85 protein-coding genes and 1 tRNA gene are annotated in these 99,038 nt (G+C 62.9%); 34 read left to right on the top strand and 52 right to left on the bottom strand.

Features of this window, described 5'->3' with window-relative positions; translation table 11 throughout:
* Positions 1-498 precede the first annotated feature (498 nt).
* Positions 499-1,077, top strand: coding sequence for an endonuclease domain-containing protein (locus AC6CH8_RS19730; protein ID WP_498191978.1), 579 nt, complete (start codon positions 499-501; stop codon positions 1,075-1,077).
* Positions 1,078-1,305: 228 nt separating this feature from the next.
* Here AC6CH8_RS19730 and AC6CH8_RS19725 read toward each other — a convergent pair whose 3' ends face one another.
* From AC6CH8_RS19725 to AC6CH8_RS19710, 4 genes are all read right to left on the bottom strand, one after another.
* The gene (locus AC6CH8_RS19725; RefSeq protein ID WP_003792170.1) at positions 1,306-1,404 is read right to left on the bottom strand and encodes a 30S ribosomal protein bS22; all 99 of its coding nucleotides are present in this window, start codon (positions 1,402-1,404) and stop codon (positions 1,306-1,308) included.
* 165 nt (positions 1,405-1,569) lie between these two features.
* Positions 1,570-1,782: a helix-turn-helix domain-containing protein gene (locus AC6CH8_RS19720; RefSeq protein WP_017199160.1), complete on the bottom strand. Its 213-nt coding sequence runs from the start codon at positions 1,780-1,782 to the stop codon at positions 1,570-1,572.
* A 164-nt stretch (positions 1,783-1,946) separates the two neighbouring features.
* Positions 1,947-3,095 carry a 3-deoxy-7-phosphoheptulonate synthase gene (locus AC6CH8_RS19715; protein WP_498191977.1) on the bottom strand — a complete coding sequence of 383 codons (1,149 nt, stop codon included), beginning with the start codon at positions 3,093-3,095 and terminating at the stop codon, positions 1,947-1,949.
* A 220-nt stretch (positions 3,096-3,315) separates the two neighbouring features.
* Positions 3,316-4,335, bottom strand: a complete 1,020-nt coding sequence (locus tag AC6CH8_RS19710) for an acetylxylan esterase (RefSeq protein ID WP_498191984.1) — start codon at positions 4,333-4,335, stop codon at positions 3,316-3,318.
* Between the two features lie 264 nt (positions 4,336-4,599).
* Between AC6CH8_RS19710 and AC6CH8_RS19705 the strand changes: the two genes are divergently transcribed.
* Entirely contained in the window at positions 4,600-6,657 is a 2,058-nt protein-coding gene (locus tag AC6CH8_RS19705) for a DUF6807 family protein (RefSeq protein ID WP_498191976.1), read from the top strand.
* 111 nt (positions 6,658-6,768) lie between these two features.
* Here AC6CH8_RS19705 and AC6CH8_RS19700 read toward each other — a convergent pair whose 3' ends face one another.
* From AC6CH8_RS19700 to AC6CH8_RS19680, 5 genes are read right to left on the bottom strand one after another with little or no spacing between them, the layout of a single operon-like run.
* Entirely contained in the window at positions 6,769-8,043 is a 1,275-nt protein-coding gene (locus AC6CH8_RS19700) for an MFS transporter (RefSeq protein ID WP_498191975.1), read from the bottom strand.
* A gap of 37 nt (positions 8,044-8,080) precedes the next feature.
* On the bottom strand, positions 8,081-8,722 hold the full coding sequence (locus AC6CH8_RS19695) for a Poxvirus protein I5 (RefSeq protein ID WP_498191983.1): 642 nt from the start codon (positions 8,720-8,722) through the stop codon (positions 8,081-8,083).
* A gap of 21 nt (positions 8,723-8,743) precedes the next feature.
* Positions 8,744-9,667, bottom strand: coding sequence for a carbohydrate ABC transporter permease (locus AC6CH8_RS19690; protein WP_178995170.1), 924 nt, complete (start codon positions 9,665-9,667; stop codon positions 8,744-8,746).
* Positions 9,664-10,617: a carbohydrate ABC transporter permease gene (locus AC6CH8_RS19685; RefSeq protein ID WP_498191974.1), complete on the bottom strand. Its 954-nt coding sequence runs from the start codon at positions 10,615-10,617 to the stop codon at positions 9,664-9,666. Before AC6CH8_RS19685 ends, AC6CH8_RS19690 begins: the two co-directional genes overlap by 4 nt.
* A gap of 49 nt (positions 10,618-10,666) precedes the next feature.
* Positions 10,667-11,953, bottom strand: coding sequence for an ABC transporter substrate-binding protein (locus AC6CH8_RS19680; RefSeq protein ID WP_091470467.1), 1,287 nt, complete (start codon positions 11,951-11,953; stop codon positions 10,667-10,669).
* A 206-nt stretch (positions 11,954-12,159) separates the two neighbouring features.
* Between AC6CH8_RS19680 and AC6CH8_RS19675 the strand changes: the two genes are divergently transcribed.
* A complete protein-coding gene (locus tag AC6CH8_RS19675; RefSeq protein WP_498191973.1) occupies positions 12,160-14,196 on the top strand; it encodes a beta-galactosidase in 2,037 nt (678 codons plus the stop codon).
* A gap of 139 nt (positions 14,197-14,335) precedes the next feature.
* On the opposite strand, the gene AC6CH8_RS19670 is transcribed toward AC6CH8_RS19675, so the two are convergent.
* The 3 genes from AC6CH8_RS19670 to AC6CH8_RS19660 form a co-directional block, all read right to left on the bottom strand.
* A complete protein-coding gene (locus AC6CH8_RS19670) occupies positions 14,336-15,706 on the bottom strand; it encodes an ABC transporter substrate-binding protein (RefSeq protein ID WP_498191971.1) in 1,371 nt (456 codons plus the stop codon).
* A gap of 113 nt (positions 15,707-15,819) precedes the next feature.
* Complete coding sequence (locus AC6CH8_RS19665; protein WP_178995173.1) at positions 15,820-16,752, bottom strand: carbohydrate ABC transporter permease; 933 nt, start codon at positions 16,750-16,752, stop codon at positions 15,820-15,822.
* Positions 16,745-17,689, bottom strand: coding sequence for a carbohydrate ABC transporter permease (locus AC6CH8_RS19660; RefSeq protein WP_091470463.1), 945 nt, complete (start codon positions 17,687-17,689; stop codon positions 16,745-16,747). Before AC6CH8_RS19660 ends, AC6CH8_RS19665 begins: the two co-directional genes overlap by 8 nt.
* Positions 17,690-18,062: 373 nt before the next feature.
* Between AC6CH8_RS19660 and AC6CH8_RS19655 the strand changes: the two genes are divergently transcribed.
* From AC6CH8_RS19655 to AC6CH8_RS19645, 3 genes are read left to right on the top strand one after another with little or no spacing between them, the layout of a single operon-like run.
* Positions 18,063-19,325: a dienelactone hydrolase family protein gene (locus tag AC6CH8_RS19655; protein ID WP_498191970.1), complete on the top strand. Its 1,263-nt coding sequence runs from the start codon at positions 18,063-18,065 to the stop codon at positions 19,323-19,325.
* Positions 19,322-21,370, top strand: a complete 2,049-nt coding sequence (locus AC6CH8_RS19650) for a DUF6807 family protein (RefSeq protein WP_498191969.1) — start codon at positions 19,322-19,324, stop codon at positions 21,368-21,370. The genes AC6CH8_RS19655 and AC6CH8_RS19650 overlap by 4 nt, the downstream gene beginning before the upstream one ends.
* The gene (locus AC6CH8_RS19645) at positions 21,367-22,476 is read left to right on the top strand and encodes a M24 family metallopeptidase (protein ID WP_498191968.1); all 1,110 of its coding nucleotides are present in this window, start codon (positions 21,367-21,369) and stop codon (positions 22,474-22,476) included. Before AC6CH8_RS19650 ends, AC6CH8_RS19645 begins: the two co-directional genes overlap by 4 nt.
* Positions 22,477-22,624: 148 nt before the next feature.
* On the opposite strand, the gene AC6CH8_RS19640 is transcribed toward AC6CH8_RS19645, so the two are convergent.
* The 5 genes from AC6CH8_RS19640 to AC6CH8_RS19620 are packed head-to-tail and all read right to left on the bottom strand — an operon-like array spanning position 22,625 to position 28,535.
* The gene (locus AC6CH8_RS19640) at positions 22,625-24,076 is read right to left on the bottom strand and encodes an aldehyde dehydrogenase (NADP(+)) (protein WP_498191967.1); all 1,452 of its coding nucleotides are present in this window, start codon (positions 24,074-24,076) and stop codon (positions 22,625-22,627) included.
* Entirely contained in the window at positions 24,057-25,199 is a 1,143-nt protein-coding gene (locus AC6CH8_RS19635; protein ID WP_498191966.1) for a mandelate racemase/muconate lactonizing enzyme family protein, read from the bottom strand. Before AC6CH8_RS19635 ends, AC6CH8_RS19640 begins: the two co-directional genes overlap by 20 nt.
* On the bottom strand, positions 25,199-26,104 hold the full coding sequence (locus AC6CH8_RS19630) for a 5-dehydro-4-deoxyglucarate dehydratase (protein ID WP_498191965.1): 906 nt from the start codon (positions 26,102-26,104) through the stop codon (positions 25,199-25,201). The genes AC6CH8_RS19635 and AC6CH8_RS19630 overlap by 1 nt, the downstream gene beginning before the upstream one ends.
* Positions 26,101-27,099 carry an NAD-dependent epimerase/dehydratase family protein gene (locus AC6CH8_RS19625; protein WP_498191964.1) on the bottom strand — a complete coding sequence of 333 codons (999 nt, stop codon included), beginning with the start codon at positions 27,097-27,099 and terminating at the stop codon, positions 26,101-26,103. The genes AC6CH8_RS19630 and AC6CH8_RS19625 overlap by 4 nt, the downstream gene beginning before the upstream one ends.
* A 29-nt stretch (positions 27,100-27,128) precedes the next feature.
* Positions 27,129-28,535, bottom strand: a complete 1,407-nt coding sequence (locus AC6CH8_RS19620; protein ID WP_498191962.1) for a Gfo/Idh/MocA family protein — start codon at positions 28,533-28,535, stop codon at positions 27,129-27,131.
* 180 nt (positions 28,536-28,715) lie between these two features.
* Between AC6CH8_RS19620 and AC6CH8_RS19615 the strand changes: the two genes are divergently transcribed.
* The gene (locus tag AC6CH8_RS19615) at positions 28,716-29,747 is read left to right on the top strand and encodes a LacI family DNA-binding transcriptional regulator (RefSeq protein ID WP_498191961.1); all 1,032 of its coding nucleotides are present in this window, start codon (positions 28,716-28,718) and stop codon (positions 29,745-29,747) included.
* Positions 29,748-29,788: 41 nt separating this feature from the next.
* Here AC6CH8_RS19615 and AC6CH8_RS19610 read toward each other — a convergent pair whose 3' ends face one another.
* On the bottom strand, positions 29,789-30,487 hold the full coding sequence (locus tag AC6CH8_RS19610) for a FadR/GntR family transcriptional regulator (protein WP_498191960.1): 699 nt from the start codon (positions 30,485-30,487) through the stop codon (positions 29,789-29,791).
* 76 nt (positions 30,488-30,563) lie between these two features.
* On the opposite strand from AC6CH8_RS19610, the gene AC6CH8_RS19605 reads away from it, so the two are divergent.
* The gene (locus AC6CH8_RS19605; RefSeq protein ID WP_498191958.1) at positions 30,564-31,910 is read left to right on the top strand and encodes an alpha-hydroxy acid oxidase; all 1,347 of its coding nucleotides are present in this window, start codon (positions 30,564-30,566) and stop codon (positions 31,908-31,910) included.
* A gap of 80 nt (positions 31,911-31,990) precedes the next feature.
* On the opposite strand, the gene gdhA is transcribed toward AC6CH8_RS19605, so the two are convergent.
* From gdhA to AC6CH8_RS19590, 3 genes are all read right to left on the bottom strand, one after another.
* The gene (gene gdhA / locus AC6CH8_RS19600; RefSeq protein ID WP_498191957.1) at positions 31,991-33,328 is read right to left on the bottom strand and encodes an NADP-specific glutamate dehydrogenase; all 1,338 of its coding nucleotides are present in this window, start codon (positions 33,326-33,328) and stop codon (positions 31,991-31,993) included.
* A gap of 207 nt (positions 33,329-33,535) precedes the next feature.
* The gene (locus AC6CH8_RS19595; protein WP_420178941.1) at positions 33,536-34,087 is read right to left on the bottom strand and encodes an ArsR/SmtB family transcription factor; all 552 of its coding nucleotides are present in this window, start codon (positions 34,085-34,087) and stop codon (positions 33,536-33,538) included.
* A 59-nt stretch (positions 34,088-34,146) separates the two neighbouring features.
* Positions 34,147-35,373: an acetoin utilization protein AcuC gene (locus AC6CH8_RS19590; protein WP_498191956.1), complete on the bottom strand. Its 1,227-nt coding sequence runs from the start codon at positions 35,371-35,373 to the stop codon at positions 34,147-34,149.
* Between the two features lie 102 nt (positions 35,374-35,475).
* On the opposite strand from AC6CH8_RS19590, the gene AC6CH8_RS19585 reads away from it, so the two are divergent.
* Complete coding sequence (locus tag AC6CH8_RS19585; protein ID WP_498191955.1) at positions 35,476-36,909, top strand: TrkH family potassium uptake protein; 1,434 nt, start codon at positions 35,476-35,478, stop codon at positions 36,907-36,909.
* Between the two features lie 40 nt (positions 36,910-36,949).
* The gene (locus AC6CH8_RS19580) at positions 36,950-37,588 is read left to right on the top strand and encodes a potassium channel family protein (protein ID WP_178995321.1); all 639 of its coding nucleotides are present in this window, start codon (positions 36,950-36,952) and stop codon (positions 37,586-37,588) included.
* A 34-nt stretch (positions 37,589-37,622) separates the two neighbouring features.
* Here AC6CH8_RS19580 and proC read toward each other — a convergent pair whose 3' ends face one another.
* The 7 genes from proC to AC6CH8_RS19545 all read right to left on the bottom strand — a co-directional run bounded on the left by proC (position 37,623) and on the right by AC6CH8_RS19545 (position 46,535).
* Entirely contained in the window at positions 37,623-38,453 is an 831-nt protein-coding gene (gene proC / locus AC6CH8_RS19575; RefSeq protein WP_498191954.1) for a pyrroline-5-carboxylate reductase, read from the bottom strand.
* Positions 38,454-38,783: 330 nt separating this feature from the next.
* Entirely contained in the window at positions 38,784-39,617 is an 834-nt protein-coding gene (locus tag AC6CH8_RS19570) for a sugar phosphate isomerase/epimerase family protein (protein ID WP_017199189.1), read from the bottom strand.
* A 1-nt stretch (position 39,618) separates the two neighbouring features.
* On the bottom strand, positions 39,619-40,740 hold the full coding sequence (locus tag AC6CH8_RS19565) for a Ppx/GppA phosphatase family protein (protein WP_420178945.1): 1,122 nt from the start codon (positions 40,738-40,740) through the stop codon (positions 39,619-39,621).
* Between the two features lie 89 nt (positions 40,741-40,829).
* Positions 40,830-41,264, bottom strand: coding sequence for an SseB family protein (locus AC6CH8_RS19560; RefSeq protein ID WP_017199191.1), 435 nt, complete (start codon positions 41,262-41,264; stop codon positions 40,830-40,832).
* A 66-nt stretch (positions 41,265-41,330) separates the two neighbouring features.
* Positions 41,331-44,054: a type I DNA topoisomerase gene (gene topA / locus AC6CH8_RS19555; protein WP_091470435.1), complete on the bottom strand. Its 2,724-nt coding sequence runs from the start codon at positions 44,052-44,054 to the stop codon at positions 41,331-41,333.
* 124 nt (positions 44,055-44,178) lie between these two features.
* On the bottom strand, positions 44,179-44,889 hold the full coding sequence (locus AC6CH8_RS19550) for an ArsR/SmtB family transcription factor (protein WP_498191953.1): 711 nt from the start codon (positions 44,887-44,889) through the stop codon (positions 44,179-44,181).
* Complete coding sequence (locus AC6CH8_RS19545) at positions 44,886-46,535, bottom strand: DUF7059 domain-containing protein (RefSeq protein WP_498191952.1); 1,650 nt, start codon at positions 46,533-46,535, stop codon at positions 44,886-44,888. Before AC6CH8_RS19545 ends, AC6CH8_RS19550 begins: the two co-directional genes overlap by 4 nt.
* A gap of 92 nt (positions 46,536-46,627) precedes the next feature.
* Between AC6CH8_RS19545 and AC6CH8_RS19540 the strand changes: the two genes are divergently transcribed.
* The gene (locus AC6CH8_RS19540) at positions 46,628-47,071 is read left to right on the top strand and encodes a DUF6023 family protein (protein ID WP_498191951.1); all 444 of its coding nucleotides are present in this window, start codon (positions 46,628-46,630) and stop codon (positions 47,069-47,071) included.
* A gap of 61 nt (positions 47,072-47,132) precedes the next feature.
* A complete protein-coding gene (locus AC6CH8_RS19535; protein ID WP_498191949.1) occupies positions 47,133-47,663 on the top strand; it encodes a DUF6023 family protein in 531 nt (176 codons plus the stop codon).
* Between the two features lie 8 nt (positions 47,664-47,671).
* Here AC6CH8_RS19535 and trhO read toward each other — a convergent pair whose 3' ends face one another.
* Positions 47,672-48,568: an oxygen-dependent tRNA uridine(34) hydroxylase TrhO gene (gene trhO / locus AC6CH8_RS19530; RefSeq protein WP_091470428.1), complete on the bottom strand. Its 897-nt coding sequence runs from the start codon at positions 48,566-48,568 to the stop codon at positions 47,672-47,674.
* A 137-nt stretch (positions 48,569-48,705) separates the two neighbouring features.
* Here trhO and AC6CH8_RS19525 point away from each other — a divergent pair, with 137 nt between their 5' ends.
* Both AC6CH8_RS19525 and AC6CH8_RS19520 read left to right on the top strand, forming a co-directional pair.
* Complete coding sequence (locus tag AC6CH8_RS19525; protein WP_420178950.1) at positions 48,706-49,398, top strand: GNAT family N-acetyltransferase; 693 nt, start codon at positions 48,706-48,708, stop codon at positions 49,396-49,398.
* Between the two features lie 84 nt (positions 49,399-49,482).
* Complete coding sequence (locus AC6CH8_RS19520; protein ID WP_498191948.1) at positions 49,483-51,825, top strand: DEAD/DEAH box helicase; 2,343 nt, start codon at positions 49,483-49,485, stop codon at positions 51,823-51,825.
* Positions 51,826-51,911: 86 nt separating this feature from the next.
* Here AC6CH8_RS19520 and AC6CH8_RS19515 read toward each other — a convergent pair whose 3' ends face one another.
* The 7 genes from AC6CH8_RS19515 to ssd all read right to left on the bottom strand — a co-directional run bounded on the left by AC6CH8_RS19515 (position 51,912) and on the right by ssd (position 57,019).
* Positions 51,912-52,259 (bottom strand): Rv3654c family TadE-like protein, encoded by a 348-nt coding sequence (locus AC6CH8_RS19515; RefSeq protein ID WP_420178952.1) that lies wholly within the window; start codon positions 52,257-52,259, stop codon positions 51,912-51,914.
* An 11-nt stretch (positions 52,260-52,270) separates the two neighbouring features.
* Positions 52,271-52,657, bottom strand: coding sequence for a TadE family type IV pilus minor pilin (locus AC6CH8_RS19510; protein ID WP_091470423.1), 387 nt, complete (start codon positions 52,655-52,657; stop codon positions 52,271-52,273).
* Positions 52,654-53,064: a DUF4244 domain-containing protein gene (locus AC6CH8_RS19505; protein WP_498191946.1), complete on the bottom strand. Its 411-nt coding sequence runs from the start codon at positions 53,062-53,064 to the stop codon at positions 52,654-52,656. Before AC6CH8_RS19505 ends, AC6CH8_RS19510 begins: the two co-directional genes overlap by 4 nt.
* Before the next feature lie 169 nt (positions 53,065-53,233).
* Positions 53,234-53,830: a type II secretion system F family protein gene (locus AC6CH8_RS19500; RefSeq protein ID WP_498191982.1), complete on the bottom strand. Its 597-nt coding sequence runs from the start codon at positions 53,828-53,830 to the stop codon at positions 53,234-53,236.
* Positions 53,830-54,624 (bottom strand): type II secretion system F family protein, encoded by a 795-nt coding sequence (locus tag AC6CH8_RS19495; protein ID WP_498191945.1) that lies wholly within the window; start codon positions 54,622-54,624, stop codon positions 53,830-53,832. The genes AC6CH8_RS19500 and AC6CH8_RS19495 overlap by 1 nt, the downstream gene beginning before the upstream one ends.
* The gene (locus AC6CH8_RS19490; protein WP_498191944.1) at positions 54,621-55,868 is read right to left on the bottom strand and encodes a TadA family conjugal transfer-associated ATPase; all 1,248 of its coding nucleotides are present in this window, start codon (positions 55,866-55,868) and stop codon (positions 54,621-54,623) included. Before AC6CH8_RS19490 ends, AC6CH8_RS19495 begins: the two co-directional genes overlap by 4 nt.
* Positions 55,865-57,019 (bottom strand): septum site-determining protein Ssd, encoded by a 1,155-nt coding sequence (gene ssd, locus AC6CH8_RS19485; RefSeq protein ID WP_498191943.1) that lies wholly within the window; start codon positions 57,017-57,019, stop codon positions 55,865-55,867. The genes AC6CH8_RS19490 and ssd overlap by 4 nt, the downstream gene beginning before the upstream one ends.
* Before the next feature lie 154 nt (positions 57,020-57,173).
* Here ssd and AC6CH8_RS19480 point away from each other — a divergent pair, with 154 nt between their 5' ends.
* Both AC6CH8_RS19480 and AC6CH8_RS19475 read left to right on the top strand, forming a co-directional pair.
* Positions 57,174-58,865, top strand: a complete 1,692-nt coding sequence (locus tag AC6CH8_RS19480; RefSeq protein WP_498191942.1) for a bifunctional 3'-5' exonuclease/DNA polymerase — start codon at positions 57,174-57,176, stop codon at positions 58,863-58,865.
* A gap of 188 nt (positions 58,866-59,053) precedes the next feature.
* A complete protein-coding gene (locus tag AC6CH8_RS19475; RefSeq protein ID WP_498191941.1) occupies positions 59,054-59,254 on the top strand; it encodes a YegP family protein in 201 nt (66 codons plus the stop codon).
* 39 nt (positions 59,255-59,293) lie between these two features.
* On the opposite strand, the gene AC6CH8_RS19470 is transcribed toward AC6CH8_RS19475, so the two are convergent.
* Genes AC6CH8_RS19470 through AC6CH8_RS19460 form a run of 3 tightly spaced genes read right to left on the bottom strand, consistent with a single transcriptional unit; the run spans position 59,294 to position 62,188 of the window.
* Positions 59,294-59,971, bottom strand: coding sequence for an NUDIX hydrolase (locus AC6CH8_RS19470; protein WP_178995224.1), 678 nt, complete (start codon positions 59,969-59,971; stop codon positions 59,294-59,296).
* Complete coding sequence (gene nth / locus AC6CH8_RS19465; protein ID WP_498191940.1) at positions 59,968-60,762, bottom strand: endonuclease III; 795 nt, start codon at positions 60,760-60,762, stop codon at positions 59,968-59,970. Before nth ends, AC6CH8_RS19470 begins: the two co-directional genes overlap by 4 nt.
* Before the next feature lie 10 nt (positions 60,763-60,772).
* Positions 60,773-62,188 (bottom strand): hypothetical protein, encoded by a 1,416-nt coding sequence (locus AC6CH8_RS19460; RefSeq protein WP_498191939.1) that lies wholly within the window; start codon positions 62,186-62,188, stop codon positions 60,773-60,775.
* Between the two features lie 470 nt (positions 62,189-62,658).
* On the opposite strand from AC6CH8_RS19460, the gene acs reads away from it, so the two are divergent.
* From acs to AC6CH8_RS19440, 4 genes are all read left to right on the top strand, one after another.
* Positions 62,659-64,704: an acetate--CoA ligase gene (gene acs, locus AC6CH8_RS19455; RefSeq protein WP_498191981.1), complete on the top strand. Its 2,046-nt coding sequence runs from the start codon at positions 62,659-62,661 to the stop codon at positions 64,702-64,704.
* A 177-nt stretch (positions 64,705-64,881) separates the two neighbouring features.
* The gene (locus tag AC6CH8_RS19450) at positions 64,882-65,670 is read left to right on the top strand and encodes a DeoR/GlpR family DNA-binding transcription regulator (RefSeq protein WP_178995230.1); all 789 of its coding nucleotides are present in this window, start codon (positions 64,882-64,884) and stop codon (positions 65,668-65,670) included.
* A 151-nt stretch (positions 65,671-65,821) separates the two neighbouring features.
* Positions 65,822-66,565: an ABC transporter ATP-binding protein gene (locus AC6CH8_RS19445; RefSeq protein ID WP_420178958.1), complete on the top strand. Its 744-nt coding sequence runs from the start codon at positions 65,822-65,824 to the stop codon at positions 66,563-66,565.
* A gap of 7 nt (positions 66,566-66,572) precedes the next feature.
* Positions 66,573-67,928, top strand: coding sequence for an FtsX-like permease family protein (locus tag AC6CH8_RS19440; protein WP_498191980.1), 1,356 nt, complete (start codon positions 66,573-66,575; stop codon positions 67,926-67,928).
* A gap of 90 nt (positions 67,929-68,018) precedes the next feature.
* Here the strand turns inward: AC6CH8_RS19440 and AC6CH8_RS19435 are convergent, their stop codons facing one another.
* Complete coding sequence (locus AC6CH8_RS19435) at positions 68,019-69,038, bottom strand: LacI family DNA-binding transcriptional regulator (RefSeq protein WP_091470407.1); 1,020 nt, start codon at positions 69,036-69,038, stop codon at positions 68,019-68,021.
* A gap of 14 nt (positions 69,039-69,052) precedes the next feature.
* Positions 69,053-70,252 (bottom strand): Gfo/Idh/MocA family protein, encoded by a 1,200-nt coding sequence (locus AC6CH8_RS19430; RefSeq protein WP_498191938.1) that lies wholly within the window; start codon positions 70,250-70,252, stop codon positions 69,053-69,055.
* Positions 70,253-70,466: 214 nt separating this feature from the next.
* Between AC6CH8_RS19430 and AC6CH8_RS19425 the strand changes: the two genes are divergently transcribed.
* The 4 genes from AC6CH8_RS19425 to AC6CH8_RS19410 all read left to right on the top strand — a co-directional run bounded on the left by AC6CH8_RS19425 (position 70,467) and on the right by AC6CH8_RS19410 (position 76,117).
* On the top strand, positions 70,467-71,426 hold the full coding sequence (locus AC6CH8_RS19425; RefSeq protein ID WP_420178960.1) for a carbohydrate ABC transporter permease: 960 nt from the start codon (positions 70,467-70,469) through the stop codon (positions 71,424-71,426).
* 11 nt (positions 71,427-71,437) lie between these two features.
* Complete coding sequence (locus AC6CH8_RS19420) at positions 71,438-72,364, top strand: carbohydrate ABC transporter permease (protein ID WP_091470403.1); 927 nt, start codon at positions 71,438-71,440, stop codon at positions 72,362-72,364.
* A gap of 73 nt (positions 72,365-72,437) precedes the next feature.
* Positions 72,438-73,802 carry an ABC transporter substrate-binding protein gene (locus AC6CH8_RS19415; RefSeq protein WP_498191937.1) on the top strand — a complete coding sequence of 455 codons (1,365 nt, stop codon included), beginning with the start codon at positions 72,438-72,440 and terminating at the stop codon, positions 73,800-73,802.
* Between the two features lie 125 nt (positions 73,803-73,927).
* A complete protein-coding gene (locus AC6CH8_RS19410) occupies positions 73,928-76,117 on the top strand; it encodes an alpha-galactosidase (RefSeq protein ID WP_498191979.1) in 2,190 nt (729 codons plus the stop codon).
* Positions 76,118-76,248: 131 nt separating this feature from the next.
* Here AC6CH8_RS19410 and AC6CH8_RS19405 read toward each other — a convergent pair whose 3' ends face one another.
* The gene (locus AC6CH8_RS19405; protein ID WP_011775987.1) at positions 76,249-76,926 is read right to left on the bottom strand and encodes a Crp/Fnr family transcriptional regulator; all 678 of its coding nucleotides are present in this window, start codon (positions 76,924-76,926) and stop codon (positions 76,249-76,251) included.
* A 234-nt stretch (positions 76,927-77,160) separates the two neighbouring features.
* Here AC6CH8_RS19405 and AC6CH8_RS19400 point away from each other — a divergent pair, with 234 nt between their 5' ends.
* Together AC6CH8_RS19400 and aroQ are read left to right on the top strand one after the other, a co-directional pair.
* Positions 77,161-78,345, top strand: coding sequence for a MarP family serine protease (locus tag AC6CH8_RS19400; protein ID WP_498191936.1), 1,185 nt, complete (start codon positions 77,161-77,163; stop codon positions 78,343-78,345).
* A 40-nt stretch (positions 78,346-78,385) separates the two neighbouring features.
* A complete protein-coding gene (aroQ, locus tag AC6CH8_RS19395; protein ID WP_498191935.1) occupies positions 78,386-78,850 on the top strand; it encodes a type II 3-dehydroquinate dehydratase in 465 nt (154 codons plus the stop codon).
* A 194-nt stretch (positions 78,851-79,044) separates the two neighbouring features.
* Here aroQ and AC6CH8_RS19390 read toward each other — a convergent pair whose 3' ends face one another.
* Genes AC6CH8_RS19390 through sp36 form a run of 3 tightly spaced genes read right to left on the bottom strand, consistent with a single transcriptional unit; the run spans position 79,045 to position 80,668 of the window.
* Positions 79,045-79,956 carry an NUDIX hydrolase gene (locus AC6CH8_RS19390; RefSeq protein WP_498191934.1) on the bottom strand — a complete coding sequence of 304 codons (912 nt, stop codon included), beginning with the start codon at positions 79,954-79,956 and terminating at the stop codon, positions 79,045-79,047.
* A gap of 17 nt (positions 79,957-79,973) precedes the next feature.
* Complete coding sequence (locus tag AC6CH8_RS19385) at positions 79,974-80,510, bottom strand: RidA family protein (protein WP_091470391.1); 537 nt, start codon at positions 80,508-80,510, stop codon at positions 79,974-79,976.
* A gap of 2 nt (positions 80,511-80,512) precedes the next feature.
* Positions 80,513-80,668 (bottom strand): Sp36 family protein, encoded by a 156-nt coding sequence (gene sp36, locus AC6CH8_RS19380; protein WP_011775990.1) that lies wholly within the window; start codon positions 80,666-80,668, stop codon positions 80,513-80,515.
* Between sp36 and AC6CH8_RS19375 the strand changes: the two genes are divergently transcribed.
* From AC6CH8_RS19375 to AC6CH8_RS19355, 5 genes are all read left to right on the top strand, one after another.
* The gene (locus tag AC6CH8_RS19375; protein ID WP_017199029.1) at positions 80,667-83,000 is read left to right on the top strand and encodes a transglycosylase domain-containing protein; all 2,334 of its coding nucleotides are present in this window, start codon (positions 80,667-80,669) and stop codon (positions 82,998-83,000) included. The genes sp36 and AC6CH8_RS19375 overlap by 2 nt on opposite strands.
* 2 nt (positions 83,001-83,002) lie before the next feature.
* On the top strand, positions 83,003-83,950 hold the full coding sequence (locus AC6CH8_RS19370; protein ID WP_498191932.1) for a metallophosphoesterase: 948 nt from the start codon (positions 83,003-83,005) through the stop codon (positions 83,948-83,950).
* A 170-nt stretch (positions 83,951-84,120) separates the two neighbouring features.
* A complete protein-coding gene (locus tag AC6CH8_RS19365; protein WP_498191931.1) occupies positions 84,121-85,920 on the top strand; it encodes an ABC transporter ATP-binding protein in 1,800 nt (599 codons plus the stop codon).
* The gene (locus AC6CH8_RS19360; protein WP_498191930.1) at positions 85,917-87,749 is read left to right on the top strand and encodes an ABC transporter ATP-binding protein; all 1,833 of its coding nucleotides are present in this window, start codon (positions 85,917-85,919) and stop codon (positions 87,747-87,749) included. Before AC6CH8_RS19365 ends, AC6CH8_RS19360 begins: the two co-directional genes overlap by 4 nt.
* A gap of 98 nt (positions 87,750-87,847) precedes the next feature.
* Positions 87,848-87,924: transfer RNA gene (locus AC6CH8_RS19355), tRNA-Pro, on the top strand.
* Positions 87,925-88,207: 283 nt separating this feature from the next.
* On the opposite strand, the gene AC6CH8_RS19350 is transcribed toward AC6CH8_RS19355, so the two are convergent.
* Positions 88,208-88,432: a hypothetical protein gene (locus AC6CH8_RS19350; protein ID WP_091470382.1), complete on the bottom strand. Its 225-nt coding sequence runs from the start codon at positions 88,430-88,432 to the stop codon at positions 88,208-88,210.
* Positions 88,433-88,559: 127 nt separating this feature from the next.
* Between AC6CH8_RS19350 and AC6CH8_RS19345 the strand changes: the two genes are divergently transcribed.
* A complete protein-coding gene (locus tag AC6CH8_RS19345) occupies positions 88,560-89,825 on the top strand; it encodes a helix-turn-helix domain-containing protein (protein ID WP_011776003.1) in 1,266 nt (421 codons plus the stop codon).
* A 75-nt stretch (positions 89,826-89,900) separates the two neighbouring features.
* Here the strand turns inward: AC6CH8_RS19345 and AC6CH8_RS19340 are convergent, their stop codons facing one another.
* Positions 89,901-90,839, bottom strand: a complete 939-nt coding sequence (locus AC6CH8_RS19340; protein WP_420178967.1) for a phosphoribosylaminoimidazolesuccinocarboxamide synthase — start codon at positions 90,837-90,839, stop codon at positions 89,901-89,903.
* Positions 90,840-90,841: 2 nt separating this feature from the next.
* Positions 90,842-92,200: a phosphoribosylamine--glycine ligase gene (gene purD, locus AC6CH8_RS19335; RefSeq protein ID WP_420178968.1), complete on the bottom strand. Its 1,359-nt coding sequence runs from the start codon at positions 92,198-92,200 to the stop codon at positions 90,842-90,844.
* Positions 92,201-92,321: 121 nt separating this feature from the next.
* On the opposite strand from purD, the gene AC6CH8_RS19330 reads away from it, so the two are divergent.
* Both AC6CH8_RS19330 and AC6CH8_RS19325 read left to right on the top strand, forming a co-directional pair.
* Positions 92,322-93,338: an asparaginase gene (locus tag AC6CH8_RS19330; protein WP_498191929.1), complete on the top strand. Its 1,017-nt coding sequence runs from the start codon at positions 92,322-92,324 to the stop codon at positions 93,336-93,338.
* 21 nt (positions 93,339-93,359) lie between these two features.
* Complete coding sequence (locus AC6CH8_RS19325) at positions 93,360-93,764, top strand: sterol carrier family protein (RefSeq protein ID WP_498191928.1); 405 nt, start codon at positions 93,360-93,362, stop codon at positions 93,762-93,764.
* A gap of 64 nt (positions 93,765-93,828) precedes the next feature.
* On the opposite strand, the gene AC6CH8_RS19320 is transcribed toward AC6CH8_RS19325, so the two are convergent.
* The 4 genes from AC6CH8_RS19320 to AC6CH8_RS19305 all read right to left on the bottom strand — a co-directional run bounded on the left by AC6CH8_RS19320 (position 93,829) and on the right by AC6CH8_RS19305 (position 98,757).
* A complete protein-coding gene (locus tag AC6CH8_RS19320) occupies positions 93,829-95,316 on the bottom strand; it encodes a C4-dicarboxylate transporter DctA (RefSeq protein ID WP_017199038.1) in 1,488 nt (495 codons plus the stop codon).
* 267 nt (positions 95,317-95,583) lie between these two features.
* Positions 95,584-96,351: an SDR family oxidoreductase gene (locus AC6CH8_RS19315; protein WP_420178971.1), complete on the bottom strand. Its 768-nt coding sequence runs from the start codon at positions 96,349-96,351 to the stop codon at positions 95,584-95,586.
* Positions 96,352-96,385: 34 nt separating this feature from the next.
* Entirely contained in the window at positions 96,386-97,177 is a 792-nt protein-coding gene (locus tag AC6CH8_RS19310) for an aspartate/glutamate racemase family protein (RefSeq protein WP_498191927.1), read from the bottom strand.
* A 14-nt stretch (positions 97,178-97,191) separates the two neighbouring features.
* On the bottom strand, positions 97,192-98,757 hold the full coding sequence (locus AC6CH8_RS19305; RefSeq protein ID WP_498191926.1) for an NCS1 family nucleobase:cation symporter-1: 1,566 nt from the start codon (positions 98,755-98,757) through the stop codon (positions 97,192-97,194).
* Between the last annotated feature and the right edge of the window lie 281 nt (positions 98,758-99,038).

The raw sequence follows: 99,038 nt of genomic DNA, 5'->3' as shown, positions 1-99,038 counted from the left end.
CCCTCTCTCACATCCCTCGCGCTTAAATCCAACCTTCTCTCACATCCTGCGTGGACCTCGATCAGCCTGTGGATAACTTCCGACGGCTCAAGGGTTTCTGGGCAAGAATGCCGGTATGCAGAATGCCGCACCACTTCCTCCCCGACTGACCGCCGCACCCTTCACCCTCGACGAGGCCGAGGCTGCAGGCCTAAAACGGTCGCGCTTATGGAACGCGCCAACATCGACGGGGTCAGCCGTGGCGTTTATCGGCCTTCCGATTGGGATTTCGAGCTGTCGGCGGCTGCAAGATCGCTGTCAGCTGCAACTCCCGGGGCATGGATTTCCCATGTAACCGCTGCCCGGATTCATGGCACATTTCTCCCACCCTGGTTATCAGATTCCAACGAATTGCACCTCAGTAAGCCCAGGCAGCTCCCCTCAGTGCGGCGTAAGGGAGTGATCGGACATACGGTAGTAGCCTCCGCGGATGAGATCGAGTACGTACAAGGCATCTGGATGAGCACTCGGTCGCGGACCTGGTTGGATCTCGCGCGACGCCTGCCGCTTCCCGACCTCGTCTGCATGGGTGACCAGCTCATTCGCACTCCCAGGCCGGAGTTCGAAGAATGCGAGACTGCTTTCACCACACTTGAGGCTCTTCGCGATTTGGTGGGCCGACACAAGAATCTGCAGGGCGTTGTTCGGGCAAGAGAAGCACTCGACCTCATGCGGGTGGGCGCCGATTCCGCACCCGAGTCGCTGCTCCGCTTGGCGATGTTGGACGCGGGAATTCCCGAACCGGAACTGCAGGTGCAGCTCCGACAGAATGATCCGTTCTCCCCGTCCGCGGACCTGGGCTTTCGTGCTCGGCGAGTAGCCCTCCAGTACGACGGCGGTCATCACCACGAGCGGGAACAAATATTCAGCGATCGGCGGCGCGACAAAGCATTCGAAGCAGCAGGCTGGACGGTCCTCAAATTTGGCAAGAATGACTTGGCAGACAACTTTTCGGCGGCCACGCAGAAGATCAAAAGCGCTCTGCGATCAGCATGGCAGGATCCGGCGGTCAGCGCGGGCTTTTCCCGAGGGACCTGAGAGAGCATCCCCACCAAACCCGAGGGACATGAAAGAGCGACCCCACCAAACCCGAGGGACATGAAAGAGCCCCCACCAAACCCGAGGGACATGAAAGAGCATCCCCACCAAACCCGAGGGACATGAAAGAGCGACCCCACCAAACCCGAGGGACGTGAGAGAGCGTTGGGATGCAAAAATGCCCGCCACCTCGAGAGGCAACGGGCATTCACGCTTGATGAAGTATCTCTACTTCTTATTGCGGCGCTGGTGGCGAGTCTTACGAAGCAGCTTGCGGTGCTTCTTCTTGGCCATACGCTTGCGGCGCTTCTTAATAACTGAACCCACGAAAGTTCCTTACAAACTAGAAGTTCCTGTCTGTTGGAACAGATCCGCGGAAGCAGACAAGTACAACTGACAGATTCTTACATTGACGTAAAACGTTCCTTAACAGAGTACCGCTTCAAAGGGGCACCCTATGACCACGGTCCGCGGGACGGACTCATGAAACCCTCAGGCGGTCTCGGATTGCCCGTCCACCACGGCACCTTTGAGGTACTGGGCGACGGCCTCTTCAGGAACCCGGAAGGAACGGCCGAACCTTACGGCGGGCATTTCCCCTGAGTGGACCAAGCGATACACGGTCATTTTGGAAACACGCAGGACATCGGCCACCTCGGCCACCGTCATGAAACGCGCATTCGAGAAGTTAGTCTCCGCGGACATTTCCCATATTCCTTTGCTCTCAGACAGTAGGACACCCCCAGTGGAACGGTGTGCCGATGCTGAGCCATCAAACAACCATGTGCTAGATACTCTAGAGGCTGATGGTGCCAATGTGAAAGAGCCTCCAGTAACTTGGGGACAACCCCACGCTCGGGCTACCGGATCTACGCCGCAACCACCGCACGACGCTTCCGTGCCGACGCTGCGAGCTGCTCCAACACGGAGGCCGTCACATCCCATTCCATGCAGGCATCCGTGACGCTCTGGCCGTAAACAAGCTCCTGCTCCCCCGCGAGCTGCTTGGCCACATCCAGGTTCTGCGCCCCTCCCACCAGGAAGCTCTCCAGCATGACGCCGGCAATCGGCGAGGTTTCCCCCGCTTCGAGCTGCGCCCCGATTTCCAGTGCAACCTCGGCCTGCCGGTGATGGCTCTTGCCACTGTTGGCGTGGCTGGCATCCACGATCAAGCGCGGGTTCAGCCCCTTCGCTGCGAGCTTGGATGACGCAGCTGCCACATCGGCAGCGGAGTAGTTGGGACCCTTGCGTCCGCCGCGGAGGATCACGTGGGTGTCCGGGTTGCCTGAGGTCGCTACGAGAGCCGCGCGGCCGTCGTCGTCGATTCCCAGGAAGGCCTGCTCAGCGGCGGAGGCACCGCAAGCGTCGATGGCCACCTGGAGATCGCCGTCGGTTCCGTTCTTGAAGCCGATAGGCATGGACAGCCCGGATGCGAGCTGGCGATGGATCTGGCTCTCCGTGGTGCGCGCGCCGATCGCGCCCCACGAGACGAGGTCAGCCATGTACTGCGGGCTGATGGGCTCCAGGAATTCGGTGGCAGTGGGCAAACCCAATGCGGTGACCTGCTTCAGGAATCCGCGGGCTGCGCGCAGGCCCGCGGCGATGTCGTGGCTGCCGTCCAGGTGGGGATCGTTGATGAGACCCTTCCAGCCAACAGTGGTGCGCGGCTTTTCGAAGTAGGTCCGCATGACGATCAGCAGGTCTTCTTTGTGCTTCTCGGCCTGGCTGACCAACCGGCGGGCGTATTCGAGACCAGCCTTGGGATCGTGGATGGAGCACGGGCCAACGATCACCAGGAGGCGATCGTCCACGCCGTCCATGATGGCGCGGACCTGGTCGCGGCCACGGTCGACGACGGCAGCCGAGCGGCCGTCGAGCGGCAACTCGGCGATGAGGTCCTGCGGGGCGGGAAGCGGCTCGAATCGGGCAACCCGCAGATTGGAGGTAGTGGGCTGAGCAGCGGCTCCGGATTCAGCGGAGTCGAGCGATGCGGTGGGTTCTGCGGCGATGCTGGTCATTTCTGGGTCCTGTTCCGGGATGCGGAGCGGGCCCCTTTTCAGAACCCGCCGGATATGGCGAAGGGCAGAGAATAATCTCTGCCCTGTTGGCTCTGAAGGAAAGTTGGATGCGTGTCAGTTAGACGCGGGCCCCTCCAGAGCCAACGAAAAATACGCATACCAACGCTTAGTCATAGCCACACCATAACCGCGGTTCTTCACAGCAGGCAAATCGCGCCCATCAAGATGACAGCAGTTTGCGCAGGAACTGCAACTGCTTGATCCAGTGGTGCTCCTGCCCGCCCTCGTGGTTGTTGAAACGGTAGACCTCAATGTCCTTCTCAGGCGCACCGCCTTGTCCTGGTGAGCCGGTGCCGTAGCTGTTGAAGCTGGCGAACACCGTTGACGGAGGGCAGATATCGTCCATCTGCGCAGCGGAGAACAGCGCCGGGACCGTGGCCGCGCGGCCCAGGTGGACGCCGTCGAAGTAGTTCAGGACGGCCAGCATGGGCTCATACTTTTCGCGGTGCCGTCCCAAAAATCCCGCGATCTCGGGGTACGGGCCACGGGGAGTGATGTCGATCGCGCGAGCGAAGTCCTGCAGGAACGGGACGTCGGGCAGCGCGGCGATAACGCCGTCGAGCCTTCCGGCCGTCAGCCCGGCAGCAGCAACAGTGATGCCGCCACCTTGGCTGACGCCGGTCAGCACCACCTTGGAAGGGTCGACGGCGGGATGGTTCTGTGCCGCTTCTACCGCGCGGAAGGCGTCCACGTAGACCCGACGGAAGTAGTAGTTGTCCTGGTGATCGGCACCCCGGGTCATGAGTCCGGCGTAGTTGATGCCACCGGCGGACGGGTGCGGATCCGGAGTGTCGCCGGCAACGCCACCGTAGCCTTGTCCGCGCGTGTCCATGATGAAGTGCACGTAGCCTGCCTGCGCCCACCGGGTGTTCTGGTTGACCAGGCCCCTGCCACCGGAGTAGCCGATGTACTCCACAACCACGGGAAGCTGCTCCCCTGGTTCAAGCTGCGCGGGTACGTGTAGCCAGCCCTTGATGCGGCCTCCCCCGAAGCCGGAGAAAGTGACATCGAACGTGTTGATCACACTGAGGTAGTTGTCCACCGGCTCAAATACCGCATCGAGCGGGAGTGCGCGGGCATCTGCGATGGTGCGGTCCCAGAACTCCTCGAAGTCACCTGGTGCAGTTGCTGTGGAGGTGTAGGTGCGGAGCTGATCAAGGGGAAGGTCAAAGAGGGGCATGGTCCATTCCGGTTCAGGTGGGTCTGACTGGGCAGATTCAGGCTGGGGGCTGTCGCGTCCACTAGTGGACATCCTACGTCATCTGAATCCTACAATTTGTAGCTGCTTGAATCGTTACATATTGAGGGTGATAGAGCTAAACTGAACATAGCCGATCGCGGGAAAGCGCTTGCTGAGGTGTAGCGTAATCCCGCCCGAGCACTTTTGTGAAGACCCCGACGACTACGTCACGCGCCGTCGTCGCCGCGCCAGCCTAGGAGAGCAATGGACACCCAGTCCGCCAGTAGTCCAACACCCTTCGCGACTGCCGCTGCCACCGGGACCGCCCCTGCCAGGATCGCCCTCGTGGGGGTTCACGGTTTCGGCACACACCATTTGCGGAACCTCGACCGGCTCAGCAGCCAAGGCAAAGTGAACCTTGTAGCCGTGGCCGACCCGAATCCCCCGGCACCCGGAGATCTGCCCGCGACAGCAGCCGTCCATACGAACCTGGACGAGCTGCTGGCCGGCGAGCATCGTCCGGATGTCATCATCGTGGCAACCCCCATTCAGACCCATGCTCCGTTAGCCCTATCTGTGCTCGCCGCAAAGGCGGATTTGTATTTGGAGAAGCCCCCCGTTGCCTCTATGAGCGACTTCCTCCGTCTCCAGGAAGCGGCGGGACAGGCTGGCCGCAGTGTCCAAATCGGTTTCCAAAGCCTCGGATCCCGCGCCCTCGCTGCATTGCAAAAACTGGCGGGCGGGGAATCCTCGGAAGAGCTACCAAGCATCGGCAACCTGAAGGGTATAACTGCTACGGGCCGTTGGGTCCGGGATCGTGCCTACTACAAGCGCTCCCGCTGGGCAGGCAAACGCAGCCTCGACGGCGTGGATGTGGTTGATGGCGTCGCCACCAATCCGTTGGCCCACGCAATCGCCACGGCGCTCCGCATCGCCGGAGCGCGGGAAGCGAAAGACCTCGCGTCTGTGGAGACGGATCTTTACCGCGCGAACGATATCGAAGCGGACGACACCTCTGTGATCCGCTTGCGCACCATTGGCGGTTTGCCCATCACGTGCGCCCTCACCCTCTGCGCCACTGAATCCGTGGAACCCTACGTCACACTCCACGGAACGGAAGGTTCGGCGGTATTCCACTACACAGAAGACCGCGTAACAGTCCACACGGAGGCGGGCGAAACCTCTCACACCTTCGGACGGGACGACCTCACGGAGAACCTTCTCCAGCACCTGTCCAAGGGCACGCCGCTGCTAAGCCCCCTCGATCACAGCGGCGCGTTCATGCGGGTTTTGGAAGCTATCCGCACGGCCGTGGCACCCGCGTTGATTCCCGGGGAATACGTCGAATGGGTAGGAACAGGCGAGCAAGCCCACGCGGTGATCCCGAACATCGAGGACATCCTGGAACGCGCCACCCGATCCCATGCCACCTTCTCCGAACTGGGGCTTCCTTGGGCGCGGCCGACCACCGCAGGCGCCGAAGCACTCTTCTCCCCCGACGCCACCCCGACCGACGCCGCTGCACTTCCCACCGCAGTCCTCCGCTCCGGAAGCAACCTCGAGCCCGGCCTCTCCCCGCGGCCTTACTTGCACCCGGTGTCCACACCAGCCGGCATCGTGGTCACGGACCACCTGCCCTCGGACCATGTGTGGCACCTCGGTGCGGGCTTCGCACTGCAGGACGTCAACGGGAGCAACTTCTGGGGCGGTCGCAGCTACCGCAGGACGCCCGGAAAGTACGTGGATTTGAAGGACCACGGCAGGATCGAGATAGCGAGTGTCGCCCGGGAAGAAGACGCCACCACGCTTGACCTCAACTGGCTCGCATCCGACGGCAGCCTCGTCCTCAACGAACGGCGCTCCCTGAGCCGCACGCTCCTGGACGCGCGCACATGGCGACTCGAGATCCAGACCCGGCTCACCGCCGTCGTGGATGTTTCCCTGGGCAGTCCCGGCTCCCATGGCGCGGCCGGGAGCGGTTACGGCGGCTTCTTCTGGCGTCTTCCAGTCAATGCTTCCTCGCGCGTCTTCTCCTCCACAGCCGAGGGCGAGCCTTCTGTTCACGGTTCCGTAGCGCCGTGGCTGGCTTGGGCGGGAGAGTTCGACGGCGGCCCGGCCACTCTGGTGTTTGGCGCACCTTCGGAGTCGGCGGACCCGTGGTTCGTGCGGTGCAGCGACTACCCGGCGGTGGGTTCTGCCTTGGCATGGGATGCCGCGGTGGAACTGGCGGCAGGGGATTCCCTCACCCGTACCAACACGGTGTGGATCAGCGACGGCACCTTGGATGTAGCGGAGATCGAGGGCTTGGTTTCAGGCAGATGAGTGCTCGCTGACGCGTTGTGAGGCCCGCCCTGCATGGTATTTGCCATGAATAGCCTGCAGAACGGGCCCCGCAACGCGAAGGCACGGTGTTTGGCAATTACCGGCGGCCCGCTAGGCGCGGCGGCGGGCCGAAAAGCGCCAGAGCAGGAAGCCAATCACGGCCGCGGACAGCATGCCCAACGCTCCCGTGACCACAAGCCCCGTGCGGACGCCGAAGTCCTCCGTGAGCCACCCGGCCAGCAAGCCACCCAAGGCATGGCCACCCAGCAGAAGCGGGAAGTACAGCGCCAGGACCCTGCCGCGCACGCTTGCCCCGGCCTCGAGCTGTACCGCAGTGGCTGCGCTCGTGAGGAACACCAGGGTCATGAAGCCCACGATTATGAGCATCACCACAAACCACTCCTGCGTGGGCATCAAGGCAGCGAGCGCTTGCGTCAGGCCGAAGAGCCCTGCACTGGCCACGATCCCCTTCCGCCCAAAGCGCTTAATCCGTGTTGCCACCAAGGCCCCTGCAAGAGCTCCCAGAGCGCTGACGGTGTTGAAGAGCCCAAAGCCGGCCGGTCCGCTATGCCACACTCCGTCCGCGAACGCCGCGAGAACAACCGGCCCGTTCATGCCGAAGGCACCCAATAAGCCCGCGAGCAGCATGGTCAACAGCAGGGGTGGGCGCGCTCGAACGAAGCGAAAACCCGCGAGGATCTGGCCTTTCCGGGCAGTGGGACCAGGCGCTTCCAAAGAATGGTGCAGCTCCCCCGGCCTGATGGACGCGATCATGACCAAGACAGATACGCCTATCAAAGCGTTGGCAGCGAAGGCCGCCGCCGGACCCGCTTGGGCAATGACCACGCCTGCCAGCGCAGGGCCAGCCATGGCTCCCAGCTGGCCTATTGCACTGTTCAGCCCGATGGCGGCGGGCAATCCTTGGTCGCCCACCACTTCATTGACGAAAACCTGCCGGGCCGGTCCATCGATGGCGCTGGTGATGCCCAAGGCAATACAGGACGCATAGACCACCCAGACGTCCGCGCCTCCCATGGCATTCCACACGGCAAGGCCGGCAGCCAGCAGCGCGGCGACGGACTGGCAGACCAGGAGGATGCGCCGTTTGGGGAAAAGATCCACCAGCACGCCGCTGATGGGACCCACCACCAACATGGGCAGGAACTGCAATGCAACGGCGAGACCTACCGCGGCCGGACTGCCCGTTAGCTGCAGCACCAGCCAATCCTGGGCGAGCCGCTGCATCCAGACGCCGCCACTCCCTACAAGGGAAAGAATGACGAAGATCCGGTAGTTGTGGTGCCTCAGTGGGTAATGCCAGCTCTCCGTGGAACGGGCACGCGACGTAGTGGATTTGGGGCGCAGTGGGAACGGGCGCGGCGACACGGAGGGTTCTGCTCGATTCGGCGGGTTGGGTCGGATCTCAACGATGGGAGCGGATTTTGATCGCAGCTGCGGCAAGGACCAGGGTCCCGGGAACGATGACGAACAGAGCCTGCAGCATCCAAACGAAGACAACAGTCATGAAAACTGCAGCAAGCAATAGCAGCGAACCTGTCCAGTCCCGCAATCCATCAGCCTTGGCCTGCGAGTAGGCAAGCGCCCATCGCTCCGGGCCGGGAACGTCGGCTGGTTGCTGGTCAGCATCGCCACTCCAGTTGACGCCACCGCTCCAATTGGCAGCGATCCGCAGGAAGAGCACTGCGCCTGCTGCAGCCAAAATCAGCGTAGCGGGCAGGATCACCGCTCGGCCGGGCAGTTGACCCACCAGGGCGAGCAACAGGTTAAGGACAATCGCGACGGCGGCTACCGCCGTCGTGATTCCCATCTTCCAGCTGCCGGGAAGCGCACGACGGAAATTCCCCCACAGGCTCCGGAGGGAATCGTCCCTCCCACTGAGGTGCCTTTCCAAGTGCGCGACGCCGGCCGCGTAGGCAGCCGGCGCCGTCACCAAGGGGACGGAGAGGAGGAGCACGATGACTCCCGCCAGGATGGTCTCGGCGAAGAGGGCAAAGCGGTTTACCGGAATCCCGGGGTTTCCCGAAGACTTGCCTGCGGCGTTCATGGTGCTCATTCTCTGTTGTCCTTAGCCTTTGAGGCCCTGCGTCGAAACGCCTTCGACGATGTAGCGCTGGAACACCAGGAAGAAGACCAGCACGGGCAGGAGCGCCAGGACAGACATGGCGATCATGGCACCGTAGTCCGAAGACTGCGTCTGGTCGACGAAGAGCCGCAGCGCGAGCGGGAGCGGGTATTTTTCGGGGGTGTTGAGGTAGAGCAGCGGGCCGAGGAAGTCATTCCAACTCCAGATGAAGGAGAAAATGGAGGTGGAAATCAGGGCCGGCTTCATCAGCGGGAGCATGATGGATCCGAAGATCCGCACGTGTCCGGCGCCGTCGATGCGGGCCGCTTCGTCGAGTTCGGCCGGGAGGCCGCGCATGAACTGGACCATGAGGAACACGAAGAACGCATCCGCGGCGAGGAACTTGCCGATCAGCAGCGGCACGTAGGTATCCACCAGGCCAAGCTGCTGGAACACGATGTACTGCGGGATGATCACCACGTGGAACGGCAGGAGCAAGGTGGCGATCATCATGCCGAAGAACAGGCCTCGGCCGGGGAAGTTGATCCGGGCGAAGGCGTAGGCGGAAATGGACGCCGACAGGACGGTTCCCACCACGGCGCCGACGGCCAGGATCAGCGAGTTGGTAAAGAACGTCAGCGTGGAGACGCCGCCGATTCCTTCCATGGCCGTAACGAAGTTGTCGAAGCTGAAGTTGTTCGACCACAACGCGTTGTTGGCGCCGCCAATCTCGGAGTTCGGTTTGAAGGACGCGGAGATCATCCAGATGGCCGGGTAGAGGACCATCGCCACCAGTCCCAAGGCAACAATGTGGAAGATTGTGCTCTTGATGCGCTTGGCCGTGGTGGACTCGGACTTCGGGTTATACACCGGTGGCGCTGATGGTTTCGTGGGAGCGGGCTGGGTGGGTGTTGCCATGGTTGTCATTTCGAATCACCGCTGTAGTGGACCCAGGACTTGGAGGTCTTGAAGAAGATCAGCGTGATGACGCCGACCACGATCACCAGGAGCCAGGCCATTGCCGAGGCGTAGCCCATCCGGAAGTCGCTGAAACCGCGCAAGTACAGGTAGAGGGTGTAGAAGAGGGTGGAACCTGCCGGGCCGCCTTCACCGTTGGAGATGATGTAGGCCGAGGCGAAGATCTGGAAAGCGTGGATGGTTTCCATGAGCAGGTTGAAGAAGATCACCGGGGAAAGCATGGGCCAGGTGATGTTCATGAACTTCCGGACCGGACCGGCACCGTCCATCGAGGCTGCTTCATAGAGGTCCGCCGGAATCTGCTTGAGGCCGGCAAGGAAGATCACCATGGGGGCACCGAACTGCCAAACGGTCAGCAGGATCATCATGGGCATAGTCATGGAAGGGTTGCCCACCCAACCCCCGAGGTTGATCCCGAAGAACGACAAGCTCTGGTCCACGGGGCCGGCGTCACCGAACATCGCCTTCCAGACAATGGCGATGGACACGGACGCGCCGATCAAGGACGGTGCGTAGAACGCGGACCGGTAGAAGCCCTGGCCCTTGCGCTTGCTGTTGAGCAACATGGCAATCGCCAAAGCGGCGGCGAGTTTCAGCGGGGTACCGAAGATGACGTAGTTCAGGGTCACGCCCACCGACTGCAGGAAACGCTCGTCCTGGAAGAGGGTGGTGTAGTTGTCCAGGCCGATCCACTTGGGAGCTTCGAAGAGGTTGTAGTTGGTGAAGGAGAGGTACAGCGAGGAAATCATCGGGCCTACGGTCAGGGCGATGAATCCGAGCAGCCAGGGCAACAGGAAGGTGTAGCCGGCGCGGGCATCCGCGCCCCGCCGCCGCGACTTGCGCGGCTGCGGGGAGGCGGACGACGACGAGCGCCTGCTCAGGGTTGGGCTTTGAGTCACGAGATCAGTCCGTCAGTCGGGAAAGCCTGGATCAGACGCATGGGTCTGATCAGGCGTTCTGCTTGATGAGGTCTTCGGCTTCCTTGAACCAGGCATCGGCTGCACCGTCCAGGGTCAGCTTGCCGTAGTTCAGTTCGGAACTGACCCGCTTGAAGGAGGCTTCAAGCGTGCCGAAACCGACGATGGGGGGCTCGGGGGCGTCCTTGAGGTACTTCTCGATGGACTTCTCGTAGTCCACCACCAGCTTGTCCGTGCCTTCGAAGGTGGTGCCGTCGCGCTGGGTCTTCGACGCCGGTACACCGCGGGAGGTCTTGAAGATCTGGCCAACCTCGGGATCGTTGACCATGAAGTCGATGAAACGGGCAGCAGCATCCTTGTACTTGGTCTTGGCGCTGGCAACCATGAGCATGGAGGGCTTGAGGAACAGGCCCAGGTTGTCCGGATCGTCAGACGGGACCGGCACAAGCTTGAGTTCCTTGGCACCGCTGTCGCCCAGGTAGCCGGCCATGAAGTTGTCCCACGTGACTTCGCTGGCAGTGACGTTGGAACCCATGGCGGACTTGGGGGCAAGCTGGGTGACCCGCTCTTCAGGAACGAGTGCGGGGGTGCCGCGAAGCTCGGCGGTAGTGTTCCACCACTTCTTGAGGTCGTCCTTGGTGAAGCCCAGCTTGCCATCATCGGTGAACGCCTGGATGTTGTTCTGGCGCAGCCAGATGTTGAACATCCACCACACCCCGGTGTAGTCAGTGCCGCCGTAGAACGCTCCGTTGCCCTTCTGTCCTACCTCGAGCATGAATGCGTTGAACTCTTTGTAGGTCCACTGTCCATCCGGCTCGGCAATGCCCAGGCTCTGGAGCTTGGCGGGATCGTAGTAAACCGCGAAGGCGTTCGTGCTGGTGGGGATGCCGTAGGTCTTGCCCCGGATCTGCCCCGAGGGGAGCAGGGACTTATCGAAGGCTTCCGTATTGATTTTCACGGTGCCCAGGTCAAGAAGCTGATTCCGCTGGCCGTAGTCGCGCAGGTAGGAAAGGTCCCACTGCATGACGTCCGGCAGGCCGCCGCCGGCAGCTTCGGTAGCGCGCTTTTGCCAATATCCAGCGAAGTCTGTGAAGTTTCCGTTCACCTTGATATCCGGGTTCTTGGACTCGAACAAGGCAATCGCCTTGCGGGTACGCTCCGCCCGGTCGTCGTTGCCCCACCAGGTGTAGTTGATGGTGACGGGGTTCTCCGCGGAGCCCGTCTGTCCCGCGGATGAGGACGGGCCACAAGCAGAGAGGAACGCGGCAGATGCAGTGCCGAGAGCCACCGTGGTGAGGAATTTCCTTCTATCGATCATGAGAGCCTCCTTGCTCAGTTGGTGCAAGCATCCAAGTTCTCTACAACGTGGCAGTGATCTCGCTTACACTCGTTCTGAATCGATACAATATCCCTAATCGCGAAAGTGGGCAAGCGTTTTCCAAAGATCGCATTTTCACCGATACGCTGCACTCATACCTTCAGTAGCATCAGTACCAGCACTGCCAACCTGACGAAGGAGTCTCTTTGACCTCCCCCGAAATCCCCCGCAGTCCGTCCGTCTGGAACAGTCTCGACGGCCTCGCTTACGGCGGCGACTACAACCCGGAGCAGTGGCCGGAAGACATCCGGCTCGAGGACATCGAGCTCATGAAAGAGGCCGGCGTCAACTTTCTCAGCGTCGGCATTTTCTCGTGGGGCCTCCTGGAGCCCACTGAAGGACACTACGATTTCGGCTGGTTGGACGAGGTCATGGACAACCTTCACGGGGCCGGCATCAAAGTGGCCCTGGCAACAGCCACTGCTTCTCCCCCTGCTTGGCTGGCCCGCAAATACCCTGAGATTCTCCCCATCACCGCGGAAGGAATCAGGCTGGAGCGGGGCTCACGACGCCACTACACGCCGTCGTCGGCTGTGTACCGCAGGTACTCCACCGCCATGACCCGCGTGCTCGCCGAACGATACAAAAATCACCCGGCCCTGGCGCTCTGGCACGTGGACAACGAACTTGGCTGCCACGTTGGCGAGTTCCACGGCCAGGAGGACGCAGCCGCTTTCCGGTCGTGGCTGGAACGACGATACGGCTCCGTCGAAGCCCTCAACGAGGCCTGGGGTACGGCGTTTTGGTCGCAGCACTACGCTTCCTTCGACGAAATCATCCCACCGGGGGCCGCGCCCACCACCCTCAATCCCGGGCAGCAGCTGGACTTCGCACGCTTCAACTCCTGGGCCTTCATCGACTACTACCGCGAGCTGCTGGCCGTCATCCGCGAGGTCACCCCCAACATCCCGGCAACCACCAACTTCATGGTCTCCAGCGCCACCAAAGCCCTGGACTACTTCGACTGGTCCAAAGACATGGACGTGATCGCCAACGACCACTACCTCGTGGCTGCGGACCCGGAGCGCGAAATCGAGCTCGCTTTCAGCGCCGACCTCACCCGCGGGGTGGCGGGTGGTGCGCCGTGGATCCTCATGGAGCATTCGACGTCGGCGGTGAACTGGCAGCCGCACAACCAGCCCAAGATGCCCGGCGAAATGCTCCGCAACTCCCTCACGCATGTAGCCCGCGGCGCCGACGCCGTCATGTTCTTCCAGTGGCGGCAAAGCAAGGCCGGCTCGGAGAAGTTCCACTCGGCCATGGTGCCCCACGGCGGCCGTGACACGCAGGTGTGGCGGAACGTGGTGGATCTCGGCGATGCGTTGTCCAAACTGGAACCAGTCAAGGGCTCCCGCGTGGAATCCCGGGTTGCGATCGTGTTCGATTACGAAGCCTGGTGGGCCTCGGAGTTGGATTCGCACCCGAGCAACTCGCTGAAATACCTCGATGCCATGCGCGCCTTCCACCGCTCCTTGTACCTGCGCGGGATCACTGCGGACTTCGTGCACCCGTCGTCGAATCTGTCCGGCTATGACCTCATTTTGGTGTGCACCTTGTACGCCGTGACGGACACCGCGGCTACCTCGATTGCTGCCGCGGCTGAGGCCGGTGCCACGGTGCTCATCAGCTACTTCAGTGGCATCGTGGACGAGCGGGACCACGTGCGGCTTGGCGGCTACCCGGGCGCCTTCCGCGAACTATTGGGGGTACGGAGCGAGGAATTCCACCCGCTCTTCCCCGGCACGTCGGTCACGTTGAGCGACGGAACAGTATTTGAACCCGGAACAGCCGGAACCGTGTGGAGCGAGCACGTACACGCCTCCCCGGGCACGGAGGTTCTGGCAACTTTCACCGACTACCCGCTCCACGGCGTCCCGGCCCTGACCCGGCGAACCGTCGGATCAGGTTCGGCCTGGTACCTCGCCACGCTTCCCGACGCCGATGGTCTCGACTCGCTGACCGCCCGGCTCGTGGAGGAAGCAGGGGTGACGGCCGCGACCGAGGTGTCTTCCGGCGTCGAACTTGTCCGGCGGCGCGCCGCCGACGGCCACAGCTTCCTGTTCGCCATCAACCACGGCCAGGAAGACGTTACCGTGAAGGCCGACGGCGGCGAACTGCTCAGTGGCGCACGCTTCACCGGCGTTGTCCCCGCCGGAGCCGTGGCCGTCATCGCGGAAGACTGACCGAAGTAAGTAGCAGATGATGCCGTTATGACGCGTCATAACGACGTTATCTGCTACCCAGTTGGGTGGAAACACAAAAACCGCGCCCCGAGCGGATCACGAATGATTCGCCCGGGGCGCGGTTTCCGTTTCGAAGGGGCTAGCTGATGGCGGACTTCATTTCGTCCACGGCCTTCTTGCCTGCTTCTTCCGGCGAGAGCCTGTTGAACATGACCTCGGAGGTGTACCGCTTGATGATTTCCTGGATGGCGCCTGCGCCCTTCGGCGGGGCTGCCGGAGCCTCCCCGAGTTCTTCCTTGATGGCGCCGATGAAGTCGACCACCTTCACGTCTGCCTTGGCCAGCTTCGGAGCAATTGCCTCGCGGACCTCGGAGTTCGGATACACGCCGCGGTCAGCAAGGAGGATCTCGCCGGCCTTGACGTTGTTGGTCAGGAAATCGATGAACTTTGCAGTCTCTTCCGGGTGCTTGGTCCGCGAAGATGCAGACCAGAACTGCGAGGCTTTGTACCAGAGCCCGGCATCTTCGGCCTTGCCTGTCTTGGAGGGGAACCGGAGGATCTGCAACTCGCCGCCGGCAGCCTTCTCGAGCGCCGGAAGCTGGTTTGACCACCAGAACGCCATGCCGTTCTTACCCGTGGCGAGTCCGCTCTGATCCAGCGGCGCAGCCTCAGCTTCAACGATTTCCGAGGCGGTGGGTACCGCCTTGTTTTCGCTCATCTGCTTCAGAAATTCCCAGTAGCCCTTGATGTCCGAGGGCTCGAAGCCAAGCTTGCCATCCGAGGTGTAAAGCGACTTGCCGTTCTGCCGCAGCCACACGCCAAGGGAGGCTTCATCCGTTCCGTAGGCAGCCGCACCGTACGTTCCCTTCGGGGACTTGGCCGTGACCTCGGCCGCAACGCGTTCGAAGTCCTCCCAGGTCCATGTCTTGTCGTCAGGAAGCGGGACGCCCGCGGCCTGGAAGACTGCCGGGTTGGCGAGGATGGTGGCGGCATTGATGCCCGCGGCTATGCCGGTCAGCCCGTCCTCGCCCTTGCCTGCGTTCAACGCGGCCTCATCGAGCTTGGACGTATCGACGTCGTACTTGGAGAGGTCCAGTAGTGCGCCGCGGGTGGAGTATTCCGTGATGTACTTTTCGTCCATCTGAATGATGTCCGGAGCGTCGTTGGCTGCAACCTGGGTGGCCAGCTTGTCCCAGTAGCCACTCCAATCGCCGTACTCGGGCTTGATCTTGATGTTGGGGTTTTCGGCTTCGAAGGCGGCAATTGCTTCCTGCGTCAGCTGTGCACGCTTGTCCCCGCCCCACCATGAAAAGCGGAGCTCCACCTTGCCGTCGGCACTCTTTGCCTCCGGCCCTCCGCCGCCACCGCAGGCGGTGAGGGCAAGAACTGCTGCAGCTGTGGCCGCAACGAGGGCGGAGGCACGGAGCCTGCGCTTTCCCTTCGGCGCTGACGCGCGGGCTTTTGAGGCAGTTGCGGGGGCGACTGCTTCACCCTTTGGATTCACCGGCACTGTTGTCTCCGATCTTCTTTGATCTCGATGCGAACTGAGAAAGCGTTTTCTCGTTGCGATTATGATACAAGTCACAATCTTGTATTACAAGACGCCGACTTGTTCTAGTTGTTTTATTTGATGCCCGTGGTGGCGATGCCCTTGATGAGGAACCGCTGGCCGAAGAGGAAGACCAGGAACACGGGGAGCAGGGACACAATGGACATCGCGAAGAGCGATCCCCAGCTGGTTGCCGACTGTGAGTCGACGAACGCCCGAAGAGCAACAGGAACTGTGAACATGTCCGGGTCCGTGAGGTAGATCAGGGCGCCGAAGAAGTCGTTCCAGGTCCAGATGAACGTGAAGATGGTGGTGGTGGCCAGGGCCGGAACCATGAGGGGGAGTATGACGCGGAGGAAGATCCTGGGGTGGCCGGCACCGTCAATGCGGGCTGCCTCATCAAGGTCCTTCGGGATACCCCGAATGAACTGGACCATCAGGAACACGAAGAACGCGTCCGTCGCAAGGAGTTTGGGCACAATGAGCGGCCAGAAGGTATTCACCCAGCCGATCTGCGAGAACAGGATGTACTGAGGGACGATCACCACGTGGAACGGCAGCATGATGGTCAGCAGCATGATGCCGAAGAAGATCTTCTTGCCGCTGAACTGCAGGCGGGCGAAAGCATAGGCGGCCATGGAGCAGGAGATCAGGTTGCCAAGGATCGAGCCGAGGACCACGATTGCGGAGTTGACCATGTAGTGCCCGAACGGGTGCGTCAGGGCGGACCAGCCATCGGTGTAGTTACTCATCTCCAGGCTCTCGAGCCACAGGCCGGGTTCGCGGAAGATGAGGTCGTTTTGTCGCAGGGAGGAAACTACCATCCACAGCAGCGGGTAGATCATCACCCCGCCCACGATGATCAGGATGGCGTGCTTCACCAGGCCCTTGATTCGGGCGCTGCGGCTGAAGGCCAGGCTGCCTGGAGATTCGCGGCGTCGCGGGCTCTTGCCGTCCTTCCCTGAGGAGGAATCGGAGGCGGCGGGGAGGGTCTGGAGTTTAGTCATCGTAGAACACCCAATACTTTGAAGCGATGAAGTTGATGGCGGTGAAGACACCGATGATGACCAGCAGGAACCAGGCCATCGCTGAGGCGTAGCCCATATCAAACTGGCCGAAGCCCTTTTGGTACAGGTACAGGGTGAAGAACATGGTGGAGTCGGACGGGCCGCCGTTGCCGCCGGAGACGATGAACGCCTGCGTGAACGACTGGAACGATCCGATGATCTGAAGCACCAGGTTGAAGAAGATGATGGGGCTCAGCATCGGGAGGGTGATCCGCCAGAACTGCTGCAGCGTGGTGGCACCGTCAACCTTGGCTGCTTCGTAATACATCACGGGTATCTGCCGAAGGCCGGCCAGGAAGATGATCATGGGGCTGCCAAAGGTCCACACGTGCAGCAGAATGATGGAACCCAGAGCGGTATTGGGGTCAGAGATCCAACCGGGTCCCTCAATGCCAATCATCGCCAGGACCTGGTTCACCAGGCCGGTGGTGCCGAAAATCTGCTTCCAGAGGATGGCAACTGCCACCGATCCGCCCAGCAGGGACGGCAAGTAGAAAATGGAGCGGTAGAACGGCAGCCCGCGCAACCCCTTGTCCAGGACAAGGGCAATCAGCAGGGCCACGCCCAACTGTAGCGGCACACCCACCAGCACGTACGTGAACGTGACGCGGAGCGAGTTGTGGAGGCGGGCATCACCGAACATGCGGACGAAGTTATCCAACCCCACCCATTCCGGCGGCTGCAGGAGGTTGTAGTCCGTGAAGGACAAGTACAACGACATCAGCATGGGGCCCACGGTGATGGCGACCAGGCCAATCAGCCACGGAAGGAGGAAAATGTAGGCGGCTTTGTTGTCGCGGCCGTTCGCCTTCTTCTCTTCTTTGGACATTGGACCCTTGCGCCGGGTCATCGTGGAGAGTTCGCCTATAGCGCTCATTGCTTCCCCCTTGCCGGAGCGCGAACGCCTTGCGGCGTCCCCGTGCGTAGTACAGCGGCCATGTGGTCTCCTTTGGTCATCGTGGCCATCCACGGAATACAAGTGTGGTTGGTGCTTGCCGTCCAAGACGCCGCCATTAGTGCGGCGCTACCCCTCGGAAGCGCCAGGCTCAGGTCCCGGTGTTCAGCGGCTCCGTACCAAAGTAAACGTTTTCTTGACCCATGTACAGCCTTTTGCTAATTTTTGAGAAAGCGTTTTCTTGCAGTGTTGCTTGAACGTGTTTTCCACGCTGAAGAAACCCGGCGTGCGCTACCGCACACCCTTCCGCACCGATAAGGCAGGACACTATTGTTTCCCACTGACTCCGCCTGCCATGACCGCCGTTGACATGGCAGCATCCCCCACCCGACCCAGCGCACTGGCTGGCTATGAGGATTGGCCGGCCTACGTCGCCCGGCACCGACTCACCGCTCACTCCGAGGATGCCCGGCAACTCGCTGACACACTCGGCGTACCCGCCGTAACACCGGACCTCGAGTACGCAGTGCAGTCCGAATCAGAGCACGACGGCGTCATCACCTCGCGCCTGCAGTGGCAGTTGGGTTTCGGGCCAAGGACGTCCGCGTGGTTCGTGCGGCCGGCCGGCGCCACGGGGCCGCTGCCCGGGTTGCTCGCCCTGCACTGCCACGGCGGAATCAAGGCCTACGGTGCTGAGCGGCTTGTGTCCCTGCCCGACGGCGTGGACAGACCCGACAGGGGGGACAATCCCGACGGCGGCGCCCCCTTGGGCGAGAGGCCCGGCAACGCCCCCGGTTCGGCGTCGCTTGGGTTGCCGCCCCTCGATGTCAGGGCCAAGCTCTATGGCGGTCGTGCTCTCGCCACGTGGTTGGCTCAACAGGGCTTCGCCGTCCTTGCCCACGACACCTTCATGTGGGGCAGCCGCCGCTTCGGACTCGATCCCCTTCCTTGGCGAACTGCCAATGCGGTCAGCGGCCAGGAGGCACTCTGGCGGGAGGCCGGCGTCGAACCTTCCGCAGCGGAACGGTTCAACGCAGCGGCTGCCGCCCACGAGGAAACGGTGGCGAAAGCCGCAACGCTGATCGGCACCAGTGTTACCGGGACCGTTGCGCACGACGACCTCGCGGCATTGGGTGTCCTCGCATCGCTTCCGGGCGTGGACATGGATCGGCTTGGCTGCGTGGGCTTCTCCGGCGGTGGCGGGCGGGCGATGGTGCTCGGTGCGCTGAGCCCGCTGATCCGGAGTTACGTGGTGACGTGCATGATGACCACGTTCGGCTCGCTCCTGCCCTCCTACCTGGACGCACACTCTTGGTTGCTGCACACTCCCAGGCTGGCCAAGCTCGGGGATTGGCCGGATCTGTCAGTCCGCTCCAGTGCCACGGTCCTGGTCCAATACGGGCTGGCTGATCAGCTTTTCCCGGAACAGGGAATGCGCGATGCCCATCACCATCTCCTGGAGAATATGCCGGCCCGCTACACGGGGAGCTTTTGGCAGGAACCCCACGTTTTCACCCCGGCCATGCAGGACGAAGCCGCGTCTTTCCTCACCGCAACCTTGCAGCCCCGCCAACCCACCAGCACGCCCACACCTGATTCCACTAGGACATACCAATGACACAACCCCTCACCGTCACCACAGCGGGAGGCAATGCCCGGCTCCCTCGCATCGCACTCGTGGGCGTGCACGGCTTCGGCGAACGGCACCTCGAAAACCTTGCTCGCCTGGGTGCTGACCGTACCCTTGAGCTGGTTGCTGTGGCCGATCCGCACCCCCCGGAAGAGGGAACGCTCGGCCCCGACGTCGCGGCCTTTGCTTCCCTTGACGAGCTCCTGGCTGCAGGAACCGCCCCTGACGTCGTCATCGTCTCCACGCCTATCCAGACGCACTCGCCGCTTGCCCTCGCTGCCCTCAAGGCCGGGGCCAACGTCTACCTGGAGAAGCCACCGGTGGCGTCCATGGCGCAGTACCAGGAGGTCATGGCAGCGGCCGCGAGCGCGGGCCGCTTGGTGCAGGTGGGTTTCCAGAGCCTGGGTTCTGAGGCCCTGCCCGCGATCGAAACCCTGGTGGAATCCGGCGAAATCGGCGAAGTCCGCGGCATCAGCGCCACGGGGCAGTGGCTGCGGAGCAAGGCGTACTTTAAGCGGTCCCGATGGGCCGGGAAACGCAGCATCAACGGGACCGATGTTGTGGACGGAGTGGCCACCAACGCTTTGGCCCACGCTGTGGCTACCGGGCTCCGGCTCGCTGGTGCCCGAACAGTGGCGGACGTTGAATCCGTGGATACCGATCTCTACAGGGCAAACGACACCGAAAGTGACGACACCTCCGTGGTGAGGGTCCGGATGGCAGGCGGTACTGTCCTGACCTGTGCCTTGACGCTCTGCGCTCCCGTGCAGTCCGCGCCGTCGGTCACCATCCACGGGACGGTGGGGCAGCTCACGCTCTTCTATACGGAGGACCGCCTGGAGGTCACCTCTCCAGGGGGTGTCCGGACTGAGACCTACGGACGGATCGACTTGCTGGAGAACCTGCTGGCGGCCCGCAGCGAGCAGGACCTCCTCAGCCCGCTCTCCGGGGCCGGCGCGTATGTGTCGGTCCTGGAGGCCATCCGAACGGCCGATGCACCCCGGGAGATACCTTCGGACTTCATCACTTGGGAGGGCACCGGCGACGACGCCCACGCCGTGGTGCATGGCATCGAGTCGCTAATCCGCCGGGCAACCTTGGGGCAGGCCACGTTTGCTGAGCTCGGCGCCCCTTGGACTTTATCCGGCGGACCCACCTTGGATATTGACGGCACGTCCGTCGCAACTTTGCAGGACGGATCCCGCATCCGGCCTACGTCGTCGCCGCGGCCCTACCTCCACCCCGTGCGGACGGTCGCCGGCACCGTGGTCACCGATCACGTCCCGGAGGACCACGTGTGGCATCTCGGAGCAGGAGTTGCCCTCCAGGACGTTGACGGCATCAACTTCTGGGGCGGCCGCACTTACACCCGCGACGCCGGAGCGTACGTCTGGCGGAAGGACCACGGACAGATTGTGGTTGAAGCCGCGGAGCACGCAGACGGAGAGCGGCGCGAACAGTTGAGCTGGATCGGCCCCGACGGATCACCGGTACTCCGCGAACAACGGGAGTGGCGCTGGGCCGCCGTCGGAAATTCAGCGTGGAAACTCACGTTGGACTTCACTCTGGAATCGGCCACGGGGCGTCCGGTGCTACTGGGCAGCCCCGGCTCCAACGGGCGGCCGCAGGGCGGTTACGGTGGCTTCTTCTGGCGGCTGCCGAAGGTCGGCGACGCCACCATCTGGACTCCCCGCTCGAGGGGCGAGGACGCCGTGCACGGCAGCGTAGCGCCATGGCTGGCTTGGTCCGGAACGTTCGACGCCGGACCCGCCGGGGCCTCGCACGTCACCGGCGATCCCGGGCTGGGCCATCCGGCCACGCTCGTGTTTCTTGCAGCGCCGCAAGCGCCTGACCCTTGGTTCGTGCGGCACTCCGGCTACCCCGGCGTCGGACTGTCCTTGGCGTGGGATGCGCCGGTAGCAACCGAACCCGGCCGCCCGGTCAAACGAACTGTCACCGTGCTCATCGCGGACGGCTTTTTGGCAACACAAGACATTGAACAACTCATCACCACTTTGGGGGAATCGGCATGACCACGCCTACTCAATTCACGCCGGCCCTGACTGCGGCCACTGCGCCCGGCAACGTTGCCGACCGCGCGGTAAAGCGCCAGCGGGTGCTGGACATCCTGGACGCTGCAGGCCGCGACTCGCTATTGCTCACAACCAATACGGCCCTTACCTGGTATCTGGACGGCAGCCGGGTCCATATCAGCCTGGCCGGCGACCCCATCGCGGCCCTCTTGGTAGACCGCTCCGGCGACCACTTGGTCACTTTCAACAACGAGGCCGGACGGATCGCTGCAGAGGAATTGCCGGACGGGGTCAGCTTGGACACGGTTCCGTGGCACGGCCAATTGCATGCGGCCGCGGCGGGCCTTGCCGTTGATGGCAACCCGCTGGCGGAAGCGGCCGTCGCCACGGAGCTGCGGGCGGCCCGCCAGCAACTGCTGCCTGCCGAGGCAGCCCGGTACGCCTCACTTTCCGCCGACGCAGCCGCAGCCATGACGGACGTCCTCACGGCTGCGACCCCGGAAACCACGGAATTCCAGCTCATCTCGGAGCTGGCAGCGCGGATTGTGGCGGTGGGCGCCGAGCCGCTTGTCCTACTTTGCAATGGTGCTTCCCGTAGCGACTTCCGGCACCCGCTCGCCACGCATTCCCCCCTCGGACGCCGCGCCATGGCCGTGGTGTGTGCGCGCCGGAACGGCTTGGTTGCCAACGTCACCCGTTGGGTAGCGTTCGACGCCGGCACTCCCCGGGAGCTCGACGCCGAGGCACGCATCGCCGCTGTTGAGGCCGACATCTTCCGGGCCACGGTGCCCGGGGCCCGCCTCAACAAAATCTTCGCCGAGATCAAGCTGGCCTATGCCCGGCACGGTTTCGGCGATGACCAGTGGACGCTTCACCACCAGGGCGGGCCGGCCGGTTACGCGGGCCGCGATCCCAGGGTCACCGCTGACGTCACGGACACGGTGGTGCTCAACCAGCCCTTCACGTGGAACCCGTCGGGGCCAGGCGTGAAGATCGAGGACACGGTGCTGCTCACGGATTCCGGCCTGCGTGTCCTGACCACTGACCACCGTTGGCCGACCACCGAAGTTGACGGCCGCCGTCGTCCGCTGACGCTGCGCCCCTAGCACCTGCACCCACCACGAAAGGGGCGGGGTCGCCGCGATGGTGACCCCGCCCCTTTTGTGCGTGCTTACCCAAGTAGGTCGCAGTTAATGCCGTTTTGAGTGCTCAAAACGCGCTTAACTGCGACTCAGTTGGGTGCGCTTTTGGGGGTTAACTGAGCTTTAGCACGCCGTCCACGCGCCGGGGGATTCCCAACGGGTTGGCGTCGTGCAAGGCCGGGTGCAGGACAGACTCGGGGGCGTCCTGATAGGCCACCGGACGCTGGAAGCGGCGCACCGCAGTGGCGCCCACCGAGGTGAACAAGGACGTCGTGGCCGGGTATGGGCCACCATGCTGCTGCGCCCAATTCACGGCAACACCCGTGGGCCAGCCGTCGAAGAGGACCCTGCCGGCGAGACCGCTGAGTTGCTCCACAAGCGCGGAAACGTCCTCACCCGGCTGTGCGTGCACCGTGCCCGTCAGGCTGCCCGGGACCTTCGCCAAGGCAGCGGACAGTTCGTCCTGGTTGGCGTACTCGATGAGCAGCGTGGTGGGGCCGAAGCACTCCTCCAACAACTCCTCGGGGCGTTCCAGGACGTTCGCGGCACTCGTGGAGAACACGACTGGCGCGGCACCGTCGGCCAGGCTGTCCTGCTGCACCGTTCCACTGACGACGGCGACACCCGGCTGGTCCGCGACGCTCCGCAGCCCATCCGGGTAGGCCTCGGCGATGCGCTCCGTGAGCATGGCAGCGGTGGGCTTGTCCTTGCTGGCCTCTGCCAGGTGCGAGGCGAAGTCCGTACCAGCCGGGATGAACACGAGCCCCGGCTTGGTGCAGAACTGGCCGGCACCCATGGTGAACGAGCCGGCCAATCCGGCGGCGAGCTGCTGTCCGCGTTCCGCGAGTGCATCCGCCGTGATGACCACGGGGTTGAGGCTGCCGAGCTCGCCATAGAACGGGATCGGCTCCGGCCTTGACGCGGCGAGATCGAACAATGCGCGTCCGCCGGGGACGGAGCCGGTGAACCCGACAGCTTTGATGGCGGGATCCTGAACCAGGGCTGTGCCTGCCTCGCGGCCGCTGACCAGGGCGAAGATCCCTTCCGGCGCTCCGGCCTTGGTCAGGGCTTCGCCGACAATCTCAGCGGTGCGCTCGGAGAGGCGGAGGTGTCCCGAGTGCGCCTTGACGATCACCGGGCAGCCCACTGCCAGCGCGGATGCGGTGTCGCCACCGGCCACGGAGAAGGCGAACGGGAAGTTCGACGCCGAGAACACGGCTACGGGGCCGATCGGACGCAGGATGCGGCGCAGGTCAGGCTTGGGCGGGGTGGAGGCTGGGTCAGCGTGGTCAATGACCGCCTCAAGGTACGAGCCCTCGGTGATCACGTTGGCGAAAAGCCTCAACTGGCCGCTGGTCCGCGCTACCTCGCCTGTGAGCCGGACAGTGCCCAGGCTCGTCTCGGAATCGGCGATCGCCACCAGTTCAGTGACGTTGGCGTCCAGGGCGTCGGCGACGGCGGTCAGCCAGGCGGCGCGTTCGGCGTCGGAAGCTGCTGCGGTCACCTTTGCAGCCTCGGTGGCTGCTGACGTGATGGCTGTCAGGTCAAGAGTTGCTGTACTCAATGCGGTTTCCTTTACTGTCAGGGACGGAGCTGTCAGGGGCGGGCAGCGGTGCCGGCTGGCTGCTGAATTCGAAGCCAAGCCCGGGACGGCCTGAGGACGTGAGCCGGCTGTTGCGGATGCGTACCGGGGACGGCCCGTTCAGGATGCCCAGTTGCCCGAAGGAGGCGTCTTCCACGTCTTCCACGCTGACGGCTTCAGCCAGGGTAAGCGCCAGCTGCCCGGAGAGTTCCGGGAGCAGGTGCGGCGCCACCCTGATGCTGTTGGTTCGGGCCAGCTCAACAATCCTGCGGAACGGCGTAATGCCTCCTACACGGACGATGTTGGGCTGGATGATGTCCACTGCTTCAGCTTCGATGAAGTCACGAAAACGGTAGATGGTGTGGACGTTCTCCCCCAGTGCGATGGGCACGGGCGACTGCTTGCGCAAACGCCGGTAGGCCCAGAGGTCGTCGGCGCGGATGGGTTCTTCCAGCCATTCCAGTCCGTACTCCCCCAAAACCTCCAGGGCACGGAACGTATGGGCCAGATCCCATCGCTGGTTGGCGTCGATCATGAGAAGCCGGTCCGGTCCGATGACCTGCCTGACAGCGGCTACACGCTCGGCGTCTTCCCGGAGTTCGGGCTTGCCCACCTTGATCTTCACGGCATTATGCCCGGCGGCCACCCATCGCCGGGCCTGCTCGACGAGCTGATCCAGCGTGTAATGGAGATTCACACCGGAGCCGTACACTTCCACGGACTCCTGGCGTTGACCAAGAAGTCCCGTGACGGACGTGCCTGCCTGTCGCGCTTTCAAGTCCCAAAGTGCCAGATCAACGCCAGCCATGGCAATGGTGGTGAGGCCACCCCCGCCGGCCTCATGAAGCCGCTTCCAGAGCTGGTCCCACACGATCTCCGGGTTGGCTTCCAAACCCAGGATGAAGGGTGCGATGTCGTAATCCAAGAGGGCTTTGACCGCGTGTGGACCAATGGTGGGTGTCCACGAGAAACCGTGGCCCGTGCCGCCGTCGTCCGTGGTCAGTTCGGTGACGATCACATGGTTCTCGGGCGCCTCGGCACCCCAGTTGCGCAGCAGCGGGACCGTGATCAGCCGGGTGGTGAGGCCCGTAATGCGGGCCGGCATCAGCTGCCCGCCAGCTCGTGGCCCTTGGCCAGGATGGACTTGAGCTCCAGCAGCTGTTCTTCGGAGGGGTCCACCAGCGGCGGACGAACGGGGCCGACGGGAAGCCCGGCCAGGCGCAGGCCGGCCTTGATCAGGGAGACGCCAAAGCCCGGAGTCTGGTCCCGCAGGCGGACCAGCGGCGCGTAGAAACCTTCGAGCAGCGCGTGGCGGCGCTCCTCGTCACCGGACACATAGGCGTCGTAGTATGCCTTGGCAATTTCCGGAGCCATGGCGAATGCGGCCGAGGAGTACAGGGGAATGCCGAGGCCACGGTAAGCGCCTTGGGTCAGTTCCGCCGTCAGCAGGCCATTGAACAGGGCAAAGTCGGTGCGGCCGCTGGCGTTGATCGCGGAAACAATTTCCTGGGCCAGGCCGACGTCGCCGATTCCGTCCTTGAAGCCAACCACCCTCGGGTTGGCGGTGAGGCGGGTGATCGACTCCGCGGTGAACTTGGCCGTACCCCGGTGGTACACAATCACCGGCAGGCTGCCCGCGGCGGCAATCGCCTCAACATAAGCCACCACACCATCGGTGGGACCGGTCACCAAGTACGGCGGAAGCACCAGGAGGGCGTCCGCGCCGGCTTCCTCGGCCACCTTAGCGGCGGCAATTGCATGACCCAAGGGTCCACCGGCACCGGAGACTACTGGCACGGCTCCCGCAACGGCCTCGACGGCGGCAGTCACCACAGTACGGACTTCCTCCAGTGAGAGCGCATGGAATTCGCCTGTGCCGCACGCGGGGAACACACCGCCCGGGCCGAACGGAAGCCGGGAGGTGATGTGCTCCTTGAGTAGCGCCACGTCCACGGTGCCGTCTTCGGCGAAGGGAGTGACGGGGAAGAACAGTACGCCGTCGAAGTTCATGGTGTCTCCTTGGTTGCTCCCGCCGGAACCAAGCCGGCGGGTATCTCGTCATTGAGTGCTGCTTGTTCGCTTGCTGCTGTGTCTTCGCCCTCGAATGGCGGCGTAAGTTCGGTGCGCCAGGTTCTCTTCGGCTCCCAGCCGAGGAGTTCCCGGGCCTTATCGATGGAGAACGCCGGGCTGGTGCCGGTCAGGTGCCCGGTCAAGGGACCGCTGCCCGGAAGGAACCGCGGGAACAATTCCGCCAGGGGCGCTGCAGCCAAGGCATCCTTGGCGCCAACAAAGAAGACCTGGCCGTTAGGGATGGCATCCATCTTGTCCAGCAGCACGTCCAGGAAATCAGCAACATCCCGCGCGTCTACATAGTTGAACAAGGCCGGGGCGGAAAGTGCCGGATCCTGGAGCCGCTCACGGACCGTGTGCCCTTGCTGTGTCAGCGCTCCTTCCCACTCCTCGGGGGAAATGACGTAGCACGGGCGGAATGCCGCATATCTGATCTTGTTGCCCTGAGCGGCAGCGAACATCTGCACGGTCTGCTCGGCGATCAGCTTGGACAGCGCGTATGCATTACACGGCTTGGGCGGTGTCTGCTCGTCCAAAGGGAACGACGGCGGCAGCCAACCCGCCGGTGAACCATAGCCCAGGGCGGTGGGGCTGCTTGCCGTCACAATCCTGGGGACACCGGCGTCCGTGGCCGCACTGACCACTGCATAGGCGAGCCGGGTGTTCGTGCTGAAAATAACATCCTCAGGCGCACTGAAAGGCACGGCAATAGCAGCGAGGTGGATGACGGCGTCGGGCGCTGTTTCCCGAATCAGCCGCTCCGCCTCCCCGGGCGCCAAGAGATCTGCCGCGTATTGCTCGGCTCCGGCCGGCAGTTGTTCCGCCGGGATAGCGTCCCGGTCTACAGAAATCACCTTGTGTCCCGCCTCCGCGAGTCCAGCCACAACACTGCGGCCAAGCCTGCCGGAACCGCCGGTGACGAAAATCCTGCTCATGGTCTTTTCCTTGCTGGGGTAGTGAACGGTCACGCCTGGCCGCGGCTGAGATCGACGCCGAGGCCAAGCTCACTGATGCGGACGGGAAGGTCAGAGTCCAGGGACTTGTTTCCGGCGATGCCCACCGACACGGAACGGAGTCCATCGATGTAGCCGGAGGGGCGGCCCAAGGGGTCAATGCCCGGGCCATTGAAGAGGTCCGAAAGGAGCAGGTTGTCGCCGCCGCCGTGACCACCTTCGCCGTTGACGATCGGAACTTCGTAGGCTGCTTCCCAGTGGCGTTGTACCACCAGGCGCTCGCCGTTCCGGCGCACTGCGTCATCTTCCTCGATGGGCGTGGCGCTCGGGTCCACTACGGTCTTCTTGTCGGTGCTGGACTCGACGGCGGCGCGTTCCACCACTTCGAGTTCGGCCCGGCCTTCGGTGCCGTTGACGGTGACACGGTAGCCTTCCCACGGGCTGTGGGCGTTCAGGGAGTAGCTCAGCGTGGGGCCTCCCTGGTAGTCCACCACGAGGGCGAGGTTGTCCTCGATGGTGATGCCCTCGGTGAAAACGTCCTGGTCACGGAGGTAGCCGTCAAACTTTTCGTTGTCGTAATACAGGGCCTTCAGGCGCTCATCCTCGCGCATGTCCAAGCGGAACGGATCGTACCCCAGGCCATCAACGGTGCCGCGCTCCGGACGGTCTCCCAAGCCTCGCTCGGCAGCGTTCTTTTCGCCGTAAAAGCGCAGGCCACCGGAGGCAAACACGCGCTCCGGAACATCGTTGATCCACCAGTTGACCAGGTCGAAGTGGTGCGATGCCTTGTGGATGAGCAGGCCGCCGGAGTTCTTCTTTTCGCGGTGCCAGCGGCGGAAGTAGTCAGCGCCGTGCACGGTATCCAGGACCCAGCTGAAGTCGATGGACGTGACCTTGCCGATCACGCCGTTCTGGATGACTTCCTTGAGAGCGGTGTTGCGCGGCGAGTAGCGGTAGTTGAAGGTCACCACCACGTTTTTGCCGGTCTTCGCCACGGCCTCGGTGATGCGGCGGCAGCCCTCCACATCGATGGTCAGTGGCTTTTCAACCACGACGTCGGCACCCGCCTCAAGCGCTTCAACGATGTAGTCCGCGTGGGTGTAGTCGGGCGTCGTGACGATGACGCGCTCGATGAAATTGGACTGGATGAAGCTGGTTAGCTCGCCAGGGGCGAAGGAAGCCACCGGCTCAGTCCCGCCAAGCTCCTTGATCAGGTCCTGGTAGAAGTCCACGCGACCCTGGTTGACGTCCGAGAGCGCAATAAGTTCTGCGACATCCGCGTGTTGCCCGTAGATCGCCCGGATATACATCTCAGAGCGGCCACCGGTTCCAATCAGCGCTATACGGGTCCGCTTGGGGGTCTTGGTGGTCGTTTCGGCAGATTCGGTCTTGGTTTCGGCTGAGTCGACGTTGACCATGTGGGTGCCCCTTTCAGGAAGGCAGGAGTGAACCGCTTGACGGCCCGGCTTCGTATGGGAAGAATCATGAGAAAGCGTTTTCTCAGAGCGTTATAAGCTTTGTATCAAGACTCTGGTGGTCACGTCAACCACTGCTCCAACGACGGAGCATGCGGGAGGCGACCAATGGGAAGGGGCCACATGGCACGCAGGAACACCAACAGGCGCGTCGGCATCGCCGATGTCGCAGAAAAGGCCGGCGTCTCGCACGCCACCGTTTCACGTGTCATGAACGGAAATGCCGCAGTTGATCCCGGTATTGCCGCCCGGGTGCGGGCTGCCGCTGTTGAATTGAAATACCAGCCCAATCCAGTGGGGCGCAGCCTGGCGCTCGGCAAGACAGACACCATCGGAATCGTGGTTCCGGACCTGGCTAACCCCACCTTCCAGGCAATCCTTCGCGGCCTCAGCATCGCAGCTGCCCAGGACGGGTACCGCGTGCTCATTGCCGATTCCTCGGAAGTTACCAGCGAGGAAGCCATCCTCGCCGGTGAGGCCCGCCGCCGCTGCGATGGCGTGGTGCTTTGCGCTCCCCGCATGAGCGATGCCGAGCTGGAGGAGTTGGCCCCCACCTTGCATCCGCTGGTGCTGATCAACCGCACCACCATCGCCACCAATACTCCGAGCCTGAGCGTGGACTACGGGCAAGGCATCCAGGAACTGGCACAGCACCTGGTGACTTTGGGCCACCGCCGCCTGGTGTTCCTCTCCGGCCCGGAGCACAGTGCATCCAATCGCCAACGCCTGGTGGGCTTGGACCAATTCCGCACGGATCACCCGGACATCGAGTTGCAGATCCTCCACGGCGGTTCCAACTTCGACTCGGGCCATGAGTCCACCGAGGCCATCATCGCCAGCGGTGCCACCGGAATCCTGGCATTCAACGACCTCGTAGCCATGGGGCTGCTCAGCGGGCTGCACGAACGCGGAGTGCGCGTCCCGGAAGACATCTCAGTAACCGGATTCGATGACATCCCGTTCGCCAAATACACCACTCCCCCGCTGACCACCGCGGCTGTGCCCATCAACGAGCTCGGAAGCCTGGCTTGGCGAAGGATGCGGGAACAGATCCAGCAAGCGGGCGAAGCCACCACCCAGGCCCAGGACGAGTTCTCACCCAGGGTGGAGATCCGCAAGAGCACCGCGGCGCCAGCCCTCAAGCCCGCGAGTTGACACTTAATGCCAATGTTCGAGCCGAACATTGGCATTAAGTGTCACTTGGGCGGAGGGTTTGAGCCCACGCCGGCCTCCTTGTAGAAGCCTTGAATGTGCGCAGCAACAAGCTCAGCTGCTTTGCCGCCGTCGTTATTGTTCACTGCGGCGAGGATGGCACGGTGCTCAGCCCGAAGCCTGCTGCACGTCGCATTCCAATCGGGCAGGTTTCCGGTGAGTTCACCGGCATAGTTCTCGATTGCGCCCCGGAGCGACGCCATCATGGCACTGACCACTGAGTTGCCCGCCGCTTGGGCCAGCGCCACGTGAAAACGCGCGTCAAGGGCCAGGAATGAATCAATGTCCGGGGCGGCATCCATCTGATCCAGCAGCTCCGCGGCTTCCTCCAGCGCCGGTACGCCCACGTGGGCCCGTTCCGCAGCCCACGATTCGAGCAGCACTCGAGTCTCAACGATGTCTGCCACGGGTAGATGGCGCGTGGCTACATGCAGCCGAAGCGTAGAGCCGAGCGCAGAACCGGGCTCGGCGATCACCACAGTACCGGCGTCCTTGCCCGAACCCACGCCGGCCCGGACCACACCCATGGCTTCGAGGATCCTGACAGCCTCGCGCACCGAGGTGCGGGAAACGTGTAGTTGCTCGGCCATGGCACGTTCCCCAGGGAGCCGTCCACCCAAAGTGAGATCTCCGTCAGACAGCTGCTTCTCGATCCATTGCAGGACCAACTCGTGGGTACGCATAACGGAATACTAGTTGATGTGGTCCAACCACATGGATTACAGTGTGGTTAGACCACAGAATTCAAGGGAGAACCGCATGACCGACACCCTCGACCCCAAAATCACCGCCGCGCCAGCCAATGCCGGCAACGATCACAACGTGACGCGCACAGCTCAGCCGCAGTCCGCCGTCGTGCAGTCATCTGCGCCTCAGCCACCTGCGCTGAAGCGCCGCGTGCCCAAGGTTTCCGACTTGGCGCCGCTGATGCAGTTCAAGAAGCCCGAATTCAGCAAGACCGCCCGGCTCAAGCGCGCCAGCACCATCTGGGAACTGCGCGACATGGCTAAGCGCCGCACGCCGCAGGCACCCTTCGATTACACGGACGGCGCCGCCGAAGAAGAGATCACCCTCCGTCGGGCACGCCAGGCATTCCAAGACATCGAGTTCCGCCCGGGCATCCTGCGTGACGTTTCGAGGATCGATCTCCGCACGGACATCCTGGGCAAGGAATCACGCCTCCCGTTCGGCATCGCCCCCACGGGTTTCACGCGCATGATGCAGTCGGAGGGCGAATATGCAGGCTCACAGGCAGCTGAAGCGGCAGGCATTCCCTACACCCTGTCCACCATGGGCACCGCATCCATCGAGGACGTTGCCACCGCCGCCCCGAACGGCCGCAACTGGTTCCAGCTATACCTATGGACGGACCGCGACCGCTCCCTAGAACTGATCGAACGCGCCGCCAAAGCCGGCAACGACACCCTCATGGTCACCGTTGACACCGCGGTCGCCGGCGCCCGGCTCCGCGATGTCCGCAACGGCATGACCATCCCGCCGGCGCTGACCATCAAGACAGTCCTGGACGCCTCTTACCGCCCGGCCTGGTGGTTCAATTTCCTCACTCACGAGCCGCTGACGTTTGCCTCACTCTCGCGCTACACCGGCACCGTGGCTGACCTCATCAACTCGATGTTCGACCCCACCCTGACCTACGAGGACCTCGACTGGCTCCGCGAAACCTGGAAGGGCAAGCTGGTGGTCAAGGGCATCCAGACCGTGGAAGACGCCCGCAAGGTAGTGGACCACGGGGCCGATGGCATCATCCTGTCCAACCACGGCGGCCGTCAACTGGACCGTGCACCCATCCCGTTCCACCTGCTGCCGGAGGTCACCACTGCGTTGAAGGCGGACAACAGCAAGGCTGCCGTCATGCTGGACACGGGCATCATGAGCGGCGCGGACATCGTGGCAGCCCTGGCTTTGGGCGCGGACTTTGCACTGATCGGCCGCGCGTACCTCTACGGCCTGATGGCCGGTGGACGTGAAGGCGTGGATCGGACCATCCAGATCCTGGAAAAGGACATGACCCGCACCATGGCACTGCTCGGCGTCAGCAAGGTCTCCGACCTGAACCCGGACCACGTGCGGCTGCTCCAGCGCTAAAGCACCCATGTAGGTAACAGCAACTGTCGCATTGGGGCTCCATTGCGACAGTTGCTGTTACTCAGTTGGGCTAAGGGGTATCAGATCAGGCCCTGCGCCAGCATCGCGTCGGCTACCTTGACGAAGCCACCAATGTTGGCGCCCACCACATAGTTTCCGGGCGCACCGTATTCGTCGGCAGTCGCGGCGCAGCGATCGTGGATGCCCACCATGATCTCGGTGAGGCGCTGTTCCGTGTGCTCGAAGGACCAGGAGTCGCGGCTGGCGTTCTGTTGCATTTCCAGCGCGGACGTAGCAACACCACCGGCATTGGCGGCCTTGCCCGGCCCGAACAGGATCCCGGCTTCCTGGAAGACTGACACGGCTGAACGGGTGGAGGGCATGTTGGCACCTTCAGCCACGGCGATCAGGCCATTGCTGACCAGCTTGGCGGCAGCCTCGCCGTCGAGTTCGTTCTGCGTGGCGCAGGGCAAGGCCACGGTGCCGTTGACATCCCACACCGAACCCTCGGAAACGTGGTTCACTCCCGGCCGCCGTGCGGCGTACTCCGTCAGGCGCCCCCGCTCCACTTCCTTGATCCGGCTCAAAAGCGCGACGTCGATCCCCGCCTCGTCCACGATGTAACCGGCGGAGTCGGAACAAGCCACCACGGTGGCACCGAGGGCCTGGGCCTTGGCGATCGCATGGATCGCCACATTGCCCGAACCGGAGACCACAACGCGCTGTCCGTCGAAGGACTGGCCCCGGGTCTTGAGCATCTCCTGGGCGAAGATCACTGTGCCGTAACCGGTGGCCTCCGGACGCACCAGGGAGCCGCCCCACGAGATGCCCTTGCCCGTGAGGACACCGGATTCATAGCGGTTGGTGATGCGCTTGTACTGGCCGAAGAGGTAACCGATTTCGCGGCCGCCCACGCCGATGTCACCGGCCGGGACGTCGGTGTACTCGCCAATGTGGCGGTACAGCTCAGTCATGAAGGACTGGCAGAAGCGCATGATTTCGGCGTCGGAACGTCCGCGGGGATCGAAGTCCGAGCCTCCCTTGCCGCCGCCAATGGGCATGCCGGTGAGCGCATTCTTGAAGATCTGTTCGAAGCCAAGGAACTTCACGATTCCCAGATACACCGAGGGGTGGAATCGAAGTCCGCCCTTGTACGGGCCGAGGGCGGAGTTGAACTCCACACGGAAGCCGCGGTTTACGTGGACGCGGCCGGCGTCGTCAGTCCAGGGGACGCGGAAGATGATTTGTCGCTCGGGCTCGCACAGACGTTCAAGAACAGCGCCCTCAAGGAATTCAGGATGACGATCATGAACAGGGCCAAGGCTTTCGAAGACCTCGGTGACGGCCTGGTGGAATTCCTTCTCTCCCGGGTTCCGCGCCAACACAGTGTCGCGGACTGTTTCGAGCCTTGAATCCATGCGTCTTCCTATCCTCAGTGCGCCGGCCAGCGGCGAGACGATCAGTCCCGCCCATGGTTGCACCGAGGGATATAGGATCTCCATCCGGAGGCAATGTGACCCGGGCCAAGGAGTTAACACAAGTGTAGAAAATCGTTGAAATCTCAAGGAAATGAGAGGTTAACGAAAACTCACAATGTGATAAGGATCACGTTAAGTCGAGGTTGGCTATCGCTTTCGCCCGAACTTGGGAAGGTTGGGCAGGTTCGGTAGGTTCGCCAAAAGATCAGCGGCCTTAGTGGCGGCCCGGCCGACAGTACGGCCGATCTGCTGGGGCACGGTGTCGTCCGAGGCAGGATCCAAAGTGACCGGGATTCCGCTCGCATGAACCTTCACAGCCTGGCTGACGGCGTCAGTGCGGGTGGCCGGAAGCTCCGGCGAAGAGACAACAACAGCCGCGGCAGGGGGCCCGGCGGCGGGTGCCGGCTCGGAAGGAGCGACGACGGCGGGCGCCGGAGTGCCGACGTCGAACGTCTCCAGCCAGCTGGCGACGCCGGCGAGCGGCTTGGTATTCAACGCGTAGAAGCGCTTCTGGCCCTGGGCGCGCATGCTGACCAAGTCCGCCTCGCGGAGCACTTTCAAATGCTTGGAGATGGTGGGCTGGCTCGCAGCCAGTTCTTCCACCAGTTCGCCTACAGCTTTATCCCCAGAGCGGAGGGAGACCAGGATGTCGCGCCTGGTTGCCTCAGCTATGACGGCAAATACGTCGTCAGTCACCATGCCTCCCACCCTAGCGACATATACGCCGATTGGCATCCCTGTTTCGTGGCGCTACAGCGTCAGTCGAACCAGGGATCCAGGCCATACAGGGGGAAGATCTCTTTGCGCGTGGCAATCACGGTCCGGTCCACCTCGTCTGCGGGATCGTAACCGACCTCCCAGGAGCGCCACCAGACGTCCACGTCGTCGCCCATCGACTCCGGGGCCCACACGCCGTAGGTTTCCTTCACGTACGCCCGCCACGATCCAGGCACGGGCGTACTGAGCGGCACCGGACGTTGAGTCACCATCCCGATCAGGTGGCTCCAGGCACGCGGCACAACACCGGTGACGTCGTAGCCGCCTCCCCCGGTAGCGATCCAGCGGTTATCGCAGTACCGGGCGGCGAGGCCGGCGACGGCGGAAGCCGCCTCACGCTGCCCGTCAACGCTGAGGTTGAGGTGCGTCAGGGGATCGTCGCGATGCGAATCGCAGCCGTGCTGGCTGACAATGACTTCGGGCTGGAATGCACCTACAAGCTGTGGGACCACCGCATGGAAAGCCCGCAACCAGGCCGCGTCGCCCGTAAATGCAGGAAGTGCGACGTTAACCGCGGTCCCAGGGGCGTTTGGTCCGCCTGTTTCATTGGCAAAGCCGGTCCCGGGAAAGAGAGTGAGGCCCGTCTCGTGCAGGCTGATGGTCATGACACGGGGGTCGTTCCAGAAAATACTCTGAGTCCCGTCACCGTGGTGGGCGTCGACGTCGATGCTCATGACTCGTTGGACACCCCCGTCAAGCAGCCTCTGGATGGCAATCGCAACATCGTTATAAACGCAAAAGCCGCTGGCCCGGTCCCGTGCGGCATGGTGCATCCCGCCGCTGAAGTTCACAGCGCGAACGGCCTGGCCGGACAGGATTGTCTCTGCCGCCAGCAGCGAACCGCCGGCGAGGCGGGCGCTGGCCTCGTGCATTCCGGCGAACGCGGGATCGTCCTCGGTTCCCAGGCCGCGGTCCTCCTCGGGAGCCGAGGGGTTCACACTGACGCGGCGCACGGCCTCCACGTATTCGCGACTGTGCACAGTAAAAAGTTCGACGTCGGTGGCCACCGTAGGCGCTTCGACGGCCACATGCTGGTGGTCAAACAGGCCGAGGGATTCGGCCAGCCGCGCTGTAAGTTCCAGCCGCTGCGGCGCCATGGGGTGACCCGGGCCAAAGTTGTAGGCAGTCATGGCTGGATCCCACACCACCGTCGTTGGCAGTGCGGACCGCGTAATGCTGGAAGCTGTTGTTCCAAGCCGTGAGTTCATCCAGAACAGGCTACCTGAGCCCGGAGTAGCCTACCGCCCGGTTACGCCGCAGGAATAGTGGTTTACTACTCAGGAAAGCTTGTTCAACCGAGGAAGAGCGCCATGTCTCAAAGCCAGTCGCGGTCCACGAGCCCGACCAACTGGCAACCCAACCAGCAGGAGCGGGAAGGTCTCTGGATCTTTACGCGCGTGCGCGACTTCGTTGACAATATTGCCAACACCTCCCCAGCCCGCTTGGCATTGACCGTCTTTGCCGTGGTGATCCTGGTTTTTACCGGATTGCTGTCCCTTCCCGCCGCTTCCACGGCCGGCACAGTCACACCGCTGCACCAGTCCATGTTTACGGCGGTCTCCGCCGTCTGCGTCACCGGACTGACAGTAGTTTCCACGGCCACACACTGGACCTTCTTTGGTCAGCTGGTTATTTTGGTGGGCATCTTCGTTGGAGGTCTCGGCACACTCACCCTCGCCTCGCTGTTGGCCCTCATGGTCAGCAAGCGGCTGGGGGTGCGCGGCAAGCTCATCGCCCAGGAAGCCATGAACAACGCTGGCAGGCTCGGTGAGGTCGGTACGCTGCTGCGCATTGTCATCGTCACATCCGTCGCGATCGAAGCGGCTCTCGCAATAGTCCTGATTCCCCGGTTCATGGTGCTGGGCGAACCATTCTGGCAGGCCGTCTGGCATGGTGTCTTCTACTCGATCTCCGCCTTCAACAATGCCGGATTCACGCCACATTCGGACGGCATCGTCCCCTACGAAACCGACCTTTGGATCCTCATTCCACTCATGCTGGGCGTCTTCCTCGGCAGCCTGGGTTTCCCCGTGGTGATGGTGCTGCAGCAGAACGGGCTCAACTGGAAAAAGTGGAACCTCCACACCAAGCTCACCATCCAGGTCTCCTTCATCCTGCTCGCGGCAGGCACTGTCCTGTGGGCTTTGATGGAGTGGGACAACATGCGCACCATCGGCCACATGGACATGGGCGACAAGGTGATCCATTCACTATTCGCCTCCGTCATGACCCGTTCCGGCGGCTTCAACCTGGTGGACCAAAACCATATGGAATCCACCACCATGCTCCTCACCGACGCCCTGATGTTCGCCGGTGGCGGTTCTGCGTCTACTGCGGGCGGCATCAAGGTGACCACCATCGCGGTCATGTTCCTGGCCATCATGGCTGAAGCCCGCGGCGACGCTGACGTGAAGGTTTACGGCCGCACCATTCCGCAGGGCACCATGCGGGTGGCCATCTCCGTGATCGTGGCCGGAGCCACCCTGGTGTCGGTGGCCGCCTTCCTGCTCCTGTCCATCAGCGGAGCTTCCCTGGACAGGGTGCTCTTTGAATCCATCTCCGCCTTCGCCACCGTGGGACTGAGCACAAACCTCAGTGCCGAGCTGCCGCCGTCGGGCGTTTACGTCTTGACCGCGCTGATGTTCGCCGGCCGTGTCGGCACCGTAACCCTCGCGGCCGGGTTGGCCCTGCGCCAACGCAGCCAGCTGTACCACTACCCGGAAGAGAGGCCAATCATTGGCTAGTAGCACAGGGGCAGCCAACCGCCCCGCCCACAACGCACCAGTGCTGGTGATTGGCCTTGGCCGGTTCGGTTCCGCGACGGCTGAGCAACTGGTCAAGCAAGGCCGTGAAGTCCTGGCTATCGAACGTGACCGCACCCTCGTCCAGAAGTGGGCGCCTGTGCTCACGCACGTCGTGGAAGCGGACGCCACCAACATTGATGCCTTGCGCCAGCTCGGTGCCCAGGAATTCAGCTCAGCGGTGGTGGGTGTTGGTACCTCCATCGAGTCCTCCGTGCTCATCACTGTGAACCTGGTGGATATGGGCATCCAACATCTCTGGGTCAAGGCCATCACGCCCTCGCACGGCAAGATCCTGACACGGATCGGCGCCAACCACGTGATCTATCCGGAGGCCGACGCCGGTGTCCGCGCAGCCCACCTGGTATCCGGGCGAATGCTGGACTTCATCGAGTTCGACGACGACTACGCGATCGTCAAGATGTACCCGCCCAAGGAAACCGTGGGCTTCACTTTGGAGGAATCCAAGGTCCGTTCGAAGTATGGCGTGACCATTGTCGGCGTGAAAACTCCGGGCGAAGACTTCACGTACGCCCGGCCGGAAACCAAAGTGTCCGGCCACGACATGTTGATCGTGTCCGGACACGTGGACCTGCTGGAGCGCTTCGCAGCGCGACCGTAGCAGCGGCGCGGCCGTAGCGGCGCGGCCGTAGCGGCTAGCCGAGCTGCTTGGTGATCTCTGCTGCCCGGGCGGCTGCCGCGCGGACGCCGTCGGCGATGATCTTGGGGATCCCGCCGTCGTCGAAGGCCGCGATGGCCCGCTCGGTGGTGCCGTTGGGGCTGGTGACGGCGATGCGGAGGGCTGAGGGGTTTGCTCCCGGTTCGGCCAACATGAAGCCGGCACCTGCCACGGTTTCGCGGGCAAGCATCACGGACAGTTCCTCGTCCAAACCAAGCTCCACGCCGGCCGCAGCCATGGCTTCGGCGAGGTAGAACGCGTAGGCCGGGCCGGAACCGCTGATAGCGGACAGCGCATCCACCTGTTCTTCGGGAATCTGGACCACTGTGCCGGCGCCGGCCAGCGCCTTCTTCGCCTTCTCCAGCTGCTCAGGCGTGCAATGAGTACCCGGGGAGACAGATATGACACCGCGGCCCAATCTTGAGGGCGTGTTGGGCATGGTGCGGATCACCGGCTGTCCGTCCGGCAGCGCCGCTTCGAGCTGGGCGAGGGAGACTGCCGCTGCGACACTGACAACGATCGTGTCCTTCCCCAGGGCGGGGCTGATCTCCCGGGCCAGGTCCAGGATGCCTACCGGCTTGACGCCCAGAATGACCATGCTGGAGCCTTTGGTGGCCAACCTGTTGTTGTCCGGCTCCTCCTCGCCTGCGATGGCCATGACCCCATGGCGCTGGGCCAGTTCGTCCGCCCGCTCGGCACGGCGGACGGTGGCGACGATATCGGACGGGTCCGTCCCGGCGGCAAGCAGGCCTCCCAGGATTGCCTCGTTCATGGATCCACAGCCAAGGAATGCGATTCGGTTGCTCATGGCTCCATCATTGCAGTTGGCCTTGGACGGGGTCTAACGAATTCCAGATTCCCAGCTAGCTCCCAAGGTTATTGCAGGCAGCACTCATTCTTGGTCCGTAACTTAGTAGTTACCTCATTGAGGGTGCGAGTGATGAGGCGGGCATGGGGATGTCCGCCAGCAGCACCGGTGGCCGGGCGGGTTTTCCCCCATTTCCCGATTCGGCCGCCGGTGCTTTCGCCTTTAAGGACCGTGGACCGCGCGAAGCCCCACGTTTATCCGCCTGACGCACCCTTGAAGGGTGGGTCAGGCGAACAAGGCGAGGCGCTGGTGTACGGCCCTCGACGCCGGTTAGTTGTCTACGCTGCGCAACAACGGGACGCTGAGGTGCTGCCGGGCAAAACGCAGGGTTTCTGCCAGCATTTCCTCGCGCTCCCCCGCTACCTTCGCCTTGCGGGTTGAAATCTCCGCCACTACGACGCCGTCGAAACCCGTGGCTGCCAAATGCTGCAAAGCATCGGCGCACTGCTGCGTTCCGGTGCCCGGCACCAGGTGCTCGTCCTTGCCGGAACCCGAACCGTCGGTGAGATGGACATGCCGGAGCTTGTTTCCGAGCGCTTTGATGGCTTCCAGGCTGTTGGCCCCGGCAGTGGCGGCATGGGAGAAGTCCCATGTGACGTCGTCGTAATCCTGGCCCAAAGGATCCCAGTGCGGCAGGTAGGCCACCGCTTCACGTCCGCGAACGCGCCATGGGTACATGTTCTCCACGGCTATACGCACCCGGTACCGCGCCGCGATTTCACGCACGCCTTCCACGAAGTTCTCCGCGTAGTTTGACTGCCAGCGGAACGGCGGGTGGACCACCACGGTGTCGCATCCGACGTCCGCGGCCATTTGGCAGGATTTCTCAATTTTGTTCCACGCCGTACCCCAAACCTGTTGCGTCAACAGCAAGGTGGGCGCATGGATGGAGACGATCTCCTGGTGGTACCGATGGCTTAGCTGGATCAAGGCATCCGGGTTCTGGCTCACCGCGTTGTTGGTAACCATCACCTCCACGCCTTCGTACCCCAGGTCCTGCGCCACCGCGAAAGCGTCGTGGACGCTCAGGGGGTACACGGATGCACTGGACAGCGCCACGGGAATTTGGCGGTCATTCACTTCAGGTTCGACGTCGTTGCTCATCTCAGGAGGCCAGCCCGCCTGCCACGGGGGCCGGGATGGGTGATGGGGACGGTGTGTTTACAGGGACCGGGAATTCTTTGAACCCCGGATGGGGCTCTTCTATATCGGGAGCCTTGGCGGCTTCCTTGGCTGCCTTTTTCTTGGATTTGTCCTTCTTGCGCTTGCCCACGTGCGGCGCCGGATCCAAGGCTTCCTCGAAGACCAGCTGGTCCAGGCGTCGCAGGATCAGGCCCTCACGAAGGGCCCAGGGACAAATCTCCATCTTGGGAAACTCAAAGAGCTCAAGGGCCGCTTCAGCAACGAGGGCACCCGCCAACAACTGTCGGGCGCGCGCATCGGAGACGCCAGGGAGGTACAACCTGTCTTCCACGGTCATGGCAGAAATCCGCTGTGCCCACAGCCCCAGGTCTGCTGCGTGGAGCTCACGCTTCACGTACGGCCCTGCAGCGCTGGGAGCTGCACCGGCGATGCGCGCCAAGGAGCGGAACGTTTTGGAGGTGCCGGCCACCAGATTGGCCCGGCCCAACTCGTGGAAGTCCCGGACCACCGGTTTCAGCGTGGACCGGATGTAGCGCCGCAGTTCCTTCACGCTCTTCGCGCTGGGCGGATCATCGTGGAGCCAGTCCCGCGTCAAACGGCTGGCACCCAGGGGAACAGAGGTGGCGTACTCAGGGAGTTCATCCGTCCCATACGCCATTTCAAAGGAGCCGCCGCCGATATCCAGGTCAAGGATGTTGCCTGCGCCCCATCCGTACCAGCGGCGTACTGCGAAGAAAGTCATGGAGGCTTCTTCGCTGCCGGTGAGTTCCTGGAGGGTCACCGTGGTCTCGTGTTTGACGCGGGCCAGGACCTCGGGTCCGTTGGTTGCCTCCCGGATGGCCGAGGTACAGAACGCCAGGAGATCCTCCGCCCTGTGGCTGGCCGCGAACTCCCAGGCTTCCAGGACGAATTCGATGAGCTCGTGCTGCCCGGCGTCGTTGATGTTGCCATCGCCGTCGAGGTACTGCACCAGAGAAAGCGGGCGCTTGTGGGAAGCGAAAGCTACCGGACGCGCGCCGGGGTGAGCGTCCACCAGCAGTAGGTGGACGGTGTTGGACCCGATGTCGAGAACGCCAAGACGCATTCTGCCATTATTCACCGATTCGAAGCCCGTGAAGCAACTTGGCGACGACGTTTCGCTGACCGGATGGTTACCGGCAGCTTGGTCGACCGCTATTCGGCGGACTCCCCGGCTTCGTCGGCACGCTTGAAGTCGCGGCGGATGTTCGCAATTCCCTCGGGGTCGATTTCGAAGCCGAATTCGCTTCCCGGGTTGATGACCATGCCGAGTTCGTCTCCGATGTTTCCCAGGATCGCCGAGCCCATGGTGCCCAGGACGTGCGGGGCTGCTTCAAGGAAGCGCTCATCCACGCGGCTCGGGTGGCTAAAGACGGCCAGGACGGGCTGGCCGTCGGCGTTGGAGAGCACCAAAGGCTCCACGGAGGAGTCGGGGCCGTCCACCGCTTCCGAGCTGACGAGGTAGACCTCGTTGTTCAGGAAAGCGAGGATGACGTCCACCGGGTTCGCGTCCGGTTGTTCGGCCGAGGCGAGCTTCGCCTCGAGGTCGTTCAAGGGTTCGTTGTCCGGTGACACCGTCTGTTCAGTCATGGTTCTACTCGACCACGATGCCGGCCGGGACGCAATTCGCGAATGCTGCCCCGGCCGTCATGGTGACTACTTTTTGGCTGTGGCCTTCTTGGCCGGTGCCTTGCGGGTGGTGGTCCGCTTGACCGGCCCCTTGGCCCGCTTTTCCGCCAAAAGCTCGACGGCGCGTTCCCGGGTCAGCTCCTCAAGGGAGGTTGTGCGCGGGACGGTGATGTTGGTAACGCCGTCAGTGATGTAGGGGCCGAAGCGGCCTTCCTTCACCACAATGTTCTTCTCGGAGACGGGGTCCGGACCGAACTCGGCAAGGGGCGGTACGGAGGCACGGGCGCCACGTTGCTTGGGCTGCGAGTAGATCTCCAGAGCCTGTTCCAGGGTGATCGTGAAGATTTCCTCTTCCGAACCGATGGAGCGGGAGTCAGTGCCCTTCTTCAGGTACGGTCCGAACCGGCCGTTTTGTACCGTGATGGGGTTGCCATCCGCGTCCTCGCCGAGGACCCGGGGCAGGCTCATCAGCGCGAGGGCTTCATCCAAGGTGACCGTGTCCACGGTCATGGACTTGAAGAGAGAACCGGTGCGCGGCTTGGCCTTCACAGGCTTCTTGGGAGGCTTGGGCTTGCCGTTCTTGTAGTACTCCACCGGCTGGTTGGCCAGCTGTTCCTCGGTCATCTCGGGGATGATCTCGGTGACGTAAGCGCCGTACCGGCCATTCTTGGCAACGATGGTGTGGCCCGTGTGCGGGTCGGTTCCCAGAACCCGTTCCTCGGGGGCTGCGGTCTCCATGAGCTCTTTGGCTTTGTCTGCCGTGAGTTCGTCCGGAGCGAGTTCCTCGGGGACGTTGGCCCGTGCGGACTCAACCACTTCGCCGGTTTTCGCATCCAAAGTGGGGATGGAGCTTTCCAGGTACGGGCCGAATTTGCCCACACGCAGCGTGATGCCGTCGGCGATGGGCACGGAATTGATCTCCCGCGCATCGATTTCGCCGAGGTTGTTCACGATGCTCAGCAGGCCGGGGTCTGCGTCTTCACCGTAGTAGAAGTGCTTGAGCCAGGCAGCACCCACGGCTTGGCCGTTGGCGATCTTGTCCAGGTCGCCTTCCATGTCTGCCGTGAACTCGTAGTCCACGTAATCAGTGAAGTGCTGTTCCAGCAAGCGGATCACGGAGAATGCGATCCAGCTGGGAACCAGGGCAGAACCCTGCTTACGAACGTAGCCACGGTCTTGGATGGTGGAGATCGTGGACGCGTAGGTGGACGGGCGGCCAATGCCCCGCTTTTCCAGCTCAGCGGTCAGCGATGCTTCCGTGTAACGCGGCGGCGGTGACGTTTCGTGCCCGACAGCAACGATGTCCGAAGCCGTGAGGGAATCATCCTTGGCAACGTTCGGCAGGCGACGGGCTTCATCGGATTCTTCATCACCGCGGCTCTCGTCCTTGCCCTCTTCATAGGCTGCGAGGAAACCGGGGAAGGTAATGACCGTACCGGAAGCGGAGAATTCGGCGTCGCGACCGTCAGCAGCCACTGCGCCGAGGCGGATGGTGGCCGTAGAACCCTTGGCGTCGGCCATCTGGGAGGCCACCGTGCGCTTCCAGATGAGCTCGTAGAGGCGGAACTCATCACCGCTCAGCTGCTTGGCAACCTGCGCGGGAGTACGGAAGGAGTCTCCCGCGGGACGGATGGCCTCGTGAGCTTCCTGGGCGTTGGCAGCCTTATTGGCGTAGACACGGGGGCTCTGGGGCACGTACTCGGGACCATAAAGCTCCGAAGCCTGACGGCGGGCTGCCGTGAGTGCTTCATCGCTCAAAGCTGATGAGTCCGTACGCATATAGGTGATGTAGCCGTTTTCATACAGGCGCTGGGCAACCTGCATGGTGCTCTTCGACGAGAAGCGGAGCTTACGGCCGGCTTCCTGCTGCAGCGTGGAGGTGGTGAACGGTGCTGCAGGGCGGCGGGTATACGGCTTGGTGTCTACAGAGCGGACCCGGAAATCAGCGTTCTCCAGACCGGAGGCCAAGGACGTGGCGAGTTCCTCATTGAGGTGGACCACGTTTGAGGAGGTGAGCTGCCCGTTGTCGTTGAAGTCCCGGCCACTGGCTACCTTGGAACCGTCCACGGCGGCAAGCTTGGCCTTGAAGGAACCGGAATCCGAACCGAACTGGCCCGTGAGGTCCCAGTAGGACGCGGCCCGGAAGGCCATGCGTTCACGTTCCCGGTCAACCACCATGCGGGTCACCACGGACTGGACACGGCCAGCGGACAGTCCGCGGGCAACCTTGCGCCACAACACGGGGGAAATCTCGTAGCCATAGAGGCGGTCAAGAATACGACGTGTTTCCTGGGCATCCACCAAAGCGGTATCGACATCCCGGAGGTTGTCCATGGCGCGGTGGATGGCTTCCTTGGTGATTTCACCGAACGTCATGCGGTAGACGGGAACCTTGGGCTTCAGGACCTCCAGGAGGTGCCACGCGATGGCTTCGCCTTCGCGGTCCCCATCAGTTGCGAGGTAGAGGGCGTCAGCGTCTTTCAGCTGGGCCTTGAGCTCGGCGACCTTCTTCTTCTTGTCCGGAGAAACAACGTAGTACGGCTTGAAGTCGTTTTCGATGTCGACAGCGAACTTGCCCAACGAGGTCTTCTTCAGCTCGGCAGGGAGGTCCGACGGCTGCGGGAGGTCCCGGATGTGGCCGATCGAAGCCTCGACGATGAAGCCCTCGCCAAGATACTTGGCGATGGTCTTGCTCTTGGCGGGAGACTCCACGATCACGAGTTTCTTGCCGGTTTTTGCCTTGCTGGGCACGGTGCTCCTACAGAAAAAATGTGTAATTGGGCTGGTGCCCATATTGGCCTAGTTCACCATAGTTTGCAGAATCCTGCGTTTTGGTGCGGAACCAGGGCGGACAGTCAAGGACCCGGCGGGGCTCTTACTGACCGGGTGCTACCCGGTCATCCGGGATCATTGACCACAAGGTTGCCACACGTTCAGCACCTTCCGGTATCCGGTTGGGATCCTCGAGTTCGTACTCCCGCAGAACAGCGCGGATTCTGTCCAAAAGTTCCCTGCGCTGTGGGTTGGTCAAGTACAGCAGGTTGCTGGAAAGGACTACTGCTGCCGGCTCTTCTCCTGTTTCCCCCCGTTGCCGGCGTTCCCCGCGAGCCTTGGCGAAGGCCGAAGCCCGGCGACGGAAAGCATCAAGCTCCAGGTCAACCACGGCAATCTCAGGGCTGGCAACACTGCCTCCCGAGATGGTGAAGTCCGTTCCGGCCGCCTTCCAGCGACGTTCGCGGGCATCACCGGCGTTTTCCGCAGGTGCCACGATCCCCCATTTCTGGAGGGCCCGGAGGTGGTAGCTCATTGCACTGGGCGTCAGCCCTGTCCTGGCAGCGAGTTCCGTGGCTGTGTGACTGACCTGTGTGGCGTAGAGCTCAGAGATAACCTCAATCCGGGCGGCGTGCGCCAATGCACGGATAGCCTTGGGATCAGTGATCTCAACCGTCTTTTCGGCACGCTTCCGCCGCGGAATATCGCCTGACGCTTGGGATGATTCGTTGTTCGCACTCACTTCATCAGTGTAGTCAGGGTCACTTCCCGGATGCCCGGTGTTTGATGAGCGCGGCGCCGCACCCCGGATCATTCGTTGACCTGCGCCGGGTCCGGAAGGAGGAACCCGTCCAAAACCAGGTTGGTGACCTCGCGGAAAAGCCCTTCGCGGAAGGTCTCTTCATCGAAGTCCTCTCCCCCGCCCAGGAGCGATACCAAGGCCGAGACGATCTGCCGGACCGACAATTGCCCGTCGCAGGCGGAAACGAAACCGGCCAGTTCAGTACTGAGCAGATTGGTCCGGCGAAGTCCCGCCCCTTGCCTCAGGAGGATGACTCCGGGATGAACGGCTCCGGGGCGCTGGTGCCGTTCCTCGGTGACGTCCTCGGCAACCACCAAGTGCGCCTCCGGGACCGAATGTGAGGCCACCCAATCAGCCCGTTCCACGGCAGCACCCAGATGCGGCCCGATCGGCTGCTCTATTGGATATGTGATTTCCTCGAAGCGGCTGATGGTGACCTCGAGGGGTGTCTCCGGGCGGCGCAGCCAAATCATGCCGAAGCCAATACCTTGGACGTTCCTGGAAGCAAAGTCGTCCAGATAGGCGGCGTACGCTTCCTGGTATTGCTGGCCCTCGCGGTTCTGCGATGCGTCCTGGAGCCAGGTCTCCGCGTACTGCTCGGGGCCCACCTGCTCCCGTTGGATGAACCAGACGTCCAGACCGGAGTCCTGGAGCCATGCCTTGGGCCGGTCCTTCCAGTCCGCACCGGAAGTAACCTCCCAATTGCCGAGCATTTGCGCTGTTCCGCCGGGCTCAAGGACCTCGGCCAAGGACTGTACCAAGGACGCAACGATATCGTCTCCGGGAAGCCCGCCATCGCGGTACGTGAACTGCTCGGACGACGATTCGCCGCCCGTTCGCGGAGTGATGACGAACGGTGGGTTTGATACCACCAAGCCGAACTGCTCCCCCTCTACCGGTTCCAGGAGCGATCCGAGCCGCAGGCTCACCCGACGCTCCAGGTTATCCGGATCCAGCTCCAGTTCTGCGGCGTTCAGCAGAAGGTTGAAGCGGGTGAACGCGAGTGCCCTCTCCGAGATGTCCGTAGCCGTGACATGCTCGCAGTGATGGAGCAGGTGGAAGGTCTGGATACCGCAGCCGGTGCCCACGTCCAGCGCTCGTTTGCTGTGTTTCCTGAATGTGGTCTGGACCAGCGTTGTGGAGGCACGCCCGATTCCCAGGACGTGGTCGTGCCTCAGGACTCCGGGCTGCTGGTGGGCAGCAAGGTCGCTGGCAACCCAGAGTTCTGCACCGCCACTGCCATCCGTGTTGGCGTCCCAGCCGTAGGGGCGCAGGTCCGCCTTGGCATGAGCCATTCCTGAATCCACGGTGATCAGACCCAGTTCCTCAAGGCCTTTCGCACGGATACCGGGGAGGGCGGAATCGATATCCCCGACGGGCTGCGGAAGGGCCAGCAGCCAGAGACGAACAATTACTGCCTGTGATCTGAGGGCTGGGTCCTTGGAGTCCATGAGTCTCTCACTGGCAAGGAGCGCGGGAATGAGCTGGTCCCTGCCGAGCGCTTCTGAGGCGGTTGTTCCCAGGAGTTCAGCCACGCCGTCCACTGTGTAGTTGAGGGCACGAAGGTCTGCGGCGAGCGCCGAAAGCAGTTCGGGGCGGTCACTGCGGGGAGCATCGTCAATATTGCCGGCAGTAAAGGTGGAAGCTGTGTCAGTCACCTTGCAAGTGTAGGGGCGACGCACCCTGCATTGGTCGTGAACCTTCGCTATGTGGACAAAGGCCCCCGCTGGAACCCGGTAGCGTTGGATTCATGCTCACCTTCTCTTCCACAAGGCGCCATGCAGGCCTTGTTGCCATCACCGCTGCGGCCTTGCTGGGGATCTGCGGCTGCCAGGCGCCGGCCAACATCGAAGATGCCGACGTTCCTGCTTGGAAGGAAAAGATCCTGCCTGCGGCGAGCGGTGTGGTGTTGGAGGACTCCGGCAAGATCCTCAACCGGGACCCGTTGGTCAAGGAGTCCCCCAACGTTCCGGGCGGGAGCTACACGCTCACCATGGCATGCGATGGGGGCGGCAAGGCGTACTTCGCTGTTTCCTCCAGCGGCACCAAGATCGCGGACGCGGCCGCGGCATGCAATGGCAGCCTTGATGTGGTGAAGATCAAGGTGCCCGGCACTGGCCCCCTCAGCATCTCGACGAGCAGCGTTGATGCTCCGCTGATCTTCGCCTATCACATGGTTCCTGCGGCCGCCTAGGGCCGGCGCACCTGCTCCGATAGGCCTTTGGCCAGTGGCTTTACGGGCGTAAAGTCAGTTCATGGGCAGCAAGGCAGCTCGCTCGGTGATGCCACGGCGGCTGGCGAGGGCCGCCGTCGTCATCCTTGTTGTGCTGGGCGGCAGCCTGACGGCCTGCGAATACACCTATGACGAGGGCGGACGGCCGGATGCCAGCCCTACCTCCCCAGCCGGCAATGTAGTTCTTCCGCCCGATCCGGCCTTGGAGGAAACCGTCACCGGTGAGGCGCTCGAAGAGTGGGCAAAGTTGGCCCTGCCTGAGTCCCAAGGGCAGTCGTTCTACTCAAGCAGTGGCTACCTCAAAGCCGGCGAGTCCAAGTCAGAGCAAACAGTTCAACTGCCTGGAGGGACGTACGCGGTGACGCTGGCCTGCCGTGGCACTCGCAGGGTGACTTTCTCCGTCAAGGTGAGCGAAGTGGAACTGGTGAACCTGACGCTGGGATGCGCCAATGCACGCGTGAGCGTGGTCCAACTGGAAAAGGACGCCATACTGTCCATCACGGTGGGGACCAGATCCGATGCCAACTTCACCTATCGGGTGAGCCGGCTCTGATTCAGCGGTCAGGCCGCTTCGCAGCCCCCGGGGCAGCGGAGCGTTTCCGGGCTGGAGGCACATTCCTCGCAGTACAGGGTCAAAGTACGGCAACTGAGGTTGGAGCAGTTCTCGAACTTGTTGGTGGGAGCTGAGCAGCGGACGCACTCGCCGATGGTCTTGGCTTCCTCGCTGAACTCGACGTGCATGCGCTTGTCGAAGACGTACAGCGAGCCCTCCCAGAGGCCTTTGTCCTTGAAAGTCTCGCCGTAGCGGACGATCCCGCCATCCAACTGGTAGACCTCTTTGAAGCCCCTGTTGACCATCAGGCTGGAGAGTACCTCGCAGCGGATGCCCCCGGTGCAATAGGTGACAACCGGCTTGTCCTTAAGGTCGTCGTACTTGCCCGAGTCGAGTTCCTTGATGAAGTCGTGGGTGGTGTCCACGTCCGGAACGATTGCGTCCTTAAACTTGCCGATCTGCGCTTCGAACGCGTTCCGGCCATCGAAGAACACTACGTCTTCGCCCCTGGACTTCCTGGCATCCACCAGCGCGTGAAGTTCCTCGGGTTGGAGGTGCTTCCCGCCGCCCACCACGCCGTTGGCGTCCACCTTCAGTTCACCCGGCGCGCCGAACGACACGATCTCATCGCGCACCTTGACGCTGAGGCGCGGAAAGTCTGCGGCGCTACCCTCCGACCATTTGAAGTCGATGTCGTGAAAACCCTTGTACTCACGAGTGGTTTTCACGTACTGCTTCATGTTGTTGAGCTCGCCGCCCACCGTGGCGTTGATGCCGTCCTTGGATATGAGGATCCTGCCGGTGAGGCCCAGTTTTTCGCACAGGGCACGCTGCCACAGACGCACGGCGTCAGGGTCGGCGATCGGGGTAAAGCCATAGAAGAGCACAATTCGGTTCAAAGCCACTATTAAAGGGTACTTGGTGCAGTAAAATCCGTTCGTTTCGTGTGGTGCCCGCGGCCGGAAGTCACAATTCCATAAGCAACCATCACCGGGCTGACGTGGCTCTGTTGCTTCATGGTGCGCTGGCATACTCTCTCTACATGAGTCCAGACGCCTTGGTTGAAGACATTGCGCACCTCTTGGAAGTCTGGGTAGCCGGCTGGTCCGGCTGCCGCGGCTATGAGTTACGCCAAGAGGGCCGCTTCCCTGCCGCACTTCGCGCCGACAAAACCGGTGATTGGGAGTATTTTGCCCATGATCCGTCAGACGAAGAGTTCGCCGCCCTTGCGGACAAGACCGCAGAATCCCCAAACCGGATCCTGACGGTACTCACCAACGACGTCCAACGGTACAAATACCTCGCTGAACAGCGCGGACTCACCGTGACGTCCGCATCCCAGACCATGATGATCGTGGACATGGAAACCCAGGATTCCGAGGATCCGTGGCTCCCTGACGACGATTTGGAACTCGTTACTTCCGAATCGAACGGCGTCCACCACGCGGTGGTCCACTCCGGCGAACAGGTGGCTGCCAGCGGCCGGGTCTACGTGGTCAACGGCACAGCCGTTTTCGACAAGATCGTCACAGAACCTGACTTTCAGCGCCGTGGTCTGGGCACCTTCATCATGAAGGCCCTCGCCGCCCAAGCGTTCTCGCATGACGTTGAGAACGGCCTTTTGTTGGCATCCTTGGACGGCCAGAAGCTCTACTCCCATCTGGGGTGGGACGTGGTGTGCCACGTCCTGATGATGTCCAGTGGTAACGAAGGCTCGGACCTGTCAGGAGCGTAGAAACTCCCGTTTAACAACCAGGCCCGACGGCGGCGCCACGAAGGTGCCGCCGTTGGCGTGCCCGCACAGTGACAGAATGATTCGGTGGCTGCATCAAATTCACTGATCTCCTTATTGGGCCGAACGGCGGACCCCGAGCAGCTGCGCCATGTCCACACCATCCCTGCCCGAAAAGCTGTAAACGAGCCCTGGCCCGGCTGGGTCCACCCGGATGTGGTGGCAGCCTACGGCACCCTTGGCATCCACGAACCGTACCGGCACCAGATCCAGGCGGCAGATCTCGCCCATTCCGGGCAGCACGTCGTCATTGCCACCGGAACTGCCTCCGGAAAGTCGCTCGCCTATCAGCTGCCCGCGTTGGACGCGATACACCGTTCAGAGCTGCGAGTCCTGTCGGATCCCGGAAAGATCCACGACGACGGCGCGGTCACGCTCTACCTGTCCCCCACCAAGGCGCTGGCAGCAGACCAGCTCTCAGCGATCCGCTCGCTGAAGCTGCCAACGGTTCGGGCAGAAACTTACGACGGCGACACCGATGTCTCGTCCCGGCGCTGGATCCGTGACCACGCCAATTTCATCCTTGCCAACCCTGACATGCTGCACTTCGGCATCCTTCCTAACCACACATGGTGGGCCCGGTTCTTCAGACGCTTGCGCTACGTCATCGTGGATGAAGCGCATAGTTACCGAGGCGTGTTCGGCTCGCACGTGGCCAATTTGATGCGTCGCCTGCGCCGGATCTGCGCTTATTACGGTGCGGGGACCTCCTTCCCTGAGCCTGTCTTCATAGCGGCTTCCGCCACCGCTTCCGATCCCGGGGTGTCCTTTGGACGGCTCATAGGCGCTCCCGTCCGCGAAGTTTCCGAAGACTGCTCTCCGCACGGTTCCACTACGGTGGCCTTCTGGGAGCCGGCCCTGACCGAGGTCAAAGGCGAGAACGGTGCCAAACAGCGGAGGACAGCCGTAGCTGAGACCGCGGATATCCTGGCCAACCTCGTCTCGTCACGCGTCAGGACCATCGCGTTCATCAAGTCGCGTCGCGGCGCTGAGTCGATTGCGTCCATTACCAAGAGACTGCTGGATGAGGTGGATCCCAGTCTCCCCGGGCGGGTGGCGGCCTACCGGTCCGGGTACTTGCCCGAGGAGCGGCGGGCTTTGGAGCAGGCTTTGAGGTCCGGCCAGTTGCTGGGTGTCTCCAGCACGTCCGCCTTGGAACTTGGCATCGACATCTCGGGACTTGATGCCGTACTTGTGGCCGGCTGGCCGGGCACAAGGGCCTCGCTCTTTCAGCAGATCGGCCGTGCAGGCCGCGCGGGGCAGGACGCTATTGCGGCTTTTGTGGCCAGCGATGATCCCCTGGATACCTATTTGGTGAACCACCCGGAAGCGATCTTTGATGTCTCCGTGGAGGCTACAGTCTTCGATCCCGGCAATCCCTACGTCCTTGGCCCACACCTGTGCGCTGCGGCAGCCGAGTTGCCTATCGGCCCGGCGGAGCTGGATCTCTTCGGTCCCACTGCCGAGAGTCTCCTTGATCGCTTGGTGGTGCAGGGCTACCTTCGCAAGCGTCCCGCGGGATGGTTCTGGACCCATCCGGAGAGCGCTGCCGGGATGGTGAACCTCCGGGCCGACGGGGGCGGGCCCGTCAGTATCGTCGACGCCGAGACTGGATCCCTCTTGGGAACCATGGACTCGCCACAGACCCACTATCAGGCCCACACGGGTGCCATCTATGTCCACCAAGGTGACAGCTACCTGGTGGAGGACCTCAACGAGACCGATCACTGCGTGATGGTCCGTCGGGTAAATCCGGACTTCTACACTACGGCTCGGGATGTAACCCAGATCGAAGTCCTTGAAACCTTGCGATCGGTCCAGTGGGGTGACATCACCGTGCACTTTGGCGACGTCAAAGTAACCACACAAGTGGTCTCCTTTCAGCGCAAGGCCTTGATTTCGAACGAGATCCTCGGTGAAGAACCGCTCGATCTGGGAGCCCGCGACCTGTTTACCAAAGCTGTCTGGTTCGTGGTGGACAACCGTTCGCTGCACGGAGCCGGTCTAGTGGAAGCGGAGTTCCCCGGTGCCCTGCATGCGGCTGAACATGCCGCCATTGGGCTCCTCCCCCTGGTGGCATCCAGTGACCGCTGGGACATCGGCGGCGTCTCCACCGCCCTGCATGCCGACACCGGCGTGCCAACGATCTTCGTGTACGACGGCCACCCCGGCGGTGCCGGATTCGCCGAGCGGGGCTTTGAAAAGGCCAAGATTTGGTTGACGGCAACCCGGGAGGCAATCAAGGCCTGCGAGTGTGATGCCGGCTGTCCTTCATGTGTTCAGTCTCCTAAATGCGGAAACAAGAACAACCCGTTGGACAAGGCAGCCGCCATCACACTCCTGGACGTGTTGTTGAAGGACGCCAGCTAGGCAAGGGCGCCAGCCAACCACCAAGGCGCAAGCCAAACAGCGCCGACACCAAGCCCGTCCTGCAGGAACCGGCCGGTTTGTGCCGCCTACGGAGGAGGTCCGGCCCGTGCGCGGCCAGTGGCAACGCCCCACCGGAAGGCGTTTGCCACCTCAGTGGCGACCTCCACCACGTTCCCGCCGGCTACCGTGCAGGACGTGAGCTGCGTATCGTGCTTTTCGGCCACGTCTGCTGCGACGGCACAAGGTTCCCCGGAAGCAAGACCCCTGGCAGCATCTGCTGCTGCGAGAGCCGCCAGATCGGCTGCCGATGCGGCCCGGGATGCCATTACCCCTGCCTGCGCGAGGAAAAGCAGTCCAAGAAGCATCGCCATGACCACCGCCCCAAGTCCCAGGGCGAGCACGGTTCCGGCCCCGCGCTCAGGCTGGATATTCACCAACACCCTCTTCACGGGGTGCCCGCTTCTGCCCGTGCTGACGCAGAGGCCTTCAACGTCCACGGGACAAGCGGTCCTAATGCTCCGCCTACTGGCGACGAAGCTGTCACGGTCAGCCACTCGCCGTCGTCGGTAAGCGTCGCGCTGACGCCGTCCCCTGCAAGTCGCTTGACGATCCCTTCCACCGACCCGGTCGTCTCGCCCCGGGCGGAGGCGCGCGCTCCCGCCCTCACCGCTTCCTCCAGCCGGAGTTGGGTGATACCCGCTGCGCCGCCTGCCAGCAGGAATGCCAGGAGCAACACAACGGCCGGCAAGGCGACGGCAAACTCCGCAGTGACAGCGCCCCGTTCCGTCTCTCCCCGGAACACTCTCCCGCGGGCAGGCAGCACATCCGTCATGGCAAGGACAATGCCGTACGGATCAGGTTGAGTAGGAAGCCGCGGACCTCCTCGCTCCGAAGGATGACTACAAGGAGGCCCGCGAGCCCAACAGCAGCGAGGGTAGCTATGGCGTACTCGGCGGTGGCCATGCCCACTTCCGAACCCATCAGCCTTGTCCTTGCCCAGAAGCCATCGTCAGCAAGTTGCCTGTCCCCGAACTCCTCAAGATCGTCGACTCCCAGTTCGAACTGCCCGAGTTCGTCCTCGAGATCGAATCGCTCGAGGTCGTTATGTTCAAGCTCGTATTCGGAGAGCTCGTACTGCTGGGTTGTCGCCGGTTCTCCGGAAGAAACCTTCGGGTCTTCAACAGGCGCCGGTCGATCCTGGGGCAGATCACGGAGAATGTCAGGAAGGGTAGTTTTCACGGTGGGTTCCTTTCAAGAAGTGCCAGCGGGTCTGCCGACAGAATCGACTCTTCCGTGGCGGGGAGCAACCCGAAAGAAGTCGATTCCCGCAAGTGGATAACCACTCCTGACTGGCTGGATGTGGAGGAAAGGTCGGAGTTCCTCATCGAGCAGGCTTTGCCCCTGCATCTCAGCCAGAGGGAAGCATGGCGATCAGGACGGGGACGATTCCAAGGCAGATAAAGGCCGGCAACGAGCAGAGACCCAAAGGAACCACCAGCTTTACCCCCAAGGCAGCTGCCCGCTTCTCCGCGGCCCGGAACTGCTCGCGCCGTTCCCTCGCGGCCTGTGCATAGAGGATGGAAGCAGACGGCGCACCGGTCAGGGCTGCAAAAGCCAGTGCGTCCTTGAGCCGGACTACTTCAGCCGGATGCCTGATAGGAGTCCGCCAGGCAGTCTCCCAGTCGGCGCCGAGGGCAAGTGCGGCAACAACCGGCCGGAGTGATTGCCTGATTGGTGGTGACGCACACTGTGCGATAAGTTCCAGTGCCCGCCGTATTCCAGCGCCCGCGTCGAGCATCGAGGCCACCAGCTCCAGCATCATTGCAGTATCGCGGAGCCCGTCCGCAGCCGGGTCAACGCGGGCTGCCATCAATGACTTCTGCGGCGCTTCAGAATCCCAGTCACGAAGACGTAGCCGCGCCCTCAGCCGCGTGGGTGCCGCGAAGCTGATGAAGGCGGCGAGTGCCATGACTGCGATCATCAACAACACCGGAGCGCCGGGCATCAGCATGCGCCAGCCGCAGAGGCGACCAGCCGTGAGGACCAAACCCGGCCTGCCACCGTCAGGAAGAGTCCAGCCGCGAACGTGGCAACCCCCAGGAAGTTGTTCAGTAAGATCCCCAACGGATCCACGCCCAATGCCATCCCTAGGCCAAGCCCGAACACCGGGAGCCACGACAACAGGCGAACGGTAGCCTTGGGCCCTGCGAGCGCCGTCTGGCGTGCTGCTTCGGAGTCTTCTTCGGCTTCCAGTTGAGCTGCGAACCGGGTGAGGAGGTCAGCTAAAGGACAGCCGCTGGTTTCGGCGATGTCCAGGCATGCTGCCAGTTCCATCCACACACGTCGTTCGGAACGTCCGCGCCGCGGAAACACCTTTTCTGCCGTTCCACGGATTGCGTCGGCAGAAGAATTTCCAACGGTCGACGCTGCCTGTGCTGCTGCAAGTACCTGTAGCGACTCGTGCGACAGCCCGGCATTCCCCTTCTGCGCTACTACGGCCGGGCCACCGTCCGTGATTTGCCGTGAACCATGGACAATCCATAGTTCTTCCCACAGCCTGGTGGTTCCCCGCCCGCCGCGCAGGAGGGCTGCGAGCTGTTGCACCAGCACCACAAGTGACAAAGGCTCAGTCCGCTTTCGTCGTGAGCGGCCGTGCCACAACCCCACACGAGCCTTGGTGCTACCACTCCGGCCTCTCGGCTCCCGCAGGCTCGTCCGAACTCGTCGCCTCCCGGCACCATGGCCGCTGAACTGCAGCCACGCCGCCAGTGCGGCGATGAGGACAATCGCCCCGATCATGGGCCGTCCCCGGCTTGCGGCAACAAATCATCGTGTTGCGGATAGTCGTCCACTTCAAACGGCGCCAGGGAGAGCCGGGCGGCGAGTCCGGGCCATGCTGGGCCGTATGTCATTCCTGACCGGCTCCAGCTGAGGGCCGGCACTACTTTCTGGCCCGTCCGTGTATCGACGACTACGCCAATGGATGCCACTTTCCGCCCCGACGAGGATCGGTCTACGTGAATCACCACGTCCAAGGCACTGGAGACTTGCAACCGGACGGCTTCGGCGTTCAAGCCAGCCAGGGCGCCGAGGGCCACCAATCGTGCTGGCACAGCCTCGGCGGTGTTGGCGTGAATAGTCCCACCGCCACCGGTGTGACCGGTGTTGAGTGCGGTCAGCAATTCACGGACTTCGGCGCCTCGGCACTCGCCTACAATCAGCCTGTCCGGCCGCATGCGTAGTGCTTGGCGGACCAGGTCTCCAAGGTCCAGGGCCCCTCCTCCCTCAAGGTTTCCGTGGCGCGATTCCAGCGTCACGACGTGCGGGTGGACGGGGTTGAGCTCGGCGGCGTCCTCGATGAGCACCAATCGCTCCGCCGGATGGCTCAACCCGAGCATGGTGGAGAGCAGGGTTGTCTTTCCTGAGCCTGTGGCACCGCTAATAAGGAAGCTCAGTTTCTGCGCCATGATGGCACGCAGAACCGACTCGACGTGCTCAGAAAACATCCCGCGTTCCCTCAACTCGGCTAGGGTGAACACCTCTTCCCGGCGGATGCGGATGGACAACAGGGTGCCTGCCGTTGATATCGGTGCGAGGACTGCATGGACCCGGTAGCCTCCCTCGAGCCGGACGTCCACGCAGGGGGAGCAGTCGTCCAGTCTCCTGCCCCCGGCTGAAACCAAGCGGGTGGCCAGCGACCTGATCTGTTGTTCAGTATCGAAGTGAACCGCTGAACGTTCCAAGCCCTTACCGCGGTCCAACCAGACTGAATCGGGACCGTTGACGAAGATGTCAGTGACCGAAGGATCCTGGGCAAGGTGTTGGAGGGGTCCCAGCCCGTTCAGTTCGGCATTGATGGATTCCGCCGCTTCCAACGCCCCGGCAGTACCCAGTAGCCTGCCGCTGGCCTGCACAGCTGCTGCGACCGTAGACGGCGTTACGGGTCCGTTCCCTGCGAGCACTGACTCCCGCACCGTCTCAAGAAGGACGGTGTCCAGCCTGCGGCCCTGCCGACGGCGGGTTCCCTCGGCGAAGCGGCTCATTGGATGGCGCCGTTCAACTCCAGCACAGAGTTCAACTCCAGCACAGAACCGGCTAAGCGGCTGATCGGTTTTCGACGTCCGAGTTCCAGCAACCGTCCACGTTCGGTGCCTGACGCCACGCCACGCATCTCGGGAAGGACGCCCAACAAGGGCAATCCCAAAGACTCGGAGATCAGCGGAGCGTCCACGGACGTAGCGCCGGTTCCGCGGACCAGAAGTCCGACGTCGACGGGTGGGAGCTCGTTGAGGACGCGCGCGGCCGCCACCGCGCATTTGAGGTGGGCCTTGCTCAGCAGCAAGATCCTGTCGCAGTCCCACGCGAGCGTCCCCAGTCCTTCCGCGCTGCGCCCGATATCCACCAGGACGAGTTCGAAGCTTCGGCGTGCGGCGTCAACCACGGCAGCTACAGCACCGGCCGCGGGGATATGGGCCGGTTCCCTGGTCCCGGGCCATGACAGGAAGGCGAACCCGCCTGCGACGGGCAGGGAGTCCCGGAACTGCGAGGGATCAATGCTGCCGCGGGTTTCGGCGAAATCCGGCCAACGTAGGCCCGGAATCTCGTCGGCCGTCACCGCCAGTTCAAGTCCTCCGCCCCAACGGTCACCATCGATGAGCACGGTGCTGACGCCATGGCCTGCCGCAGCCTGGGCCAGCCAAATCGCGGTGGTTGTAGCTCCCGCCCCACCACTGCCGCCGATGACTCCGATGACCGCGCCCCCGGGGTCTGGAGATCCGGACATGCTGAGGTGTTCAGCCAGCCAGGCGGCGGCCTCGGGTAGAACGGCTACCCGTTCAGCTCCCAGCGCAGCAGCTAAACGCCATAGCCCGTCACCTTCAGAGGCTTTGCCGAGCAAAACCGTGGGAGCCCTTCGCCGCGGGGGCATTTCGCGGATATCACTGCCCACTAAAACAACGTCGGCGTTATCCCAACCATGGACGGCCTCCGCCACGTCAATGGCCGTTCTGAGGCTTCCGCCTGCCGCTGCGACTATCCGTTTGGCTTCTTCCTGAAGATAGGGGTCGCCGGAAACAAGCAGTATCCCGACGGCGTCGTGGGGCACCCAGGATCCGTCTGCGTCCCCCTGCGCCGTGCGGCTGCTTTGCCCGTGGCGCTTGCTGGTTTGCCCTTGCCGACGATTTCTCATGCTCATGGCATTCACACTGATTGACGCGGCCGGGACTACATAAGGTCTGCATGCCCTTATGTGCACAACCCGGGACGGCTGCAGCTGTGGAGGAACAGTCGCGCCCCGCACCGGGACCAGGAACACCAAAGCACCCCTCCGCACAGGGCAGAATGGAACCATGTATTTGCTGCTCGCCGCCCACCAGGAAGGCGCAGCCATACAAAGGATCTCCCCCACCGGAAAGGCCACTGCTGACGCGCGCGTCGTCACCCGTGGCGAGCTGCCCGGCGTCGTGCGTGAATTCGAAGCGCAACGGCCCCGCTGGGTGTGGCATCGCGCCCAGGATTGGTATCCGGAACTGCTGACCCATGGCATGGAACTGGAGCGCTGCCACGATCTGGCGCTCTGCGGAGCCATTCTGGCCCACTCTGAATTCACTGCGCATACGGACTACGCCAGGCATGCGGTCAAGCTCACGCAGGACGACGACTCGACACCGCCACGGGCTCTTCAGCCGCCGCCACCGCCCGTGGACCAAGGCGCGCTCTTCGAGGACATTGCACCGTCCAGCTCCAAAGCGGGGCTGGCCGAACTCAGGGAAGAATTCGCTGCCCAGCAGCACGCCATCTCCCAGGTCTCCGAGGCTCACCAGCAGAAACAACGCCTACAGCTACTCCTTGCCGCGGAGTCGGCGTGCGCCATCATCGCCATCGAGATGCAGCACGCCGGCGTCCCTTGGCGCGAAGAGCTGCATCAGCAGATCCTCGCCGATGTCCTGGGTCCAAGGCCGCCGCTCGGGCACCGGCCGCCCGCACTTGAGGCTCTCTGCGCCGAGCTTCGGAGCATCCTTAACTCCCCCAGCTTGAATCCTGACTCCCCGCAGGACCTCATGCGTGCCTTGCACAGGAACGGGATCGAGGTGAAAAGCACCCGTCAATGGGAGCTCCAGGAATCGAAGCACCCTGCCATCCAGCCCCTGCTCGCCTACAAGAAACTTTCCCGCCTGCACACCGCCAACGGCTGGTCCTGGTTGGACGCGTGGGTACGTGACGGGCGGTTCCACCCGGAGTACGTGGTGGGTGGGGTAGTGTCCGGCCGCTGGGCATCACGCGGTGGTGGTGCGCTCCAGATCCCGCGTAACATCCGGGCCGCGGTCCATGCGGACCCGGGTCACAAACTCATCGTCGCCGATGCCTCGCAATTGGAGCCCAGGGTCCTCGTGGCACTGGCGCAAGACACGAAAATGGCGGAGGCGGCTCGCGACAAGGACCTCTATGCCGGAATCGCTGCCCAAGGTTTTGGCGGTGACCGTGCCAAAGCAAAGATTGCACTGTTGGGAGCCATCTACGGCGCTACTACGGGTGAGTCGGGCAGGCTCATGCCGCAGCTCACGCGTACCTATCCACGCGCCGTCGGGTTCGTGGAGCAGGCTGCTCGTGAGGGCGAAGCAGGCCGGACAGTCACTACCCGGCTGGGCAGGAGCAGCCCGCCACCGTCGGCTGGTTGGTTGCGGAGCCAGCAGTCCACCACTGCCGAGGAACAGCGCCGCGCTGACAACCTGGCCCGGTCCAGGGGCCGTTTCACCCGCAACTTCGTAGTCCAGGGCTCGGCTGCTGAATGGGCGGCGTGCTGGCTGGCGGAATTACGACGGCGGTTGAGGGCTTCGCGCCCCGAAGGCTCACCTATCGGGGAACTTGTCTTCTTTCTGCACGACGAAGTGATGGTTCACGCCCCCGACCACGCGGTAGACGCCTGTATCCGGGCCATCGAAGAAGCGGCAACAGCGGCGAAAGAACTGATGTTCGGGCGGATCCCTGTGGAATTTCCGGTGAGTGTCGCCGTCGTCGATTCCTACGACAAAGCGAAGTAGCCGGACCATAGCCCGAAGCCGCCGGACTATCCAGTCATATCTCCCCGTATGAGCCGGGATGACCCGCCGGGTACGGGTACTGCCAAGTAACTTTAGTTCGCCCTTGGTTCTGGCTAGTCTCACTATGTGGATAGTTTTGCTGGTCCACATCTGTGTGCAAGGAAGCATCAAAAGGGGGAAGCATTTCGATGGGTGGCAGGTTTGAAATTCTCAAGGACAACGACGAAGGTTACCGGTTCCGCCTTACTGCGGCCGACGGAACCGTCGTGGCCGTATCACCAACTTTCACGCATCTGGAAGGTGTGGTCGCCGGCATCAACGCCGTGCGGGAAAACGCCGCGACCGGACTGATCGTGGACCGTTCGACGACGGCCCGCAAGGCTGCCTAAACAGTCACCGGGGCGCAGGACCAGTCAGTTAAGGACTCGTCAGAGGTCAATATCCCGCAGCTTGTCCTTGTCCCAGGGAACGGTCCAGCCCAGTTCGTCGAAGAGGCCGCTGAGGACCAGTCCCGTGAAGCCCCATACCAGCACGCCGTTTACGGTGAAACCAGGGCTGGTATACGTGCGGCCGAACCGGGAGATGGTGGCCGTGACGCGGTTAACCGGGTCCAGGAGGTCACGCACGGGCACCCGGAAGACCTGCGCAGACTCGGCGTAGTCCACTACCCGAATGGGCGATGGCGCATCCCACCACGCCAGCACCGGCGTCACCCGGAAGTTGCTGCGAATAAGGCCAAGTTCAGGGATGACTCCGAGAACCCGGACGCCACCCGCATCCAGGCCCGTTTCTTCTACAGCTTCGCGAAGGGCAGCCGCCACTACCGACTCATCTTCCGGATCCACGCTGCCGCCCGGGAACGCCACTTGGCCCGGATGGTCGTCAAGGGTGTGCGCCCGTTCCAGCAAGAGGACATCGAGGTCGGCCGGCGCGATAGGCCGCCCCGATTCGGCAGGAATGTTGTCCAGCACGCCGAAAAGCATCAAGACTGCCGCGGCCCGGTTGGTTTCGGGGGTGACGGGAAGCTTCTCCCAGAGGGCCGTGTGCTGTTGCTGGCCGTCTTCAAAGCGGGCGACCAGCGCTGAAAGTTCCTCTAGCGCGGTCACCCGGGCCTCCTTTGCGATTCCATGCGGATCTCCGCAGCCCTGTGCGTCTCGGCCAGGAGCTTTTCCAGCAACTCTTCGTTTCCAGGCGCAAGCTCATACTTCAGCAGCTTGGCTGCCTTGACGGGGTCCGTTTCGCCCTCGCCATAGCTCGGACAGAGGCTCGCGACCGGGCAGGCACCACAAGCCGGCTTCCTGGAATGGCAGACCCTGCGACCGTGGAACACCACTCGATGCGAGAGCATGGTCCAGTCCCGGGGTTCAAACAAGTCGGCGACGTCGAACTCGATCTTCACAGGATCGTCCGAGGCCGTCCACCCGAACCGGCGGGCCAGCCGGCCAAAGTGCGTATCCACCGTGATCCCGGGAACGCCGAACGCATTACCCAAAACCACGTTCGCGGTCTTGCGCCCGACGCCGGGGAGCGTCACCAAATCTTCAAGACGTCCCGGGACCACGCCGTCGTACTCATCCACAAGCCGTGTACTGAGTGCCAGGACGTTCCTCGCTTTGGCCCTGAAGAAGCCCGTCGGCTGAAGTATGGTCTCCAGCTCCAGGGGATCCGCCTCAGCCAGGGCGCGGGCATCCGGGTAGCGGGCAAACAGGATCTTGGTGACCTGGTTGACCAGCACATCAGTGGTTTGGGCCGAGAGGACCGTGGCCACCACCAGCTCAAAGGGGTTCCTGAAATCCAACTCCGCATGCGCGTAGGGATACTTGTCAGCGAGAACCCTGTTGATCTTGCGTGCCCGGCGTTTGAGTGCGAGCAGCGAACCAGCTTCAGCGATGGCCACGGGGTGCTGCTTAGCCGCGTTCGATGTTGCTGAGCTCCCGGAGAACCCCAACCTTGCCGTCGGTGTCCTGGACCAGGAATTCATGACCGCGGTCCTCCAACGCCAGGACCCATCCGCCGGGTTCGATGGTGAAAGCGGGAGCGCCGGAGTGTTCGTCGTACGCGGTCCGGGGCTGGGCGACGGCGAACCAGAATGCCTCGTACTGTGGTGAATCTGATTCTTCCGGACGGCTGGCCGGATCCACGGTGGCGCCAATCGAGTCACTGACCCTGCGTGTGTCACCGGAGACTATGGGCGTGGCCATGGTTGCAGCCCAAGGCTGCTGAGGCGCTGGCTGAGTGGTAGCGGGCTGAGCCGCATGCTGGGTGGTGGCTGGCTCTGACGCTGTACCAGAGGCCTTTACCTCGGCGTCCTTTGCACCAAACTCTTTCCCGGACTCCGTGCGCTCCGGCGAAGAAACGGCGGGAGAAGCGCCTGCGCCGGACGGCGCGGGAAAAGATGCGGAGCCAGCGGTTGCCGGTCCGGATGTTCCGGAGCCGGTACCGTCCGCCGGCTTATCGTCGGCTGAATGCACGACGGCGGAGGCTTCGGTAGCCGGCGACGGCGTAGTTCCGTAGCTGGCCGGCGGAGCGAAGGGGCTGGAGCCTGTGGCGGCACCTGCGCCAGGAGCGCCCGCGCCGGGAGCGCCGGTGGAAGCTGCGGCTGCCGCTGTACCTGAAACATGGGCGACCGGCGCTTGGTATCCGGGCGTCGATCCTTGGAATCCCGGCGTTGAACCGGTTGTGGCGGCAGGCTTCGCCGCTTTAGGGGCCTTCGGCGCTTTGGGGGCAGCCGGTTTGCGGCTGGGGACAGCTGCCTCGCGGGCAATAACGTGAGCCGGCGTCTCAGCACGGCCCTTGAAATCAGCGGAAAGCCACGGAAGGTGAGGAGCCAGAACCGTTGCAGCCAGCAGGCCTACAGAACCGACCAAACCCAGCAGGACGCTGCCGTTGAACGAGTTGGCAATAGTGAGGAAGAACAAGGGGAACGCGAACGAGGCAACCACGGACGCGAACTGATCGACGGACAGCGAGCCAACACGGACGACTGTTCCCGGCTGCAGCCTGCGGGCCACGAAGAGCGCCACCACCACCAGCGGCAGGATGATGCCCAGCAGCAGGAAGAACAGGTTTCCGAGGTTCCAGAGGTTGTAAAGGTCCCCAAACATCGGCAGGAGCGACGCGACGAACATCAGGAGCGTGGAGCCGAAAACAGTAAGATCGCGGATGGTGAAAGGCCCGGCGACGGCTTCATACTTGGCAGCGTCGTTCTTGCCGGCAGCGTCGTTTTTAGCAGCAGCGTTGCCACCTGCAGAGGTGGCCGTTCCAGCCGTGGTGTCCGGTCCCGTCGGCTGTGAGTCGTGCGGGCCTGGGCTCAGCTGGTTCATCTATTTCTCCTTCGTACGGCGGCGTCTTGGACAGTCCGGCCCGGCGACCTCCGCGGGATTCCGCCGAGAACCGGACACGCCAGAAGTGCGTCCCAAGACTTCTTCAGCCTATGTCACCCCACTGACAGGGTTCTAGCTGAAAACGGCCATACAGCTTCGCCCACAGCAAACTCCAAGGTTCCTTATGGATTGCAGCCCACCGATCGCCCGCCGGCAGCGGCGGCCCGGGTCCGCCGTCGTGCGTCATGTAAACGGTTCCCCACCGCCGAAGCCGCCATTCGTCGCTAAATCCGCGCCGCTCACGGCCGCATTTGTGACGACGCACACGTAGCACTTCGCTAACCGATAGTGTTGATGCCGGACAGCACTCTGCGGACCCTTGAGGGACGCGCTCGACGCCGACGACGGCCCGGGCGGGGACCTCACGGCAGGATCCGCGCAGCAAAGATCGATGAATGATGAGGTTCACCATGTCCCAGGACACCACCGGATCCACGGCCACCGCTGCAGCTTCAACGGCTCAGAACGGTCCCGCCGCACACGTTGAGGCACTTGAAAACCTCCTCCACGAGAACCGCAAGTTCGCGCCGTCGGCAGAGTTCGCCGCAAACGCCGTCACAAGCGCGGACGCCTACGAAGAGGCGGAGGCGGACCGCCCCGCTTTCTGGGCCAAGCAGGCCCGCGAGCTGCTGACCTGGGACAAGGACTTCACCGAAGCCTTGGATTGGTCCAACCCGCCGTTCGCAAAGTGGTTCGTCGGCGGTGAAGTCAACGCGGCCTACAACGCGCTGGACAGGCACGTGGAGAACGGCTTGGGCGACCGCGTTGCCATCTACTTCGAAGGCGAGCCCGGCGACACCCGCACCTACACGTACGCGGAACTGACCGAAGAGGTGAAGAAGGCTGCCAACGCCTTCGAGTCCCTCGGTGTTGCCAAGGGTGACCGCGTGGCCGTGTACTTGCCCATGATTCCCGAGGCCGTGATCACGCTGCTTGCCTGCGCCAGGATCGGGGCGGTGCACTCGGTGGTCTTTGGCGGTTTTTCCGCTGATGCCCTGCGCTCCCGGATCGAGGACGCCGAAGCCAAGCTCGTTGTCACCGCCGATGGCACCTACCGCCGCGGCAAGCCCAGCGCCCTGAAGACCGCAGTGGACGAAGCCCTGAGCAAAGAGGGCCACACCGTCCAGAACGTGGTTGTGGTCAAGCGCAACGGCGAGGACGTCAACTGGGTAGAAGGACGCGACCTCTGGTGGAGCGAGACGGTAGACCTCGCAGAGAAGGAGCACACCGCCGTCGGGCATGACTCCGAACACCCGCTGTTCATCCTCTACACCTCCGGCACCACGGGCAAGCCCAAGGGCATCCTGCACACCACCGGCGGCTACCTTACGCAGGCCGCGTACACGCACAAGGCAGTGTTCGACCTCCACCCGGAAACGGACGTGTACTGGTGCACCGCCGACGTCGGATGGGTCACCGGCCACTCATACGTCACCTACGCTCCGCTGATCAACGGCGCCACGCAGGTCATGTACGAAGGCACCCCGGACTCCCCCCACCAGGGCCGCTGGTGGGAAATCGTGGAGAAGTACAAAGTCTCCATCCTCTACACCGCGCCGACTGCCATCCGGACGTTCATGAAGTGGGGCCGGGACATCCCGGACAAGTACGACCTCTCCTCCATCCGCGTCCTGGGCTCCGTGGGCGAATCCATCAACCCTGAAGCGTGGATGTGGTACCGCGACGTCATCGGTGCCAACGCCGGCAAGAACGGCGAAAAGAAGGAACACCCCGCCCCGATCGTGGACACCTGGTGGCAGACCGAAACCGGTGCGCAGATGATCGCGCCGTTGCCCGGCGTAACCGCCACCAAACCCGGCTCCGCGCAGGTTCCGCTGCCCGGCATCGCCGTGGACGTCGTGGACGAAAACGGTCAATCCGTGGCGAACGGCGAGGGAGGCTACCTGGTGGTCCGCGAACCGTGGCCCTCCATGCTCCGTGGTATCTGGGGCGACCCCGAGCGTTTCAAGGACACTTACTGGTCCCGGTTCGAGGCGATGTACTTTGCCGGAGACGGCGCCAAGAAGGATGAAGACGGCGATGTCTGGCTCCTGGGCCGCGTGGACGATGTCATGAACGTCTCCGGCCACCGCCTCTCCACCACGGAGATCGAGTCCGCCCTCGTCAGCCACCCGTCCGTCGCCGAAGCAGCCGTGGTTGGCGCCGCAGACGAAACCACCGGTCAGGCAGTGGTCGCGTTCGTCATCCTCCGCGGTGATGCCGTCAACAACGGCGACGAAACCATCCTGGAACTGCGCAACCATGTGGGCAAGGAAATCGGCCCGATCGCCAAGCCCAAGCAGCTGCTCATCGTTCCGGAACTGCCCAAGACACGCTCCGGAAAGATCGTCCGCCGCCTCCTTAAGGACATCGCAGAAGGCCGCGACACCGGCGACGCCACCACCCTGGCAGACCCCGGCATCATGACCCAGATAGCGGAGTCCCTCCGCAAGTAAGTAGTCCACGACGGCGCCGCTCACCTCTTGAGGCGAGCGGCGCCGTCGTGCGTTAAATGCCTTGCGTGACGCAGGCGTGACGTCGCCGCGCTGGGCCTTCCCGGCTCCGGAAGCCTCCCGCCCTAGACTGGAGCCAGATTCAGCCCCATGTTTGACGAGGTTCCCAGAAAGGCCCTGATGCTTCAGGCAGCACGCCACTCCGCCATCATCGACGCCGTCCAGCGGGAACGCGTGGTGCGGGTCTCGGACCTCGCGCAATTGCTGGGCGTGTCCCCCATGACCGTGCGCCGCGACATCGAAGCCCTTGAGGAAGCCGGCCGCGTTGAGCGCATCCACGGCGGAGCCAAACTGCCCGGTGATGCGAGCACCCACGAACCCGGATTCGAGCTCAAGTCCACGCAGCTGACCGCGGAGAAACACGCAATCGCCGTTGAGGCCGCGTCCCTTGTCCAGGAAGGCATGGCAATCGGCCTCGGCGCCGGCACCACCACATGGGCCTTGGCGAAGGAACTCGTCAACGGGCCCCGCATCACCGTGGTCACCAACTCGGTGCGCATCGCCGACCTCTTCCACCACGGCTCCTCATCCGGCCCCGCACGCTTCGGATCCACAGTGATCCTCATCGGCGGCGAGCGAACACCGTCCGACGCCCTGGTGGGCCCGATAGCCACATCCTCGCTTAAGCAGCTCCACCTGGACGTCCTGTTCCTGGGTGTCCACGGCATGGATGGCCACGCAGGTTTCACAACCCCCAACCTCCTGGAAGCGGAAACCAACCGCGCCTTCATGGCATCTGCCCGGAGCACCGTTGTCCTGGCCGACCACAGCAAGTGGGGCGTGGTGGGCATAGCCTCGATCGCCCAACTGGAAGAGGCCGACGAACTGATCACGGACTCACTGCTGGGTGAAGACGCCCGGCGCGTACTGGCCGAGAACGTTGCAAAACTTAGGATCGCCGAGGCCTAACCCAACTAGGTCGCAGTTGAGCGCGTTCTGAGAGCTCAAAACGCGCTGTGCTGCGACTTAGGTGGGTCTCATACCCCGGGTGGAGGCCGGCCCGCAGAGTTCAGCCGCGGGACTGACGCCTCAGGATAGGGGTCGCAGGGATGCTGGATATATGAACGCCATCCTCCACGCCCAGCAGCTCACCAAGCACTACCCCGGCAGCATCGCTTTGGACCACGTCGACTTCACAGCAAACTCCGGCGAGTCCATTGCGATTATTGGACCCTCAGGTTCCGGTAAGACCACCCTTTTGCACTGCCTCGCCGGGATTTTGAGGCCCGACGCCGGTGCCATCACCTTGAACACACCGTCCTCACCTTTGCGGCTGGACACGTTGGGAGATGCAGCGCTGTCCCGCCTGAGGCGCGAGGAGTTCGGCTTCGTCTTCCAACAAGGCATGCTGCTTCCGGAGCTCACTGCCTTGGAAAACGTGGCGCTGGCGCTCATGCTCAACGGCACGGATCGCAACACTTCAGAGGCGAGGGCCGCCGAATGGCTTGGCGCGTTGGGGCTGGCCGGGATGGAACAACGCCGATTGGGCGAGCTTTCCGGTGGACAGGTGCAGCGTGTGGCTATCGCCCGTGCCCAGGTCACGGGCGCCCGGGTTGTCTTCGCGGACGAGCCCACCGGCGCTTTGGACTCGGCGACCTCCAAGGAAGTCCTGGACGTACTCCTTCACTCCGTAGCTGCCAATGGCCGGACGCTTCTGGTGGTCACCCACGATCCCAACGTTGCTTCCCGTTGCCAGCGCGTTGTGGAGTTGCGCGACGGCAGGATCGTGGCAGATAGCGGCAGCCCCGTTCCGGCTCCGACGCAGGCCGCCACCGCCAACTTCAAGGGTGCCTTTAATGTCTAGTCTCTCCATGGCCCTGCGCCTCACGCCATATCTCGCCCGAAGCAACGGGAGCAGCTTCCGGGAAACCGGTCTTCGCGATGCCGGGCTCCCGATCCTCGCCTTTGGGACGGTCACCGCCCTGCTGCTCACCGTGGCCGGAGGTTCACAGGTCTTCTGGTCCTGGTCCGACGACATCGCAGGCACCTACCAGGCATTGGCCGTCGTCGCCATGGTCTTGCTCATCATCCCGTTGTTGACGCTCGGTGCCTCGGCCGCCCGACTCGCCGCCCGTCGTCGTGATGACCGCTTGGCTTCCCTGCGGTTACTTGGCGCCAACAGCGCGACGGTGGTCTGGATGACAGTCATTGAGTCCACCGTCCTCGCCGCCGTGGGAGCGTTGGCAGGTGCTGGGCTATATGCCTGCATGGCGCCGTTCCTGGGGCTGATCCAGTTCCGGGGCCAGGCAATCGGGAGCCACGCGTGGCTGTCAGTGCCGTCCATCCTCGGCTGCGTTCTGGCCGTCTGTGTCCTTGCCGCGGCGAGCGCCGCATTGGGGCTCCGGAAAGTTGTGGTGACACCGCTGGGTGTCCGGACCCGGCAAACGGCCGACGGCGCGCACTGGGTTCGCGGACTCATCGCGGCTGTGGTGGTGGTTGTTGGAGTGATGGCGATGGGGATGCTCAGCAGCTTCGGTGCGTTCATAGTGATCATTGCCGTGATGGGGGGTTGCTTCGGGCTGGCGCTGCTGGCATTGAACCTCATGGGACCGTGGATCCTGCGATTGAGGGCGTCGTCCCAGCTCAAGCGCGCCAAACGACCTGAGCAACTGCTGGCCGCGCGGACTGTGTTGGAGAGCCCCAAGGAATCGTGGCGACAAGTCGGGGGCGTCGCGATGACCAGTTTTGTGGGGGTATTCGTGGGTGTCGGCATGGCTGTGGCCGACACCATGGGCGCCGGCGCTGACGCTGAAGCAACGCTGCTGGTCCGGGACATCAACACCGGAGTGATGATCACCCTGCTGGGCTCGTTCCTGATGGTTGCGTGTTCTGCGGGTGTGAACCAGGCCGCTGCCGTGCTGGACCGGGCTTCCACCTTGGTGGCACTGGACCGGGTTGGGATGCCACGGAAGCTTATGGTGGCGGCGCGGGTCAAAGCCGTGATGTCGCCGCTGTTCCTGGTGGCGGGCATTTCAGCTGCCGCGGCTGCCGTCCTGGTCCTGCCGCTCACGGGTGCTGCGCTGCTGACCCAGCCCGTGGTGATCCTCACCATCGGCGGGGTGTTTGCCGCCGGCTTCCTTCTGGTCCGGCTGGCCGTGGCCGCGGGCACGGCGCAGATCAGCCAGGTGCTGGCCCGCCCCGAGCGTTACGCCAGCATCGACTCGTAACCCGGCCAGCCGCCGTCGTAATCCCCCGCGAGGTGGCAGTTAATGACGGTGTTTCCCACAAACATTGGCATTAAATGCCATCTCGGCGGGCTATTTGCAGCCGCAGGACTGTCGGATGATCAACTCGGTGGGCAGGATCTGGTGCTGCAGTTCATCGCCGCGGCCCTTGCCCACCAATGCCTGCACTGCGGCTTCGGCCATCGCTTTGACGGGCTGGGCAACAGTAGTCAGCGCGGGCCAGCAGTATTCGGCGTCCAGCGAGCCGTCGAAGGACACCAGCGCAAGGTCCTCGGGCACACGAACGCCTGCCTCATGCAGCGCCCGAAGGATGCCGATGGCTTGCATGTCGTTGCTCGCGAAGATCGCGGTGGGGCGATTGGCCATGGCGAGGAAGCGTTTGCCTACCTCGTAGCCGCCCGGACGGCTAAAGGGACCGTGCAGCATAGGCCCGTCCGGCAGCCCGGCGTCGCGCAAGGTGGCCAGCCAGCCCACCTCGCGCCCATCCAGTTGGTTGCCGGTATTGGTTCCGATTGCCAGGCCAATATTCGTGTGCCCGTGACCAATGAGATGTTCCACGGCAGCACGCGCTCCGGCTTGGAGATCGACACCCACGCTACTAAGTCCCGGGGGCGACCCTGCATTGTTCAGGAGCACCGACGGAATCTCCGAAGCCTCCAGTTCGGTGACATCGGGATCGAACACACAGCTGGCCAAAAATACACCGTCCACCTGACGGGCGGCCAACGTGCGGATGTTCTTGCGTTCGCGCGTCAGGCTTCCGTCCGAGTTGGTGAGCACCATGCCGAAGCCAAGTTCCGCTGCGGCGTCTTCCACAGCGTGGGCCAGCTGCGTGAAAAACGGGTTGGTGTTGTCAGGAACCACCACGCCAATGGTCTCGCTGGATCCCAGCTTCAGGGCCCGGGCGGCGGCGTTGGGCCGGTAACCGAGAACGCGGATGGCGTCGCGGACCTTGGCTTCCGTCGCCGGGGCAACGTTTTTGGGCCCACCGTTCACCACATAACTCACGACGGCGGTACTCACCCCGGCGTACCGGGCCACGTCTTTGCGTGTAACCGGGCCGCGCGAGGTTTGTACCGCCGAAGTTGTCATGAGGTAAATGCTAGCTACTCCACGGGAGCATCACCGAAGTCGCGGATGGGAAGGCGCTCACCGCCACGAAGCGCAGACTCGTGGGCCACGATTCCCGGCAACGTAAACCGGGCCGCCACCCAGGCGTTGACCGGAGGAAGGCTGCGGTTATTCACGGCCGTGACGAAGTCGTCCACCAGGAACTGGTGGCTTCCTTCATGCCCGTTGGGCGCTCCCAGGAACTCATGGGGAAGCCTGGACTGGTCATGTACTGGAGCCAGCCCAGAGATGAAGGCGTCCCGCAGCTCAGGGGCCACGTCTGCCAGCGAGGGGTCATCCAGGGACATGGTTGGCTTGGTTTCCACCTGCTGGGACACGTCTTCCACGGTGGACTTGTCCTGCCACACCGTGGTGGTGGCAAGTTGCTCAAAGCTGGCATCGGTGCCAAAGAAACGGAAGCGGGACTCGCGGATATGCGACGGGTATCCTACGCGGCGCATCTCGTTGGTGCGCATCGCGCCGCCGTCGTTCATTTCAAACAGCGCCGTGGCGTTCGAGAAGTCGTTGGCGAACATGCTGACGTCCTTGTCGAAGACCCCATCGCCACGCTGGTCCTTCACGCCGATGCAGCTGACGCTGACCGCATGTCCGGGGACGGCTCCGAGGACGCCGCCGATTGCGTGAGTGGGGTAAAGCATGGGCGGGTAGCTGGCGGTTTCCTTCCACCGCTCTCCGCCGCTGTACTGGTATGCCTCATAGAAACCGAGATCCATGTCGTGGACGTAGTCGCCTTCGGTGTAGAAAATCCGGCCAAACTTGCCGGCCGCATGTTGCTGCCGGGCGAAGACGGTGGCTGGGTTGTAGTAGCTGGTCTCGCCCATCGCGTAGACCAACCCGGTCTCACGCACGGCCTCGATGATCCGTTCGATTTCCTCTTCGGAGATGGCCATGGGTACCGCTGAATAGACGTGCTTTCCGGCCCGCAGGGCACGCTCGACGAGTGGCCCGTGCGTCCACCGCTGCGTGAAGATGGCGACAGCATCGACGTCGGACTCCAACAGCTCCTCGAAGCTGCCCATCACGCCGTCCAGCCCCCAGCGTTCCTGCGCAGCAGTAGCCCGCTCGGGAAGTTCATCGATGGCGTAGACCGCACCGACGCCGGGGTGGAGCTTGAACAAGTGGGCGAATTGGCTGCCGAACTGCCCGGCACCCACAACACCGATCGAAAACGTCATTGTTTACCTTCCCTGGGGCTGCCGAAGCAGCCTCCGCTACGTCCTTCATGTGATTTCCCGTCGAGTCTTGCACTGCCATCTACTCGAGTCAACAGAAGCAACATAATTGAACATTTCCCACCAAAATGTTGCGGATGCTCTTGCGCTACCGGAATCTACTCGTGTAGATTCTCATCCAGTTGTTACTCACATCACAGTTAGGAAAGGGTCGACGATGACCACGCTAACCAAGCAACCAGATCCAGGGCTCTCCGTCAGGGTGCCGCGGAAGTCACGGAAGCGGGGAAAGCCATCCGACGGGTTCCGCGGCATCGGGGACCTGAAGGTCGCACTCTTCTTCATCGCTCCGGCGATGGTCGGATTGATCCTCTTCTACCTCGTCCCGACCATCCGGGGCATTTACCTCAGCTTTACCGAGTACAGCATTCTGGGCGACCCGGAATGGATTGGTGCACGGAACTACGAACGCATAGCCAAGGATCCGCTGTTCTGGAACGCCTTGGGCGTCACGTCGGAATACGTGGTGATCAACATTGTCCTTCAGACGGCGTTGGCCCTGGGCCTTGCAATCCTGATGCACCGGGTGGCAAAGTCGACCCTCATCCGCGGTGCGCTCCTGATGCCCTATCTGATGGCGAACGTCATTGCGGCCCTGCTGTGGTTCTGGATGCTTGACTACCAGATCGGCGTCATCAACCAGATCATCGAATGGACCGGACTGCCCAGGGTGGCCTTCTTCGGCAGCGAGCAATGGGCCATCCCCACCCAGGCGCTCATCAACACTTGGCGGCACATGGGCTACACAGCGCTCCTGATCTTCGCCGGGCTCCAAGCCATCCCGAACAGCGTCTACGAGGCCGCCAGCATCGACGGTTCCAAGGCCGTGAGCACTTTCTGGCGGATCACCCTGCCGCTGCTGCGACCAGTCCTGGTACTCGTCCTCGTAGTGACCGTGATCGGTTCCTTCCAGGTCTTTGACACCGTTGCCGTTACCACGGCCGGTGGGCCCGTCAACGCGACCCGCGTGCTGCAGTTCTACATCTACCAGCGCGCCTTCAATGAACAGGATTTCGGCTATGGATCCGCCCTGGCTGTCATCCTCTTCCTCATCCTCGCCATCGTCGCTTTCATCCAGATGAAATTCCTCCGCGGCAACCAGTCGGACCTGGACTAAGGACACACGCCATGACCACTCTTGCATCGCCCAAGAACGGCGGCCGCCGTCGCCCGCTCAGCCGTCCCTTCAACTGGCGCCGAGCCATCGCCCTGACCCTCCTTGCCCTGGCCGTCGCCGTGAGCATCCTGCCCTTCTACTGGGTGCTGCGCACAGCCCTGTCCTCCAACGGCTCCCTCGCCGCAAACTCCGCCAACCTGCTGCCGGCCGACTTCAACCTGGGCGCATTCAAGCGTGTCTTCGGCCTCCAGAGTGCCTCCGAAGCCATCGCAGAAGGCGGCTCGGGAGCTTCGATCAACTTCTGGCAGTACCTTTGGAACTCACTGCTCTTCTCCGGCATCACGACAGCCTGCGCGGTGTTCTTCAGCTCAATGGCCGCCTACGCTTTCTCCCGGCTGCGGTGGAAAGGCCGCGACGCGGTCTTCTCCCTGTTCCTTGCCACCATGCTGGTTCCGCCGATCTTCACCGCCCTGCCCAATTTCCTGCTCATCAAGAACCTGGGCCTGCTGAACTCCATGCTCGGACTCGTGCTGCCTTACCTGTTCATGACCCCGTTCGCGATCTTCTTCATGCGCCAGTTCTTCCTCAACATGTCCAGGGAAGTTGAAGAGGCTGCAATGCTCGACGGCGCCAAGCACTGGCGGATCTTCTTCCAAATCATCATGCCCAACGCCGCTGCCCCGATCGCGACCCTGGCCCTGCTGACCTTCATGGGTCAATGGAACGAATACTTCTGGCCCCTGCTCGTAGGCACCTCCGAGGAATCCAGGGTGCTCACCGTGGGACTGGGAGTCTTCAAATCCCAGTCCCCGCAAGGGGCGCCGGACTGGTCCGGGCTCATGGCCGCAACGCTCGTGTCCGCCACGCCCGTGCTGATCCTCTTCGCCATCTTCGGCAAACGAATCGTCAACTCCATCGGCTTCAACGGCACCAAATAGCTTTCTCTACCTCCCGCACGCGGAAACCGGCATGTGCCGGAACGCACCCCATCCCGTCCTGAAAGGACCAACCATGATGAACAAGAAGGCATTAGGCACCGTCGCCGTCGCAGCAGCTGCTGTCCTCGCACTGTCGGCCTGCTCAGGCGGAAGCTCCGGAGGGAGTTCCGGAGGAGACGCTGCCCAGGGCGAGATCAGCTACTGGCTCTGGGACGCCAATCAACTCCCTGCCTACGAGCAGTGCGCCACTGACTTCACCAAGGCCAACCCGGACATCACCGTCAAGATCACCCAGACTGGTTGGGACGACTACTGGTCCAAGCTCACCAACGGCATGGCCTCCGGCACCGCACCGGACGTCTTTACGGACCACCTGTCCAAGTACCCCGACTTCCTCAAGACCAAGCAGTTGGTGGCCCTTGACGACAGCATCACGCAGGACAAGATAGACCTTTCCCAGTACAACGAAGGCCTCGCGGACCTCTGGGTGGGTCAGGATGGCAAGCGCTACGGCCTGCCCAAAGACTGGGACACCGTCGCACTGTTCTACAACCAGAAGATGGCCACCGACGCCGGCATCACCCCTGAACAAATGGGCTCCCTGACCTGGAACCCGGAGGACGGCGGAACCTACGAGAAGGCAATCGCCCGACTCACTGTGGACAAGAACGGCAAACGCGGCGACGAGGCAGGCTTCGACAAGAACAATGTTGCCGTCTACGGATTGGGCCTGCCAGGCTCCGATGCGGAGAACGCCGGCCAGACGCAGTGGAGCTACCTGTCCGCCACCACTGGTTGGACCACCACAGACAAGAACCCCTGGGGCACCCACTTCAACTACGACGACAAAAAGCTCCAGGACACCATCGACTGGTGGGCCTCGCTCGCAGTGAAGGGCTACATGCCCAAACTTGAAACCACGGTTGGCGCCAACGCAGCCGACAGCTTCGGCGCAGGCAAGGCCGCCATCAACAGCAATGGTTCCTGGATGATCGGCCAGTACACCGGCTACAAGGGCATCGACGTCGGCATCGCCCCCACACCTCAGGGCCCCGAAGGCAAGCGCGCCTCCATGTTCAATGGCTTGGCCGATTCCGTTTGGGCGGGCACCAAGAAGAAGGACGCCGCCATTAAGTGGGTCGAATACCTCGGCTCCGCCGCCTGCCAGGATGTCGTGGCTTCCAAGGCCGTCGTGTTCCCGGCCATCACCACCTCCTCCGAGAAAGCCGCAGACGCCTTCAAGGCCAAGAACGTGGACGTCACTGCCTTCACCCAGCACGTGAAGGACAAGACCACCTTCATGCTCCCGATCACTGACAACGCTTCCAAGGTTTCTGGAATCATGAAGCCGGCAATGGACGCAGTGATCGCGGGCAAATCCCCCGCCAGTTCACTGACGGCCGCCAACGAACAAGTCAACGCCCTCTTCGCGAAGTAACAACCCACCCGTAGCACCCCCACCCGTTGTGGGGCCCGCTCTGCGCGTTTTCGTATCGAAATAGCGTGCAGAGCGGGCCTCACAACACCCCCCACACACGACCCGATGTGAAAGTGACTCAACACATGCACCCGCTCCATCTCCGTTCCGCAGGTACCAGCTTGGTGATCAGCACCCACCGTGGAGAGGCTGAGATCATCCACTGGGGAGCCGACCTGGGCGATACCTTGCCGGACCTGTCCATCCTCAGCGAGCCCATCCCGCCCTCGTCCATCGATGCCAACGTCCCAGCGGGGCTCCTCCCCCAGGCGTCGTCGTCGTGGCAAGGACGGCCGGGACTTCGCGGGCACCGTTTCACTGATAGCGTTCCTGGTTTCGATTTCTCCGTCCGCCTTCGGCTGGTGAGCGCGACTTCAGATGGCAACTCCGCGGTGATTGTTCAAACAGACCCCGACGCCGGCATCACCGTGACCAGTAACCTCACCTTGCACCCGGGCGGGCTTCTCGAACTGCGGCACTCGGTGACGAACGACGGCACGTCGCCTTTCCAGGTGGATGAGTTGGCGACGATGCTCCCGGTGGCGCCGGACGCCGTCGAACTTTTGGACCTGACCGGCCGCTGGTGCCGTGAGCGGCATCCACAGCGCAGGGCCATCCAACAAGGAACCTGGGTCCGCACCGGCCGCCATGGCCGCACCGGGCATGACTCCTCCCTTCTGCTGGCGGCCGGAACTGCGGGCTTTGGGAACCGGCACGGCAAGGTGTGGGCGACACATTTGGCATGGAGCGGCAACCATGAGCAGTTTGCGGACAATGTTGCCGATGGCCGCACCATGGTGGGTGGCTCCGAGCTGTTAGGACCCGCAGAAGTGGTCCTGCAGCCCGGCGAAATTTACACGACTCCCGCACTGTTTGCGGCCTACTCCGACCGGGGACTAGACGGAATTTCCGAGGCTTTCTACTCCTGGTTTCGTTCGCGGCCGCACCATGTGGGTGCAGCTTCCGGCAAAGCCCGCCCAGTAGTCCTCAACACGTGGGAAGCGGTGTATTTCGACCACAAACTGGACGCCCTGATCGAACTGGCGGAGTCGGCTGCCGATCTTGGAGTTGAGCGTTTCGTGCTCGACGACGGCTGGTTCCGCGGGCGACGTGGCGACCACGCGGGGCTGGGCGACTGGTACGTCGACGAGACCCTCTGGCCCAACGGCCTGACGCCGTTGATTGATGCCGTGACCAGCCGGGGCATGGAGTTTGGTCTGTGGGTTGAGCCGGAAATGGTCAACCTTGACTCCGACATCGCCAGGGCTCATCCCGAATGGGTCGTGGGCCCCTCAGCGGTTTCCCATAAGGACGGCGGCCGTCTGCCCCTTGGGTGGCGGCAGCAGCACGTGATCGACCTCGTGAACCCGGATGCGTGGCAGTACATTTACGAACGCATGGACAGCTTGCTGCGCGAGAACAACATCAGCTACCTCAAGTGGGACCAGAACCGCGATCTTCTGGAACACGGGCATGCTGGCCGGGCTTCGGTGCACGAGCAAACTCTGGCCGCGTACCGGCTGTCCGATGCGCTCCATGCGGCCCATCCCGGGGTTGAAATTGAAAGTTGCTCCTCCGGCGGCGCCCGCGTGGACCTTGGGATCCTGGAACGGACCGACCGGATCTGGGCTTCGGACTGCAACGACGCCTTGGAACGGCAAACCATCCAACGATGGACCGGGATGGTGGTCCCGCCGGAACTGGTGGGCGGGCACATTGGACCCACCACGTCGCACACAACGGGGCGGACGCACGACCTCTCATTCCGTGCCATCACGGCGTTGTTTGGACACTTCGGCATGGAGTGGGACGTCCGCTCCGTCACGGGTGCGGAGCGCGAGGAACTCAAGCGCTTCATCGGCCTCTACAAGGAACACCGCGGCCTCATCCACAGTGGCCGAATGGTGCGGGCCGATGTGCCGGACGAATCGCTGATGGTGCACGGCGTGGTGGCTGACACTGAAGGGCTCGACGGCGGCACGCCAGTTGGTGCCACGGCTGCTCTTTTCGCCGTGGTGAAGACCCGGACAGGCTTTAGCGAACTACCCGGACGAGTGACCTTCCCGGGGCTGGATGCCTCCCGTTCATACCGGGTGGAAGCCATCTTCCCGGCACCCGGGGATGCCGACTACGGGCACACGTTCACCGAGGCAAAGCCGGCACCGTGGCTGGCGTCCGGGGCTGACGCTTCGGGGCGGTTCCTTGGCGAGGTGGGCCTTCCCATGCCGGTCCTGAATCCGGAGCACGCCATCCTGCTGCGGTTCACGACCCTCTGACGCTCGCTCACGTCCCACCGGCTTGAGCCGCACGCTCGCTCACGTCCCACCGGCTTGAGCCACACGCTCGCTCACGGTTGACACTAAAAAGCCGCCCTGGTTCAGAACCAGGGCGGCTTTTTCGTCGCTGTTTAGCGCGAACGCTGGCGAAGGCGCTGCATGTCCAGGATCACCACGGCGCGGGCTTCCAGGCGGAGCCAGCCGCGCTGAACGAACTCGGCAAGTGCCTTATTCACGGTTTCGCGGGAAGCTCCCACCAGCTGGGCAAGCTCTTCCTGGGTGAGCTCGTGCGCTACCAGGACGCCGTCAGTTGCGGGGCGGCCGAAGCGGTCTGCCAGATCGAGGAGTGCCTTGGCTACACGGCCCGGGACGTCGGAGAAGACGAGGTCTGAGAGGGAGTCGTTGGTCCGGCGGAGACGGCGGGCCAGGGCCTGCAGCAGCTGCGCGGAAACCTCGGGGCGCGTGCGGAGCAGGGCGTTGAGGCTCTCGTTCTTGAGGCCAGCCAGGCGAGTTTCCGAGACGGCAGTGGCCGTTGCGGTACGCGGGCTGGGGTCGAACAACGCCATTTCGCCGAAGAGCTCACCCGGGCCGAGGATGGCCAGGAGCGACTCGCGGCCATCGGGGGACGTGCGGCCGAGCTTTACCTTGCCGGAAACGATGAAGTAGAGCTGGTCACCCTGGTCGCCTTCGCGGAACACCGAAGCTCCACGTGAAAGGTCCACCTCGGTGAGTTCGTCCGTCAGCAAGCGGAATGCGTCGTCGTCAAGGGTGGCGAAGAGGGGTGCGCGGCGCAATACCTCGATGTCCATGAAATCTCCTGAATATAAGTTTCGGTCGTGGCGCTCAGGCCATTGTTTCAGAATTTTTAAGCTTCTGTGACGTACTTGGCACGTGAAACGCTGAAATGGCGCGGGTTTTAGGGCATCCAACCCCTCCTGACGCCCTTAACGGCGGTGGAAGCGGCCCATATCGTGACCGGACTAACGGTTGGTTGTCAGGGTGGCCACCTAGAATTGGCGCTACCCCGGCTATGAGGAGCATTGGTGTTTGGCTTGACGATATTGGATTTGGCATTGATCTTGATGCTGCTGTCCTACCTGATCTATGGCCTGCGCAACGGCTTTATGGTCACGCTGGGTGGAATCGCAGGATTCGTCGTCGGCGCCATTGCGGCCTTCATGGCAGTTCCACTCGTCAGCGGCTGGGTGACCGACAGCGGTTGGAGGCTGACCGCCACGGTGGCTGCCGCCGTCGTGCTTATCGCTTTGGGGCACGGGCTGGGCACCATGATCGGGCGTAAAGTCCGCCACGCCGTGCGGATCAAGCCGTTGCATGCCGTGGACCGGCTGATCGGTGGCGTGGTGAGCGTGGTGGTGGCGGCGCTGGTGATGTCCATGCTGGCGTTCAGCATCAGTTCTCTCGGCGTGCCGTTCGTTTCTCAGCAATTGGCCGAGTCACGCGTCATTCGTTACATCGACAGTGTGACTCCCACGCCCGTCAAGAGCACCATGGCACAGCTGCGCTCCACGGTGATCGGCGACGGAATTCCCAAGCTCATTGAGGGCGTCGGCCCCGTCACGCCGGTGCCCGTTCCCAACGAGTCCACCGACACTCCGGCCCTCAACCAGGCCGCCGATTCCGTCCTCAAGATCGCCGGCACCGCATTCGAATGCGGGCAGAACCAGACCGGTTCCGGATTCGTTGTCTCGCCCGGGCGCGTCGTCACCAATGCGCATGTTGTGGCGGGCGTGTCGCAGCCGGTTGTGGAAGTTCCCGACGGCGGTGCGTTGCCGGGTCGGGTGGTGTACTTCGACTCCCAGCGGGACATCGCCGTCCTGGCCGTGGATGGTCTTCAGTCCAATCCGCTTCCCCTGAGCGCCGACCTGGCCGCGGGCAGCCCCGCCGCTTTTGCGGGGTACCCGCACGGCGGTCCGTTCCAGTCCAAGCCGGCCACAATTCAAGGCATTTCAACCATTCTGGTTCCCGATATTTACGGCAACAATCCTTCGCCGGAGCTGGTCTACAGGCTGGCGGGCGACGTCCAGCCGGGTAACTCGGGCGGCCCGCTGCTGACTATGCAGGGGCAGGTGGCCGGGCTGATCTTCGCCAAGACCACTACAGACGCCGCCCTCGGCTTCGCCCTCACCATGCAGGACTTGGAACCGGTGGCCGCACAGGCTCCCGGCCTCAGCGACCCCGTCTCGGCAGGTCAGTGCACCCGTAAGTAACGATTCCCGGACTCCTCCGGACCGCTATAGATTGGGAGCCATGACTGAAGCCACTCCTGCCACCGAAACCGGTCGCGGCACCATCCTTGTGATCAACGGCCCCAACCTGAACCTTCTGGGAACCCGCGAACCGGAGAAGTACGGCACGTCCACCCTGGCCGATGTGGAGCAACTGGCCATGACTTCGGCCGCTGCCCATGGCTTCACTGTTGACTGTGTTCAGTCGAACCATGAGGGCGACCTCCTGGACGCCATCCACGCTGCCCGGGGCACCGCCGTCGGAATTGTGATCAACGCCGGCGCGTACACGCACACCTCGGTGGCCCTTCGTGACGCCCTGGCGGCTGTGCAGCTGCCCGCCGTCGAGGTCCACATCACCAACGTGCACCAACGTGAAGAGTTCCGCCACCACTCCTACCTGTCGGGTGTGTGCAACGCGATCATCGTAGGAGCGGGTGTGCTCGGCTACAAGCTGGCCATCGAGTATCTGGCAGACACGGTCTAACGCACGCGGGACGTGAGAGAGCGACCGCCCCAAACCCGCGGGACGTGAAAGAGCGTCCGCCCCAAACCCGCGGGACGTGAAAGAGCGACCGCCCCAAACCCGCGGGACGTGAAAGAGCGACCGCCCCAAACCCGCGGGACGTGAAAGAGCGTCCGCCCCAAACCCGCGGGACGTGAGCGAGCGTCAAATGGCGGTTAGCGCTCGCGCTGGGGCTCGCCTGCCACGGTGCGGGCGGCTTCGACCTCGAGCATCAGAAATCCGCCCTCGTCCACCAGTTTCGCCTGGTACACGTGGGCCTTGCGTTTGTAGCTCAGGTAGGCGATGCAGCCGTTGGCGTTGGCCATCTTCTCGAGCATGATCTCGGAGCCCGGCACCAGGAGCTGACCAAGCTTCAGGCCGACGGTATTTTCCTGGCCGACTTCGTCACCGAGTGCTGAAGTGTCCCGCAGGGCAATGGCTTCGGCGGCGGTGACCCAGCGGCCCCAAACCCCCTTACTGCCCAGGATGCTGGGTTGCTGGTTCACGGGGACGGTGGCGGCGAAGTATCGGGTGTTAAAACGCGCATGGGCGAAGTCCGGGCTGAGCCAGTTCACCAGTGGCTTCAGGAGGTCGGTGCGGAGGGAGAGTCCGCGTTTGGAGAGCATCTCCGTGAAGGACTTCTCTTGGGCGGCCACGGCTTCGCGGGCGCGCATCCAGTCGACGGTGGAGTTCGCCTCGACCGTAGAGGAAGCATCAGGGCCTGCGAGCAGGACACCGGTTTCTTCGAAGAGTTCGCGGATGGCGCCCACAACGTGACGGCGGGCGAGTCCGACGTCGTCCGTTCCCATCTGCTCAGCCCAATGCTGGGGTGAGGGGCCCAACCAACCCACGGGGTCGTCGTCGGACGGGTCCAGGGAGCCGCCCGGGAACGCGACAGCGCCCAACGGCGAGGAACCCGGCCTGTATCCAAGCCAGGTTTCCAAGCCGGTGGGCGAGTCGCGCAACAGCACAACTGAGGAGGCGTAGCGGGCGGCCCTGGGGGTCCGTTCGCCAAGCTCAAGCCAGTTTCGTGCTGCCCCCTCAAGTTCCGGGGGCAGTACGAACAGACGGCGGGCAAGCTGCGGCAATTGGGTGAACCGGTTCCTTAGCTGAATTCAGCGATGAGCTCGACTTCAACGGGAGAGTCGAGCGGCAAGACAGAGACGCCGACGGCGGAGCGTGCGTGCTTGCCGGCGTCGCCGAATACCTGTCCGAGGAGTTCGGACGCACCGTTGATCACGCCGGGCTGACCGGTGAAGGTGGGTTCGGAGGATACGAAACCCACTACCTTGACGATGCGGGTAACACGGTCGAGGTCGCCGATGACGCTCTTGACTGCAGCCAGGGCGTTGATGGCACACAGGGCTGCGTAACGCTTGGCGTCTTCCGGATCAACGGTGGGTTCGTCGGACGCGCCCAACTCGCCGAGGGAGACCTTGCCCGTAGCTTCGAGTTTGCCATTAATAAACGGCAGCTGTCCGGAGGTGTAAACGTAGTTGCCGGAGACGATGGCAGGTACGTAATCGGCGACGGGCGCGGCGACCTCGGGGAGGGTCAATCCGAGCTCGGCCAGACGCTGCTCAACAGCAGACGTGGGGGCGCCGGATTCCGCGGCAGACGTGGTTTCTGCGGGGGTGGTCATGATTACTGCTTCTCCCTCTTCAGGTATGCAACAAGGCCTTTGCCATCGGGTCCACCGACGACCTGGACGAGCTCCCAGCCGTCCTCGCCCCACTGGTCCAGGATCTGCTTCGTAGCGTGAATAATGAGCGGAATCGTGGCGTACTCCCATTTGGTCATGACAGAAAGCCTAGCCCTTGCCGGTAAAGTGGAAAACATGGTGACTCGCAAGAACCCACTATTCGACACTGCCACCACCCTCGGAAAGATTCTAGGCTTCCTTGGTGTGAGCGCGATTTGTGGCGTCCTGGTGGCGGGCCTTTTGGTCCCCGCAGCCGCCGTTTCGGGCAGTGCCGCAAGTGGTTCAATTCAGTTCTTTGACACTCTGCCGGCGGAACTCCAGGTGGATCCGCCCAGCCAGAACACCACGATCCTGGCGAAGGACGGTTCGCCGATCGCCTCGATCTACGCAGAGAACCGGACCAAGGTTCCGCTGGATCAAATGAGCCCGTTCATCAAGGACGCTGTCATCGCTATCGAGGACAGCCGTTTTTATGAGCACGGCGGCATTGACACCACCGGCATTATGCGAGCCATCGTCAGCACCGCCCGCGGCAACAAGCAGGGCGCGTCCACCATCACGCAGCAGTACGTGAACAACGTCATCAACGAGTCCCTGGTGGCGTCCGACCGCGAAGAAGACGTCAAGCTCAACGGTGGCGGTAAGGGCGTGGGCGACAAGCTTCGCGAAATGAAGCTTGCGATCGCCCTGGAGAAGAAGTTCTCCAAGGAGCAGATTCTTGAGGGTTACCTCAACATCGTCTTCTTCAACCGTGACGCCTACGGCATTGAGGCTGCCTCGAAGTTCTTCTTCAGCACCTCTGCCAAGGACCTGACGCTTCCGCAGGCTGCCCTCCTGGCCGGCCTGGTGAACAGCCCGTCGGCCTTCGATCCCATTGCCAACCCTGACAGCTCCAAGGTTCGCCGTGACCTGGTGCTCGCCTCCATGGTTAACCAGGGGAAGATCACTCAGGCACAGTACGAAGAAGCTGTTGCCACTCCGGTCACCACACAGGTCACCCCGGCTCGCCAGGGCTGCGCGTATGCCACCATGGCTCCGTACTTCTGTGACTACGTGCTCCACCTGCTCTTCAACAACCCGGCGTACGGTGACACCACGGAAGAGCGCGTCAAGCGCATCCAGCGTGGTGGCCTCACCATCCAGACCACCCTCGATCCCACCGCCCAGAACGTCGCACAGCAGCAGGTCGACGCAACGGCTGGCGCTAACCCGGACAAGTGGGGCGCGTCGATCGTCTCCGTCCAGCCGGGCACCGGCCAGATCGTGAGCATGGCCCAGAACACTGTTTGGCTGCCTCAAGAGGGCAAGTTCGATCAGACGCAAAACTTCAACGTGGATGTCCTGGACGCCAACGGCAACGACCTCAACGGCATCGGCGGATTCCAGCCCGGTTCAACGATGAAGCCCTTTACGTTCGCCCAGTGGCTGAACGAGGGCAAGTCGATGGAAACGAACGTCAACGCGGCGGTTCGCAAGTATCCGCAGAACTTCCCTTGGAAAAATACGTGCCCCACACCGACCGATGGCTTCTATGATGGCAACGTGCAGGGCAGCTTCGACCTCCAAAATGCCGAACCGCAGTACTACCGGAACATGACGGTCCTCTGGGGCCTCAAGAACTCCATCAACACAGCCACGTTCGCTTCGGCGGCGCAGGTTGACCTCTGCGGCATCCAGGGCATCGTTGATGCCACAGGCATCCACGGCGGCCTTCCGACACGCGACGACACGGGTAAAGTCACGGATCCAAACCCGAAGGTTCAGATGACTCGATTGTCCAACCTCATTGGTGCGACGCAGACCGCACCTCTGACCATGGCATCGTCTTTCGCAACCTTCGCCGCTGACGGCAAGTACTGCGAACCAATTGCTATAACTTCGGTGAAAGACCAGTCCGGCGCCTCTTTGCCTGCCCAGTCTTCCAGTTGCAAGGATGCGGTGAAGCCAGAGGTTGCTCGAGGCGTCGCCTATGCCATGGGCAAGGTGTTGGACGAGGGCTCGGGATCCCTGATCCGTCCGGCATTGAACTCCAAGAACTTCCCGGTGGCCGCCAAGACCGGAACCAACGACACCAACGGCTCAACGTGGGTAGTCGGGTACACCTCTGGCCTCGCGACTGCCTCATGGTTTGGTGATCCTCTGGATGACCAGTCCCGTCCCGGCCGTAATCTGACCATTAATGGCAAGTCCTACGATGCTATCGACGGCTACATGATTGCTGGTCCGCAGTTCACCAACTACATGCTTGCTGTGGCTCCGGCCTATGGGACCAATCCGTTCCCGGCTCCGCCGTCAAACCTGACGGGAGCTCCTGCTCCGCAGCGTAACAACACCCCGTCCAAAAACACCCCGTCGACCGCGCCCAACCCGCCGTCCACTGGGAACGGCAACAACGGGAACGGTAACAACGGCAACGGCAATAAGAACTGATCATGTCGTTTAGTTATTCATTGGCAAACCGCGTCCGCACTATCGGGCGCGGTTTCGCCGTCACTGCTGCCGTCGGTGCGGCAGCAGGCGCAGCAGCGGCCGCATACGGATGGTGGGAGAAGGACCAGTTCGAGGTCCGCCACGAAACCTTGCCCATTCTCCCTGCCGGTTCAGCCCCGCTCCGCGTCCTGCACCTAAGCGACATCCACTTCGTACCGGGCCAGGACAAGAAGACGCAGTGGCTGCAATCGCTGGCGGACCTCAAGCCTGACCTCGTGGTCAACACGGGCGACAATCTCAGCCACACCAAGGCCGTCGATCCCCTACTCCAGGCACTGCGCCCGCTGCTGGAGTTCCCGGGCGTTTTCGTCCCGGGTTCCAACGACTACTACGCCCCGCGGATCAAGAACCCGGTGGGGTACTTCCGTGGTCCTTCCCGGATGCGAACCGACCCGATTGCCTTGGACTGGCCGAAGCTCCGCTCGGCCTTCGGCATGGGAGGCTGGATCGACCTCACCAACCGTGCCCAGTCAGTGGTGCTGAACGGGCTGCGCTTCGACTTCTCCGGAGTGGATGACCCCCATCTGAACCGCGAACGCTATGCCGGCTGGCCCCGCGGAACGGTCAACCAGGATGCCCGCCCGCATCTGAAGGTGGCCGTCATCCACGCCCCGTACCAGCGGGTGCTGGACCACTTCACGGAGGCCGCGGCGGACTTGATCCTGGCTGGCCACACGCACGGCGGCCAAATCTGCATCCCCGGTTACGGTGCTCTCGTTGCCAACTGCGATCTCCCCAATTGGCGCGCCAAGGGCCTCCACGACTGGGAAAGCGACAGCTTCACGACGCCGGTAAACGTCTCCGGCGGCATCGGCACCTCGCGCTTCGCACCGGTCCGCATCGCGTGCCGCCCTGAGGCTGTGCTGCTGACACTCACGTCGCGCAGCTGAACTCCGTCCACCAGCGAGACTCCGGGCGAGCATTACGATCCTCAATAACTGGGTCAAACATTTCACCTTCATTGCGTGGTCCTGTGAAACGAATCACGCCATGGCATAGGGTAGTTGCTACGGGAAACTACCTCCGCACCATCTGAAGATCCAGCTGTTGAGAAGCGGGCATGTCCAAGCAAACGTCATTCTTCACCTCCGTCGGCCGCCTGTACCCCCATGTGCGGCCCATCCTCCCCCGACTATTCATGGGCTTGATCTGCGCCCTCTTGGCCAGCATCGTTGCGCTGACCATCCCGCAAGTCCTGCGGGTTCTTGTCAACAACTCTTTGCAGCCCGGCGGTTCCACGGACGCCGTCTGGATTGCCGCCGTCGTGATTCTTGCTTTGGGTATCGCGGAAGCCGGGCTGGTGGCCTTGCGCAGGCAGTTCGTCATCAACCCGGCCACCACGGTTGAGACCCGGATGCGGGTGACCTTGTACGGCCACCTGCAACAACTGACCGTTGCCTTCCACGATCGCTGGGGTTCGGGCCAGCTGCTCTCACGCGCCATGACGGACCTGAGTTTCCTGCGTCGCTGGATGGCGTTTGGCGCGATCATGCTGGTGGTCACCACGCTTACTGTGGTCATCGGCGTCGGCGTCATGTTTTCCATGAGTTGGCAGCTGGCACTGATCTTCCTCGCAGCGGCCGTGCCGATCATGATCAACTCGTTCCGCTTCCGCCGCCGCTTCAGCTTGGTCACCCGCCTCAGCCAGGACCAAGCCGGCGACCTCGCCACAACTGTGGAGGAATCAGTCCACGGCATCCGTGTCCTGAAGGCCTTCGGGCGCAGCCGCGAAGCGCTGGAGAACTTCAACGGCCAGGCAGAAGAACTGCGCCAGACCGAGATCGCCAAGGCGAAACAGCAGGCTGGCTTCACGCTGGTAGTGACGCTGCTGCCGGAGTTGGCGCTGGGCGTCGGTCTGGTGGTGGGCATCATGCTCGCCGCGAGTGGGGAACTTAGCATCGGCGCGTTGGTGGCGTTCTTCGCAACAGCGGCCGTGGTGGCCACTCCGGTGGAATTTTCCGGCATGCTCCTGGCCATGGCGCTCACTGCCAAGACCGCGTTGGATCGCCACTTCGAGGTCATGGATACGGAGAACACCATCACCTCGCCGGATCGCCCCGCTGTTCCGGAAAGCGTGAAGGGCGCCCTGCGCTTTGAGCACGCAGGTTTCGGGTTCGACGACGGCGGCACCCTCCTGCACGACGTCACCCTGGATATACGCCCCGGGGAAACAATGGCCCTCGTCGGCATCACGGGCAGCGGCAAGAGCGCTCTGCTCCAGCTGGTCCCCCGCCTCTATGACGTCACCGAGGGCGCCGTGACCATCGACGGCGTGGATGTTCGCGACTACGACATCGACGAACTCCGAAAGATCGTTGCCGTGGCGTTCGAGGACACCACTCTGTTCTCCAGTTCGGTCCGGGACAACGTACTCCTTGGAGCCCCCGATCCCAGCGACGCCGCCTTGGACGAGGCCCTGGATGTGGCACAGGCCCAGTTCGCCTACTCGTTGCCGGACAGCGTGGACACGTTGATCGGCGAGGAAGGGCTGAGCCTATCCGGCGGCCAACGGCAGCGCATCGCCCTGGCCCGAGCCATCGCCGCCAAACCCAAGGTGCTGGTCTTGGACGATCCCCTGTCCGCACTCGACGTGAATACCGAGGAACGTGTGGAGGCCCGTTTGCGCGAGGTCCTGCGCGAGACCACCACCCTGATCGTCGCGCACCGTCCCTCCACCGTGGCCTTGGCGGACCGGGTTGCCCTGCTCGAAAACGGAACCATCACCGCCGTCGGGACCCATACGGAACTGCTTGCCGAGAATGATCACTACCGCTACGTCATCGCCAGCCTGGACGCCGGTCCGAAGGACCTGGACACCGAACTGGACGAGCTCGAAGAAGCTGAGGAGGCCCGCCGGTGACTGCCGCAACGTTTGGAACCGCCAACGAGGACAACACCCTCCTCACCAAGGCAGACAGCAAAGCCGTACGACGCCGGTCGCTCACCTTACTTGCTTCCCTCATCCGCCCCGTGCGGCTGCGTTTCTGGCTGACGATCTTGATGGTGGTGGTCTCGCAGCTCACCCGTGTTGCGGGACCGGCGTTGATCGCGTTCGGTATCGACAACGCCCTTCCTGCACTGCAGTCGGGCGACAACGGGCCCTTGGTACTGGCTGGTTCCCTGTACTTGGCGGCTGCGATTGCGACGGCAGGAATGACGGCGCTGTACGTGACCTCCACTGCCCGGTTGAGCCAGGCCATGCTGTTGGATCTGCGCCTTCGGGTCTTCCGGCACACGCAGCGGTTGAGCCTTGAGTTCCACGAGAAATACACCTCCGGCCGCATCATTGCCCGGCAGACCTCGGACCTCGAAGCCCTGCGCGAACTCCTGGACTCCGGGGTGAGCTCCTTGGCGTCGGGCATGCTGTTCATGGTGTTCACTGCCGTGACTGTTTTTGCCCTGGATTGGCAGAGTGGATTGATCGTCCTCGCGGCCGGCGTGCCCATGTTCTTCCTTGCCCGGTGGTACCAGAAGCATTCACAGATCGCCTTCCGTGAGTCGCGCGTGGTGTCTGCCCGGCTGATCGTCCACTTCGTGGAAACGATGACCGGGATCCGCGCCGTGAAGGCGTTCCGCAAGGAGCGCTTGAATGCCTCCCGATACGGCGAGCTGGCTGAGGACTACCGCAAGAACACCGTCCGCTCCATCAACTTGAACGGCATCTTCCAGCCTGGTTTGGTGCTGATCGGCAATGTTTGTGTGGCCGTGGTCCTACTGTTTGGCGGCTTCCGGGTTCTGGGTGGTGACCTGGCTGTTGGCGTCCTGCTGGCACTGATCCTGTCCACCAAGCGCTTCTTCCAGCCGGTGGACCAGATGGCAATGTTCTACAACTCGTTCCAAAGTGCTCAAGCTGCCTTGGAAAAGGTGTCCGGGCTCCTCGAAGAAGTGCCCACCGTCCGTCCACCAAAGAACCCGGTACCGCTCAAGAGCTCACGCGGTGAGATCGACTTCAAGGGTGTGGAGTTCGGCTACAGCGACGGCAAAGTTGTGGTTCCAAAGCTTGACCTGCATATCCCGGCCGGCCAGACGATCGCCCTGGTAGGCCAGACGGGTGCGGGAAAGTCGACGTTGGCCAAGCTCGTGGCACGCTTCTACGACGTCACGTCCGGGGCCATCACGCTGGATGGCGTAGATCTTCGTGACCTGTCCACCACAGACCTCCGTCGCGCCGTGGTGATGGTGACCCAGGAAGCGTTCCTGTTCAGCGGCTCCGTGGCGGACAACATAGCTCTTGGTCGTCCCGAAGCTTCCCGGCTTGAAATCGAGGCCGCAGCTGCAGCGGTGGGTGCTCACGACTTCATCATGAGCCTCCCCGAGGGATACGACACGGACGTCAACAAGCGGGGTGGGCGGGTGTCATCCGGTCAACGCCAGCTCATCGGCTTTGCCCGAGCGTTCCTGGCCGCGCCGGCCGTACTGATCCTGGATGAGGCAACGTCCTCCTTGGACATTCCTTCTGAGCGTATGGTCCAACAGGGATTGTCCAACTTGTTGGAGGGAGTGGCTGGTGGCAGGGGGGCCCGCACGGCCATCATCATCGCCCACCGCCTCTCAACTGTGGAGACGGCTAACAGGGTTCTGGTGGTCCACGACGGCCGCATTGTGGAGGACGGGACGCCGGCCGAGTTGATCAGCGGTGGCGGACGGTTTGCCCAGCTTCATGGGGCTTGGCGGGACTCGCTGGTCTAGCCTTTCCCCTCCTGCCGCTGTGAGGAGCGACACCCGCTCCTCGATTTCGCATCACGCACCTATTCAGCTATCCTTGAACAGTTGCTTTCGCAGCGGATCGGGATGTAGCGCAGCTTGGTAGCGCGCTTCGTTCGGGACGAAGAGGTCGCAGGTTCAAATCCTGTCATCCCGACCAAACACGAGAATGGCGTCGAGAAATCGGCGCCATTTTTGTTTGCGGAACCCGATCGAAGATGGTCGGCAGCACTGTGCCTGTGGACTCCGTTGGGAGTCAGCCAGCCCTTCCTCATACCGACGGCGCCACGCTGCCCCGCGTGCGACACGCAAATCCGAGTGTCGCTGCCCCACTTCCGGTTCCTCAGCGAATTTGGGTGTCGCCAATGCAGCCACGAAAGGCAAAAAAGAAACCCCCGAAGCATCGCTCGTCACGCCTCGGGGGTTTCTTTACTACAATTGTTTTACATAGGGTCGGGCCAGTTACCAATTGACATCGTGGTGACTGTCGTTTCGGTCTTGTCCTTCTTGGGTGTTGTGGTGGTGGACCGCATGGGGTCCGGCCAGTTACCAATGGCGCTTACTGTGCTGGTACCTGCTGCAGGAGCAGCAGAGACAACCCCGGGAGCCGCAACCGCGAACGTCAGTGCGCCCGCCACGGCCACTGAAGCGATGATTTTCTTGAACATGATGTAGTACCCCAATGCGAGTCGGATTCGTTACGGAAATTGCACGGTCCCTGTTGACATACATTGTAAAATGTTTTCCACAGAGACTGTCAAGGTTTTGGTCAAAAGACACCTGTAGGAGGGACCCGTGGGAAACGGATTCGGCGAGAAGCTACGTGCCGAACGGCTCGAACGTGGGTTAACGCAGGCAGAGCTCGGCAAAAACCTGTATTCACCGAGCTACATTTCGCTGCTTGAGACAGGCCGTCGTGAGCCCACGGCCGAAGTCATCGAGGAGCTGGCCCGCAGGCTCGAACTTGCACCGAAGGCCTTGGAAGCGTGGAGCCAGCCGGTCTCCGTTAGTGATGCCGAGTACGTCCTCGCCGGTCTTTACGCCCGACAGGCCTGGGATCTTCGCGACTACCAGCTCGCCGCCAGCCACGCTGCCACAGCTGCGCAGATTGCCCTCGAGGCCAAGAACAACAGCGCCTGGTGGAACATGACGTACATGCAGGCCGAGTGCGTGATGAAGCAAGGCCAGCTGAAGGAATGCCAGCAAATTGTTGAGCACCTCCTGGAACACCCCATGGCCACCGAATCCGCTGGCCTCGGGGTGCGCGCCTGGCAGATGCTTGCCGCGGTGTGTCACGGACAAGGTCAGCTGGCCACCGCCGTCGAGCATGCCAAGCAAGCCGTAAAGCTCAGCGAGCAGCTGCCCAAGGGGTCCACGCTCATCATCGGTGCGCACCGCGCGCTGATCGGTGCCCTGGCCGAGAGCGGCAAGCTGGACGAAGCCTGGCAGTACTGCCTGGCGATGATCGAGCACATGGACGAGCACTCCATGTCGCAACTGGCCGGCGAAGTCGCTTGGGTGGTCGGCAACGTCGCCTTCATGCGCCACGACTATGTAGAGGGCATCAAGCACCACGAGCGTGCAGCCAAACTCCTCTCCCCCGCCAACGACATTGAGCTGTGGGCCCGTTTCAACAAGGCCTCCGCAGCAGTTCGACTGTCCTCGGGGATTGTGGAACCGGAAACGTTGTCCGCCATTGAGCGTGCAGAACTCGCGCTGTCCATTGTGGGCGGAAACAAGACAGACCAGCTTGAGGTCGCCTTCATCCGCGCCCGCTGGCTGTACCTGACCGGGGACATCCCTGCCGCCGTCGAGAAGCTCCGCGAAATCTACGCAGACCGTAAGGTACTGGCCCGGCACACCGCAGGCGAAGTGTCGCTGCTGCTGGGAAAGTCCTTGAAAGCAGCCGGGGAAGCCGCGGAGGCGCTCCAGTTCCTGGAAGAGGCGCAGCACGACTTCAGTGCGGCAGGAGCGTCGGACCGGGTTCAACAGGCCATGGACGCAGTGCTGGAGATCCGGCTGGCCGAGCGTCGTGCCGCGAAAGAACACTCGGAAGCCTGATTAACCCAAGTAAGTCGCAGTTAAGCGCGTTTTGAGGGGTCAAAACGCGCTTAACTGCGACTCAGTTGGGTGCTTCTAGGCGAAGGTTCGGCCCGTGAGCTTCTCGTAAGCCTCCACGTAGCGGGCACGGGTGCGCTCCACCACCTCGGCGGGCAGTGCCGGCGGAGGAGCGTCCGAGGACTTGTCCCAGCCGGACTCGGCGGAGGTCAGCCAGTCGCGGACGTACTGCTTGTCGTACGAAGGCTGCGACTGACCCGGCGCGTACGTGGACGCATCCCAGAACCGTGAAGAGTCCGGGGTGAGGACCTCGTCACCCAGGGTGATCACCCCAGTGGCTGCGTCAATCCCGAACTCCACCTTGGTGTCGGCCAGGATGATGCCGCGTTCGCGGGCGATCTCCTCAGCGCGGGTGTAGATCTTCAGGGTCAGTTCACTCAGGCGGGCAGCGATGTCGTCCCCCACCATGGCTACGACGTCGTCATAGGTGATGTTGACGTCGTGCTCGCCCACTTCGGCCTTGGCAGACGGCGTAAAAAGGGCCTTCTCCAAGCGCGAACCATCAACCAGGCCCTCGGGCAGCGGAATGTCGCACACCGTGCGGGATTCCTTGTACTCAGCCAGGCCGGAGCCGGTGAGGTAGCCGCGCGCGATGCACTCCACAGGGAACATGTCCAGCTTCTTGCAGATCATGGCGCGGCCCTCGACGGCGGCAGGAACGCCACCCTCAACCGTGGACGCCAACACGTGGTGCTCAACATCCAACTGATCGAACCACCACAGGCTCAGCTGCGTCAGGACGCGGCCCTTGTCCGGGATTTCACTGCTCAGCACGTGATCGTAGGCGCTGATGCGGTCGCTGGCGACAACCAGCACGCATTCCTGGCCGATCTTTTCCGTGATGGCTTCGTCGGCCGGGACGTAGAGATCGCGGACCTTGCCGGAGTAGACGTGCGTCCAGCCCGGAAGTTCCAGCGTTTCGGTTTCGAAGCCGCCCGTAGGGATGCCTTCAGTCATGCTCAGGCCTGCACTTTCGGGATGGTTCCTGTAGCCGTGTACGGAACGCGGATTTCGCCGCGGGCGGCTTTGCCTCCGATGTCCGTACGGAACTGTGAGCCTTCAAGCTGAACCAGCTCAACGCCGTCGTACGCCTTTTCACGGGCCTCAACCAGATCCGAACCGAGCGCGACAACAGCAAGGACACGGCCGCCGGCAGAGACCACTTTGCCTTCGTCATCCAGCTTGGTGCCGGCGTGGACTACGTGGACACCGTCCAGTTCGTCCACCTTCTTCAGTCCACGGATGCGATCGCCCGTGCGGGGTGCGTCCGGGTAGTTTTCGGCAGCAACGACGACGGCGACTGCCGTGTCCTTGGACCAGCGCAGCTCTTCTGCCGTGTCCAGTTCGCCCTTGGCAGCTGCCAGCAGCAGCGCACCGAGAGGGGTCTTGAGGCGAGCGAGGACGGCCTGCGTCTCGGGGTCGCCGAAGCGAACGTTGAACTCAATGACGCGCATGCCGCGGGAAGTCAGGGCGAGGCCGCAGTACAGCACACCAACGAAGGGCGTGCCGCGGCGGGCCATCTCGTCCACGGTGGGCTGGGCTACGCGGTCGATGACTTCCTGGACCAGGCCCTCAGGAGCCCATTCAAGCGGCGTGTACGCGCCCATGCCGCCGGTGTTGGGACCTTCGTCGTTATCGAAGATGCGCTTGAAATCCTGCGCCGGGGACAACGGGATGGTGTTGCGGCCGTCGCAGAGGACGAACAGGGAAACCTCGGGGCCGTCGAGGAATTCCTCGATGACCACTGTTCCACCGGCGTCGAAGCACGCCTGGGCATGTGCCAGGGCCTCTGCGCGGTCCTTGGTGACCACCACGCCCTTACCGGCGGCCAGGCCGTCGTCCTTCACTACATACGGGGCACCAAAGGTGTCCAAGGCATCGGCAGCTTCGTCAGCGTTGGTGGCAACGCGAGCCATAGCCGTGGGAACGTTGGCTTCAGCCATGATCTGCTTGGCGAACGCCTTGGAAGCCTCCAGCTGGGCTGCTTCCTTGCTGGGACCAAACACCGGGATGCCGGCTTCTCGGACGGCGTCGGACACACCGGCGGCCAAAGGCGCCTCGGGTCCTACGACAACCAGGTCCACGCCCAGCTTGGTGGCGAGGGCGGACACGGCTTCCGGGTTGTTCCCGTCAATCGCATGGGTGGGAACGAGTTTGCTGATGCCCGCGTTGCCAGGGGCCGCGTGGACCTCGGAAACGTTGGGATCTTCAAGCAGAGAGCGGACAATGGCGTGTTCGCGGCCGCCTGGGCCAATGACGAGTACCTTCACAGTCCTCAAGGGTACTTTGTGAAGGGCGCGGGGCCTAAGCTGTGTCATTCACCGGACCTGTGGACACGGGCCTGGCGTGAGGCTCGGCGTGAGGCCCGGCGTGCACGGATCACGCGCGCGGGCACGCGGATGACCCGGGAACTGACCCGCCGCGCCCTAGACTTGATTCATGCCCATGAGTTCGCATGAAACGTTCAACGTTGAGTCCGCGGTGGAACTGGCAGTGATCGAACGAAGTGGCTTTATTGAGTCCCGGCACATCGGCGCGGCCGTGGTTCTTGCCGGTGACGGCTCGGTGGTCACCCGTCTTGGTGACATCGACGCCCCCATCCTCGCCCGCTCCACCCTCAAACCCTTCCAGGCCTTGGCGTCCATGCAGTCCGGCGTGCCCCTCCGCGGCGCCCAGGTTGCTGTGGCTTGTGGCAGCCACACCGGTTCCCTTGATCATATGGACGTTGTGGAAGGGATGCTCAAGGCAGCGGGTGTTAAAGAAGAAAACCTCCAGTGCCCCACCGCCTGGCCCCAGGACGAAACCGCCCGCAACTGGCTAATCCGCTCCGACCGCGGACAATCCAAGCTGGCCTTCAATTGCTCCGGCAAGCACGCAGCATTCCTGTGGGCGTGCACCGAAAACGGCTGGGACCTGCGCAGCTACCTCGAACCAAACCACCCGCTCCAGCAGCGCGTTCGCTCGGTGATCGAGGAATACAGCGGCGAAACGATCTCCCACCTGGGTATCGACGGCTGCGGAGCACCCGTTGCCGCCATCTCGCTGACCGGCCTGGCCCGCGCCTACTCCCGCTTGGCCAAATCCCCGGGCGATAAGTCGTCCAACGCACGTGCCGCCACCATCGCCACGTCCATGCTGGACTACCCCTGGGCAGTTCAGGGCAAGGGTGAGTCCAACACGATCGTGATGGAGGAACTGGAGGTCCTGGCCAAGATCGGGGCCGAGGGCGTCCTGGTCCTGGCGACTCCCACCGGCGCAACCGTGGCCGTGAAGATGCTGGACGGCAACCTTCGCGCCACATCCTTGGTAGGACTGACTCTGCTGGCCGTGAGCGGTGCCGTGGACATCCCTGCAGTTTCCAGCGTTCTGGAGCGCGTGGTGGAGCCCGTGCTCGGCGGCGGCCACGAGGTGGGCAAGATCCGGCTGGGACACGCTGTCTCCGCCCTGCTGGACTAAAACTTCCGAGGAGAGGAACAAATGGCTGTTGCACGACGCCGCGTCAACATCGAGGAAGGCCGCGCCGCGCTGGCAGCCTGGCAGGCCGCCGTCGAGCCTCCCGGCCGTACAGGTGAGCCAGGCAGCGTTGCCGGCCCGCCGCCGTCGCGCACTTTGATTGCGACGGCGGTCCGATACTCCCTGGAGGAAGTCACCGCCCGCGCGCCCGGCAACTCGGTGGAAGTCCGCGTGCCGCCGTTCGGTGTGACGCAGTGCGTTGAGGGGCCCCGCCACACGCGCGGCACTCCCCCGAATGTGATCGAGTGCGACGCCGCCACCTGGCTTTCGTTGGTGACGGGCAGGATTTCGTGGGCAGACGCAGTATCGGACCATAGGGTGACTGCGTCCGGTTTGCGTGCGGATCTCTCGGAGTTGCTGCCTCTTTGAATAGGTTTTGCACAGCTGAGGCCCCTCAAGAATCCTCTTGAGGGGCCTCATGCTGTGGGCTGTACTAGTCCGGGCAGACCGGGGCGGATGGTTGGCCCCGTTTGCTCATTTCGAACTGCGGGATGTCCTCCGCGGCGGGACCGCCACGGAACTTGGGCGAAGGCTCCTGGCCGCCACTGATGCGTTCGAGTTCCTGCTCCTCGAAGACTTCTTCCTTGCCGAGCATGATGGCGGAATCGTGGTTGGTGATCTCGCCGTTGAAGGCGCGGAGCATGACGCTGCGGTCGAATTGGCCTTCCCATTTGGCCACCACGAACGTTGCCACGCAGTTGCCCAGCAGGTTCACCACGACGCGCATGGAGTCCATAAGGCGGTCGGCTCCGAGGAGGAGTGCAACACCAGCCACCGGGAAGATACCCAGCGCAGCTGCCGTGGCGGAGAGTGCCAGGAACGACGAACCAGGTACGCCGGCCATGCCCTTGGAGGTCAGGAGCAGGACTCCCAACGCCGCCAACTGCTGGCCAAGGTCAAGGTTGTGGCCGAAGGCCTGCGCCAGGAACAGCAGTGAAATGGACAGGTAGATCGCGGCGCCGTCCAGGTTGAAGGAGTAACCCGTGGGAACCACAAGTCCGGTGGTGGCACGGGAGCAGCCGGCGTTGGTCAGCTTGGTCATGATACGCGGCATGACTGCTTCAGTGGAGGCGGTGCCGAGTGCCAGCAGGAATTCTTCACGGGTGTACTTCAGGAACGCCCAAAGGGGAACCCGGGCGAACCCCCAAGCCACCAGGAACAGCAGGCCGATGAAGATGATCGCCGCTCCGTAGCAGGCTGCAATCAGGAGGGCATAAGTGCTGAGCGTGCCAAGTCCGTACTGGCCGATGATGAAGGCCATGGCACCAAATGCACCGATGGGAGCCACTTTCATGATCCAGGACATGATCTTGAAGATCAGCTCCAGGACGGTTTCCATGAGGCTGATGACCGGAAGGCAACGTTCGCGGCCGATGACCACGATGGCTGCGCCGAAGAACACGGAGAAGAACAGCACCTGAAGCAGGCTGTTGTTGGCAAAAGCACCGATCACGCTGACGGGAATGACATCCAGGATGAACGCTGCAGCGTCCTTGGGAGGCGCGTTGCCGGTCTTGGCGTTGAGCGCATCCTGGGAGAGTGTAGCGGGGTCGATATTAAGGCCAGCACCAGGCTGAACGATATTTCCGACGATGAGCCCGAAGACGAGGGCGAAGAGAGTGGCGCCGGTGAAGTACAGGAGCGCTTTGACCCCGACCCTTCCGACCGCCTTGACGTCGCCCACTGCCGAGATGCCTGTGACGATCACGAGGAAAATCAGCGGGGCGATGATCATCTTGATGAGTTGAATGAATCCATCACCCAGTGGCCGGAGGGCGGACCCGATTGTCGGCCAAAAATGACCGATGAGTACACCTGCGACGACGGCGATCAGGATTTGAAAAAAGAGCGACTGGTACAGCCGCTTTTTCTTCTGCGGGGCCGAACTCGCCTTCAGCGCCGCGGAGTCTGGGATCTTCATTGATCTGAACCAATCAGTTGGGAACGGCCCCACATTTTGAGGGGGTTTTTCAAACGTAAGCCTGCTCACACCATTCCGCAAGGGGAAATAACATTTCCATATTATGGAAAGTCACATTCGGTTTGGAGCTTGGATGTTGGTGCGTCCACCACCTTCTTTGACGCAGAAATGCCCGTGACACACCCTTCTACAGGCGTGTCACGGGCATTCGAAAAGCAAAGTGGGTGGTGGCGGCACGGGCCCGCGGTTTGGGGCGGTGCTGTGAGGCTAGCCGCGGCCCACGAAGGGCATGCCGGCAGCGGTCACCACCAAGGATCCGACACTGGCCGACGCCGGCATGTTGGCCATCATCAGCACGGCACGGGCTGCATCGTCCACGGGGAACATGGGCTCCACTTTGCGGCTGCCGTCAGCCTGCAGCGCCCCGGAGCCCACGCCAATGGTGTCCATGATTTCGGTACGGGTGTTGCCGATGTCGATCTGCCCGCACGTAATACCAAACTCCCTGCCGTCGAGCTCGATGCTCTTTGTCAGGCCCGTCATCGCGTGCTTAGTGACTGTATAGGCCACGGATTTGGGCCTGGGCGAGTGCGCCGAAATGGAGCCGTTGTTGATGATGCGGCCACCTTGCGGCTCTTGGGATTTCATGGTTCGCACAGCCTCCGCGGCGCACAACATGGAGCCCGTGACGTTCACGCGAAGCGTTGCTTCCCACTCATCCACACTGATGTCGCCCACGTCGCCCGCCGGCCCAAAGATGCCGGCATTGTTGAACAGCACATCAACCCGACCCCAGCGTTGGCGGACCTCCGCGAAAAGGCGCGCGACGTCGTCGGGCGCCGTTACATCGCAGGGAACCGCTAGCGCGTCCGGATGGTCGCCGGCCGTTTCCAGGAGTTGCGCCTCCCGGCGGCCGGCAAGCGCAACGCGGTAACCCTCGGCGAGCATGAGCTTGGCGACGGCCCGCCCAATTCCGGAACCGGCCCCGGTCACGACGGCGACCCTCGGGTTTGCGGGAGGGCTGGAGTCAGTCATGTGGTTGCCTTTCGGGGAATTGCCTATGGCAGCGTCAGCGTGCGGCTTCAGCTGCCCGGGCGGGAGCTGCCTGGGCGGGAGCTGCCTGGGCTTGTGCCGCCTGGGCGGCTGTTATCGGCCAGCCTATGACAGTCTTCGGGCGCGGAGTGGCGTAGGTCCTGACCTTGGACGTAGACAACCCAAGGCGGACCAGGGACTCGGCGATGGTCACCGCCGCAGCCACTCCGTCCACTACGGGGACGCCGGTGCGCTGGCGGATTTGTTCGTCGAGACCGGCCATGCCGCCGCAACCAAGAACAATGACTTCCGCTTTGTCGTTGTGAACAGCTTGTTCCGCCTGGCTCACTATGGCTTCAACAGCACGCTCCGGGTATTCCTCGAGCTCCAGCACGGCCATGCCGCTGGCCCTGACCGAGGCACAACGCGCCTCCAAACCGGCGAGCTTGAGCCGGTCCTCGATCAGCGGTACGGCGCGGTCAAGCGTGGTGACCACTGAATACTTGTGGCCCAGGAACATCGCGGTGCTTGCTGCTGCCTCGGTGATATCAACCACGGGGACGTCGAGCAGTTCCTGAAGGCCTTCGCGGCCGTGCTCGCCGTAGCCGGCCTGGATGACCGCGTCGAACGGTTCGGGATAGTTCACCACCGCATCCATGACGGCGATCGCGGCGAGGTAACTTTCAAAGTTCCCTTCGCAGGAGTCGGCGCCGAAGCGAGGCGTGATGCCGATGATTTCGGTTCCGGGAGCCGCTGCGGCACGAGCCTGCGCTGCGATGGAGTCCGTCATGGACTGGGTGGTGTTGACGTTTGCGACAAGGATGCGCATGGGTTTCCTCAGTGTCAGTGGGTGCTGGCGACGGCGATCGGCTCGCCGGAGACGTCCTGGTGGACCTGCTTCTTGTCCGCGACAGCGAAGTACGTCAGCGCTGCGACGCCGGCTCCAATGAACCAAGCAAATGGAGCAGCCGCGGCCAGTGCTGGAATGAAAGCGATGGCAATGGCCAGGCCTGCGGCCGGGAGCATCGCGATGATGGCCTTCGGGTTCACGCCGCGCTTGTAGAAGTAGGCGCCCTTGGGATCCTCCGTGTAGAGCTCCGGGACATTGACCTTGCCGCGGCGGACCAGCCAGTAATCGGCCATGACCACACCGAACAGGGGCCCGAGCAAGGCACCGAGGCCACCCAGGAAGTACACGATCACAATCGGGTTGTTGTAGAGGTTCCACGGCAGGATGATCAACCCGATGGTGCCGCTGACCCAGGCCGCCTTGCGGAAGTTCAGGTGCCGCGGGAAGAGGTTGGTCAGCGCGTAGACCGGAGCTACGAAATTGGCCATCAGGTTCACGGCGATGGTCAGGATCAACAGGGCCAGGCAGGCAAGGACCAACAGAAGCGTATTGGGGATGCTCTCAACAATGTCCGAGGGGCTCTCAATGACGGTGCCGTTGATCTTGTACTGCCCACCGGCCATGACCACCACGATGGCGCCAAAGACGAGCATGTTGATGGGGATGCCCCAGAAGTTGCCCTTGACGATCGACTTCTTGGAAGCCGAGGACCGGGTGAAGTCGCAGAAGTTCAGGACGAACGTTCCGTAGATGGAAACCCACAGGGCACCGCCGGCAAAGATGGTGAGCCACATTTCTGTACCCTCGAGGCCCTTGATGCCGCTCCACTGGATGGCGCCGCCGGCTTCGATGAAAACCCACACGGCGATCGCTGCCATGGTCACCAGGATGATGGGACCGGCGAAGGCCTCGTACTTGCGGATCATCTCCATGCCGAAGCTGACAATGACCAACTGAACCATCCAGAGCGCCACGAACGACAACCAGCCCAGGGTTGAAAGGCCAAGGATGGAGTTGCTGTCCAGGTCTTTCAAACCCGGCGCCATGGCCACCAGCATGACGCGGAGGACCACGGATGCCAGATACGTCTGGATGCCGAACCAAGCAACGGCAACAGCGCCGCGGACCAGGCTGGCGATCTGCGCTCCCCTGATGCCGAAGCTGATGCGGCTCATGACAGGGAAGGGAACACCGGTCTTCTCACCCATGAACCCGGAAAAGTTCAGGAGCGCGAACAGGAGAATGGCGCCGATACCGAGGGCCACCAGGATCTGCCAGCCACCCAAACCGAGGGAGAACAGGCCGATGGCGAAGGCATAGTTACCCAGGCTGTGGACGTCGTTGGCCCAGAGGGTAAAGATGCTGTAGCTGGTCCACTTCCGGCCCTTGGCCTTAGTGGGTGCGAGGTCGATGTTGTAAAGCCTGGGACTGATGGTACGGCCTGCGGCTTCGGAAGCAATAGCGCAGAGGTCGGTGTTTCCCACGACCGGATGGTTGGGGCCACCTGCGTTTCCGTCTCCCGGAGCCCCAGTGACGCCGACTGATGAAGTCGTCTGCATCGTGGATCTCCACTTCGTACTGATTCCACAATGCGGAATCTAGTTATTGAATAGTGAAAGCACTCTATGACTCAGGTCACGTAACGTCAAGGTTTTCCGTGTATGCAGGGTCACATTCGGTTGCTTGGCCGAAGCTTTCCCAGTTGACTGTCTTGGTTACGCAATCCGTGTTGACGCTGCCCAACCAGCAGACGCAATCTCGAATTGCAGAATTTTATTCTCACAATACGAAATTCCTTGAGCGCCCCCACAGAGCAAGCGCCCAGACATTCAATGAAGAG

It is taken from the genome of Paenarthrobacter sp. GQ52, from assembly GCF_059759005.1.
This window is presented reverse-complemented; position numbering and strand designations above follow the sequence as displayed.

What these genes read in the sequence shown, in the direction of transcription:
- AC6CH8_RS19730 (WP_498191978.1), top strand. Translation starts at nt 499, where the DNA reads ATGAGCACTCGGTCGCGGACCTGGTTGGATCTCGCGCGACGCCTGCCG.
- AC6CH8_RS19720 (WP_017199160.1), bottom strand. Translation starts at nt 1,782, where the DNA reads ATGTCCGCGGAGACTAACTTCTCGAATGCGCGTTTCATGACGGTGGCC.
- AC6CH8_RS19715 (WP_498191977.1), bottom strand. Translation starts at nt 3,095, where the DNA reads ATGACCAGCATCGCCGCAGAACCCACCGCATCGCTCGACTCCGCTGAA.
- AC6CH8_RS19710 (WP_498191984.1), bottom strand. Translation starts at nt 4,335, where the DNA reads ATGCCCCTCTTTGACCTTCCCCTTGATCAGCTCCGCACCTACACCTCC.
- AC6CH8_RS19705 (WP_498191976.1), top strand. Translation starts at nt 4,600, where the DNA reads ATGGACACCCAGTCCGCCAGTAGTCCAACACCCTTCGCGACTGCCGCT.
- AC6CH8_RS19695 (WP_498191983.1), bottom strand. Translation starts at nt 8,722, where the DNA reads ATGAACGCCGCAGGCAAGTCTTCGGGAAACCCCGGGATTCCGGTAAAC.
- AC6CH8_RS19690 (WP_178995170.1), bottom strand. Translation starts at nt 9,667, where the DNA reads ATGACAACCATGGCAACACCCACCCAGCCCGCTCCCACGAAACCATCA.
- AC6CH8_RS19680 (WP_091470467.1), bottom strand. Translation starts at nt 11,953, where the DNA reads ATGATCGATAGAAGGAAATTCCTCACCACGGTGGCTCTCGGCACTGCA.
- AC6CH8_RS19665 (WP_178995173.1), bottom strand. Translation starts at nt 16,752, where the DNA reads ATGACTAAACTCCAGACCCTCCCCGCCGCCTCCGATTCCTCCTCAGGG.
- AC6CH8_RS19660 (WP_091470463.1), bottom strand. Translation starts at nt 17,689, where the DNA reads ATGAGCGCTATAGGCGAACTCTCCACGATGACCCGGCGCAAGGGTCCA.
- AC6CH8_RS19655 (WP_498191970.1), top strand. Translation starts at nt 18,063, where the DNA reads ATGACCGCCGTTGACATGGCAGCATCCCCCACCCGACCCAGCGCACTG.
- AC6CH8_RS19650 (WP_498191969.1), top strand. Translation starts at nt 19,322, where the DNA reads ATGACACAACCCCTCACCGTCACCACAGCGGGAGGCAATGCCCGGCTC.
- AC6CH8_RS19645 (WP_498191968.1), top strand. Translation starts at nt 21,367, where the DNA reads ATGACCACGCCTACTCAATTCACGCCGGCCCTGACTGCGGCCACTGCG.
- AC6CH8_RS19635 (WP_498191966.1), bottom strand. Translation starts at nt 25,199, where the DNA reads ATGCCGGCCCGCATTACGGGCCTCACCACCCGGCTGATCACGGTCCCG.
- AC6CH8_RS19630 (WP_498191965.1), bottom strand. Translation starts at nt 26,104, where the DNA reads ATGAACTTCGACGGCGTACTGTTCTTCCCCGTCACTCCCTTCGCCGAA.
- AC6CH8_RS19625 (WP_498191964.1), bottom strand. Translation starts at nt 27,099, where the DNA reads ATGAGCAGGATTTTCGTCACCGGCGGTTCCGGCAGGCTTGGCCGCAGT.
- AC6CH8_RS19620 (WP_498191962.1), bottom strand. Translation starts at nt 28,535, where the DNA reads ATGGTCAACGTCGACTCAGCCGAAACCAAGACCGAATCTGCCGAAACG.
- AC6CH8_RS19615 (WP_498191961.1), top strand. Translation starts at nt 28,716, where the DNA reads ATGGCACGCAGGAACACCAACAGGCGCGTCGGCATCGCCGATGTCGCA.
- AC6CH8_RS19610 (WP_498191960.1), bottom strand. Translation starts at nt 30,487, where the DNA reads ATGCGTACCCACGAGTTGGTCCTGCAATGGATCGAGAAGCAGCTGTCT.
- AC6CH8_RS19605 (WP_498191958.1), top strand. Translation starts at nt 30,564, where the DNA reads ATGACCGACACCCTCGACCCCAAAATCACCGCCGCGCCAGCCAATGCC.
- gdhA (WP_498191957.1), bottom strand. Translation starts at nt 33,328, where the DNA reads ATGGATTCAAGGCTCGAAACAGTCCGCGACACTGTGTTGGCGCGGAAC.
- AC6CH8_RS19595 (WP_420178941.1), bottom strand. Translation starts at nt 34,087, where the DNA reads ATGGTGACTGACGACGTATTTGCCGTCATAGCTGAGGCAACCAGGCGC.
- AC6CH8_RS19590 (WP_498191956.1), bottom strand. Translation starts at nt 35,373, where the DNA reads ATGAACTCACGGCTTGGAACAACAGCTTCCAGCATTACGCGGTCCGCA.
- AC6CH8_RS19585 (WP_498191955.1), top strand. Translation starts at nt 35,476, where the DNA reads ATGTCTCAAAGCCAGTCGCGGTCCACGAGCCCGACCAACTGGCAACCC.
- proC (WP_498191954.1), bottom strand. Translation starts at nt 38,453, where the DNA reads ATGAGCAACCGAATCGCATTCCTTGGCTGTGGATCCATGAACGAGGCA.
- AC6CH8_RS19570 (WP_017199189.1), bottom strand. Translation starts at nt 39,617, where the DNA reads ATGAGCAACGACGTCGAACCTGAAGTGAATGACCGCCAAATTCCCGTG.
- AC6CH8_RS19565 (WP_420178945.1), bottom strand. Translation starts at nt 40,740, where the DNA reads ATGCGTCTTGGCGTTCTCGACATCGGGTCCAACACCGTCCACCTACTG.
- AC6CH8_RS19560 (WP_017199191.1), bottom strand. Translation starts at nt 41,264, where the DNA reads ATGACTGAACAGACGGTGTCACCGGACAACGAACCCTTGAACGACCTC.
- AC6CH8_RS19550 (WP_498191953.1), bottom strand. Translation starts at nt 44,889, where the DNA reads ATGATCCGGGGTGCGGCGCCGCGCTCATCAAACACCGGGCATCCGGGA.
- AC6CH8_RS19540 (WP_498191951.1), top strand. Translation starts at nt 46,628, where the DNA reads ATGCTCACCTTCTCTTCCACAAGGCGCCATGCAGGCCTTGTTGCCATC.
- AC6CH8_RS19535 (WP_498191949.1), top strand. Translation starts at nt 47,133, where the DNA reads ATGGGCAGCAAGGCAGCTCGCTCGGTGATGCCACGGCGGCTGGCGAGG.
- AC6CH8_RS19525 (WP_420178950.1), top strand. Translation starts at nt 48,706, where the DNA reads ATGAGTCCAGACGCCTTGGTTGAAGACATTGCGCACCTCTTGGAAGTC.
- AC6CH8_RS19510 (WP_091470423.1), bottom strand. Translation starts at nt 52,657, where the DNA reads ATGACGGATGTGCTGCCTGCCCGCGGGAGAGTGTTCCGGGGAGAGACG.
- AC6CH8_RS19500 (WP_498191982.1), bottom strand. Translation starts at nt 53,830, where the DNA reads ATGCCCGGCGCTCCGGTGTTGTTGATGATCGCAGTCATGGCACTCGCC.
- AC6CH8_RS19495 (WP_498191945.1), bottom strand. Translation starts at nt 54,624, where the DNA reads ATGATCGGGGCGATTGTCCTCATCGCCGCACTGGCGGCGTGGCTGCAG.
- AC6CH8_RS19490 (WP_498191944.1), bottom strand. Translation starts at nt 55,868, where the DNA reads ATGAGCCGCTTCGCCGAGGGAACCCGCCGTCGGCAGGGCCGCAGGCTG.
- ssd (WP_498191943.1), bottom strand. Translation starts at nt 57,019, where the DNA reads ATGAGCATGAGAAATCGTCGGCAAGGGCAAACCAGCAAGCGCCACGGG.
- AC6CH8_RS19480 (WP_498191942.1), top strand. Translation starts at nt 57,174, where the DNA reads ATGTATTTGCTGCTCGCCGCCCACCAGGAAGGCGCAGCCATACAAAGG.
- AC6CH8_RS19475 (WP_498191941.1), top strand. Translation starts at nt 59,054, where the DNA reads ATGGGTGGCAGGTTTGAAATTCTCAAGGACAACGACGAAGGTTACCGG.
- AC6CH8_RS19460 (WP_498191939.1), bottom strand. Translation starts at nt 62,188, where the DNA reads ATGAACCAGCTGAGCCCAGGCCCGCACGACTCACAGCCGACGGGACCG.
- acs (WP_498191981.1), top strand. Translation starts at nt 62,659, where the DNA reads ATGTCCCAGGACACCACCGGATCCACGGCCACCGCTGCAGCTTCAACG.
- AC6CH8_RS19450 (WP_178995230.1), top strand. Translation starts at nt 64,882, where the DNA reads ATGCTTCAGGCAGCACGCCACTCCGCCATCATCGACGCCGTCCAGCGG.
- AC6CH8_RS19445 (WP_420178958.1), top strand. Translation starts at nt 65,822, where the DNA reads ATGAACGCCATCCTCCACGCCCAGCAGCTCACCAAGCACTACCCCGGC.
- AC6CH8_RS19440 (WP_498191980.1), top strand. Translation starts at nt 66,573, where the DNA reads ATGGCCCTGCGCCTCACGCCATATCTCGCCCGAAGCAACGGGAGCAGC.
- AC6CH8_RS19435 (WP_091470407.1), bottom strand. Translation starts at nt 69,038, where the DNA reads ATGACAACTTCGGCGGTACAAACCTCGCGCGGCCCGGTTACACGCAAA.
- AC6CH8_RS19430 (WP_498191938.1), bottom strand. Translation starts at nt 70,252, where the DNA reads ATGACGTTTTCGATCGGTGTTGTGGGTGCCGGGCAGTTCGGCAGCCAA.
- AC6CH8_RS19425 (WP_420178960.1), top strand. Translation starts at nt 70,467, where the DNA reads ATGACCACGCTAACCAAGCAACCAGATCCAGGGCTCTCCGTCAGGGTG.
- AC6CH8_RS19420 (WP_091470403.1), top strand. Translation starts at nt 71,438, where the DNA reads ATGACCACTCTTGCATCGCCCAAGAACGGCGGCCGCCGTCGCCCGCTC.
- AC6CH8_RS19415 (WP_498191937.1), top strand. Translation starts at nt 72,438, where the DNA reads ATGATGAACAAGAAGGCATTAGGCACCGTCGCCGTCGCAGCAGCTGCT.
- AC6CH8_RS19410 (WP_498191979.1), top strand. Translation starts at nt 73,928, where the DNA reads ATGCACCCGCTCCATCTCCGTTCCGCAGGTACCAGCTTGGTGATCAGC.
- AC6CH8_RS19405 (WP_011775987.1), bottom strand. Translation starts at nt 76,926, where the DNA reads ATGGACATCGAGGTATTGCGCCGCGCACCCCTCTTCGCCACCCTTGAC.
- aroQ (WP_498191935.1), top strand. Translation starts at nt 78,386, where the DNA reads ATGACTGAAGCCACTCCTGCCACCGAAACCGGTCGCGGCACCATCCTT.
- AC6CH8_RS19385 (WP_091470391.1), bottom strand. Translation starts at nt 80,510, where the DNA reads ATGACCACCCCCGCAGAAACCACGTCTGCCGCGGAATCCGGCGCCCCC.
- AC6CH8_RS19375 (WP_017199029.1), top strand. Translation starts at nt 80,667, where the DNA reads ATGACAGAAAGCCTAGCCCTTGCCGGTAAAGTGGAAAACATGGTGACT.
- sp36 (WP_011775990.1), bottom strand. Translation starts at nt 80,668, where the DNA reads ATGACCAAATGGGAGTACGCCACGATTCCGCTCATTATTCACGCTACG.
- AC6CH8_RS19370 (WP_498191932.1), top strand. Translation starts at nt 83,003, where the DNA reads ATGTCGTTTAGTTATTCATTGGCAAACCGCGTCCGCACTATCGGGCGC.
- AC6CH8_RS19365 (WP_498191931.1), top strand. Translation starts at nt 84,121, where the DNA reads ATGTCCAAGCAAACGTCATTCTTCACCTCCGTCGGCCGCCTGTACCCC.
- AC6CH8_RS19350 (WP_091470382.1), bottom strand. Translation starts at nt 88,432, where the DNA reads ATGTTCAAGAAAATCATCGCTTCAGTGGCCGTGGCGGGCGCACTGACG.
- AC6CH8_RS19340 (WP_420178967.1), bottom strand. Translation starts at nt 90,839, where the DNA reads ATGACTGAAGGCATCCCTACGGGCGGCTTCGAAACCGAAACGCTGGAA.
- purD (WP_420178968.1), bottom strand. Translation starts at nt 92,200, where the DNA reads ATGACACAGCTTAGGCCCCGCGCCCTTCACAAAGTACCCTTGAGGACT.
- AC6CH8_RS19330 (WP_498191929.1), top strand. Translation starts at nt 92,322, where the DNA reads ATGCCCATGAGTTCGCATGAAACGTTCAACGTTGAGTCCGCGGTGGAA.
- AC6CH8_RS19325 (WP_498191928.1), top strand. Translation starts at nt 93,360, where the DNA reads ATGGCTGTTGCACGACGCCGCGTCAACATCGAGGAAGGCCGCGCCGCG.
- AC6CH8_RS19320 (WP_017199038.1), bottom strand. Translation starts at nt 95,316, where the DNA reads ATGAAGATCCCAGACTCCGCGGCGCTGAAGGCGAGTTCGGCCCCGCAG.
- AC6CH8_RS19315 (WP_420178971.1), bottom strand. Translation starts at nt 96,351, where the DNA reads ATGACTGACTCCAGCCCTCCCGCAAACCCGAGGGTCGCCGTCGTGACC.
- AC6CH8_RS19310 (WP_498191927.1), bottom strand. Translation starts at nt 97,177, where the DNA reads ATGCGCATCCTTGTCGCAAACGTCAACACCACCCAGTCCATGACGGAC.
- AC6CH8_RS19305 (WP_498191926.1), bottom strand. Translation starts at nt 98,757, where the DNA reads ATGCAGACGACTTCATCAGTCGGCGTCACTGGGGCTCCGGGAGACGGA.